The sequence below is a fragment of the Rhodococcus sp. WWJCD1 genome, assembly GCF_002258735.1.
Taxonomy (GTDB): Bacteria; Actinomycetota; Actinomycetes; order Mycobacteriales; family Mycobacteriaceae; genus Rhodococcoides.
Genome location: NZ_NOXY01000033.1, coordinates 112,545 through 227,887 on the forward strand (window position 1 = coordinate 112,545; position 115,343 = coordinate 227,887).

The window sequence follows — 115,343 nt, forward strand, 5'->3', positions numbered from 1 at the left end:
CCCTATCCCGAGATCCTGATGCCGGGATCGGATCCCCACATCGCAAGGGTCATCAAGGTATTGACGAAGATGACGACGATGATGCTGGTGCGAATGGCCTTGCCCGCCGCCACCCCGACACCCTCGGGACCGCCGGTCGCGTAGTACCCGTAGTAGCACTGGATGATCGTCGTGAGAAGAACGAAGACAACAGCTTTGGTCACCGAGTACAGGACGTCCTGGACCGAGAGGAACGAATGGAAATAGTGCAGGTACGTGCCGGCCGATTGGCCGCTCTGCACTCCGACCACGATCTGGGCGGTCAGGTAACTCGCGCTGAGGCCGAGGACGTAGAGCGGCAGAATCGCGATCACCGCAGCCATCATGCGGGTACTGACCAGATAGGCCAGAGGGTCGATCGCGAGTGACTCGAGCGCGTCGATCTCCTCACCGATGCGCATCGAACCGAGCTGTGCGGTGAATCGACAACCGGCCTGAGCGGCGAAGCCGATCGCGGCGATCAGGGGTGCCAGTTCGCGGGTGGTGCCGAACGCGGACACTGCCCCGGTCAACGGGCCCATGCCGAGAAGGTTCAATGCGGTGTAGCCCTCGATACCGACGGTGGCTCCGGCGAAGGCACCGAGGAGAACGATCACGCCGATAGTGCCGCCGCCGACGACAATGGCACCGTTTCCCCAGCTCACATCCGATAGCAGACGCCACAGCTCGGGTCGATATCGCCGCAGCGTGTAGGGCATCGAGCCCACGGATCGGCCGAGGAACGTCGCTTGGTGGCCCAGTGTGGCCAGGGCGTGTGTCGGTCCGGCCGCCATCGTCGTCGCCGTCGTGACGAGGGGTCGCAGTATCGGCGGTGTGTATCGGGTGGCCATGTCAGATCAACCGGGCCGGAAACACGATGGTGTACAGCTGGGTGAACAGAACGTTGACCGCGAAGAGCAAGATCACAGAACTCACCACGGCCGCATTGACCGAATTGGCCACACCGCCCGGTCCGCCCCTGGTGGTCAATCCCTTGTCGCAGGCCACTATTGCCACGATTGCGCCGAACACGACGGACTTGATCAGAGCCAGCACCAGATCACCGATGGTGGCGAAGGCCGCGAAGGTGCCCAGATAGCTACCCGGTGTACCTGATTGGACGAAGACATTGAACATGTAGCCGGTGATGAATCCGACGAAGCAGACGCTGCCGCACAGCAATACGCTGACCAACATTGCTGCGGCCAACCGTGGCACCACCAATCGTTGCAGCGGCGAGATCGCCATGACCTTCATCGCGTCGATCTCGTCTCTGATCGTGCGAGAACCCAAGTCGGCACACACCGCTGACCCGACGGCTCCTGCCATGAGCAATGCGGTCACCAACGGCGCACCCTGACGAATGATGCCGAGACCGTTCGCGGCCCCAGCGAACGACGTGGCACCTACCTGTCCTGCAATGGCACCGACCTGGACCGAGACGATCACGCCGAAAGGAATTGCCACCAGCAAGGTCGGAACGACGGACGTGCTTGCCATGAAGGCGCATTGGCGGATGAACTCGGTGAACGGGAACGTCCGGTGGACGATGTCCGAGGTCAGCGATCTACCCGCTCGGACGCCCATTCCCATCTGGCGGCCGAAAGTGGAGATCGCAACAGCGGGGTGCTGCCGAAGATACTTAGAGGCCGTGCGGCCCATCGCGTTGGGCATCAGCGGTCGAACACCGCACGAACGCTCGTGGAATCGGGCACGGACTGGCATGCCAATCGGACTCCGTGCTGCAGTTCGTGCTCGTCGAGCGTCTCGTTGGCGAGCATGATCACAGTGCCCTCGGTGAGCGTGTAAGCACATCCGCCGCAGGTTCCTTCGCGGCACACGTACGGCGGGTCGAGACCGAGCTCGAGAAGCCGATCGAGCAGCTTGGTATCCGCATTCCACGCGAACTCGGTCTCGATGCCGTCGATCTCGACCTGAGCGGTGACGGAGTTCGCACCCGATTCGTCGGACATCGTCACGTCGCCGGCCTGGAACGGATTGGAGTCGAAGGAGGAGAACACCTCTCGATGTGTTCTGTGCGCCGTCGGGCCGGTGCGGGCGAGCCACTCCTCGGCGACGTTCATGTACTGCGGCGGGCCGCAGAGGAAGGCCTCGCATTCTGCTGGAACGGCCGCGTCCAACGTGGCCAGTCCCGCCGCGGTGGGCAACCCCGAATCCGACGCGTACCAGTGGTGCACGTCGAGTCGATCGGGAAAGCGAGACTGCAATTCGGAGAGTTGGTCCGCGAAAATCACCGAGTCGCGGTTCTGGTTGGCGTAGACGAGAGTGATCCGGTTCTCGTGCCGCAACAGGGCAGTCTTGATGATCGACATCATCGGGGTGATCCCGCTGCCGGCTGCAATGAGGACGAAGTCGACGTCCCAGTTCTCGGGTCCGAACATGCCCGACGGCTTGAGTGCCTTCAGCCGCATTCCGCGAACGGCGTTGTTGTGCAACCAGTGTGACGCCAACCCGTCCGGGATTCGTTTCACGGTCACGGTGGGGTACCGGTCGCGGACCGGGGAGCTGGAGAACGAGTAGCAGCGGGCCACCGTGCCGCCGTCGGTGCACGGAATCTCGAGGGTGAGGAATTGCCCCGGCTCGTACCGAAAGTGTGCTTCTCGGTGCTCGGGGATCTCAAAGCCGAGTGAGATCGCATCCTCGGTTTCATGGGTCACCTCGGCGATCTCCAACTCGAAGATCCTGTCCTCGTGACCGATGGCAGACGCATCGAGGTCTGCCGGTGCTGCGCTCCTGAACATCGTCACGTACTCCCTCCTTACGCCTGGTTGTCTGTGTCGGTCGTCACTCTTGCACACTGGACCACTAATTAATAGACCATTGACAAATGGCGAATAGCGAGTGAAGGTGATGACGTGACTTCGACCACTCGCGACGACCATCTGCCGAACGGTGCATTCAGCGCCGGGTCCCGGCGAACCCGTCTGGCTGCCTTGATGACTCGGCTGACTCTGCGCCCGATGACGAACCTGCTCCCGACGTCCCGCAGCGGCATCGAGTTCTCCCGGCGCCTGGTCGCTACCTCGATGAACCTGTTCGGTCCCGTCCCCAAGGGCACGAGAGTGGACCTCGTGGCCGACGGCCCGGTTCGTGGCGAGTGGGTGCGTGCGCCCGGACTGACTCCGGGGCCACGCGTGATTCTCTACATCCACGGCAGCGCATATGTCATCTGCTCGGCGCGTACACATCGTGGTCTGACCGCACGATTGTCCAGGTCCACGGGCCTGCCGGTGTTCACGGTGGACTACCGACTGGCCCCCGAGCACCCCTTTCCAGCCGCGGCCGACGACCTCGAAGCCGCGTACCGCTGGTTACTGGGCCAGGGGTACGACGCAGCGAACATCGTCATCGCCGGGGACTCCGCCGGCGGACACCTGGCTGCCGACCTGATCATCGAGAACGACCGAACCGGGACCCCGCAACCGGGAGCGATGGTGCTGTTCTCACCGTTGATCGATCTCGACTTCGAGCTCTCGGCGCGGATGGAGCGCACGCGCAAGGACCCGATGATTTCAGCGAAGGCAGCGCGAGGACTCGTGGCGCTGTACACCGACGGCCACGATGCGAATCTCCCGCGTCTGCGGCTCGATCTCGCACTCGTGCGCAACTTTCCACCCACCCTGATCCAGGTGGGTGGAGCCGAGATGTTGCGAGGCGACGCTCGGCACCTGCACGCCATGATCGAGGCGGGAGGCGGACGGAGTGAACTCGAGATCTGGCCCGACCAGATGCACGTGTTCCAAGCTCTCCCGCGGCTGATCCCCGAGGCCGCTCACGCGCTCGAGCGTGCAGCCGAGTTCAGCACCCGCACACTCGACAACCAAGTAGTGCAACATGATTCGAAGGAACAGGTAAGTCGATGAGAAGCAAGACCGGAAAGCCCTCGTACGGGTCGAGAGCGGTAGTGACCGGCGCGGGCAGCGGTATCGGCCGGGCGTTCGCACTCGAACTGGCCCGACGCGGAGGCGTCGTGATGTGCGCTGATATCTCGTTGCCGCGCGCGCAGGAGACGGTAACGATGGTGAACGCCCTCGGCGGCACCGGATACGCCGTCGAGTGCGATGTGTCGGTACGCGAGAACGTCGAGGAACTGGCGCTTCGTGCCGGCATCGAATTCGACGGACCCACCACGGTGCTCATCAACAACGCAGGTGTCGGCATCGGCGGAAAGCCTGTCGGAGACATCGGCTTCGAGGACTGGAACTGGGCCCTGGGGATCAACCTGTGGGGCGTGATCCACGGCTGTGAGGCGTTCACTCCTGCGCTTCGAGCCGCCGGTGAGGGCGGAATCATCAACGTCGCCTCCGCTGCCGGCTTTGCTGCCGCACCGCTGATGGGTCCGTACAACGTCGGCAAGGCCGCAGTGATGAGCCTGTCGGAAACGATGGCGGCGGAACTGTCGGGTACCGGTGTGCGGGTATCGGTGCTGTGCCCCACGTTCGTCAAGACCAACGTTGCCGTCGACGGCCGGATCACCGCGAGCTCGTCCCGGCTGGCCGAGTTCGCGATGCGCTGGACCGGACGCTCTCCGGACAAGATCGCTGCCCGAACGCTCGACGCCTTCGACCGGGGCCGGCTCTACGTCGTGCCCCAGCTCGACGCCAAGGCCGTCTGGCGATTCAAGAGACTGCTGCCCGCGGTGTACGTGCGCTTTCTCGGATTGCTCAATCGTGTGATGCCCGCCGAGCAGGAGCCGGCGAAGAACGAATCCCTTACCTCGACAACCACAGGAGCCTGACATGGCAATGGATTTCGAAGACATGTTGACCAAGATCAAGGACCGTCAGTGGGCATTGGCGGACATCGATTGGGACGGCCCGGGAGCCGAGACCATCAGCCCCGAGCTGCACGCCAAGCTCAAGCCCTTCATGTCCGATCTGATGTGGATCGAGAACGTGGGTGCTCGCGGATTCGCAGCGATGGCGCTCAAGGCTCCGAACGAGACGCTGGCAGAGATCTATCGCTACTTCCACGCCGAGGAGCAGAAGCACGCCAACGCCGAGCTCGCTCTCATGCGGCGCTGGGGAATGCTCGACGGCGATCAGATGCCCGAGCCGAACATCAACGTCAAGCTCGTGATCGACTGGCTGGACAAGCACTCGGACGGGCTGTCCCTGGCCGTACTGGGCACCGTCATTCCGATGCTCGAGGTCGCGTTGGACGGTGCGCTGGTGAAGTTCATCATGGACGAGATCGACGACCCGGTGTGTCAGGCCGTGTTCAAGAAGATCAACTCCGACGAATCACGCCATCTCGCCGTCGATTTCGCAGTGATCGAGCTGCTCGGCCATTCCCGGATGCGCAAGATCCTGGTCGACACCGTCGGTGCCTGGATGAACCCGGCCCTCATCGTCGGCACACTGCGGTACATCCCGCTGCTGAACAAGATGCGTGACAACATCGTGGAGATGGGTGTCGACGAGGAGCGCCTGTACACCGCGATGAAGCGCTTCCGCAGTGTCGGTGAGCGTAGCCCGAAAGCGCTACGGGTACCGATGTATCGAATCGTGCAGTGGCACGGCAGCATTGTGATCAACCGCAAGCACCCATATCACCGCCTTGCGGACGGGCTGGTGAAATTGACTGGCCGGTACCCGGCCAAGACACTCAATTCCGAGCCCACCTGGGCCAAGGAACTGACCTACGAGCCCGTCGCATGAGCGAGTTCGACGTGCGCGAGGGTGTACTCGATGCCGTGATCGTCGGTGCAGGATTCGCTGGAATCGGTGCCGCTATCAGGCTGCGCAACAGCGGAATCGAGAATTTCGCCATTCTCGAACGCGGCAGCGCAGTCGGCGGAACCTGGCGCGACAACACCTATCCTGGCGCAGCCTGCGACATACCGTCCAGGTTGTACTCGTACAGTTTTGCCCCCAATCCGAACTGGTCGCACACGTACTCCGGTAGCGGTGAGATACTCGACTACATCCACACGATGGTGGGTGAGTTCGACATAGAGTCGCGTATTCGATTCGGACACAACGTAGTCGACATCATCTGGAACGAGGATTCCGGGCATTGGCACCTGAGCATCGACGGGCGCGCCGATGTTCGGGCGCGCGCGGTGGTGATGGCGTCGGGTCCACTGGCCAATGCCAGCCTGCCGAACATTCGCGGGATCGACACTTACGAAGGGCGCAAGATCCACAGTGCTCGGTGGGACCATGACTACGACTTCGAGGGCAAGAAGATCGCCGTCGTCGGAACCGGGGCTAGCGCGGTGCAGATCGTTCCCGAACTGGTGAAGATCGCCGACACGGTCAAGGTGTTCCAGCGCACGCCGGGTTGGACGCTGCCCCGAATGAACCGAAAGGTGCAGGCCGGCACCAAGCGTCGGTATGCACGGTTCCCACAGACTCAGACCCTGGCGCGTTCGCTGTGGTTCTGGGGCCACGAGTCCGTTGCCCTCGGTGTCGTGTGGAAGACCCCGTTGACACGCATCGTCGAATTGGTCGGGCGCGCCCATCTGCGTCGTCAGGTTCGCGATCCGTGGCTGCGGCGACAGCTGACACCCCGGTTCCGGGCCGGCTGTAAGCGACTGCTGATGACCAGCGACTACTACCCGGCACTGCAGAAGCCGAACTGCACGTTGGTGACCTGGCCGATTGCGACGCTCTCGCCCAAGGGCATTCGGACCGTGGAAGGCGTCGAGCATCAGTTCGATGCCATCGTCTTCGCGACGGGGTTCGACGTGTCCAACACCGGGACCCCCATTCCGATCACCGGACGCGACAGCCGCGTGCTGGCCGACGAATGGAGCGCAGGGGCCAAGGCGTACAAGAGTATTGCGGTCTCGGGCTACCCGAACATGTACTTCACCTTCGGTCCCAACTCCGGGCCTGGACACAGCTCTGCACTGGTGTACATGGAGGCTCAGATCGATTACATCGTCGAGGCGATCTCCCTGGTGCTCGAGGGAGATCTGCACAGCGCCGATGTGCGCCAGGACGTTCAGGATGCGTACAACGAGGAGATGCAGCGCAAACTGGCCAAGACGACCTGGAATTCCGGTTGCAGCAGTTGGTATCTCACCGAGGACGGCTTCAACGCCACCATGTTCCCCGGATTCGCCACCCAGTACGTCAACCAACTCAGAGGTGTCGAACAGGGCGACTTCACCATGGTTCCGCGCCGGGTCGACCTGCCGCGGGAACCGGCACGGGCCGTCGCCCACTCCTGAATCGCACGAAAGAAGCGACCATGGGATTTCTCCCCAAGAATCCGGCCGACTTGATCGGCCGGGCCGACAAGGCACTCGGTAACGTCGACGTAGTGCTCGGCCGTGTCGATGGAACTCTCGAAGAAGTGGCGGTGACATTGGCGAGGGTGCAAGAGGTGCTCACCCTGCTCGACGCCAAACTGGGTGCACTCGATCTGGTCGAAACCGTCGCACACCAAGTGAACGCATTGCACGAGAGCACGCTTCCGCTGCGATGACGTTCGGATCCGGCTTCCCCTTCCGCCGCGTGGTCGACGTATATCCTGTGGGTCGACGCGCGGCGGAGGTAGGGAGCTCGGTGGAATATCGAATCGACGACTTGGCTCGAGAGGCCAAGACGACCACTCGCAACGTGCGGGCGTACCAGGAACGTGGACTACTGCCGCCGCCCACGCTCCGAGGACGAGTCGGTATCTACGGTGACGATCACCTGACGCGGCTCAAGGTCATCGACTCGCTGCTCCAGCGGGGTTTCACCTCGGCGCACATTGCCGATTTTCTCGCTGGCTGGGAGCAGGGCAAGGACCTGGAAGAAATCCTGGGCCTGCAGGAAATCGTGACTCGCAAGTGGTCGTCGGCCGAGACCACGATCATTCCCGTCGAACTGATTGCGCAGTTTCTCGGTGAGGACAACGACGAGATCGTTGCCCGACTGATCGACGCGAAACTGATCAGGATCGACGGGGATCAGGCCGAGATCCTCGACCCCACTCTCCTCGAGGTGTTCGTCGATCTGAGCCAGTACGGCTTCACTCTCGAACAGCTGCTGGACCAGCACGAGCGGACCGCGTCGAAGATGAACGCCATCGCGGAGTCGATGGTGGGGAGTGTGACCGACCATCTGGCCGCGAGACACGGTCCGGGTTGGCTTCCCAAGTCCGGGGAGGTGGCCGAGACGACCGAGATGTTCGAGAAGATGCGTAGCCTGGCGATGAAATCTGCGCAGGCAGAGCTGGCTCGCGCCCTCGATCGCGTCCAGGAACAGGCATTGAGTGACTATCTGTCGCAGACACTGTCCAGACAGAACGAATGACTGCGGTTTGAGGACTGCGACAATCGGACATACGTAACTCTCGACAGCCGAACGGCGGCTGACCGCCTAAGGGGGCACCATGAGGTTCGTAACGTTGATCGTTCTCGTCTGGCTGATCATCGGCGCATTCGCGTCGTACCAGCGTGGAGATTTCGAGAGCGCACCCGACAACTGCGCGGGCGCGGGCACCATCGCCCTGACCGTTGTCGCGGGACCGCTCAACTACTTCGGGGTCAACCCCGAGGTCACCGATTGCAACGTGACCGTCCCGCAGCCGAGTGAGTGATTCGAGTCTCTGACCGCGCGTACACGGAACACCTTCCTTAACCTGGTGAGGTGTTCCGTGGACGCTTGTTGCTGCTTCTCGCCTTCGCGATCCCGGTTGTATTGGTGTCGCTGGTGGGCGTGGGCGGATACGTCGCGTTCACCAAAGCCCGCGTCGATCCGCTGACCACCGCCGATGCCATCGTGGTACTCGGCGGCGAGCACGACGGCCGCGAGGCCTACGGCATTTCTCTCGCCCAGCAGGGTCTGGCGAAGACGGTGGTGCTCTCCGACCCGTACGGATCCAGCGACCCCACCATGAAGAAGGCCTGCGCGGCGTCCACGGCCGAGTTCGAGGTGCTGTGTATTCCGCCGACTCCGTCGACCACGCGCGGAGAGGCGATGTTCACCGAGGAGCTCGCCCGCGAGCGCGGGTGGAACCACGTCATCGTCGTCACGTGGCGCTACCACCTACCCCGCGCCCGGTACATCTTCGACCAGTGCTTCGACGGCACCGTCACGATGCGTCCGACGCCACGCGCCTACGACTTCTCCCTCGTCGAATGGGAGTTCACGTACCTCTACCAAATTGCGGGGTTCGTCAAGGCCGGCGTGCAGGGGTCGTGCCAGGACTCGGCGGGCGACTGACCCCGATGGGGCTCAGACGATCTTGTAGTAGAGCGTGACGCCCGACTTCCAGGCCAGGAATCCGAACATCGCCGCAGCGATACCTCCCACGACATTCGCGGCGAAGAAGGTTGCCGCGCTCCGGTACCGCCGCCGTCGGGCGAGTCCGATCGTGACCGATGCCAGTGCCGCCATCGGAGCCACCGAGGCCAGGAAGCCGACGCCGACCACAGACCTGAGAGCGTCCGGTGGATCGATCGCGAACACCAGCCCCAGCGCTGCGCATGCCATGAGATTCAGCGCGGACAACCGGCGGCGAGACGTGATCGCGAACGAGAACACGAACTGGAGGAGTGCTGCCAGTCCGCCCCCGACCGCCACGAGGACGATGGTCGTCATCGGATACTCGGTCTGGTTACAGCTGCGCCGATGGCCATGGCGATCAATGCGATCACGGGAGTCAACACGAGGTAGACCACCGAGTTCCAGGCACCGCGGTGCGTCACCGCCTGGAGCGCGTACAGGCTGAAGGTGGTGAACCCGCATGCCAGTCCGAACACTCCGGCGCGGGCAATCGGGGCCGATCGTCCCGACAGATAACCCAGGGCGGCTCCGACGACGAGGCAGCCGAACACATCGACACCGAACGTGCTCATCAACAGCCATCGCGGCGTGAAGCGCCACGTCCACACCTCGTACCGCATCGCCGCACCCACCGCACCGCCGACAGTGGCCGCGAGGTACTCACCGATCGATCGACGGCGGTCCGTTCCCTGCAGTCCCTCGATCACCGAAGCGAGCCTAATGGGAGTCGAGCAACTCGGCCGATCGGAAGAATGTCGGCCAGGGTGGACCAGGGTAAAGTCGCCGTGTGACTGTGGACGACATGGGCCTCGGGCCCCAGCACTTCGATGTGATCGTGGAATGGCGTGATCAGGATGTGGTTCTGGCCGTGTCCGGTGAACTGGATCTGGTGACCGCTCCCGACTTGTCCGAGTCGGTTGCTCTCGTGCTCGAGAAGTCGCCGACGGCGATGGTGATCGATCTCAGCAACGTGGGATTTCTCGCGTCCGCCGGTATGTCGCTGTTGGCGTCCACCCATCAGCAACTCGGCGGCGAGGCCGGGTTTGCGGTGGTCGCAGAGGGTCCGGCCACCGGTCGTCCACTCACTCTGGTCGGTCTGGACGAGGTGTTCGGTATCTATGCAACGGTCGACGAAGCTTTTGTTGCACTTCGTAAGGGTAGATCCTGAACTTTTGGGTAGACGGGACTCATGATGGCGACACTCTCCGGAGGTGACGACTCACGTTCCGACAGTTCGATCTCGACGGCAGGCACGCGAATGAAAGAACTGCTGTTCACCGGCGAGCCTGCCGACGCTGATCGAGCGTCGGCTATTCGTCGTGAGCTCGGTGAGTGGTTGGACAGCGTGGGCGTCGATCCGGATCGTGCTTACGACGTGGTGTTGGCAACGTACGAGGCGATAGCGAACAGCGTCGAGCACGCGTACCGGGATCATGCCGATCGCGGGACTCTCGATATCCGAGTGTTGTGGGTGGCGGACGGTCGGATCGATGTGAAGGTTGTCGACCGCGGGGATTGGGCGTCGCACAACTCCGATCCGAATCGCGGGCGCGGAGTCCCGCTGATGCGAGCATTGGCCGACAGCGCGGCGGTCACCTCGGATCAGAACGGCACGACGGTTCACATGATCTGGGATGCGATCCGTAGCACCTGATTCCTCCGGCACACTGGTGGCATGGTCGACATGCAGATCGCTACAGCGGAGAAGAAGAAGATAACTCTCCCCAACCTTCGTGTGCTGTGGCAGTTCGTTCGACCGCACAGCCGCACCCTTGCGCTCGGAATGACCCTCGGTCTCGTCGGAACGGGGGCCGCCCTTGCTACGCCGATGGTCGCGAAGGGAGTGCTCGACGGCCTCGGCACCGATGCCTCACTGATCTGGCCGATTCTGCTGCTCGTCGGTTTGCTCGTAGTGGGGTCGGTGGTGCTGTACTTCCAGTGGATCGTCCTGGGGGTGTTGGCCGAACGCATCGTTCTCGACGCCCGCAAGTCCATCGTTCGCAAGTACTTCGGAGCCACTGTCGGCAGTCTCGGCACGCGGCCCACCGGCGAGCTCGTCACCAGAGTCACCTCCGACACCGTTTTGCTGCGTGAGGCGGCGTCGAATGCGTTGGTGGGCATCGTGAACAGTGTGGTGGGCTTGGTGGGCGCACTGATTCTGATGGCAGTTCTCGACCTCGTTCTGCTCGGTGCGATCGCGACGGCCATTATCGCGATCGCGGTTCTGTTCTCGCGTCTGATGCCGCCGATTGCCGTGGCGCAGCGGCAGTCTCAGGAAGCAGTGGGTCGGTTGGGTGGAATCCTGGACGGCACCCTGCGGGCAATCCGCACGGTCAAGTCGAGCAGGGCCGAGACCCGCGAATCGGAGCGGGTGATCTCCGAGGCACGCACGTCGGCTCAGCACAGCGTGCGAGCGGTGAAGATCTCGGCACTGGCGTGGACGTTCGCCGGTGGCGGTGTTCAATTGGCCATCATCGGGATCCTCGGTCTCGGCGGCTATCGAGTCAGCACCGGAGCGCTCGCGGTGTCGAGTCTGATTGCGTTCCTGCTGTACGCATTTCAAGTGATGGGCCCGGTCCAGACCCTGGCCACCAACATCACCGCGCTGCAGGCCGGAATGGCGGCGGCTGCGCGTATCCGCCAGATAGACGATCTGGTGACCGAGGTGGGCGTGGAAGGCGCAGCGAACTCGACGAGAACCGACTCGGTTTCACCCGCCCTCGAATTCCGCAGCGTCACAGCACGCTACGCGCCCGGTCGAGAACCCGCCGTGCACGGCATCGATCTCGAGGTGCCGGCACGTGGACACACGGCGATCGTGGGCCCGTCCGGTGCAGGCAAGACGAGCGTGTTCTCGTTGATCCTGCGTTTCCTCACGCCCGAGAGCGGTGAGATTCGGCTCGGTGGCACGCCCTACGACAACCTGACCATCGACGAGGTGCGATCCCGACTGTCCTACGTGGAGCAGGAGACACCGGTGATCCCCGGGTCGATCCGAGACAACCTGCTGTTCAGCCACCCCGAGGCCAGTGAGGCCGACATCTGGGCGGCACTCGAGTCTGTGCACCTGGACTCGACCATTCGTGCGTTGGACGACGGGTTGGACACCGATCTGATCGGCTCGACCGTCTCCGGCGGTCAGCGTCAACGAATCGCGTTGGCACGAGCCATCGTTCGTCGGCCCGAGATTCTTCTGCTGGACGAGGCCACGGCACAGGTCGACGGTCGCACCGAGGCGGCCATCCACGAGGTGATTCGAGCCATTGCGTCGGAAGCCGCCGTCGTCACCATCGCGCACCGGCTGTCCACCGTGCTCGATGCCGACACGATCCTGGTGATGGAGGACGGAGTGGTCCGCGCTCGCGGCACTCACGAGGAACTGATGAACTCCGATTCGCTGTACCGAGAACTGGTGGCTGCGTTGCGAATCGGCGACGCCACCGCGCTGCCGACCCCGAGTTGACCAGCTAGCGTCCGGAACCGGACTCCGTGGTGGTGGTCTCGTCGTCCGACTCGTCCTCGGACGTGGTGGTCGTTCGGTCGGCACCGGTCGTGCGACGCGAGCTCCGCGTCGTCGTCTCGGACCGATCCGGAGTGGTCGTCGTGGGACGAGCCGTGGTGGGCACCGCAACCTGCCACGTGGGGGACGGAGGCACGACGACGATGGTCGAGCTCGGCGACGACACGACCGAGCTCAGGTTGTCCGACTTCAGTGCGGGTGGACGCACCGTCTGACTCGTGTCGTCGAACGCACCGCCCAGAGCACCGATGGTCAATCCGACGGCGATGGCCACTCCCGCGCTTGCCACTGCTGCCAACGCGATGACCTTGTCGCGCATGCACAGACCCTAACGCCGTGGCCGAACCCGGATGGTCGGCAATGATGCGAGAACGTTACCTCAGCGAGCGAAGCGGTGAGGGGTGGACGTTCATTGCGGCGTCAACCGCAGCACGGTGGGCAACGCGTCCGCGATCAGTTCTCCGGCCAGCTCGTACTCCGAGGGCTCACGGCGGTACGGATCTCCGATGTCCAGAGTGTCGACCCGATGCACCGCCCGCGCATCCGCGAGAGCCGCAATCGACTGTGCACCCGACGCAGCGGCCAGGCCGGATGCTTCGAGGAGGGTGAATGTCCGACGCATCTGCCGCGGTGCGAGGGCCAGAACGGCGTCGCGATGGGCGGACGTCATCGTCAGGACCAGGTCTGCGTCGGCGGCGATCGCCGGGGTGAGGCGTCGGGCAACAAAACCGTCCGGATCGCCGCCGAGCTGAGTCAGCACCATCGCCGCCGTCGGGTCCATGGCGTGACCGGTCAAACCCTGGGTTCCGGCGCTGCTCGCAGTCACATCGAAGCCGCCTTCGTGGGCGAATGCGGCAGCGAGTCGCTCGGCCGTCGGAGATCGGCAGATGTTCCCGGTGCAGACGAACAGAACGCGCATGCGGCAACTGTAATGGTGTGGTCGACGCGAGATGTTGCGTCCACTGGGGCGCAGTCGCGGGACGCGCTACAGTGTGCCTTCGGGGGGATCGAGACTGGTTCGTGACATCGGGTCTCGGCGTGTGTTCACGGGGAAATCGACAAGAGGCGGGTAATGACCGAAGTTCTCGGTGTGTCGGTGGGAGCCAGTGCGGTGCGCATGGCTCGCCCTGACGCGCGCCCGCAGAATTCGGGTCGTCTGGGTTTTCACCACGACACCGTCGACGCTTACTGGGATCGCGCCGAGGAGTTGGCGGCCGAGTCGATCGGGGTGGTGCTGTCGCAACCGGGTGACGGCGGCCCCGTGCAGGCAACCGGAGTGGCGTACCGCGACCAGCAGCAGTTCGGTGAGATCCAGCAGGCGATGGCGAGCCAGCGGCTCTACAACTACCGGCTGGTGCCCGAGGCGCGTGCGGCGTTGCAGTATCTGGAGGCATCGGGCGAACTGGGCCACTTCGGCACGATCGGGCTCTACGACCTCGGTAGCTCCGGGTTGACGATAAGCGTCATCGACCGCGGCACCGGCCAGGTGCTGCTGGCCGAGCGCACCATCGACATCAGTGGGGACGACTTCGATCGGCTCATCTCGGACAACCAGCTCGCCAAGCAAGGCGTCGACATTGCCGACAATCAGGAACTGAGCCAGTTCACCGCGCGGTGCCGCGTGGCCAAGGAGCAGCTGTCGACCAGTGGCGCGGTGTGCCTGCCCGGTGACGGCGGCGTCATTCTGATCTCTCGTGAGGCGTTCGAGTCGCTGGTCACCGTTCCGATCGAGTACTCGGCTCGGTTGGTGCGCGACGTCATCGGGCGGTCACCCAAGCACGTCGACGCTCTTGTCCTCATCGGTGGCGGAGCGCGTATTCCGCTGGTGGAGTCGATTCTCAGCGCGTGGATCGGCCTTCCTGTCATCACCCCCGCAGATCCGGAATCCGTCGCTGCCCGCGGAGCGGCACTGCTGGCGACTCCGGTTGCGGACGCGCCGCGTCAGCCCACTCCGGCCCCGGGCGTTCGGCAGTCGTCGTCCGAGCCCGCATCGTTGTCGGGAGCTCCGGATTGGTTGAGCCCCGATCCCGCGACCGACAAGCCGGCCGACTCCAAGCGCAAGGTCCGCGGCGCGGTGCTCGTCGCGGGCGGTCTCGTTGCCGTTGCCGCGCTCGGCTTGTCTCTCGGGTACGGCGGTGGTTCGACACAGCCGACGAGCGCTCCAGCGGAAACGACCGCTCCGATCACGGCGGTGCCCACCACGCCGAGAACAACGGTTCCGCCCACCACGGCGCCACCCACCACTACCACGGTGCCGCCCACGACCGAGGCCGCCCAGGCTCCGGCGCGCACCTATTCCGAGCCGGAATACGATCCGCCGGCTGCACCCGCGCCCGCACCCGCCCCGGCACCGCTGATCCCCGGCCTTCCTCAGATTCAGCTTCCGCAGATCCAGTTGCCGGCACCACCGGTCATCCAACTGCCGCGCTTCTAGCCCGCTTCGGCGTCAGGCCGCGATCAGGGCAGCTGCAACTCGGCGAGAACCGCCAGGTGATCGCTCTCGGGGATCGCGAGCGGCTGGACCGACAGGGCACGAACGGAATCGCTTGTCACCACATGATCCAGGCGGGCCAGTGGGCGCTCCGAAGGGAACGTGCGGAACAGGCCCGAGCCCGCTGCGTCGGCCGCGTCGGAGAACGGAGTCGACGCCAACGTTCGGAACTGCCGGTGATCGTTGGTGGCGTTGAAGTCTCCGGCAACAATTGCGGTGTCCTGGTAGGTCTCCATGATCGACCGCATCCTGGCCAGGTCGGCATCCCATTCGGCGGTGTGCCTGGGTGTTGCCGGCGACATCGCATGGAACGAGACGAGAGTCAGATCCTGCCCGTCGACGGTGGTTTGGGCCTGTACCGGCACGAAGCCGAAGTTGTCGAGACGGGTGCCCTCGGTCAGTGGGGTGCGGCTCCACAGGCCGGTGCCGTCGGCCACCGGCAGAGCTGCGGTGAAGGAGAACGGGAGTAGTTGGTCGATACCCGCAGCCTGCAGATCGGTCACTTCCTCGGGTGTCAGTTCCTGGACGGCGAGGATGTCGACATCGTGGTCACGGACGGCGTCGACGATGGCTGCAGCGTCGGCGTCCCCATGCGCGACGTTGACGGTCAACAGGGACAGCTCGGGGCCGGAGTTGTCCGGCCCGTCGGCCAGGAACATCGGCACCTGCACTCCGACGACAGCGATGGTGAGCAGCACAGCGACTGCCGACCCGACGCGGGCGCGGGCAGCGGCGAAGAGGATCACTGCGGCGAGGGAGGCCACGCCCAGATACGGAGCTCCGACTACCAGCGCCACGAAGGAGATCTCGGTCACTCCGACTTGCCGGATGACGAACATTCCGAGGGTCACGGCGACCAGAGCCCAGCCGACGACCTGCGCTGCGGTGCGAATGAAACGGCGCATCGCCGCGGTACCTCCTGTTGCGTGCCCGAGTTGGGCATGGATGTGTCTGGTGTTGTCTACACTCGGCATGTGCCCAGCTCAGAGCCGATATGCAAGTGCCATCACGAACAAGCTGCGCACCGGCATTACCGGCGTGGAACCAACTGTTCGCTGTGTGACTGCCCTCGTTTTCGGGGTCCGATACCGCTTCTGTCGAGATGGTGGCCCAGAAAATAGTTCGCCGGACAAAAACAATCTTACCGTCCGATCCTGTGCGAATAATAAATCCAGTCGATAGGATTAGAGGCCTGGATACAGGCAATACGGACAAATGCGGCTCGGGGACCGTCCGACATTCGATCCGGTAGGAGAGGCTTCATGTCGAACGATGCAGTGCTGGACAGGCTCGGAACCGGATTACGGGTCCTCGAGCTGGACCCCATCACGTACCGACCGCACCCGATTCACAACCACGACCGCATCTGGACCGAAACCAACTGTTACGTCGATCTCTGGATAGAGGTTCTGCACTCTCTCGGCGCGGATCCCACTCCCGCTCTGGCGTTCGTGCTCAGCGCCGGGTGCGACGGCAGGCAATGGGACTTCGTGAAGATCATGCCCGAGGACCTGCGCACCCTCTACGGCATCGACGTGGCTGAGATGAACGTGTGGCGGCCCGTGCTCGAGCATGTGGTCGAGGGTCTGAACGACGGCATCCACGTTACCGTCGAAGTCGACGGCTTCTGGCTGCCCGACACCGCAGGCACCAGCTACCGAAACCAACACACCAAGACCACCATCGTGCCGAACCTCGTCAACCGCGAGGACAAGGTGATGGGGTACTTCCACAATCGCGGGTACTTCGATCTCACCGGGGCCGACTTCGACGGGATCTTCAACCTCGCTCCCGAACCGCATGCCGAGGTGTTGCTGCCCTACGTCGAGCAGATCCGCGTGGACTCTGCGGTACTCGATGCCGGATTCGGTGATCGAGACCTCGACGTCGCTCGCGCGCACCTGGCACGGCGGGCACCGGGAAACCCGGTCGACGCGCTTGCTCGGCGCATCGTGGCCGACATTCCGCTCGTCCAAACCGCCGGGCCCGACGCATTCCACCTGTGGTCGTTCGGACTGCTCCGCCAATTCGGAGCCACCGCGGAGCTCGCGGCGAATTACGTCGAATACCTCGACGGCCGCGGCGCGCCCGGTGCTGCCGCGGCAGCACCACACTTCCGCGATGCCGCCTCCGGTGCCAAAGCCGTGCAATTCCGAATGGCACGCGCCGCACGTGGCCGAGACGTCGTGCTCGACGAGCCGCTGATCGAGATGAGCAAGAACTGGGCGGCAGCCATGGATCTCGTTGCAGGCGCAGTGGGCACGTGATCGATCTGCTCGACGGCGCTCGGTGGCAGCTGGCCAGAACCGACGCCGGCTCCGTTCTCGACCCCGGTGATCTACCCGCCGATCTGGAGTGGATCGATGCGGAGGTGCCAGGAACGGTGGCGTCGGCCCTCGGCGCGTCGCTTTCCGGAGTGAACCCGGACGATCACGACTGGTGGTTCGTCGCGGAGGTCTCCACCGCCGACCACCGTCGGGTGCGAGTGACGTTCGGCGGCATCGCAACTCGTGCCCAGATCTGGATCGACGGCAGCCACCGCCGAACGGTGACGTCGATGTTCGTTCCCGAGATCGTCGATCTGACCGAATGCGGCCCCACAGTTCGTATTGCCCTGCACGTCGAATCGCTTGCTGCGCAACTGAAGTCCCGACGGCCACGCGGTCGATGGCGATCGTCGTTGATTGCAGCGCAAGGGCTTCGGCACGAGCGCACGACGATGCTCGGCCGGGCACCCGTGTACGGGCCCCTTCCGATCGCCGTCGGACCATGGCGTCCGGTGTCGATGACGCCGATTCCCGACGTCCGTCGCATCGAATTGTCGACGGCTGTGTCCGGCACCGACGGCATCGTGGTTCTGCGCGCCGAGCTGGATTCGCCACGAGACGTGCGAATCGTGATCGACGACACCATGTCCTCGGTTCACACAGTCGAGCTCGGCACGGTCGAGCACATCGATTCGACTCTGACATTGCCGGATGTCGAACTCTGGTGGCCGCACACGCACGGCGGACCGCGAATGTACCGGGTGGCGCTCGAGATCGACGGCACCGTTCATCGCATGGGGGTTGTCGGGTTTCGTACGGTGGAGCTGGACCGCACCGCGGGCGGCGCGCAACTCGTGGTCAACGGAGCGGACGTGTTCTGCCGAGGTGGAACGTGGACACCGCTGAATCCGGTGCGGTTGTGGTCCTCGGAGGCAGAACTGCGTGCCGCGCTCGAACAGCTCCGATCCGCGGGTCTGAACATGGTGCGGGTGGTCGGCACCCTGGTGTACGAGCAGCCCGAATTCTGGTCGCTGTGCGCAGAACTGGGCATCATGGTGTGGCAAGACCTCATGTTCGGCACCGTCGACCCGCCCACCGACGAGACCTTCACGGCGTCGGTCACCCGCGAGCTCGACGCGTTGGCCGATACTGTGTCGGCGAACCCCGCCCTGATGGTCGTCAGTGGGGGAAGCGAGACGCAGCAGCAACCGACGATGCTGGGGCTTGCCGCCGACGATCAGCGAATGGAGATGCTGGACAGCGTTGTTCCCGACTTTCTGGCCGGTCGCCTGCCCGCGGTGGCGTATGTGACATCGAGCCCGTCCGGTGTGCAGGGGGAATTGCACACGCATGTGGGCGACGGTATCGCCCACTACTTCGGGGTCGGCGGCTATCTCCGCCCGTTGTCCGATATCCGCACCGCCGGTGTACGTTTCGCGGCAGAGTGTCTGGCTTTTGCCGTTCCTCCGGAGCGAGCGTCGGTGGAGAGGTTCTTCGGGTCCGCCGCAGTTGCCGGCCACCACCCGGAATGGAAAGCTGCCGTTCCACGCGATCGCGGCTCGTCCTGGGATTTCGAGGACGTGCGAGATCACTACGTACGCAGCATCTTCGGAGTCGATCCTCATCTGATTCGCCGGGACGACGCCGAGCTGTACCTCGATTACGGCAGGGCCGCGACGGTCGAAGCGTTCACGGAAGCATTCGGCCATTGGCGTCGGGCGTCCTCGGGGTGCGCCGGTGCCCTGGTGCTCACGTTGCGGGATACGGTTCCCGGTGCCGGCTGGGGCATAGTCGATAGCGCCGGTGTACCGAAAGCGCCCTTCTACGCATTGGCGCGGGCGAGCACGCCGGTGGCCCTACTGTTGTCCGACAACGGACTCGACGGTTACTCGGTGGAAGTGGCCAACGACGGCCCGGCGCGCACGGGCACGGTTCGAGTGGTGCTGCACGCGTCTCGGGGCAGTCACGAATTCGAGCAGTCGGTGAAGGTGGGCACGAATTCCTCGGTGGCGCTGACGGTGGACTCCATCGTCGGCACGTTCACCGACGTCAATCATGCTTACCGCTTCGGCCGTCGAACATACTCCGCCGTCACCGCCGCATTCCTGGACGCCAGTGGGGTGGAGGTGACGCGAACCACCGTCCTCGTCGGCCGGCAGGCCCGTCAGAACTCTGTCGGCTTGTCCGCCGAGGTCACCGAAAAGCATTTCGGTACATGGGAATTGACGGTCAGATCCGAGTGGGCAGCGCAGCACGTCTGTGTCGACATCGAGAATTTCCAGGTGTCCGACTCGTGGTTCCACCTGGCACCGAACGAACCCCGGACGTTGACTCTCGTCGGTGTGGGGGCGACTGCACCACGTGGGCATGTGCGTGCGCTGAACTCCGTGGAGCGGGCCTCGGTGGCACCGACGGTCGTGAACAGAACTTCGTAGTGGACTACGAATTCAGTCCATGGCCCAAGCCGCGCACGTGCCGCTAGCGGCTCGTGCTGAGTTTGCCTCGGGCATAGCCGATTCCGGCCGCGCCGACGCTTGCCACCACGGCCATCGCACCCCAGGCGCGCACCGGATTACCGCGGGCAGCGGCACTGGTTTCGCGACCGACTGCGCGAGGCAGGATCTTGGCGGTGTAGGCCCGCTCCGAGGACAGGGCGTCCTCGGCCCCGATCAAGCGGGCGATTGCTGCCTTCGAGACGCCCTCGGCGTAGCTGCGTGTGATGAGGTAGCGCGGACGAGTGCGGTCTGCGCTGACCGTGTGATCGACGACGATCGATGGATCGAACACGATCTGTGCATCGGGATGCGTCTGGCGTAGACGGATGCACAGTTCCGTTTCCTCGCAGCCGAGCGGAACGCGACCGATTCGGCCGATGCCGGAGACGAATCCGCCGAGTGCGACAACCGGTTCGCGGCGGAACGACATGTTCGCGCCCATGAGGTTGCGGACCTGAGCGGTTTCCGTTGGCTGCCCGCGGTAGGTGCACCCGACGACCCAATCGAGTTCGCCGGGTTCACCCACTACCTCGGCCGGTAAGAAGGCCGGACGTTTGTCCGGCCATACCGGGTATGCAGAGCCCCCAACGGCGTACACGGCATCGTCCGAGTAATGGGACAGAATGGCTCCGAGCCACTCTGTGGTGCGCGGTGACGCGTCGTCGTCCAGGAAGACGACGATGTCACCGGTAGCGAGATCCAGAGAGGTGTTGCGCGCACCGGACAAGCCGCGGGGGTGGTTGTTCTCCACCACGTTCACGGTGTCGTGCAGCGGCAGGAACTCCTCGCGTGCGCGCTCGGCCAGCTGTGCGTTGTGATCGATGACGACGATCAACTCATCGGCCGGTACGGCCTGATCGAGGACGGCACGCACGGCGGTCCGAAGTTCGGACCACCGAGCCAACGTGTACGCGCAGATGACGACCGAGGAAGTCGGCAGACTCACGCCGTCCTCTCGCGCAGTTCGAGTACCTCGTTGTACGACTCCAGGGCCTCGAACTCGAGGTCCATGTCGGTACGAGCGTCGATCGACTCACGCAACGGACGAACGATGGACTTGCGCTTGATGCGGCGAGCCCGCATGCGCTCGGTCATCAGCGTGCGCAGTACTCGGAAGCCGTCGGAGAAGGTGCGCAGGTTGCTCTGGCCGTAGATCCGGGCCAGTTCGACGCTCGGCACCTCTTCGATGCGAACCGAAGCCTCGGCGAAGCGGCAGTTGATGATGGTCTCGATCTCGAAGCCGTCGCCCCAGAGCATCATGCCCTCGGCTCCGGGCTGATCGACGACGGGCAGATCCAGCACCGGCACCAGGTCGCGCCAGAAGGCGTTGTAGCCGTAGCAGAGATCGGAGAAGCGGGTTCCGAACAGCGTGTTCGCCACCAGGTGCAGGCCGCCGTTGCCGGCGCGACGCAACGGCGTGATGTCGTGGCTGCCGCCGCCTTCGCAGAACCGGCTGCCCTTGGCGAAGTCTGCGCCGGCGATCAAGGCCTCGACGAAGCGCGGGATCTCGGCAGCATCGGCCGAACCGTCGGCGTCGAACATGACGATGATGTCCCCGGTGGCAGCTTCGAAGCCACAGGCGAGCGCATTGCCCTTGCCCTTGCGGGTCTGCTTGATGATGCGGATGTCGCCGCGGATCTCGCGAGCGGCATCGATGGTGCCGTCGACGGATCCACCGTCGACGAGCACGAGCTCGTAGTCGTGGGAGAGCAGGGGGAGGACATGGCGAAGGTTCGCGGCCTCGTTGAGCGTCGGGATGACGACACTGACGCGGGGATTCTGACGATTCAACATATCCATTCCACAGGGGTCGAGTGCGATGGGCAGATGTCTCCGAGCTCCGTGAAACGACCCCCGCCGCATCCACAGACAGTGTCTTGACGCTTGTTGTGAAGCGTTAGAACCTGTTTCCATTGACTGATAGCAAGCTTAAAAGATGCGACGAGATTGTCAAGCCGCAAACAAACCAACTGGAAGATTGTTTGGAGACGCTCGTCATAGTTTGTGATCCGGTTACCGAGATCGGTACTGGTAGACGATCGTGTCGGCATCCTGGTACCGAACCGACCACGCCGAGTTGGTGCGCAACCACTGCCGGAAACGGTTCACGGCGTCGTCGGGAACGAACCCGTAGTAGTGCATCGCTTCCAGCGACTGACGAGTCAGCACCATGTATGTCGGTGTTTCGCTGACCGACGCGTTGTAGTCGATCTGGCCGAGCTTCTCCGGCGTCGGGAACCCCTGCATGTACTCGGGGCCGAGAGCGTACAGAGGAACGTCCCAGTAGTCGTTGGCCTCGGTCAGGCGGCCGTAGTCCGATGTCGACCGAGCCGGGTAGCCCGAGGAGTAGAGCATCGTGACGGCGGTACCGGAGGGCGACTGTGCGGCCACCGCGCGGGCATCGTCGATCTGGTCGCGATGCTCGAGCACGATGGGCCACAGTCCGAAGTACGCCTGCAGGCCGAGGACAGCCGAACCGATCGCGCCGGCCGTGGCGACCGCGACCGAGGTACGGGCGGTGAGCCTGCGGGCCCGCGACGGCCGGTCCTGGGACGGCTGACGGTCGAACAAGGCGAGGAACATCGGCGTGATCAACAGAACGCACCCAGGGATCGCGTAGAGGTACACCCGGAAGATCGCCTCGCCGCCGTAGCTCTGCCCGGCGAGCAGCATGATCGAACCGAATGCCATCACCATCGGGGCCCAGAACGTCTTCTTGGTACGCCAGGCGTAGATCGCCGAGACGAACGCCAGGCCGAACACCCCGCCGGACAGCGCCCGGCAGACCAGGGACGTGATCTGTTTGCCCAGCACGCCCTCTTCCTGGACGTTGCTCGCCGCGTTCTGAACCGGGTCGAACCCCTGGAAGAGCCCGTACGGTGCCACGATCGGCAACCGTGGATACAGGTACCCCAGCAGGATGACGCCCAGCGGAATCATCAGCCACCACGGCTTGGCTCGTCGCGTCACCAGCAGTACCCCGGTGACGGCCATCAACCAGTACGGAGTCAACTGATGCGTCGGCACCAGCGCTGCGAACGGAACGATCGACAGGAACGCCGCGGATCGGGTCAGCGGCGAGGACATCAGCAGCGCCAGGAAGCCGACGGCGAGCAGCAGCGCCCAGGCCTGCGGGGAGTAGTAGTCCTGGCCCACCCAGTTGATGACCTCGGCGAGCATCGCGGCGGTGACGGCGGCCCGCTCGGTGAACTTCATGACTCGGGCCAAACCGTAGATGCACGCGGCGAGCACCACGTGGATCATCGGCGCGAACACGTGCGCCAGCGACAGTGTGTCGTAGCCGGTGACGTGCTGGAACCACGCCGAGACGAGGAAGAAGCTGGGCCACTCGCTGTAGATGTCCACCCCGCTCGGGGCCAGCCGGTTCAGGTCGAGGACGAATTCGGTGACGGCGACGTGCTTGTACGTCCAGTCGTAGATCGGTGCGGACGTGATCAGTGTGACGGTGAATCGTTGCACCACGATGGCGAGGCCGACCGCGACCATCATGGTGCGCAGCTGATTCCGCCGCAGTGCGATCAGGAACGCAGCGATGATCAGGACCATGCACAGCACGAGCCCCGGGCCGGTGCCGGCGGTCAGCAACCCGAACTGCGAGTACGTCGCTCGTTCGAGACCGGGCAGCATCGGCAGCCACAGAAAGAAGGCCAATGCGAGAATCAGGCCGGCAACGTTGCGGCGCAGTGTGTCTCGGTCGGTCAGCACGAACTTGGTCGACGCGAAGGCCGCGGCGCGTGACGACGGTGAGACGACTGCACGTGTGTGCACGATCCACTCGGGCAGGTCGGGACGACCGTGCTTGCGGTACCACAGCACCGACGAGCCGATCAGGGCCAGACACAGCCACAACGTCCACATCCGGGGCGACCAGCGGTATCCCCACATCGCCGCCGACACCATCAGTGTCACCACCGAGATGCTCAGAATCGGCAGCGCAGCCGGAACCGCGGTACGGGGGATGCGAACCCACGACAGAATTGCCGCACCCGGACCGAAGAACAACAGGACGGTGAGCAGCACGACGCGAACGAGCGTGGGCAGCGCGATCATCGAGGCCAGACCGGACCCCGCTGCCAGAACGGCGATGTCGGCGTAGCGCAGTCGACTGCCCGCGTGTCGCGTCGTGCCGGCCGCGGTATCGGTTGTGCCGACGGGCCATTCGAAGGTCCAGTCGGACGGGACGAACAGCTTGTGCCGCAGGTCCCCGAGGGACCGGTGGCCGGAATCAGTCGAGGACCGGCTCACGGCTCACCCCCGCCAACGGAGTGCGCTCGCGACCTTCGCGCCTGCTGCGCCGAATGGCCGCGGGGCCCTTGGCGATGGACAGCAATTCCATTCGGCCGATGCCGTCCGGTAGGTCGGCTGCGAGATCGTCCGGAGGCGACGCGACCTTGCTCATCTTGGCCGACAACCGAATTGCGCTGCCGAGCCGGCGGAACGCCACCGTGGCCGCGAGCGTCGCAGATCTGCGGTTCGTGGCGACGGTGTACAGCCAGGCACCGAGGCCGAGGCCGTAACCGCGGGCCTGCACCGCCAATGCTTCCGAATCGGCGCGGTGCCGGTGCCACACGATGGCCGCGGGCTCGTACACCAGCTTGTCGCCCGCCATCAGTACTCGAAAGAACATGTCGAGGTCCTCACCGCCGTTGGTCGGGGAGCCGACTCCCAACGCCTCGTCGAATCCTCCCAGATCGAACATCCGTCCGCGGTCCACGGCGAAATTGGCCCCGGTTCCGTACATGCCGACTTGGAACGGGAACAGCGGTACGTCGTCCGGGGGGTTCTTCAGGTCGTAGACCCGAGGCGTGACCGAACTCGCCCACCCGACACGGCGGTCGAAGTACGCCTGCGCCTGGGTTCTGATCTCCCCGCTCGGCACGATCCCGGACACGCACGTCACCCGGTCGGCTCGTGCGAAACCGCGCGCGATGCTCTGCAACCACTTCGCATCCACCGCGACGTCGTCGTCGGTGAACGCGACGATGGTGTTTCTCGCCGCACGCAAACCCGTGTTCCTCGCCCTCGACAGCCCTGCCGTCGGTTCGGACACGACGCGAATGCGCTCGTCGCTCAGACCGTGGACGTACTGCTGCGTCGCATCGGTCGGAGAGGCGTTGTCGACGACGACCACCTCGAAATCCGGGTATTCCAGAGCGGACACCGATGCGAGCGCGCCCTTCAGGTGATCGACCCGATCCCGGGTGCAGATCACCACCGTGATCGGGGGCAGTGACCGGCCGGGTTCCGGCAGAGCCTCGGGCATCGGAACCTGCGCGAGCGACATGGCCGCTCGTCGCGCGTCTTCTGCCGCGACCGCGCCGTCGACGACATCGAGTTCGACGAAGCCGAGCGGGTCCAGGCCACGTCGGATCAACAGCCGGGCACGCCGATAGCCGTCGGAATCGTCGAGGGCGAGAGACTCCGGAAGATCCTGCTCCAGGTCGATGTCACCGATCCACACGGCACCGTCCCATTCGGGAGACTGGAGTCTGGGGAGCGCGGGAGGTAACACGGGAGGGGATCCTTTCGGGTGACACACATAGGGCAGGTACTGCGGTCTCAATCGGTGCGATACCGCACCCAGTCGACCGCCATGGTCGCCGGGAACGGCGTCGAATTGTCGGTGGGCCCGGGCCAGTCGCCGGCAACGGCGACGTTGAACAGCAGGAAGAACGGCTTGTCGAACACCCAGTAGTCGTCTCCGCCGACGAGGTCGGCCGGGGTGACGGTAGCCAAGGTGGTGTCGTCGATGCCGGTGGTCACGCGGCCCGGTGAGCGTTCGACCCAGTAGGTGTGGAAGCCCTCCGACAGCGGCTCCGGTGGAATACCGCCTGCGTCCACTTTCTGGCTGGTGAGCGAATTCGGCTGGGGCGCATGGATTCCGGTGTGGTACTGGTCTGCCTGGTTCAGGGTCTCCATGATGTCGATTTCGCCGGAGAGGGGCCAGCCGACGGAGTCCAGATCGGTACCGAGCATCCAGAACGCCGGGTGCAGTCCGGCTCCGGCAGGCATCTCGATCCGAGCCTCGACGCGGCCGTGGGTGAACTCGAACTTGTCCTTGGTGGTCACTCGGGCCGAGGTGTAGCCGTCACCGTTGCGCATGGCGTTGATGACCATGTGGCCCTGGCCGTCGAGGGAGGAGTTCTCGGTCGAGTCGGTGTAGTCCTGCTTCTCGTTGTTTCCCCACCCGGTCCGACCGACGTCGTGGCTCCATCGGTCGTCCGCCAACGCGTCGCCCGCCGTTCCCGAGAAGTCGTCGTAGACGGTGTATCCGGGCTTGGCTGCCGCAGTGTTCGACGCCGACGTCGTGGAGGTGGCGTCGACGCCGCCCTCGGCCGTGGATCGACCATCGGACTCGGATCCGTCCGAGCGATGCGCAATTCCGTACACGGTGCCGGTGACGACCAGTCCCAACACCACGAGAAATGCCAGCACCGACGGCCAACGGCGGCGCGGACGCTCGACGAGCAGACCGGAGCCGGGGAGCCGCGAGACCTCGACGGTCCCTGTGCCGGACTCCCCGCCCGATGCGGAGTGACGGCTCACGCGGACTCGTCGCGGGTTTTCGGCACTCGCGTCGCGTTGAACTGCGAGACCGAGAGGATCAGAACGCCCACCAGAAGGGAGTAAGTGGCGACGCGTTCCATGGAGCCGATGCCGAGTCCGAATTCGTGACCACCCATGTAGGCGAAGTACCCGGCCAGACCGACGGCACCCAGCGCAGTGACCACGATGCGGATCGTTCGTCGCAGACTCCGGTGCCCACCGGCGACGACGAGGCCGAAGTTCCCGAAGATGAAGAACACGGTGGCACCGAACGAGTGGATCGGGTAGTTCACGCCTTGGTTGACGACGCCGGCCGTGATCGCACCCGCACCGGCAACGACAAAGAACGAGGCTGCCCTGCCATCGATCCGGCGAACGATGTACCACGATCCGCCCACGGCCGCGATCGCCACACCGAACAGCACCATCGAGGCGTTCAGCAGGACGTAGAGCTGGCTGCACGGCCAATCGCCGACAGGACCGCAGAAGGGGATTCCGAGTTCGCTGATGTAATTGTTGCGGTAGCTGTAGAGCCCACGCCATGTGGCCGAGACGATGTACTCGACAAGGACGAACTGCACCACCGACAGCCCCGCCCACCGAGCGACATGGGCAACGAAGCGCTCTCGTTTCGGTGCTGCGGTCGGCTCGGCCCGCGCCGTCGCGGCGTTCACTTCGGATTTCGCTTCGGTGGTCATGCGGTCTTCTCCTGAGGGGCGAGCAAGGCGAGGGGGTCGGCTGCCACGAGATCGAGTGCTGCCTGCACGGTGTGACTGTCGAAAACATTGTCGTGGAACGATGCCGAGACGAACACGACCGAATCGATGGTCTCCATCGTGATCATCACCGACTCCGGTCTACCGGGAGCCGCGATCACGAAGAACGCGCGGTCGGCAGGTTCGGCAATCCAGGAAACCGGCTCCAGCTGCCTGACTCTACCGACATCCGAGAACATGAGTTCGACGTTCGGCCGCACCGGAACGCGGTCGTCGAACACACCGGAGACAGCTCGATGCTCACGCTTGTACTTGATCGTGCTGATCGTCGCGGACGCGATCGGACGGCCCTTGTCGATGGCACCGGACAACGCGTCGTTCACCTCACCGGGCGAGGCGGGATCGATATCCGTGAAACCGATCCCAGCGGCGAAATTGCCGAGCACCGTGGTCGACGGCGGGAGGTAGCGGCGGCAGTCGAAGAGAAACCCTGCGGACCGAGCGACCGAAAACGAAGTACGCACGAACGCCGTGGACACGGCCGCGCACATCACGGCACTGACACTCGCGCCGGGCAGATTGGATTCTCGCCACCGACGAATCGCGGTGGTGGTGCCCGCCGGCGTCACGGCAACGGCGACCGTGGCGGACGGTGTCCAGGGCACAGATGCCGTTTGCGATGCGGTGCTGGATACCTCGGTCGATTCCTGCTTCATGCCGGGACGAACGCGGCCGTAGATCGTGTCGAGAACCTTCCGGGGATTGCGAACAGCCCAGTGCAGCAATGCCTTCCGCAAAGGATGGCCCTCCACTGCACTGCCGGCCCAGGCCGGAAGCGAAGCGTCAGGGGTGGCGTCGGCCAAGTAGGCGAACAGGTCGACCGGCAACAGAGCGTCGCCGAGGCCGTGATTGAGATCGAGGAACAGGTACCGACCGGCCAGCCGGATCCGAACGGGAACCTCGGCAGCGGACGCATGCGAGAACTCGGTCAACTCCTCGGCCAACTGCTCGTGGTCGACGTGAGGGCCCTCGGTGATGTGCTCGACAACCCGCTCCGGCTCGAAAGCCCATGCCGCCGACGACTGTTGGGCACGCAGGCCCAGCCGAGTTGCCGGACCGATGGACGCCAACGCGAGTACGCGGCTCTGCACACGTGCGAGATCGCCGAAATCCGCAGGCCCCAGCACGGTGACGATTCGTGAATCGGACCGAAGCATGTCCAACGAACTTGCTCGATAGATCTGGGTCATGGCGCCGTCCTGTGTTGAGCGTGCACCGGAATGCGACGCGGCGACGGCTCGTCGTGTTGCCGCGGCGCGTCCTGTGGCTCGCTGTGACGAGGTCCGCGATCTCCTGTTTCACCGTGTCGGGGTTCCCGTCGACTCTCGCGGGGGGAGCCGCCGTCACGATCGTCGATCGGCCCGCGTGGACCGGGATGGTCGGGCGATCCAGCATCGTTGCCGGACTGACCGTTGCTGCCTGCCGACAGCTCACGGATCCACCGAATCAGCGGCACGATCAGCACGAGTGCGCCGAATGCCTCGGCAGCGAGGTAGGCCCAGCCCACGGCCGCGATGCCCATCGACGACGACAGCCCGATCGATCCGCCGATGATGAGCGAGGTGGCCACGACCTGCACGATCACGGCCAATCGCATGCGTCGACGGACCCGAGCCAAACCGTCGTAGAGGGAACCGACCACCGAGAGCGGAATGGTGAGCGCGGCGAGCTGCACGATGATGGTGCCCTGGTCGCGGTAACCCTGGCCGATCAAGCCGAGGCCGAACGGTGCGATGAAGGCCAGGAAGATCGACCCTCCGACAGCAACGATGCACACGAGAGTCATGAACCGTTTGGTCAGTCGGTGGAACTGTTCGGGATGTGCGGCGACCTCGGCGACATACGGGCCGATCAACACACTGATCAGAATGTAGAGGGCGCTCACGATCGACCAGGTGAGGGAGAAGTATGCGTTCTGCTCGGCTCCGAGGGTGGCGACGACGATCATCGGCACGAGCAGTGGAGCGAGCGAACCGAGTGCGGTGATGCCGTAGGCCGAGCCGAAGTAGGCCCACATTTCGCGTCTGGGCGGCAGATCCGGCTTGCCGGCGTACCGCTGTTCGGTGCGCACGTTCTTGAAGATGGCGCGCAGGACGAAGATCGATGCCACGATCGCGGGGACCGCCCACGCAGAGATGATCGAGGTGCTGCGCTCGGTGGTGAAGAGCGCCAACAGCAGGATGAACTTCAGGACGGCGTGGAAGACGTTCTTGCCGGCAGCCCAGCGTGCGACACCGAGACCGGACGAGGTCTGATCTTGGAGCGCGAACACCGCGAGCACCGCGACGAAGAACGGGAACGTCACGATTTCGGCGGTGTTGGTGAACATCTCGTCCCTGGGAGCCACCAGGAGGAAGCCGCCGCCGAGCACGAATGCGAACGCCGTCACGGTGAGATAACCGCGCACGATGAACGATTTCGCCAACCGGCCCGAGACCGGAAGGAATCGCTCGTACATCGAACCGAGGCTCAGGTTGGAGAGCGTCGAAAGCATCACCGCGGACGTGATGACGGCAGACGCGCTGCCGACCTCTGCCACGGGATAGAGGCGGCCTGCCGCAGCCCAGAACAGCAATCCGAGCGCCCCGGTTATGGCCGTCGAGAGCATCAGTGCCAGCGAATTGAGCGCGAGGTTACGATCGGACGCCTTCGAACCCGGACCCGATTCGGGTACCGACTTCACGTCGGCTGCGGCGAGGTGATCGGGGTTCGTATCCAACACGCGGACCGAATTGTGACGTGGCACGGTCGAAACCGGCATCGTCGGACTGTTCATCAAACCCATGTCGAACCGCGCAGGTTCGACCGGATACCACCGAAGTTGTTCGAGCTGCTCGTGTTTGGGTGGCGCGATCCTGGGAGCGCGGTGCTTCACAGCCGGACCCGCCCCACTGCGACAGGCGGCGACGGCGCGGAGATCTCGATGTCGAACGCAGCGGAGGTGGCCGCGATCAGTTCGGCTCTCACGTTCTCCCGTAGATCGCGGCCGTAGAGCGAATGATCACCGGACTCGAAAGACGTGACGGTGGGGACGGATGCTCGACGCTGCAACCGGCGCATACCTTCCGGCCCCCGGTTGGTCTCGAACCAGGTGGCGTCGGAGGGGGAGAGCAGTACCTGCGTCCGAACGCCCCGATCGCTGAGAAGGCGCAACGAGATCTCGGGCACCTGAATCAGTCCGCGCCGTCCGAGCCAGATCCAGAGGGCATAGGGAATCCGCGGCTGCAATGCATTCTTGGTCGCGACACCCCAGTGGTGCAGTCGATCGAGTACCCGCGCCCGCAGTCCTGTCTCCTCGGTGTGCATCGAGGAGCGTTTGACGAACTCGAGTCGACGAGTGGTCCAGTCCAGCGTGTTGAGAAGTACTGCCGACCGCACTCCCATCTCTCGGGCAGCAAAGCTGGAATACCATGATCCCGAGCACATTCCGGACACCAGCACATTGTCGGGGGAGGTACCCGACTGCTGGACGGCGGTGAGGGCGTCCTCGTTTCCTTCGGAACTGTAGAGCCGAGTCACCTCCCCATCGGTGACGGCACCGGACTCACCGGTACCACGCCGATCGAAGCGCACCGTCGAGACTCCGAACCAGGGGAGCAGCCGGGCCAGTTCCACCCACATGCGCACCGGACCGACGCGGTGCTCGTTCGCGGTGGGGTAGAACACCACCGTCGGCCCACCGGGTAGGCAGCGATCCGAACTGGAACGAATCGCGAAAAGCTCCTGCGCACCTAGGAATTCGATGCTCTCGGCGATTCCGTCGACCAGTGATCGCGTTCGACGCAGCACCTCGACGTCGTAGGCGGGTCGGCTCGGGAACTTCGACGCCGTCCAGGTGGCGAGAGTGGCGATGTCCGCGGCCGGGATGATGACCTCGAAGTCGCTCGGCTCGAGAAACTCGTCGTGATCGGACAACGTGTGCTCGTCGGCCGAGAGTGCGTCGACCAGTCGGCGTACCGGCTTCGAGTCACCGCGCTCGGCGCGAGTGGCGACCAGTACCGGTGCGTCGGTCGTCGTCTTCGCGGCGTCGAGTGCGGCGAAGTCTGCGACCGAATCAGGATGCAGCACAGCGCCGATGATCGACACACGGGGATCGGCGTCGGAATCGGTGGTGACGCTCACCGAATACAGTGCGCGCTGCTCGTGCAGGTACGACCGTCCGCGGACGACCGGATCCCACAGCGTCAACGAGGTCAGTGGCCCACACTCGGCGGCGACCGAACAGGCCAGGAGTGCGCCCATGCGGAGGCCCACCAGCCCGACCTCGCCCACACCGCAACTGCGGACATAGGCAACGGCCTCGACGACGCTGCGCTGCCAGTGGCCGACCGCGCCGGGCCCGTCCTGATCTCCCCACGAATCTCCGGTGCCGCGGTAGTCGAATCGCAACACCAGAAGTCCCTGCGCACAGAGCTTCTGCGCCAGCAGAGTCATGCCCCGGTACGAGTCCACTTGCTCCTTGCCGAGCGGCGGGCACAGGACGACGCCTCCGCGAGCCCGGCCGTCGGACGGCACGTGGACGGTACCGAACAGCGGTGAATCGGACGGACCGAACCACGTCGGGTACTTGCCGCCCGGGGTACGCGAGGAGGACTCGGCGGGAACGGAGCCGATGCGCCGAGGAGCGGTGCGGGAACTGTTCACTTCAAATGGTCCTTCTGCGTACACGGGTGAAGCGGAATCGATCAGGGGCGCAGTGCAGCCGGCCACGCGGAGCGATCGAGCCCGTGGGTGCGGAGCATCGCCAGCGCGATGCGTTCCATACCGAACCCGACGCATGCACTGTGAGCCGGTTCGCCGCCGACGGTGGCGATGTCGAAGGTGTGGCCGAAGTGATCGCGGTGGCAGTTGCACGAGACGACCGCGGTGCCGTCGTCCAGATCTCCGTAGAGCTTGACGACCAGTTCGGTCTTGAGGTTCTCGTTGCGCTGGTTTGCCGCGAGCATGCGTCCGGCGCGACCGAAGAACGGATCGTTGGCGATGACCGCCTCGGCTTCGAGTCCCAGATCTGCCAGCACCTGCAAGCCGCGCGGCACCCAGCGTTCGCGGTGCTCGATCGCCTCGTCGGGGGTGCCGACGCGGACGAACTCGTGCATCCGAAATGCTTGCATCCGAGCCGGATCGACCGCAGGCTCGTGCCGGAAGCAGAAGCCGTAGATGTCCATCAGGGCACCGTCGGCGGGCAGTGTTCCGGTGAGCATCGAGTACGACGGGTGGCAGGCCGCCGAGACCAACATGGTTCCGGCGGAATGCAGAAAGTGATCCCAGTCCTTGCCGTCGGATCTCTCCGCCAACAACGCTGCGTGCTCCTTGTTGTCCCCCTCGAACGTATTGATGGCACCGGTGAGATTGGGGAACGACGCGATGTAATCGGTGCGCTCGAAGGCTTCTCGGGGGAAGACCGGAGCGAAGCGGAATCGCTTGGCCCGATAGCCGTGCTCGGTGGCCCCGGCCGCGACGACGCGAGAATCGATGAATTCGATGATGTCCTCGAATTCGCCGCTGCGCCCGTACAATCCGGGAATCGAGCTGGGCACCAACAGGCCCGCGTCGATGAGTTCGGCGCGGAAAGCTGCTCGGGCTGAGTCGAGTTCGCTGAGTTCGGTCTCCGGTACGGACTGTGTGGTTGTCATCATTTGCCCTTGTAGACGAGGGAGAGCTGCGAGTTGTGGCCGAGGATGCGCTCGTTGCTCACCATGATTGCGGACCCGTGCGCATCTCGGAGATGCCGGCCGATGCTGAGCTCGCCGTCCTGTCGGTAGCCGGAGATGCCGCAGATCTGCAGGGCCTTGCCGACGATGTCGATGACGAGCGTCGACGCGGTGACCTTGACATTGTTGATCTTGAGCGCAAAACCGATTGCTCCGAGCTCGGCCGGACTGTCTGCGACGGCCTCGAACTTCGCCGCTGCGCCGAACACCGTGTCCACCAACTGCTCGTGAACCACCATCAACTCCGCCAGCCGCAGTGCGCTCGGCGGCGGTGTTCCCGGTGTCTTGCGCGCGGCCTTCTGTACGGACTTGCGCGCCTTGGTCACGGCGGCGTCGGCGATGCCGAGCCAGGCCGATCCCCACAGCACGTGTGCCACCGGAAGCATGGTCTGCGCGGAGATGTCGCCGTAGTTGTCGCCCAGAATGTTCGACGTCGTCGTGCGCGCGGCCAGCATGAAGCCGGGACTGCAGGTGCCGCGGAATCCGAGGGTGTCCCAGGTGCCGGTCTTCTCGAGCGTCACATCGGGCTTCTCGCACACCACGAGGACCTGGTCGCTCGGCGGGCTGTCGACGCTGCGTCGCGCCGTTGCCAGCACGATCTGTGCGTACTCGCCGTACGAGATGACAGGCGCGTTCTTGCTCAGGGTGATCCGCTCACCGTCGTACTCAACCGCACAACTGCTCGAGCGGACGTCGCCGCCGATGTTGATCTCGGTAGTGGCAGAGGCCACCAGGATGCGATCGGTCACAATTCGTCGCTGCAGGTCTGCCATGGCGTCGGACTTGCCGTGGCGAACGATGCTGAGCACCTGCGACTGGTGCATGACGAAGATCATCGCCGTCGATGCGCACTCGGAGCCGAGGGCACGCGAGATTCGGGCGATGTCTGTCAGGGTTGCCCCGCCACCGCCGAACTCGCGCGGAATCCCGACACCGAGCAGCCCGGCGTCGCGCAGCGCATCCACCGATTCGGTGGGGAAACGGGCATCGCGATCGACTTCGTCGGCATAGGTCCGCAGAACGGCCAGCACGTCGGTCATCGACTGGTCGATCGAGCTCTCGTAGACGGTGGTCATGGCTTCAGTCCGTCAGCTGGGCGATGGCCGCGGCGATGGCGTTGATGCTGCCGAACGTCGACTTCTGCAGCATGGTGTCGGGGAATTCGACGTCGAACTCGTCCTCGAGGGCGATCATCACGTTGACACTCGCGTGCGAGGTCAGGCCGCTGTCGTACAGATCGGCGGCTTCGTCGATGCCCTCCACGGGGACCGGCAGCTTTCCGAATTTCTCCAGAACAGTTCGCACCCGAACCACGTCCTGAGCATTGAGCGTCTGCATCGAAAACCTCCACCGATCGCGTTAATCACGAGACCGGACGGCCTCGTAGTCGTCTCCAGGTCCGCTGGCTGTGCGCCTTTTCGACCCAAAGTCTCCCCAGACCCTCCCAAACAATATCCTAGATTGTTTAGTAGCGTTAGTTCGATGCCCGCATCGGTCCTTCGGACCGCCGTACACTTCGAGTGGAGCGGGGGCTCGTGAGGGCGCCGGATCGGGCGCCGAATCGCAATGTGCAAAGGACTGTCTGGTCGATGAGTGGAGTCTGCGGGGTGTCCGTCGGTACCGGTGCCGTGCGCATCGCGTACATCGCGGACGGCCGCCGCGTCGAAGACTCCATCGATGCAGCGGGTGCACACGACCTGCTGCCCGGCAAGCTGGTCGACCACGGCCCGTTCGAGGACATCGTGCTCGCCGGGTGGGACACCGCAGCCGTCACGGCCCTTCTCGACACTCTGGGCGACCGAACGGTCCCGAAGGCCCGCATGGTCGAGGAATCTCAGGCCCTGATGGCCTATGCGCGCACGGTTCCGGAACTGGCCGACAAGGACTACGTGCTGGTGGTGGACCTGGGCAAGAAGGGGCTGTCGGCCACCGCGCTCGACGTCGCGGGCGACTACATCGAGTGGACCGCACGCACCGTCGACATCAGCGGCGATCGCTTCGACGAGGTGGTCCGCGGCATCGTGATGGCCAAGGGCATCCTGCCTGCACCGGTCGGCCCGGAGGGCGACGAGGAATATCAAGCGTTCTTCCGTGAACTCAAGGAACTCGTCAGCTCGTCGGCGGGTGTCCGGGCACCGAACCGCGGCCCGATGTTGCTCAGCCGCAAGGAATTCGAGCGCGAGATCACCCCACTCGTGTCCGACGCCCTGGACTGGGCGTCCAAGCAGGCTCCCGACGCGGTACTGCTCATCGGCGGCGGCGCAGCCATTCCCGCGGTGCGCACGATCATCGAAGACAAATGGAATGTGCCGGTCCATGTGCCGGACGCGCCGGCAATGGCCATCGCCAAGGGCGCAGCGCTCGACGAGAGGCCCGTTATCGGAGCCGCCGTCGACACCGATGTTCCGGATGCCGCGGATGTGCTGGTCGCGGATGTGGGAATCATCACCGTGCCGGACGACGCGTCGGAGCTTCTCGATGCGCCCCGGACCACGGATTTCGGCGCGGTCGACGAGTGGATGGTCGACGGCCTGACCGTCGATCAGCTCGCCACCGAAGAACTGGCGATCACCTCGACCGTCTTCGACGCTGCCGCAGCCGACTCTTCGGTGATCGGGCCCGCGGTTGTAGAGCCTGCGGTTGTAGAGCCAGCGGTCGAAGAGCCCGAGGTTCTCGAACCCGATGTCGTCACCCAGCCGGCGCGGCGCACCACGAGATGGTCGGTGCGGGACGCATCCGTGCTGGCGGCGGTGGCCCTGGTGATCGTCGCGGTGGCAGGTCTGGTGTTCACCCGCGGGAACACTCCGGCACCCACCCCGCTCATCGACGAGCAGATTCCGGTCGATGCCGGCTTCGCTGCCGCGCTCGCCGACGCGGCCGGTCCGGCCGAGGATGCAGCTCCCGGGCCGGCCGAGCTGCCCGTCCAGGGGCCGGTTCGCCTGTCGGACGCGGATCTGTACGAGCGGGCCTTCACCTACGACGGCGAGCTCTACCGACCGGAAATCGGTTCGGAACTGCCGGAATAGACCGCACGACGGGAACGAGCGGCTCCAACGGGGAGCGAGACCCGTATTGCCATGGCTGCTCTGGGGCGCGCGCCCCGTAGTTTCGGTCGAGGCGGTAGCCTGGCGCTCTGGACGAGGTGTACCGCGTCCGCCGTAACTGCCGAACGAAGTGAGGCCGACAACCGTGACTGTGCTGCTTGGGGTGTCCATGGGGACCCGGGCTGTGCGCACGGCGCAGCCCCGAGCCGAGCAGTTCCAGGCTCCCGTCGCCGACGCTTCCGGCCTGGTCACCGACATCGAGCGACCACTGTTCTTCCGCAACGAACTCATCGACAGCGTGGGCGGCGACCTCCCGCATCTGGCCGCCGAGTCGATCGGCGCGGCCGTCGAAACCGAGCCCGAACTCGCCACCGGTGTCGCCTACCGCGACCCTCGGCAGGCCGATGCGCTGCATGCCGCGCTCGCCGGTGCCCACCTGCACAACTACCACCTGGTGCACGAGGTGGAAGCCGTCGTCGAGTACCTCGCAGCAACCGGCGAGGCCCGCGACCACAGGTCGGTCGCGCTGTTCGATCTCGGCAGTTCCGGACTGACGGTCAGCGTCGTCGACCTGGTGCAGCGGACCGTCACCGCCTCGCAGCGATCGGGCGAGTACAGCGGCGACCTGCTCGACGCCTACGTACGCAACAACCAGCTCCAGCGCCTCGGCAAGAAGACGACGGACCCCGACATCTCGCTGTTCGAGAAGCGCTGCCGAATCGCCAAGGAACGCCTGTCCACCCAGGATGCGGTGTGCCTGCCCGATGCGAGCGGAATGATTCTGCTCTCGCGCGAGAACTTCGAGCTGTTGATCACCGACCTGCTCGACGAAGCCATCGAATTTGCGCGCGGAGTGTTGATCGGCGCGAACGTGCCCATCGACGCCGTCGTGTTGATCGGTGGAGGCGCACGCATGCCGATCGTGCAGAATCGCGTCGGGCCGCTGCTGGAACTGCCGTCGATCGTGCCGACCGAGCCCGAGACCGTCGCTGCGCGTGGAGCGGCTCTGGCCGCGCGACCTCACTCGCGCACTCGAACCGATCCGCGACGGAGCCCCGACGCGAACCGGCAGGCGGTACCGCAACCCTCGGATCGGATCGACCCCGCGACTCGCGTCGACTCGGCCCTCGCATCTGCGCCGATTCCGCAGCACCGACCGGCACCGCCGCGTCCGCCGCAGTCGCGGGTGGCGCGGCCTCGGCCCCCGCAACCTACTCCGCCGCCGGCAGCGCCGGTCCGACCGATTCCGGCTCGCACCGAATCGATGCACGCCGCACCGGCGGTACCTGCTCCGGTGCCGACCGCAACCCGTCCGGTGCCCGCGCGTCCCTGGGTCGCGTCGGCCCCGGTCGACACCACGATCGCCGACGCGGTCGACCCCACGAGTACGGTCGGCGGGTTCGAATCCTCGAGATTCACCGATTCGCTTGTCGATTCTCCCAATTCTCTTGCTGTCGAGCCGGAGTCGTCTCCGGCCGTAGCGGATGATGTTCCCGACGACCACGTGCAGGGGGCGCGGGTCGACGGGGAGGTCGTTGCGTTGAGCACGAATGCCGGGAAGGGCACCGTCGAGGACGCGGTCGACGACTCGGAGGTGGCCGAAACTGCTGTAGCGCACAGTGTCACGCAGGCACCCGAGAACCGGGTCGACACCGAGGCGACGGTCGACGACGACGGTAAGCCGGTTCCGTTCCAGCTGAAGAACATCTACTGGCTCGATGCCGACTACGACGACGACGACGGTGAGGACGATCGAACCCGCGCTCGGCGCAGGCTTCGCACCGGTGGTGTGCTCGCGCTCGGCCTCGCCGCAGTGGTAGGCGTATCCGGGTTCATGCTCACCCATCAGAACACGCCGCAGGTGGTCGACACCTCGGTGAGCCGCACTCAAACTCAGGCTCCGGCCGTCACGACGGTTGCGCCCACGTCGGAGACACCTGCTCCGGTGTTGCCGCCTCCCGCGCCGGAAACCACCGTCGAACCGACCACCGTGCCGTCGGAGACCGAGGTCTACCAGGAGCCGTGGACGCCGGAACCGACGACGACGACCACCACTGCCGAGCCCGCACCGCCGCCGCCGGTCGAGTCCGTCCCCCCGACGACGCAACAGCCGCCGCCGCTGATTCCGGGCTTCCCGGACTTCACGCTGCCCGGCTTCCCGCCGATCGCTCCGGCTGCTCCCTGACCCGATTCACCTCTCTCCGTGAGTGTTTCGCGGTCTGATGTGTTCGAAGATCAGGATCGTCTCGGTTGCGGCGACGGCAGGGTCGGCGCTGAGATTCTCGACGACGAAATCGCGGAGCGTGGCGGTGTCGACGGTTGCCACGTGTACGAGGAAGTCGTCGGCACCGGCAATGAAGTAGATGTTCAGCGTCTCTTTTCGGGAGGCGATCTTGGATCCGAATTCGCTGATCCGCCGTCGAGCATCTGCTTGGAGCCGGACCGAAATCATGGCCTGGATGCCTTGGCCGAGGGCCTCGGGATCGATGTCTGCGTGAAAGCCGCGGATGACACCGCGTTCGACGAGGGCACGAACCCGGGCCAGTGCGGTGGACGGGGCAACGCCGGCAGCGGCAGCGAGTGCGTTGTTGGGTGTACGGGCGTCGCGGCGGAGCTCGTCGAGCAGGATGTGATCGATCCGGTCCAACGGGATGGGCCGAACATCGTTCGGCTGGGACCCCGTGCCGCCCGTCTCGAACGAACTATTGCTCACCATTCCGCGAGCTTACAGAATTATATTCACTTCCGTTGCGGGTATTCCGTAGATAATTCATAGTTGGCCTACACGGATGGAGCCACGGCTTCACATCACCCACCACCGAGGAGGCCGCCATGAAGATCGGAATTCCACGCGAGATCAAGAACCACGAATACCGGGTGGCCATCACCCCGGCAGGCGTGCACGAACTGGTCTCGCGAGGACACGAAGTGATCATCGAAACCGAGGCAGGAGCCGGATCGTCGTTCACCGACACCGACTACAAGGCCGCCGGTGCACAGATCCTCACCGATGCCGCCGAGGTCTGGGAAACAGCCGAGCTGCTGCTGAAGGTCAAAGAACCTATCGCCGAAGAGTATTCACGCCTGCGCAAGGGGCAGGTGCTGTTCACCTACCTGCATCTCGCGGCGTCGAAGGCCTGCACCGATGCGCTGCTGGATTCGGGTACCACGGCCATTGCCTACGAAACGGTCACTGCCGCAGACGGTTCGCTGCCGCTGCTCGCGCCGATGAGTGAAGTTGCCGGACGCCTCGCGCCGCAGGCCGGTGCCTACCATCTGATGTCCAGCGAAGGAGGACGTGGAGTTCTCATGGGCGGAGTGCCCGGAGTGCGTCCCGCCAATGTCGTCGTCATCGGCGCCGGTGTGTCCGGAAAGAATGCCACTGCAATCGCTTTCGGTATGCACGCCGACGTCACCGTTCTCGATCTCGATGTGAAGGCGCTGCGTGCCATCGACGATCAGTACCGTGGTGCCGTCAAGACTCTGGTGTCGAATGCGTACGAGCTCGAACAAGCCGTTCTCGCCGCGGATCTCGTCATCGGTGCGGTGCTGGTGCCCGGAGCCAAAGCTCCGAAGCTGGTATCCAACAGCCTGGTTCAGCGTATGAAGCCAGGTTCGGTGCTGGTCGACATCGCCATCGATCAGGGCGGCTGCTTCGAGGATTCGCATGCCACCACCCACGCCGATCCCACGTACAAGGTGCACGAGTCGGTGTTCTACTGCGTCGCCAACATGCCAGGAGCCGTTCCGCGCACGTCGACCTACGCGCTCACCAATGCCACCTTGCCGTACGTCGTCGCACTCGCCGACAAGGGTTGGGAAGCTGCCTGCGAGGCAGACGAGGGTCTGAAGGCAGGACTGAGCACGCACAACGGTGCATTGTTGTCGGAGACCGTCGCAGCTGCATTCGCCTGAGGAGCGGCTCCGCCGCACTACGCGCTGTGGCGACCCGAGCCCCGCGATCGAGCGGGCTTGGGCGTCCGCGACGACGACGCGCCTTTTCTGGACGAGCTGATCGGCCGGGCGAGCAGCACGGCGATCGCGGTGGTGAGGGGCACCGACAACGCGAGGGCTACACCGCCCACGGAGGATCTGACTATTTCGATCGACACGGCGTCGCCGGTCAACACGTCCTGAATCGACCGATCGGCGACGCTGAAGAGCAACAGCAGCGGCAGCGCGCCACCGGCGTAGGCGAGTACGAGGGTGTAGACGGTACTGGCGATGTGATCGCGCCCCACCCGCATCGCGGCGGTGAAGATCTCGCGCCGCGACGCGGTCTCGTCGACCGATGCCAACTCGAAGGCCGCCGAGGCCTGAGTGATCGTCACGTCGTTGAGCACACCGAGCGAGCCGATGATGAAGCCGGCCAACAGCAGCCCCGTGACACTGACGGTGCCGATGTACGTCTGCACCGCGGTGTTCTGTTCCTCCGACAACCCGGTCAGGTGCGTCATCCGAATCGCGACGTACGACAGGACTGCGGCCAGGCCCATCGAGGTCAGTGTGCCCAGTAGCGCCGAACTTGTGCGCAGATTCACCCCGTGCGCCAGATACAGCACGGCGTAGAGGATCACCGCACCGGCGACGAGAGCGACGGGAATGGCGGGTGCGCCGTCGAGCAGAGCCGGCAACATGAACACCACCAGCACGGCGAACGCAATGAGTAGGCCGACCAGCGCGCGGAATCCCCGCCAGCGGGCAACGACGCAGATGACCACTGCGAACACGCCGACGATCAACCCGAGCGGAAGTCCGCGGGAATAGTCGTTGAAGGAGTAGCGGATTCCACCGGAAGGATCTGCCTGCAGAACCAGTCGGATGTCCTCACCGGCGCTCAGCGTCGGTTGGCCGGGACCCGGCGCGATCTCGAGCACCGTCCGCTTGCCCGCGTCCTGGCCCGAAGTGATGTCGACGATGCTGCGCTGACATTCGTACGAGTCGTTGACCGCAGGCGTCGGGTTGCCGGTGAACGCTCTGCCTGCGTCGGGACTCCCGCATGGCCCGATGCTCTGCGACGTGATGGTGCCCGCCTCGGTGGACACCGCACCTCCGCCCGAGGTCTGGAACGGCAGTGGGATGTCGATGTTCTGTTTGCTGGGCCACAGCGCGAATGCACCGGCGATGACGGCTATACCGATGACGACGAGCAGTCCGACGACGACCTTGGCGGCGACCGGGCCGAGCGGCACCGGACTGTCGCTGTGTCCGTGACCGTGGCCCACATGGGAGTCGAGGCCCGGCTTGGTGCCGTCGGGATGATTGCCGTGTGGTTCCACGGTGCAAGGCTAGTACGGGGCCATCTCGGTGGCCGATGCGAGGAGCTCGGTGGCGGGGAGCAGGGGGGGCGTCCCCCGCCACCACCTGACCGACCCGGGGGGCGGGGACGACCAGGGCTCGCGGGCACCGAAGTGCCGTCCGCCAATCTACAGATCATTCGGCCGTGGGGCGCGCTCCCACCCAAGTTTCTTGCGTCACTTTCAACTACTCGAGCGTAACTTTCGACCTCACTGCTTGTAGGAAGCGAGAAAGTTGCCGAACCTTTCGATCGCCACAGCCAGATCTCGTGCCCAAGGCAGAGTCACGATGCGCACGTGATCGTGACCGGGCCAGTTGAAGCCGGTCCCCTGAACCACGAGGATTTTCTCCTGTAGTAACAGATCCTGCACCAGTTTTTCGTCGTCGTAGATTTCGTGCACTTCGGGATCGAGTCGCGGAAACGCGTACAGCGCTCCCCGCGGCTTGACGCACGAGACGCCATGAATCGCGTTGAGTTTCTCCCATGCGACGTCACGCTGCTCGAGCAGGCGTCCGCCGGGCAGGATCAGATCCTCGATGCTCTGATAACCACCGAGTGCGACCTGAATGGCATGCTGCGCAGGCACATTGGGGCACAGCCGCGTCGACGCGAGCAGGTCGATTCCCTCGATGAACCCCGCTGCGTGCTTCTTCGGCCCGGTGATCGCGAGCCATCCCGCGCGGTAGCCGGCCACGCGATACGCCTTGGACAGCCCGTTGTAGGTCAGGCACAGCAGATCGGGAGCCAGGCTCGCCAGCGAGGTGTGCTGCGCGTCGTCGTAGAGAATGCGGTCGTAGATCTCGTCCGCGAGCAACAACAGCTGGTGCTTGCGCGCCAGATCGACGATGCCCTGCAGAACTTCCTTCGAGTACACCGCGCCGGTCGGATTGTTGGGGTTGATCACCAGCAGGGCGACGGTCTTGGGAGTGATCTTCGACTCGATGTCGGCCAGATCGGGATTCCACCCGTTCTCCTCGTCGCACATGTAGTGCACGGCTTTGCCACCGGACAGCGTCGTCATCGCCGTCCACAGCGGGTAGTCCGGGGCCGGGATCAGCACCTCGTCACCGTCGTCGAGCAACGCCTGCATCGTCATCGTGATGAGCTCGGACACCCCGTTACCGAGATAGATGTCGTCGACGTCGAGCTCGGGGAAACCCGGTTCGAGCTCGTAGCGGGTGACGATGGCACGTCGCGCCGACAGAATGCCCTTCGACTCCGAGTAACCCTGGGCGACGGGCAGTGCGGCGATCATGTCTCGCACGATCACGTCGGGGGCCTCGAAGCCGAACGGAGCCGGATTACCGATGTTGAGCTTGAGGATGCGGTGCCCCTCGGCTTCGAGTCGGGCGGCATGGGCGTGTACCGGTCCACGGATCTCGTACAGCACGTTCTGCAGCTTGGTCGACTGCTGCAACGTGCGGTAACGCGGCTGGGAGTTGATCTGTGGAGTGGTCACCCGTCATATCGTGCCAGGCGAGCGGTGTCGGTTTCCACAAGGTTGTTTCGGCCGGGTTGTCGGTGGCGAGTGGAACAATCGACTCATGTGCGGACGGTATGCCAGTACCCGGAGTGACACCGACCTCCAGGCGGTGTTCGACATCGCCGAAACAGTGGGCGAGGAGGTGCCGCCGTCGTACAACGTGGCCCCGACGCAGACGGTGCGTACGGTGCTCGAACGCGCACCCAAGGACGAGCCGGAGTCCGACGCCGTGCGGCAATTGCGTTCGGTGCGCTGGGGTCTGATCCCCTCCTGGGCGAAGGACGCGAAAATCGGTTCCCGGCTGATCAACGCCAGGTCGGAGACCATCACCGAGAAGCCGTCGTTCAAGAAGGCCGCGAGCCGTCGACGCTGCATCGTGCCTGCAGACGGGTACTACGAGTGGGAGAAGCGCGACGGCGCGAAGGTGCCGTACTTCCTGCACGAGGACGGCGTATTGGCGATGGCCGGCCTGTACGAACTCTGGCGAGACCCCACCAAAGCAGACGACGACGAAAACCGCTGGGTCTGGTCGGTCACCGTCCTCACCTCGCCGGCAGCCGATGCGCTCGGCCACATCCACGATCGCTCGCCGGTCGTGCTCCCACCGGATCTCCGCGCGAGCTGGCTCGATCCCACCGTGACCGACCTGGGCGCGGTGCAGGACATGTTGGCGGCAATCCCGGAACCCCGGCTCGCGCCCTACGAGGTGAGTACCGCGGTGAACAGCGTCAAGAACAACAGCCCGGAACTGTTGACGCCGGTGTGACGGTGGCTCAGGTGAGTCTCGTTCGGCAGATGTCGAGGATCGCCGCCCGCTCGTCGGGGGACAGATCCTCGGCCACCGGCGAATCGAGAATACGACGCAGCCGCTGGAAATAGGTACGCCCGTCGACACCGAATGCGACGTAGATGTCCTCGTCGCTGCCGCCGCCGTATCCCTGCCAGGTTCGGCCGAATGTCAGAATCTCGTGGTCCACCGATTGGGTAGTGGTCCGGCGCATGGTGTTCCCCCTACTGCTGCTTGTGCTCCATCATCCGGGTCACTGTTGAAGGGCCGGTGAACAACGCGTTACGGCCACGTCAGTTCACTAGGGTGGAGCTCGTGACTGCACTCGCCTTCGGATCCTGGCCTTCGCCCATCACTGCAGCAGACCTGTCGTCCGCGGGCCATCCCGTCGAGGGCGGTCGCTACGTCGGCGACGAGATCTGGTGGTCGGAACTGCGACCTGCCGAACAAGGTCGGACGGCGATCTGTCGCCACGTCGACGGAGAGGTGCAGCCGATTCTCCCCGCACCGTTCAACGCCCGCACCCGAGTCCACGAATACGGCGGCGGGGCATGGACTGCGACCGCAGACGGCGACCTGGTGTTCGCCGAGTTCTCCGATCAACGCGTCTATCGCCTCACCCCCGGCGGGTCACCCGTGCCGCTGACTCCGAAACCGGCTGTGGCGTCGAGCATCCGGTACGCCGAATTGTCGGTGGTCGGTAACGACGTCATCGCCGTCCGCGAGATGCACGACGCCGGTGCGGTATCGCGAGACATCGTGGCGATCGACCTGAGCGGCGGCGGAGTGCGCTCGTTGGTGGCGGGCTCGGACTTTCTGGCGTTCCCGCGCTTGTCGCCCGACGGCACTCGCATCGCTTGGATAGCGTGGAACCATCCGCAGATGCCCTGGGACGGAACCGAACTGCGCGTGGCTTTGCTGGCCGATCCGTCGTCCTGGACGGTGCTGCTGGGTTCGACCGATGAATCGGTGATGCAGCCGGAGTGGATCGACGACCAACGGTTGTACGTCATCAGCGACCGAAGTGGTTGGTGGAACCTGTATTCGGTGACGCTCGACGGAGCTCTAGCATCGCTGCTGACGCTCGACGCCGATTTCGGGGCCCCGCTGTGGCGACTCGGATCGAGTTGGTACGAGGTGCTGGGCGACGGAAAGATGCTGACCGTGCGGACCGTCGGTACCGACACCCTCGCCGTGCTCGACCCTGCATCCGACACTCTGGACGACATCGCGCTCGAGGGTGTGACGTCGGTAGGTCTCGGTGGGCGCCGTGGATCGACCGTGTTGATCAAGGGCGGTGGCGCGCAGGTGGCGAGCGGGCTGTTCGCACTCGATCTCGAAACCCGTGAACTCACGCCTGTGCGTTCGGGTTTCGAGTCCGTCCCCGACGGTGCGTACTTGCCGGAGGGACGTCAGGTGACGTTCCGTGGACCGAACCGCGAGGTGCACGCCATTGCCTATGCGCCGCGCAACCCGTCGTACGAAGGGCTCGACGGGGAACTCCCGCCGTACGTCGCGTTCGTGCACGGCGGCCCCACGGCACACGTGGCACCCGCACTGAACCCGCTGTTCGCGTACTTCACCAGCCGCGGCATCGGCGTCGTGGATGTGAACTACGGCGGGTCGAGCGGGTACGGCCGCGAATACCGCAATCGCCTGCGCGGGCAGTGGGGCGTCGTCGACGTGGAAGACACCATCGCCGCAGTGCAGGGGCTCGCCGACAGCGGCCTCGCCGACCCGCGCCGGTTGGCCATCGAAGGTGGCTCCGCAGGTGGTTGGACGGTGTTGGCAGCACTGACGTCTTCGGATGTATTCGCGTGCGGGGCTTCGTATTTCGGTGTCGCCGAGCTCGAGCTGTTCGTCGCCGAGACCCACGACTTCGAATCCCGCTACATCGACGGCCTCATCGGACCCTTGCCCGAGGCCATCGACCTGTACCGAACCCGCGCACCGGTCAACAACGTCGACGGACTCTCGTGCCCGGTGCTGTTGTTGCAAGGACTGGACGATCCGATCGTGCCGCCGTCACAGGCCGAGCGATTCCGAGACGCCATGGTGCAGAAAGGAATTCCGCACGCATACCTGGCCTACGCAGGCGAGTCGCACGGATTCCGCAAACTCGACACTCAGGTGAACGCACGAGAGTCCGAACTGTCCTTCTACGGCCAGGTCATGGGATTCACGCCGCCCGGAATCCCCGAGCTGGAGCTGTGGCGTCCCCCTAGCTGAGTGGGGGGTGTGCGCGCTTCGCCTCGAGAAACTCGAGCAGCGCGCTGGGGATGGCGCAGTACTTGCTGTTGCCCACGGACAACTTGCTGCCTGCCTCGAACGCGGCCTTCGACGGGCCGTCGTTCTCGAGGATCAGTGCGCAGAGGCGCTCGTCGGTGCGGCCCGATTCGCAACACTTCTCGACGTGTGCTCGGTCGTCGGGGGTCAACGCCGCCCACCACGCGTCGTAGCGTCGCCAGAGCTTGTCCGCGTCGTCGGTCATGCCTGCTCCTACTTGTCGGGTATGCCGTGCGTTTCCGACCATACTCACGGTGCCCGATTCGTCCACGTCGCGGGGGTGCGACAGGAGCTTCACGCCGCATTTGCAGGGTGCGCGCCCCTGCTCCGACGTGAGCGGGGGCGCGCAGTCGGTAGAAGAGGCGCTCACTTACGGTTTCGGGCGCGCTCGGCAGCGTCGAGAATCATCCGATCGACCAGTTGGGGACGGTCGAGGTCTGCCCAGGCGATGCGCACTACCTGACGGCCGGTTGCGCGAATGCGATCCTCGCGACGCTTCTCTTCCCACACCACGTCCGCCGCGGACCTTCCTTCCGGCACATAGCGTCCGTACTTCACCTTGCCGTCGAATTCGAGCACGGTCTCGATCTCGGGCAGGTCGAAGTCCACGCGCCCGACGAAGCCACGGGAATCTGTGATCGGTACCTGCAGCTGTGGGGTGTGACCCAGGTGATGCAGCAACACCCGGGTACGCGATTCACCCACACTCTCGGACCGGCCGTCCATGAATCGCGCAACCTTGCGGGCCATCCGATTCCCGGGATGGTTCGGGCATGAATCCAGCACTGCAACAATCTGTTCCACCGTCACACCTGCGGTTCGCGCGGCGACATCCGCAATGCACACCGCCGTCTCGAACGGAAGAGTGCGAGCGCAATCGGCGACGGTTCGCGCGAGCCCCGTAACCAGCACACCGTCGAAGGTCGTGACTTCCTCGTCCGTGTAGGGAGACGCGTGCAGACTTCTGACGGCGCTGCTGCGCCCACCACCACGGGCGCGATTGCGCGTGATGTGCACTCGGCTCAGATCGGCATTCCACACGTCGAGACCGTGAAAGACGGCCGCGCTCACATGACTGACGACTGCGTCGGGTGAGGTGGTCGCGTCGAACACAGCCTCCGCGATGACGCGGTGCTTCTCTTCCGTTGTGAGCGAGTCGAACTGTGTCCTGCTCACGAACCGCCCGGGTCGCAGTCGACGCCAGGCCCGCGTTCGGCAGTACCGCTGCAATTCGGCGTCGGAGGTGCCGCGGGCGAGAGCGTCGGATCGCGAGACGATGCGGGTCATGCAGGAATGCTCTCCAGCGCAATCGCTTTGGACAAGCCCCTGTGCCCGATTGTGGATAACTCGGTGCCTGTGGATAACGGTGCCCGTGTACAGCGTGGCCGGGGACCTCACACCCCTACTGACGACTGCGCGCCCCTGCTCTGAGGTGAGCGGGGGCGCGCAGTCGGTAAAAAGGGTGTGAGGTTACTTTCGGCGACCCGGAACCTTGGCTCCCGGAGCGAATCCGAGTCCACCGGCCTTCGGCTTGGGCGGAGTCCGATCATCCGAACCGCTGGACGCCGCATCGGCTGCAGTGTCCGACTCTTCTGCCTTCGGTGCCTCTGCCTTCGGTGCCTCTGCCTTCGGTGCCTCTGCTTCCGGTGCCTCGGCCGCTGGTGCCTCGGTAGTCGGTGCGTCGGCTACCGGTGCTTCGGCCACCGGTGCCTCGGCTTCCGGGGTCGGCTCGGCCTTCTCCGGCTCCGCCTTTGCCGGCTCGGCTGGTGTCGCCGCAGGTGCAGCGGCCGCCGCACCCGGTGTCCGCGCGCCTGGCTTCTTGAATCCGGACTTCACGGCCAGGCCCTTGGGCTGGACGGTCGGCTTGGATTCTGCTGCAGCCGTATTCGTTGCAGCGGGCTCTGCGGCGGCGGGTGCTTCCGAGGTCGCGGCCTCGGCAACAGGTGCCTCGGAAGCAGATGCCTCAGCAGCAGGTGCCTCAGCAGCAGGTGCCTCGGCAGCCGGAGCTTTCGCCGCAGGGGCACTCGCGGTCTTGGCTCCCGGCTTCTTGAATCCGGACTTCACGGCCAGGCCCTTCGGCTGGACGGTCGGCTTGGATTCGCTTGCGGCAGCGCCCGATTTCGCGGATTCGCTCGCGGCCTCGGGGGCAGGTGCCGCAGCAGCCGGTGCAGCCTCGGCGGGCTTGCCCGGTGCCTTGGCTCCCGGCTTCTTGAAGCCCGACTTCACGGCCAGACCCTTGGGCTTGACGGTGGGGGTCGACTCGGAAGCTTCGGCTGTGGCGGGTGCGTCGGACGCCGCGGGAGCGTCGGCAGGTGCAGCTGCAGGTGCCGACGCCTTCGCGCCGGGAGCCTTGCCTTTCATCTGCAGACCCTTGCCACCGGGTGCCTTGCCTCCGGCCATTCCGAGACCCTTCGGCTTCGGAGCAGCGTCGGCGGGAGCGGCCCCTTTGGTGTCAGGCTCGACGGTGTCGGCCTTGGCAGCGGAACCGGGTGCCTTCGCCCCTGGTGCCTTGGCCAGACCCTTCATCTTCAGTCCGCCGCCGGCCTTGGGAGCGGGAGCTGCCGGAGCGGTCTTCGCCTCGGCCGGCTCTTCGACGGGTGCGATGCGCTCGGCCTCTTCGACCTCCATCGCCTTTTCGGTTTCGAGCTTCTCCTCCGGAGTGCGCTCACGCGGGATGACCTTGATGTTCTCGGCCAGCACCGAGGACTCGACGCGGGTGATCGACTCGAGCATCAGCTGCGCGACATCGACAACCTCGACGCCCTCGTGCGCGCCGCCTTCCTGCCGGGCAGTGACACCGTCGGTGAGCATGACGCGGCAGAACGGGCAACCTGTGGCGATCTTCTTCGGGTTGGTCGCGAGTGCCTCGTCGACCCGGTCGATGTTGATGCGCTTGCCGATGTTCTCTTCCATCCACATGCGAGCGCCACCGGCACCACAGCACATGGAACGCTCACCGTGACGCGGCATCTCCTTGAGGTTGGAGCCCGACGCGGCCATGAGCTCACGCGGAGCGTCGTACACCTTGTTGTGACGGCCGAGGTAGCACGGATCGTGGTACGTGATGTCCTGGCTGACCGAGGCCACCGGGATCAGCTTCTTCTGGCGCACGAGGCGGTTGAGCAGCTGCGTGTGGTGCACCACGTCGTAGTCGCCGCCGACCTGCGGGTACTCGTTGCCGAGTGCGTTGAAGCAGTGGGCGCAGGTGACGACGATCTTGCGCTTGGTCTGCTCGACACCGTCGAACACGTTGTTCAGCGTTTCGATGTTCTGCATCGCGAGCTGCTGGAACAGGAACTCGTTGCCCGCACGGCGAGCGGAGTCGCCGGTGCAGGTCTCATCGGCACCGAGCACCATGAACTTCACACCTGCGGTGGCGAGCAGCTCGGCGACGGCCTTCGTGGTCTTCTTCGCGCGGTCCTCGTAGGCACCGGCACAGCCGACCCAGAAGAGGTATTCGTAGTCCTGGAACGAGTCGGCGTCCTGGCCGAAGACCGGGATGTCGAAGTCCATCTCGTTGATCCAGTTGAGCCGGTCCTTGGAGTTCTGGCCCCACGGGTTGCCCTTGTTCTCGAGGTTCTTGAACAGACCTGCGAGCTCGGACGGGAACTCCGATTCGATGAGCACCTGGTAGCGGCGCATGTCGATGATGTGGTCGACGTGCTCGATGTCCACCGGGCACTGCTCGACGCAGGCACCACAGGTGGTGCAGCTCCACAGCACCTCGGGGTCGATGATGCCGCCCTCGATGGCGTCGGCGACGAGCTTGCGATCGGCCTCGTCACGGGCGGCCTGCGGGATGGCGTCGAGCTTGGCCTGATCGACGTTGCCCTCGGCGTCGACGAGTCCGACCTCGTCACCGGCCATGTCCTTCTTGCCGCCGGCCAACAGGTACGGAGCCTTGGCGTGGCTGTGGTCGCGCAGCGACATGATCAGCAGCTTGGGGGAGAGGGGCTTGCCGGTGTTCCACGCGGGGCACTGCGACTGGCAGCGGCCGCACTCGGTGCACGTGGTGAAGTCGAGCCAGCCCTTCCAGCTGAAGTCCTCGATCTTGCCTGCGCCGAACGCGTCGACGTCGGGATCGGCCTCTTCCATCTCGAGGACCTTGCCGCCGGACATCATCGGCTTGGCCGGGCCGAGTGCGACGGTTCCGTCGTCCATGCGCTTGAAGTAGATGTTCGGGAACGCGGTGAAGCGGTGCCACGCGACGCCCCAGTTGATGCGGGTGCCCACGATGTAGAGCCAGATCATGCCGGACATCAGCTTGATCAGCGCAAAGATCGAGACCATGTTGGAGTTGGCCGGCAGCAGCTCGGCGAGGCGCATAGTGAAGAAGTCGGTGTACGGGTTCGAGTGTCCGTAGGTGGCGATCTTGCCCGCCTTGACGAACACCATGCCCAGGCCCTCGATGAGCACGACGGCCTCGACGAAGTAGGCGGCCTTGAACCCGGAGCCGGCGAAGCGCGACTGACGCTCGGGCTTACGCGGGTGGTTGAGCTGGCGAATGATGATCAGCGTGGTGATGCCGATGACCGTGCCGAGCCCGAGAATCTCGTCCATCAGGTGGTAGATCGCGGTGTCGCCGACGATTGGCCAGTGGAACTCGGGGTTGAACGTCTGTCCGTATGCCTCGAACCAGAACACGGACCCGACCATGAAGCCGATCATCACCAGCCAGTGCGCCCAGCCGACGGTACGGAACTTGACCATCTTGGTGTGGGCGGCGAACTCGATGATCATCTGCTTGAAGCGGGGGACGATCGGTCGCCAACGGTCGGGTGCCGGCTGACCCAGCCTCACGATGTTGAACATGCGCAGGGCCCCACGAATGAAGGCGTACCAACACACGAGGCTGAGCAGAGCACCGACTGTGCCCAACGTGATCGTCAGGGCGTTCATGTCGTGGCCTTTCGCTGTAGGTGGCAGCTGGGACAGCTACCGCTGGTTCAGCCCGTCGAGCAGGATGACGGCTTAAGTTACTCACGAGTAGCTATGCGACTGTACTGATGGGTAACTTAGCATCGTTCTGGCAAACGATGCTGGTGGGCGTCGAAATGAGGCCATCCGACGGGTGGGCTGAACTCGTCAGTAGGTTGTCTCGTAGGTCACGTTAGGCGTAGGCCCCAGTAGTGCTGTCGAGAAGGCAGTCCTAACCTGCCTGCTGCGCTGCCGAGTCGACGCCGTGGTGGGGCCGCTCGCGTGCGGGAACTGCCGCCCCTTCCTATGTTGTAATCGACCGATCGAACGACATTTTCGCGACATGGTGAGGCTCTGCAGCCCCGTGTGCTGCGGAAATCGAATATGTTTGTGACAGTTGATAACTGATAGGTGTCGGAGTAGTTGCAAAAGGACAACGAACGGTACGATTCGTGCGCTACACTTCGGTCGCACCGAACGTCGCAAAAGGGTCATCGGGGTGGCTTGGAGCCCGGCAGGACCTGTTCCCGTCGAGCGCGCACATCACAGAAACGGAACAGAATTCCACATGAAACTCAGTAAACTGGTCGTCACCTCGGCCTTCGTCGCAGTGGCGATGGGTCTGGCCAGCGGAACCGCCTACGCGCAGCCCGATTCCAGCACGACGACTCCGGACACGAATTACACCGTCGATCTCGAAGACCGCACGATCGTCACCACCATCGATGCAGGTGTCTTCAAGGTTGCCGACGACGGCAAGACGGTCGACGTCCTCGACGCCGCTGACAAGACTCTCGTGACTCTCCCGCTCTCGTTCAACCTGGGCGGACTGAACTTCCCGTACGAGCAGAACGTCGATGACAACGGCAAGACCCTGCGCCTGATCCCGACCCTCGACTTCACGAAGGCGTCGGCGAACTCGCGCAGCATCGGTGCAACGACCGTCGCATCGCCCGAGGAAAACCTCGCGGCACAGCAGAACTTCTCCTCGCAGCTCGGTATCGCGACTGCCATCGGCGGCTTCACCGGAACTGCCATCGGATTCGGTATCGGTGCTCTCGGAGTGCTCGCCGGACCGGTCGTCTTGGCTTCCGTTCCGCTGTTTGCAACCATCGGTGGAATCGTCGGCACGATCGTCGCCGGTGGCCCGACTCTCGTTGTGGCAGGTATCGATCTGCTCAACACGCTGAACGCGGCACCCGGCACCTCGGTGTACGCCAAGTAAGCAACGTCCCACACGAAAACCCGCACTCTCGTCGAGGGTGCGGGTTTTTTGTGCGCTGCGTATGGCTACGACGTGCGAACCGTCAGTCCGGGGTTCTCGGCCAGCACATCGTTGATGGGGGTGGCAAACAACTCGGGTCGCTGGCCCTGCAGCATGGTGAACACCGTCGCGATTTCGCAGGACGGTTGATCGCCCACATTCGATGCGCTGGCGATGCCGACTGCGAGGGTGCCGCTGACGATCGGTCCACCGCTGTCTCCGCGGAGAGCGCAGATGGAGGTGGAGAAGCTTCGGTCCATGACGGCCTCACCCATGGTGACGTTCTGGCCCGTGGACAGGATTGTGCCGCAACTGAATCCGGTTCTGGAGCCTGACTTGCAGACCGGCGCACCCACGATGGGATCCACCGTTCCGGTGACGTGCAGCGGCCCCGAGCCGGGCACTCGCACCGCATTGCTCTCGAATCCTCCGACGTTGGCGTCGTCGATGTCGATCAAAGCGTAATCGTTGTGCGACTGGCTGGTTCGGTAGAACGAGCCGAACTTCGACCCGACGAGAGTCCCGTACATCGGGTAAGCGCCGGTCGAATCCGCAGAACCGGTTGCTGCCGGATTGCAATGGCCCGCAGTGATGTTGACCGACCCACGCGTCGGGTCGACGGCATTGAATCCGAGCGAGCAACGCAAACCGAGGCCGGCCGGGGTGCCCGCGAGGAAGCTGTCTCCCCCGAGATAGGAACTGGGACGTATCGGACCGGCAGTGGGCGCGACGTCGAAGGGGAGCAGCTCCAGTAGTGGGTCGACGGCGTCACGTACTCCCTGCGGAATCTCTATCCCGGAGGCGACGGTAGCGAACCCGTTGGCCGACGCGGCGTCGGCCACCTCGGCGTAGATGGGGCCGTCCACTACCGTGACGACAGGCCGGCCGTCCGCATCGAGCCAGGTACCCGTGACGCCCTCGGATCCGACGGCGACAGCGAACTCCGCCAACCGTCGAGCCGCGTCGGCTCGATCGAGGAACTGTTGCGGATCGAGCCCGAGGTCGCGGGCCACGGCTTCGGCCAGCTCGGGTGGCAGTACCGGATTCGCACCCACTGCCGGTGCGGCAGCGGCGACAGGAGCGAACACCGCCATCGCCATCACGCATGACACGGCAATCGACAACCCCAGCGCACGGCGACGCATGAAACCCCTCCCCCGAGGCATCCACGATGTGATGCCGTTCACTGACTATAGGGGGTGGACAGCTGCCGACCTACCTGCTCATTCGGTTCGCAGAGTCGCTTCGGTTGCGTCGACGACCTGATCGATGGGAATGCCCAGGCTCGCGGTGCCGCCGTACTGCGCCAGCGCCAAATTCGCTTCGTTGCAATCGGGTGCGCCACCGCTGTTCGATCCGCTGGTGATCCCGAGCGCGAGTGTTCCGGTGACGATGGCACCGCCGCTGTCACCCGCCAGAGTGCACGCGGTGCTGGCGAATCCACGAACCGTGCGGGAGGTGCCGTCCTCCATGTAGAGCTGCGTCTCGACTCGGTCGGCTGCGACAACGCCGCACGTGAACGACGACGACTGTCCGGACTTGCAGACCGGCGCTCCGATCACGGGTGCTGCGGTTCCGGTGATCGTGACGGTGCTGCCGTTGGCTCCGCGGACGGTGGGGCGGTCGAGGCCGGATGCGATGCCGCTGTCGTTCAGGGCGATCACCGACCAGTCGAGGCCGTCCTGTGCGCCCAGGCTCGACCGATCGAACGACCCGATCTGGGTGCTGCGCCCGATGTCCGCCGGATCGGGAAGGTAGACCGGTGCGCCGCCGGCTCCGGTGGCCTTGTTCGGATTGCAGTGTCCGGCACTCAAATTGACGGCATCACCGGACTTGTCGACGGCGTTGAACCCGAACGAACAGATGCTGATGTCGGTGGTCGGAGCGTCGGCGATGGGCCCGGTGCTGGTGACGTAGGTGTCGCCGCCCATGGGAGTCGGGTCGACCGGCTTGTTTCCACCGGGGGACAGGATGACCTTGATGTTGGCCAGCAGCGTCGGGAGGTTGAGCGCGCTACCGATCGGGCTGTTCACCAGGTCGATGACCACCTGGTTGTCGATGAAGTCGATGGCCGTTCCGTTGATCTGCTCGGAGATCTCACGGGGGAGGCCGGCGATCCACCCGTTGAGGTCTGCCAGCGACTTCTCCAGCCCGTCCGCCGACACCGGTGACTGAGCGGTGGCATATCCGTCCTTGGCCACTGCCTGAGCTGCGGCAGGGGAGGTGACGGCGACGACGGCGTTACCGTCGGGTCCGATCCATGCGCCGGCGAAATCGGCGGGGCGGCTGGCACGGAAGTCCGATGCGTAGGCGGACAGTTCCTGCGCGCGAGCGGCTCGATCGAGATACTCCTGCGGGGAGATCTTGAGATCGCGCTGCACGGCCTCGACGAGCTCTGCGGGAAGCCGATCGGCAGGAGATTGGACGACGGGCTCGGCGGCCGCTGTTCCGGAGAACGAAGCGAACAGTAGGAAAGCCGTCGAGCACAGCACTGCAGCACGCAGAGCCCCGGTGTTACGCATGAAATCCCTTCATCGGGTGCTTGGTATCAGCGCCCCACCCTAGGGCATCAGTCGCTGAACCAGTGTTTGCGCAGCTCAGGGTGTATCGGTTTCAGCAGACGTGGTTGTCGTCGTGGTGGTGGTAGCTGGGGTCGTGGTCGTCGCGACCGGGGTTGTCGTCACCGGGGTCGTGGTCGGCACCGGGACGGTGGTGGCGATCACGGGCGGAGGCGTGGGGATCGGTGCGGGCGGCGGCGCAGGCAGCGGCGCGGGTTGGGGCGGGACGTACGGCTCGTACGTCGGTTCGTCGACCACCTCCGGCGCGACGACGGTTGGAGCAGGAGTGACGGTTGTGGTGGTCGTCGGCGTGCGCGTCGAGGTGACGACCGGCGAGCCCGCATCGGTGACGGCCGGGGGCGTCGGAGCCGGCGAGCTGCCGAACACGCCACTGACCGCCGCGATTGCCAGAACGATCACCACGCCCGCCGCAGCGCCGGCAATGATGGTCGTGATGGTGCGCGAGCGTTCGCTGCGTTCCTTCTTCGCCTCGGTCGACGCGAGGGCCGGGGCGACCGCAGGCACGGCACCGCTGTTCGACGCGTTCTCCTCTGCCGGTTCGACGGGGTGGGACCGGAACTCCGAGGGCTCGAACATCGGTGCCACCGCCGGCATCGCCTCGGAGAAGGCGAGGGACTTCTCCGGCGCTACAACAGGAATGGCGTCGGTATCGAGCGAATCGGTGCCGTCGTTGCGGGTCACGATCGGTGCGGCACCGGTGACGAGAGAGTTGCCGTCGACATCGTCGACCTCGGCGAGCAGCAGTGCGCCTCGGGGCGCTGCGAGTGGCTCGACGACGAGCCGGCCCGACGTCCGTTCGGCGATCTCCGCCGCCACCGACTCCAGTTCGGCGCTGCCTCCGGTGAGCACCACGGTCCCGGTCTGCGGCACGTCGAGGGTGCGGACCGAAGGCGCGACCAGCTCGGCGAACTCGGCTCGCGTCACGGTCGTGGTCTGCGACAGGCCCGGCAGATCGACCGAGATGGTGGCCTGCTCGTCCGTGCTGAGCGCATGTTTGGCTGCCTCGCAGGAGGCAACGACGCCGGTGAGGGCGGCCAGGACTGCGGCGTCGGACAGATCGATGTGCTCGCGATCGGTGACCACGTGATCGAACAGTGCGTCGGTGAACACGTCTCCGCTGACGGCGGTGGTGCGAACCGTTCCGCCTCCGGGATACGTCGAGATGTCGGTGCCGGTGGCACCGATGTCGATCACCGTGGCGGCCGTGCCGGGGTTGCGTTGCGCGAAGGTGCTGGCGGCTTTCGCGTCGGGCACCAGTGCGATTGCGGTGAGACCGGCGTGATCGAGCGCATCACGCAGCAGCGCTACGCTCTCGCGCGGCCATCGCGTCGGGTACGTCATGGTCGTGACGGGTGCGTCGGCCGACTCGGTTGCCGAAGACATCATGGTGACGAGGCAATTGGCCGCGTTGGCCATCAAGTCCTCGGCGCGGTACGCGGCGGCGTCGGGTTCGAGGTCCTCCTGCTGACCGACCAGGTCCACGAACCGGGTGAAGGGCGCGGTGTCGGCGGGTTCGCCGAGATGGGCGCGACCGTCCTCGTCGAATCTCAGAGTTGTCGGTACTACGACGACCGTCGGCTCGTCGTCGGCGCGGACGCGGTGGACCGCCACCGACCTGGTGTTGCCGACGGTGATTCCGAGATGCCCCGCACCGCTCATCGAGTTCCCTCTGTCGCTGCGTCACGTGCCTGCTCGGTCACGGGTTGTGGTTCGGTCGAATCCGGTTCGGTCGTCTCGCCGGTGTCGTCGGCCGGTTCCTCGACCGGGACCTCCGGTTCGGGTTCGACCGGATCGATGGTCTCACGCGGTTCTTCGCGGTCTCTGGTCTCGGGCGCTTCGAGTGCCGGGCGGGTGTCGATCTCGGTCGGGTCCGGCTTGCTTCGAGGGTTCTCGGAGGTTTCGGCCGGGCTCGTTTCTTCGGTAGTTTCCAGCGGAAGAGGTGCGACCGGGGCGATCTCGGCGGCCGGCTCCACGACGACGGTGGGGAAATCGATCGGGCCACCGGCTCCGGTCCCGGACGACGTTGTCGGCGGTATCAGCTGGGCGTTGCCGATGGTGGGCACCGTCGTGTCGGTGGAGGTCCCCAGCTGCAGCGCGATCAGGGACGCGCCGACGATCAACGCCGAGGCGAACGCCGCCGCCGCGAACAGAGGGCGACGGTCGGATCGTGTGGGGGACAGCACCGCGATCCGTTCGGTGACGGCGTCGACGGGGAATTCCGAGGCCAGAATCGCTGCACCGCGCGCCGCGGCGACGGCTGTGTCCCTGCTCTCCAGGGTCGCTCGCACCGACGCATTCCACGCAGCGAGCGCCTCCGCTTCGGCCACCAGCGACACGTGCGCGAGGCCGTGCGCATTCATCGCCGAACGCAACGCGAAGACCTGATCGGCCGTCCAGCGGGCCGGGTAGGTGGCGGCCGCGGCGAGGTCGCCCGGTTGCAGATCGATCGACGACGCCACCTCGGTGAGCAGGCACAACAGGGCCATCGACGTCAGCTGCTCGGCCGGAAAGACGGTGCCCTTGCTGCCGGTGACGCCGACGCCGTCGGCGAGAGAGTCGAGGAAGTGCGTGTACGCCTCCGACTTCTCGTCGGGTGCGTCACCGAGCGAGACGGTGCCGTCGGGATGAGTGTTGAGCACGGTCGAGTGCAGCGACGCCAGGTGCAGCGACGGGCCGGGCGCAATGGGATGCGACACCGCGGCGACGGCGCGTTCGTCGTCCAGATGGAGGCCGACGTCCGGCGTGCCGATCCTCACACTGCCGGGCTGCTCGGTCATGGGGGTGCTGCCTGTTCTGATCGGTTACCGATGGTCGGTCGTTATGTCGCTTCGGGCCCTCACACAGTTACACTGCCGGTCGCTGCGCTGGTGGAGCCTCCGTATCCCATGGCGCGCAGCATCGAGATGAGCTCCGAACGAGACTCCGCCCCGAGCCTGCGCCGTATACGAGCCACATGATGTTCGACGGTCTTCGGGGAGATGTAGAGGCGGCTGCCCACCTCGCGGTACGTGACTCCGAGCACGAGCAACTCGGCGACCTCGGCCTCGCGTTCGCTCAGCGAACCCGTCGGTGTCGGCGTGGTTCCCGAAGTGTCGCGTCGGTGCGAGTTGGGCGGTTGCGATCCGGTTTGACGCAGCGACCTGGCGATGTGCAGCAGTGCGGTTGCGGTCGCGGTATCGCTGACGGTCAGCGCGGCCTCGCTGGCCAATCGGGCTCCGTCCCAGGGCAGTCCGAACGCCGTCAGCGTTCGTGCCGAATTCTCCACATCGGTCGGATCGGGCCTGCCCTGCAATACCCCGAGCCAGGCGCGACCGGCCGCGGCGAGGGCGGCGCTGTAGGGGTGGGTGGGAGCGGCTGCCGCGAGAGCCTTGGCGTGCGGCACCAGCGCGTCGGGAGTCTGCGCCACGATGGCCGCCTGAACCTGATACCAGTGCAGCGCCGACGCCCACACGGGCGGATCTCCGAGCGCGGCGAGCAGATCGGAGGCCTGCCCCACAAGATGTTCGACGCGGTCGACCTGGCCGAGTCGGGTTGCAGCCAAGAGTAATTCGCCCAGAGGTAGCAGCGCGAACAGATCTGCCGAGTATTCGGCGATGACGTTCTGTGCACCGGTCCATGCCGTCATCAGCGATCCTGCGTCACCCGATCTGCGGGCCAGGCCTACCCGGATCGCGTGCAGGAAGAGCTGACTACGCATGTGGGACAACGGAATCCGGAGGGTATCGAGCGCAGAGCTCGCCTCGGCCGCATCGCCCCGCAGCATCGACGCCCAAGCCCCCAGGAGGATCAGTCGGGTGTGTGCCTCGGACCCTGGACGCCGTTCCGGTAGCGCCCGCGCCAGGATGGAATCCACGCGAGCGAGGTCGCCGCAGTGCACCGCATGAAGGGCCGCGACGGCCGCGGCGGTGTCGGTGGCACACGAACGATCGGAGACGTTGCCGGTCAACGACATTGCCCGCATCAACGAGTGTGCGGCAGCGCTCGACTCGGCTGCACTGCGAGAATCGATGGACCCGAGGACGCCGGACACCAGGAAGGTGCCGGACGCAGTGCTCGACGTCGGCGCAAGCGCGGACACGGCGGTCATCGACCGGTCCGCGCCGCCGCGATCACCGGCTGCGGCAGCGGACAGCGCAGCCCACACCCCATCGGGCCCGAGTCGATCCTCGCCGAGCCAGACGAACAGTTGTGCGCTGCGGGAGAGCATTCCGCGCTGCGCGGCAATCGAGGCCGAGACTCGAACCGCTGTCCGCAGATCCGAGGAGTCGCAGACGGCGGCGCTGTCGAGGATCACATCGGCGTAGCGCCCCGCCTCGTCCAGATCGCCGGCGGCGGCCGCGACCTCGGCCCGCCGGGCGGCGAGCACCGCCGGATCGAAACCGGCATCGACGGCGGCATCGTACAGCGCGCCTGCAGTCTCGACCGACGCCGAATCTGCCTGCTGTACAAGAAAATCGGCCAGACTGGCATGAACGACGCCGCGCTGCGCCAACGCACGCGCGGCGGTGGCGTCGAGCAGGCGGGATCGGGCTGCGACGTCGGTGACGGACTGGAGCAGTACGCGGCAGCGCCGATCGCCGATCAGTTCGGTCAAGGGAACCTCGGCGGCCGTAACCAATGCGCCGGTGGAGTCGAGCAAGCCGGAGCTGCAGGCGAGGTCGACGACAGATTCGACCTCGTTCGAGCGGGCGACGAGCTGCGCGGCCGTCGCGGGCTCAGGAGCGATACCGAATCGAGCCGCGAGCAGCAGTGCCCGAGTGTCGTCGGCGGTGTCGAGCAACATCCGACGATGCTGTGCAGCAACGGCTTCGGAGACCGCTCGCAGGGGAGCTGGGTCGGAGAGTTCTGCGCCGAGCGCGGCAAGAGCGGCGTCGACGGCGGCAAGAATTCCCCCGGTGGACTTCGCGATCGCATTGGCCAGTGCCGCTGAGATGGGCCGTGCAGTGGCGGCTGCTCGTGCGGCGATCGACGTCTTGTCCAGCGGAACCAGAGTCAGTCGACCGGAACCGGCCGACGCGACCAACTTCTCGATGCGAGAGTCGAACCCGCGCGGAGCCGTCGCCACGACCAGCGTGATGTCCGAGCGAGTTGCCGCCGCAGCGATCTCGTCCAACCTCTGCTCCGACAGCAGATGCGCGTCGTCGACGAGAACCGTCGAGCCGGACGGTGCATCGGCGATGCTGCCCGGATGCGGATCCACCGACGCCGCGATCGCGTCGAGAACAGCGGAGCGACCGGAGCCGTTCACTCCGACGACAACATGAAAACCAGTGGTGTCGAGGGCATCACGAACGAAACGATCGGCGCGTTCGACGCCGACGAGGGATGGTCGGATGCTGATCACGGTCGACTCAGCGGCCGGTCAGGCCGCCGACGACTCCGCCGAGCCCGTCGCCGACGCCACCGACCGCACCGCCGAGCCCGTCACCGACTCCGCCGACCACGCCGCCGAGCCCCTGACCCACGCCTTGACCGACATCGCCGAGAGTGGGGCCTTGGTAGCTGGGAACCTGCACGCTCGGGACCTGCATAGCAGGTGGTTGGTAGCTGGGAACCGTCGGGGCCGCGACCGACGGGATGGTCGGCACGGTTGCTGCGCCGTTGTCGGCAGGGGCCGCGGCGGGGGCAGGGGATCCCGCAACCGGTGCGCCGGTGGCCGGATCGATCTGCGTCACCGTGCCGTCGGCGTTGACGACCGTGGTGGGGGTGCCCTCGGATCCGACTGCAGCGGCGTCGTTCTCGCCGGGAGCGGCCGTCGTGGGCTGGGCGTCCGCAACTGCGGAGGTGGTTCCCGGTGTTTGTGTGCTCGAGATCTCGGCGTTGGACTCGGCCGGAGCGGTGTTGTCGGAGGTCAACGCTGTACCCACCGACAAGCCTCCGCCGGCGAGAAGCGCGAGGACGACCACGGATCCGGCGACCAGGCCGGCCTTCTTACGGCCCGACATGCCTGCGTCGGATTCGACGGCAGTAGGCGTCGGTGCCGGTCTGGGGGTTGGGCGCGGCATCGGCGCGGCCGAAACTGTGGGTGCGGCAGAGGCCACGGAGGCCGTGGGGAACGCAGCCAGGGATGCTGCGTCTTCTGCGGCGGTGGCGTCGGTGATGTCGCTTCCGAGTATCGCGGCTCCGATCGCGACGGTCAGTTCCGGACGAGGTCCGGCGACGACGGGGGCGCGCAGTTCGGACGAGATGAGTTCGGCAACGAGGGGGATGGCCGAGCTGCCGCCGACGAGCACCACCTGGTCGATGTCGGTGACCTCGAGTCCTGCGGCGGCCACGGCGTCCCGAACGACCCCCACGGATGCCAGCAGCGATGCGCGTACCAGCTCTTCGATCTCGGAGCGCACCAGGCGAACCTCGGTGTGCAGACCGGGCAGGTCGACAGTGAGCGAGGTGGACGTGTCGTAGGAGAGTTGTTCCTTGGCCTGGCCACACCGGGCTCGCAGTTCCACCAGCGCACCCACGGTGTCGGGGTCGAACGGATCGAACTCGAACGACTGACTTCCCGAGACGGTATCGAGGACGTACTGCATGATCGCGTGATCGAACTGCGCACCGCCGAATTCCTGCGAATGGACACCGCTGCCGACGACTCCCGCGTCGGTGCCGGTCCGAATCAGGGTCACGTCGAGGGCGCTGGCACCCAGGTCGTAGATCACGGCGAGGCCGTCGGACTGTGTTCCGCGAGTCACCTCGAGCCAGCGCATCGTGGCAACGGACTCGGGTACCAGCGTGACATCGGCCAGTCCTGCGCGGTCCAGCGCCTCACCGAGGGCCTCCGCTGTGTACGCCGTCCAGCGGGTGGGGTGGGTGACGACGACCGTGGGGGCGGAATCGGCTCCGGCGGACACCTCGGCCACGAGTGCGCGAGCGGCTGTGGCGTACAGATCCTCGGCGCGGTGACTGCGGCCGTCGTCGTCGATGAGTTCCACCGGGTCGCCCACTCGGTCGGCGAATCCGCTGATCAGGTGGCGGGCCGATCGGTCCCACAGCTCGGCCAGGCTCGGGGCCGCGCCGGGGCGAAGATCGAGTGCCGAACGCTTGACCACCGAGGTCACGGGGTCGGTGTCGAGTGCAGCAGCCGCTGTCACCGAACCGATACGTATGCCGAGCCCTGCGTTCATAGTGGTGTCGCCGCCTTCATCTCGCCCCAGCCGTCAGTGGTACTGCCGTCACTCGCACTGTCGGACTGCGTTCGTTGTTCGTTACGTCTCACAGCAGGTTAGAGCGCGAAACGAGTGAAATCCCCTAAAGCGCCCAGATCCCCTAACGAAAGCCCCCTGGCGACCCCCGGGGTAGTAGGGGGATCGGCCCCGTTGGGCGGGGGCTCTTCGATGCATAGCTTTGTGATCAACCACGAAGTACCACTCGTCAAGGAGACCCAGATGGCTACCAACGCCGTACTCGATTTCATTCTCAGCCTGCTGCGCGACGACCAGGCTGCAGCGGCCTACTGCGCCAACCCCGAGACGACGCTGGCCGCTGCCGGCCTCGGCGACGTGACCCACGCAGACATCGTCGCCGTGGCACCCCTGGTCGCCGAGTCGGGTCTGTTCGCCGGAGCGGGCAGCCAGCTGTCGGCCATCCTGGGCGCAGGCGGATCGGCCGGCCTCGAGGGCGCACTCGCCGGAGGCGCGAGCCTCGGCGGCGGATTGTCGGCCGGACTCGGACTGGCTGCAGGCGCAGTCGCCGGCGGCGGACTGGCTGCAGGCGGCAGCCTGACCGGCGGAATCGACGTGACGGGTGAGATCGCCGCGTCCCTGCAGGCAGCCCTCGCCGCCGCGCTGGCGGTCGGCGGCCAGATCGGCGTGGAGCTCGGCGCTGCATTCGGTGGTGCCCTCGACGCCTTGATCGGCGCAGGCGCAGGCATCGGTGGCGGAATCGGCGGCGGTGTCGGTGGAGGTCTGGATCTGGACCTCGACGGTCTGCTCGGCGGAACCGTCGGTCTCGGCGCTGCGTTGACCGGTCTTCTCGGAGCGGGCGCGGGCATCGGGGGAGCGATCGGCGGAGACATCACCGCACAACTGCAGGCCGCCCTCGACGCCGCCCTCGACGCCGCCCTCGGCGCGACCGGTGCCGTCGACCTCGGCGCACTGGCCGACATCCAGGGTGGACTGAGCGGCGCGCTCGGCGCGATCTTCGGAGTCGGCGGAACCGTCGGAGCCGAGCTCGGCACGGCGCTCGGTGGAGTCTTCGACGCCGTCCTCGGTGCCGGAGCCGGCCTCGACATCGCAGGTGACCTCGGTGCCGCTCTGACCGCGGGCATCGGCGGCGCACTGGCAGGTCTCGGCACCGTCGGTGCAGATCTGACGACCGATGTCGGTGCAGCCCTGGACGGAGCACTCGGTGCCGGTGGCGCACTGGTCGGCGACATCGCGGGTGGCGTCGGCGCCAGCCTCGGTGGGCTGTTCGCAGCCGACGGTGCCATCGCGGGATCCATCGGAACCGCACTCGGAGCCGTCCTCGACGCCGGTGCGCTCGCAGACCTCGACGTCGACGCCCTGCTGGCTGCGGGCGGCAGCGTCGGCGCGGTCGTCGGCGGCGCACTCGGAACGGCACTGGACCTCGACACCAGCGCGATCGGCGGCCTGACCGCTGCCCTCGACACCGCAGTGGAGGGAGTCCTCGGCGCAGGTGCCGGCATCGGCGGCGACATCGCCGGCGGGCTCGCAGGTGGCCTGGCCGGTGGAGTTGCCGGTGCCGGTGGAGTTGCCGGGAACCTCGAGGGCCTCCTCGGAGCCGCATTCGGCGTCGGCGGCACCGCCGGAGCCCAGCTCGGCACCGCACTCGACACAGTGCTCGACACCGGCGCAGCCCTCGACCTCGGAGCCGTACTCGGTGCCGGAGCCGACCTGAGCGCAGGACTGTCCGGAGCGATCGACACAGCAGTAGCCGCCGGAGCCGATCTCACGGGAACCGTCGACGCAGCACTCGCCGGAGTGGGCGGAGTCGGCGCAGATCTGTCGGGCGGTCTGGCCGGAGTGGGCGGCGTGGGTGCCGGCCTGACCGGCGGGCTCGCCGGACTCGGCGGAGTGGGCGCGGGCCTGACCGGCGGACTGGCCGGACTCGGCCAGGTCGGCGCAGACGTGACCGGCGGCCTCGGAGCCGTCGGAAACGTGGGTGCGGATGTCACCGGTGGCCTCGCAGCCGTCGGGAATGCCGGTGCGGGCCTCACCGGCGGACTTGCCGGCCTGGGCGACGCGGGAGCCGGCTTGTCGGGTGGCCTCGCCGGCCTCGGCAGCCTCGGTGGCGGTCTGGCAGGCGGGGTTGCCGGCGGAGTTTCCGGCAGCGTCGACGCTGCGGCTCAGGCCGGAGCCGGACTCGAAGGAGCTGTGACCGGCGGCATCAGCACCGGAATCGACGCGGCAGCATCCGCAGGCGCAGGCCTCGAAGGAGCTGCGAATACGGCAGGATCCGTTGCCGGCGGCCTCGAAGGTGCGGCAGGCGGAGTGGTCGACGCGGGAACCTCGGTGGGCGGCGAGATCGCGTCGAACGTCGGTGGCGGACTCGACGCCGGTGCTTCGCTCGGAGGAGGCATCGCCTCCACCGTGGGTGCAGGAGTGGGTACGGGTTTGGATGCTGGTGCCGACGCTGCGGCGTCCGTGGGCGGCGGGTTTGATTCCGCTGCCGACATCGGTGGCCAGGCGGCGGGCAGCGTCACCGGTGGTCTGGAATCCGGCGCGGAGGGACTGGCGAATGCAGGCGGCAGCCTTTCCTCGGCCGCGAACGGTGCAGCGTCGGGATCGTTCGAGCACTCCAGCTCCTTCGACGGCGGCGCAACCGCGTCCGGCACGGGCTGGTCGAGTGTCGACTCCAACGTCTTCGGACAGGCCGAGAGCGATTCGAGCTTGTTCAGCGACGGCAGCCTGCACGGCTCGGTGGACTCGGCAGCCGATTCTCTCGGCCACGCAGTGACGGTCGATCACGACATCGATCCGCTGCACCCCTGATTCGGTCAGCGACACCAGTGCTCGGCCTCGAGTGTGTTCGTCACACTCGGGGCCGTGTCGTCGCTAGAGTTCTGTTGGGGACGTCGACGAGAACGGGTTGTGAAGCGAGAGTATGGACGGGCACACAACGGAGCTGGCCGAGCTGTTGAATCGCACCGCGGCGGTGGCGACATCGGCGGGAAGATCCGACCTGGTGGATCGAGTCGAGGCGGCACGGTCGAGAGTCCTGGATCCACGCCGACGCATCATCGTGGTCGGACCGCTCAAGCAGGGCAAGAGTCAGTTCGTGAATTCGCTGCTCAATCTGACGGTGTGCTCGGTCGGCGACGACGAGACCACGGCCATCCCGACGGTGGTGTCCAACGCCGAGAGTTTCTCTGCGCAGCTCGTTCTCGCAGATCCGGGTAGTGAGCCCATCCGCGTCGACGTGCCGGCCGAAGAAGTCACGACCGTCACCCCGGCGAGTCCCCGAGCTCAGGGTCGTGAAGTGTTGCGGCTGGACATCGGAGTTCCGAGTCCGCTGCTCGCCGACGGTCTGGTGCTGGTCGATACACCGGGTGTCGGTGGGCACGGAAATCCGCACGCTGCAGGAACATTGGGACTCATTCCGTCCGCCGATGCGGTACTCGTCGTGTCCGACGCCTCCCGCGAATTCACCGAGCCCGAACTGTCCTTCCTCCGGCAGGTGCAAGGTTTGTGCCCGGCCGTAGCCGTGCTGATCACCAAGATCGATCTGTACCCGCACTGGCGGCAGATCGTAGAGGCCAATCGCGGGCACCTGGATCGCGGCGGCCTCGAGGTGCAGATGCTCCCGGTGTCGTCTCTGTTGCGCTCTCACGCACTGCGTTTGAACGACGAGGAGCTCAACGCCGAGTCCGGTTTCCAGCAGCTCTACGCGTTTCTGCGCGACGACGTGGTGGCCCGCGCGGATGTATTGGCTCGCGCGTCGGTCTCACTCGACGTTCGTTCGGTCACCGAGCACCTGTCGCTCTCGTTCGGTAGTGAGCTTGCGGCGCTGAAGGATCCGGAGCGGGCGGCCGCTGCCGTCGCCGGTCTGCAGCGCGCCAAATCCGCTGCCGAAGAACTACACAAGCGCTCGTCGCAATGGCAGCAGACGCTCGGTGACGGCATTGCCGATCTGGCGTCCGATATCGATCACGATCTACGCGACCGGTTGCGCCGCGTCACCCGGGAGGCGGAGGAAACCGTCGACGAGGGGGATCCGGGCAAGGATTGGCCGCAACTGGGTGAATGGCTCGAGGAGCAGATTGCCGCGTCGGTGGGCGACAACTTCGTGTGGGCGCACGAGCGGGCATTGTGGCTCTCGGAGTTGGTGGCCGAGCACTTCGCGTCCTCCGGGGCGGCGGCGCTGCCGGATCTCGATCTCGGCGATCTGGACAACGTTCTCGAACCAGTCTCGTCGTTGGCCGAGCTGGAATCCGGTCGTGTCGGTATCACGCAGAAGGTTCTCGTTGGGATGCGCGGCTCCTACGGCGGTGTCCTCATGTTCGGCCTGATCACCACATTCGTCGGGTTGAGTCTGCTCAACCCGATCTCGATCGGCGCGGGTGTTCTGCTGGGCACCAAGGCCTACAAGGAGGACAAGGAAAACCGCGTCAAGGCACGTCGTTCCGAGGCCAAGATGGCGATCCGCCGCTTCACCGACGACGTCAGCTTTCAGGTCGGCAAGGAGTCGAAGGACCGGCTGCGGCAGATCCAGCGGGTGCTACGCGATCACTTCACCTCGATCGCCGAACAGACTCTGCGGTCGCTGAACGAGTCCCTGCGCTCGGCGCAGGAAGCTGCCGCGGCCGACAACACGGACCGCGCCGCCCGCATTGCTCAGCTGGAGCAGGACCTGCGAGTGGCAGCCGATTTGAACTCTCGGGCAATCGCTCTCGTCAAGGACACCGCGGTATGAGCGTGACGGCTCTGAACCGGGCACGTGATCTGATCTCGGCTGCTCGATCGACGTACGCGGGGGACGCCGAAGCCTCGTGGATGCTCGACGAATGTCTGTACCGCCTGGACGAGCCGCTGCGGGTGGCCCTGGCGGGATCGCTCAAGGCCGGCAAATCCACACTGCTGAATTCGCTTGTGGGGCAGGATATTGCTCCGACCGACGCCACCGAATGCACCAAGGTCGTCACGTGGTATCGCAACGGCGTCACCCCCGCCGTCACCGCCTGGTACGACGGCGACCGGGCCGCGAACGTTCCGGTGCAGCGACGGGATGGCCGATTGACCTTCGACCTGGGGTCGTTGACGGCCGCGCAGGTAGATCGCCTCGACGTCGAGTGGCCGGCCAGCACGTTGGCGCAGACGACGATCATCGACACCCCCGGTACGTCGTCGCTCTCGCGCGATGTCTCGGCGCGCACGCTCGCGATGCTCACTCCCGAGAACTCGTCGTCCGGTGCCGACGCCGTCGTGTACCTGCTGCGCACGCTCAACGCGTCGGACGTGTCGTTTCTCGGGCAGATCGGCGCGCACGTGGGCGGTGATTCGGGGCCACTCGGCGTGATCGGGGTGGTCTCGCGGGCCGACGAGGTCGGCTCGGGCCGGATGGACGCGATGATGTCGGCCAAGGAGGTCGCCGCGAGGTTCGCGTCCGAGCTCGAGGCCACCGGTTTGTGTCAGGCGGTGGTCCCGGTTGCGGGTCTGCTCGCGCTCGGTGCGGAAACGTTGCGGCAGAACGAATTTGCTGCGTTCGAGATGCTGGCGACGGTACCGACAGAGGATCTGCAGTTGGCGATGCTCTCGGCCGATCGCTTCGTGCGACCCGAGAGCACGCTGCCCGTCGACGCGGCGCTGCGGGCCAGCATCGTGGACCGCTTCGGTTTGTTCGGAATTCGGATGGCGGTCACTCTGATTCGGCTGGGGGTGCGCGATTCGCCGACGCTTGCAGCCGATCTGGTCGAACGCAGCGGCTTGAGCGAACTGCGCTCGGTGATCGACGTGCAGTTCGGTCAGCGGGCCGACCAACTGAAATTGCATTCGGCTCTGGTTGCGTTGCAGCGAATTCTGGAGTTCCGGCCGGAATCACATGCCCTGCGTACCGAAGCCGGGCGGATGCTGGCGGACGTGCACGGCTTTGCCGAACTGCGTCTGCTCGGCCGATTGCGTTCCACCACACCGAAACTCCCGGAGGGTGCCCTGCTGGACCTGCAGCGCGTCATCGGCGGGTTCGGCATCGCCGCCACCGAGCGCCTGAATCTGCCGCCCGATGCCGGACGCACGCAACAGCGAGACACTGCGTTGGCGGCGGTGCACAGGTGGCGAGGGCTGTCCGAGCATCCGCTGCTGGATCAGTTCACGTCGACCTCGTGCGCCCTGGCCGCGCGCAGTGCGGAAGGAATCATGGCTGCGGTGAACTGACACCGTCAGCTCGACTCGGTTGATTTGAGCCATTCGATCATCTCACTGAGCGGCATCGGTCGAGCGAAATGATATCCCTGCGCCATGTGCACCCCGAGTGTCTTGACGTAGTCCCACATCTGTTGGTTCTCGATGCCTTCGACGACGATCTCCGCCTCGAGTGCACGTGCGAGATGCACTGCAGCCGAGAGGATATCGGTACCACGGGTGTGTACGAGCGCGCGTTGCAGCAACGACCGGTCGATTTTGATGATGTCGGGTTCGAGGCGGTCCAGCAGTTCCAGATTCGAGTAACCGGTGCCGAAGTCGTCGATGCCGATCCGAGCGCCGAAACGGCTGAGGATGCTCAGTGTGTCGCGGGCGCGGCCGTACTCGTCGAGCAGAGCCGATTCGGTGACCTCGACGACCAGCTTCTCGAAACCGCCAGGTGGTGACCAGGCGATCAATCGATCGATGATCTCGCGCTCGTCGAGCTCGGTTCCGGAGAAGTTGACCGACACCCGCGGGCGATCCCCACCCAACTCTCGCTCGAGAGTTGCCAAGTCGCCATCCAGTAACGAGAGAACGATCTTCCCGAGTGCCCTGAGATGACCGGTTTGTGTTGCATGTCCGATGAAGTCCTGGGCGGACACGATCGTGTCACCGCGCCTCCATCGAACGAGTGCTTCGAGCATCGTCGGCAGACCGGTGGACACGTCGACGATCGGTTGGTAGTGAAGCTCGAAATCCCTGTTACGGAAGGCTTCTCCCAATTCATGGCGCATAGACGCTCGCTCGTCGGCGACGAGGTTCATACTCGCGGCAAAGTACACGTGCCTGTCCCGGCCGCCTCTCTTCGCTTCGTACATCGCAGTGTCCGCATTGTGCAGCAACTCGTCAGCGGTCGCGCCGTCCCCCGGACTGACCGCGATGCCGATCGATGCTGCGATATAGGCGGTGGAGTCCGCAAGGGCGATCGGGTCCCGAACATCCTGAAGGACTCTGTGGGCCAGGATGTCCAGTCCATCGAGATCCTCGGCGCGGGTGACGAGGATGGCAAACTCGTCGCCACCCAGACGGCCGACTATGTCGTGTCGGCGCGCAGCCAGTTGCAGGCGGGAGGCGATGGTGGCCAACACCGTATCGCCCGCGCGGTGGCCGAACTGATCGTTGATCTCTTTGAACCCGTCGAGGTCTATCCACAGTGCCGCGATAGCGCCTGCCGACGAATCGAGTAGGTCGACGAGTCTGGATCGGAAGAATTGTCTGGTCAGCAGCCCTGTGTGCCGGTCGAATTGTTCCCTTGCGGCGAGGTCGGCACTGATCTCGCGTATCCGGGAGGTGTCGTGGACGACGGCCACTGTGTGCGGTGCGGTGGGCGCATCGGAGGTCAAGGGCACGGCGTGAAATTCGATACTGATCGGATGTGAGGAGCCATGGGCATCGACGATCAGCCAGCTGTCGACGGATCCGGCTTTCGCGAAGGCGATATCGGTTCGGTGTCCGGGGCCGGAACCGGTTCTTCGGTCCACGAGCATGGACAGGTTGGTCCCCGTCAATTCGTGCGGCTGGAACAATGTGATTGCCGTGAAACCGTCGCTGACAGCGAGGATTCGGTTCTCGCGGTCGAGGACGACGATTCCCGCCGCCATCGTGCGGAACAGTGCGTCCAGGACAGCAGTTCGCTCGGTTGCCCGTTCCTGAAAAAGGTGCCGATCGGTGACGTCGACGGCGCTGCCGATGACCGAACGGTCTGCCGAGTCTTCGGCGCGGACGGTGTGCGCAACCTCTTCGATCCAGCGAATCGATCCGTCGGGCCGGACGATTCGGTATTCACAGCGCCAATCTTGTTCCGCTGCAGCGAAAACGGTCGCGACACGGTCGCGATCCTGGGAGTGCACGGCGGACATCAACAGAGCCGGCTCCGCCATCACCCGCTCGCGATCCAGACCGTAGACGTCCTCGACTCGGGAATTGATGAACGTCAACATGCCGGTAGCGTCGCGTTGCCAGACGATCTCGCGGATGGAGTCCGCAACGAGGTGGAAGTTGTTCAGTGCGGCGTCACGGTCCCGCCTCGTCGAGCTGATCTCGCCGACGTCGGTCACCACGACGATGACGCCCTGTACGTCGTCACCTGCACTCACATAGGGCTGAGTCTGCAGCAAGTAGTCAGCGTTGTCACCGTTGATCTCGCGGATCCGCGACTGTCGTCTGTCGAGTGTGGCGCGCAGATCGTCCTCGAAGCCGACGATCGGGACCGTGGTGGGAATGGCGAGGAGTGGCCGCCCGTGGTCGGCGTCGATGAGGGAGAACAGGCGTACGGCCAAGGGGGTGAAACGGGTGACCCGCAGGTCACGATCGACGATGATCAGGCCACTGGTCAGCGAGGTCTGAATATTGTTCAGGTCGTTGTTGGCCCGCAACGCTTCGTTGGTTCTGGCCTGCAACTCCTGGTTGAGGGTGGTGAGTTCCTCATTGGTCGCTTCGAGTTCTTCGTTGGAGGCTTGAGCTTCCTCCGTCGTCGCCTGAAGCTCTTCCGACGAGGCCTGAAGTTCTTCGTTCGTCGCCTGCAGCTCGTCGTTCGAGGAGCCCAGATCTGCGACGATGGCCTCGAGGGCGCGTTGCGTCGAATAGAGCTCGGCGCTGACGTCGAACTCCGGACCAGAACCTGCCGCGGGTGCCTCCCCTTCGACAGCTGCCGTCGGTGATTCCACGTGGAACGTCACGGCCGTCCGGGTGACGAGCTTCATCGGTACCAGGGTGACCGTGATACGGACTCGCGGCCGCTCGTTGATCACCAATTCTGCAGTGGTGGAATCGGTTCGACGCACTTGGCTGAGCAGCGTGCGCACTCCCATCCGGTACGGTTCCCGAAGGATTTCGATCACCGCTCCGGTTTGTCGTCCCTCGCCGACGCTGCACCACGGGGACACGTCACCGATGATCTCGACCACGACACCGCGGTCGTCGAGGATCAGCAGTGGGTCGGAGGTGGCCTGGAGGATGCGGCGATAGGTCGCGTCGGTATCGGTGCGCCCGGTGCCACTCGCACCGACCACGTGAGTGCCCGCGGGCGGCGGCGTGGCCTGCAGGCGACGAGCTACTGCGATCGAAGGTAGACGGCTCGCGTCCCCTCGCCGATAGATGCGGTGGGGATAGTCGACAGCGACGAACGCCGCATCGACAGTGGGAACGCGCTCCGACAGGCCCAGTACGAGAAGCCCATCGGGTACCAGGGCGTAGTGGCAGAGATCCATCACGCGGGCCTGCAGGCGCGGCTCGAAGTAGATGAGAGTGTTACGGAGCGAGATGAGGTGCATGTGGGGGAACGGTGGGTCGTACGCCACGTTGTGGCGGGCGACGACCAAGCACTCCCGCAGTTCGGGACTGACGGTCCATCCCGAAGAGAGCTGGATCATCCATGTGTCCCGGAGCCGAGGCGGGACGTCGGCGATCGACGCGGTCGGGTAGTGGCCGCGTCGGGCGACCGTCAATGCAGCTTCGTCGAGATCGGTTGCGAAGATCTTCAATCGTGCATTCAGCTCGCCCTTGGCATCGATGCCAGCGATAGCGTCGGCCGCCACCATCGCGAGCGTGTATGCCTCTTCACCCGTGGCGCATCCGGGTATCCACAGTCGGAGTGGTTCGCCTTCTGGCAGCGAACGGGCGAGGGTGCGCAGTAGCGACGCCAGGCTCTCCCAGACGGGAGCGTCGCGGAAGAACGACGTGACGCTCACCAGGATCGCGCGGGCCAGCGCATCGGCTTCGACGGTATCGCTCGACAGCTCGGCAGCGTACTCGCTGATCGAGACACCTCTCAGGTGTCGACGGCGCTCGATCTGCCGGCTCAACGTCGTACGCTTGTAGCCCGAATAGTCCACTCCCGTGACCTGGTGGAGCGATTCGGTGATCGTGTCCAGGTCTGCGATGTCTATTGCGGGCGCGCTGTCCGTCGCCGATCCTTGCTCGCGCGGGCCTATGGCATCGGGTCCGGCCGAGTGGACCTCGGGGTCGAGCTCGGTGTCGACAGAGGTATCGGCCGCTGTGGTCGCGTCGCCGAACAGCAGGTCCTGCAGTTCCGAGGCCAGGTCCTCCGCAGCAGCGGAGATGTTGACCGTTCCGGTGTCGAGCGTGGAGGTCGGCATCTGCTCGAACTCGGCGGTCGATGGATTCTGTACGGCAACGACGCCACCGCCGGTACGGATGGCCGTCGAACCAGCAGCACCGTCGCGGCCGGTACCGGACAGAACGACTCCGACCGCGTCGGGCCCGAACTCCTCGGCCAGCGACACCAGCAGGCGGTCGATGCTCGGCCACGGTCGCCTCTGCGCATTGGGTGTCGGCAGTCGAATCGATCCTCGGGAGACCACGATGTCGGAACCGGGAGGTGCAATGAAGACGACACCGCGGGCGACTGTTTCCCCCGCGACAGCAGTCTTCACCCTCAGGCTCGTGTGTGGGGAGAGTAGTTCCATCAATGCGCCGTCCGGGCTCGGTGCTCGGTGCTGAGCCACGACAAAACACCACGGTACGTCGTCGGATGCACCGTGGAGCAGCTTCGTCATGGCATCGAGGCCGCCTGCCGAACTACCTACACCGACAACCCTCAATCTGGGGCTGTGCTCGGCCTCGTCGTGCACTTCGCGGCCTCCTCTGGCGTCGGTACCACTCAACCGCAAGGCACGGATTCCAACGCTGACGGTGGAATTTTTCCGGGTGCCGGTAAACGGAAATGTACAGCGCGAGCCGTCTCAGCGTCTCGGCAACAGGGCTATGACCGCAGCCGCAGCCGCCGTGGCTGCGACGACGAACGGTCCCCACTGCAGCACACCGCCGAGTAGCGCGGGGGCGTCGGAGACGAAGGTCGAGAACGTGACGGCCGCGCCGATGGTCAAGATCCCGACCGCACCCATCAGGACCTTGGACGACGTCGCTGCGCCGCGCAGCAGATTGAGCGCGACGAAGCCAAGGAGAATCAGCACCGCCGACGCGGCACCGCTCGAGAGCAGGGTGGCCGAGGCCGTGTTGCGTAGGTCGGCGGCGCTCGCCGTCGAATCCTGCTGTGAGACTGCAGTTTCGACGCTGGAGAGAACGGATTCCCAGTTGAGCGCGACGACGGCGGCCAACGCGAGAACCAGCACCGCCGTCGAGGCCCACAGCGCGGTCGCAAGCTTCGGAAGAACTGAGGGAGCTGACGCCTGCCGTGGCCGAAGAGGCTCGACGACGACATCCGGCCGCGGCGGTTGCGGACGCGCAGGAAGAGGTCTGCGTGAGGTCGGGTCGTTCTCGTCTTCGGCCACGATCGAGCAGTCTATCGGGCCGAGGTGATGGGACGCCGCCTCAGCGCAGTACCACCGCCACGCCCTCGTAGGGTCGCAGTGTCATCGGGAAGCTGTTCAGCTCGTCCACGGTTGCGATTTCGTTGTCGTCGTACACGTCGATGGCGCACGTGCCGGGCACCAGGTGCTTGGACTGAATGGTTGCGCTGATCTCCTCGGACGAGAAGTTGAGCACTGTGGCCTGGATGGTCCCCTGGCTGAGTTCGTGCACCATCACCAGCAGGCCCTTGTGCGAGACCGTAGGAATGTCGATCTGCTGGGCGGTGGCGATACCGAACCGCTTGCGCAGCTCGATGATTCGCGCCAGTTGGCGGGCGAACGACTGCGGGTCGGCCAGCTGCTCGGGGAGCGAGCCGTAGAGGCTGCGTCCGCGCGGAATGCCGGACTCCGAGCGGACAGCCTCGGGGAAATATCCCATCAGATCGTGAGCGCCACGGTTGATCCACCGGGTGTCACCTTCCCGAATGAGATCGTCTACCTCTGCGGCATCGATGGGCAGAATGCCCAGCAGGTCCCAGCCCGACAGGGCGAACACGCCCGGCTGCAACGCGTTGTACATCGCCAACAGAAGGTGGGCTCGCTTGACCGTCTCGATGTCTGCCTCGTCCATTCGGTCGAGATCACGGATACCGAGCGATGCGGTGATGACACTTGCTGTGGTGCAGGCGATTCCGTTGGTGGTGAACGTCCGGTTGTACGGTGCCCAACGTCCGGTGAGCCGATCGGTCAGTTCGCCACGAATACGATCGCCCAGGTCGCAGCCCTTGACCGTCTCGCCGCCGTAGGAGAACTCGTCCTCCGCATGCAGGGTGGCGAAGTGGATGAGCTCGAACGTCATCTCGTCGTGATTCTGCAGGGCATGCACAAGAGATGCCGTGTCGACGCCATGATCACGCGCCAAAGTCATGGTGAGCCTGAGGAATTCGGTGTTCCCCATGACCAGCGCATGCTGATAAGCCGGGCGGTTGATGAAGTCGTACGACAGGTCGGCTCCGTTGGTGCCCATGGCCTTGATGTCGTCGATCGTGAGGTTCAACTCCTGGAAGGTGAACCCGCCCATCTTGCGCACCACGCTGGCGATCAGGTGGTTGGCGGCCTCGGACAGGGGATGGCCCTCGGACCAGCCCGGGCCTTCTGCTCGACGCTCGACGCCGAGAAAACCGTTGGCATCCAATCGCAGTGCTCCTGCGCCGAGGTCGGCGATGGAGTGACACGCGTCGCCGATCACCAGTCGCATGCCGGCGAAAGAGGGGTCGAGCCAGTTGATCGACGGCTGACCTGCCTTGAAGTAGTGCAGGTACACCCAGCGGCGTTCGACGCCATCGATACCGACAACGGGAGGTGTTGCGCTCCAGTTGGTTTCCTTCACTCCGAGCTCGTAGAAGATCACTCGCTGCAGCTGGCCGATGATGTAGCCGGCACGAGCGAGATTTGCCTCGGCCTCGGCGTCTATGTTCTGCGAGTCGGCTCCGGCGCGCACTCGGGGCAGCAGGTGCCAGTCCTGCGGTTCGATCTCCACCATGTGGTAGATGCCGGGGTAATCGGCCACGGCCATCTCGGCGAGTCGGAAGTCCGCACCCTTGCCGGTGTGACCGGGCACGATGTCGTCGATGACGATGCCGTCGTATGCCGAGGCCACCACGCACAGGCGTCGGAACTCTTCTTCCGATCCGAACGCGGGGTCGATCTGCATGCCGATGCGGTCGAAGTGGCCGTCGACCGAGGGGGTCGGCCGCCAGCCGTGGATTCCGCCTGCCACCTTGACGGGGCCGGTATGCACTGCGGTGACACCGATTTCGGAGAACGCCTGCCAGAGCTTCTCGTCGCCGAGGGTGCTCAGAAAGCTCGTCTGCGGAGCGTTGATCACCGAGATGGGGTAAGCGGTGAACCACACCGGTGCGCGCTCGACGGCGGCGCGAGGATCGGGATCGGCATACGGGTTCTGCCACATGCTGCCCTTGCCCGAGAGTTGCTCGGCGATCAGCTTGGCGTCGCGCAGCATCGACTGTTCGGTGAGCCAGTCCACGTACTCCGGGTTCGATGCGACCGGTTCGCTGTCGGGAGTGGGGCCGTTGCTCCGGTTGGCGCGGCGCACCGAGGGGCGAAGTGGTTTCGGCCGAGCCGGGTAGAACTTCTCGTCGTAGGTGATCTCGCTCGGTTCGTGCTGCACTTCGGGATCCATGTGCCTCCGTAGCCTCGCTTTTCTTCAACCCTACGTAGGGCGCGGCCGATCCGCAGGGTTGTGGTTCCCCTGATCGTCGACGGGCGAAACCTTGCCGGTCGACCGGTGAAACCTACGCCGAACTACACCGATGTCATTGGTTGGGGCGTTTTCCTTCGATATGCGAACGTCATCGAATCGAGACCGCCTGGTGTGGAATGTCTGATTCCGATAGGCCATAGTGAGTCAAGTACCAACTGTCCCTCCAGTCACATCAGACTCACGGGTCACATCCCCTCAGCTACAGGAGTTGTCCATGCGACGTCTTGCCCGCACATCGATCCTGGCCTCGACGGCCGCCCTGGCCGCCGGCATCGGTGCGGTCGTCCTCGTGCCCATGGCCTCGGCCGAACCGGAAGAGCCGGTGGGCCCGCTCGGCTCGGTCGTGCTCGAAAGCCCCGACCTGGTGGTCGCGATGTCCGCGGTCTGCGACACCACGGTCAAGGACGCCCCCGAGGGTGGCGTCGTGGCATTGCAGGTGAAGGTCGACAACGTCGGCGCGGACGACGCCTCGAACGTCAACGTCAACTACGGCGCACTGCCGGGCGTCCAGGGTCAGAACACCGAGACGACCATCAAGGCAGGCGAGTCGGCGACGTACACCGTGCCCTCCGTCGATCGTGAATGGGTCGCTCGTCCCGCCGGTGCCGCGGCCTTTGCGAGCGCTCTCGACGCCGACTTCATGAACAACATCACGGCCGGGCTGCTCAGCCACAGCTGCATCCCCGCGCCTGCTGAAGAGCCTGCCGAGTAATTCTCGACCCGACTTTCCTCCCGCTGCGCCGCGACGATCCCCGCTGATCGTCGCGGCGTACTGCTGTGGAGGGGCTTCGCCCCATGTGCGCGGAACCTCGTAGCAGGGGTCGAGTTTCCGCTCACCTGGGTCGTTCCGCAGGCTCCACTCCCGTGCACATGCGGCGCAGCCGCTCCCTTGGGGAACAAATCCGCCACACCCTCCGTTGTGCAGGTCAGCAGCCTTGAGTGGATGAGGCTCAAGTTGGAAGTTGACGCGACAGATCGCGTTGTGCAAACTTGAGCGGAGTTCGCTCACCCAGGGACTGAATCCACGCAATAACAGGAGGAAACATTATGGCTCGTGCGGTCGGTATCGACCTCGGGACCACCAACTCGGTCGTGTCCGTCCTCGAGGGCGGCGAACCGGTTGTCGTCGCCAACTCCGAGGGATCACGCACCACCCCGTCGATCGTCGCTTTTGCCAAGAACGGTGAAGTGCTGGTCGGCCAGCCCGCGAAGAACCAGGCGGTCACCAACGTCGATCGCACGATTCGTTCCGTGAAGCGCCACGTCGGCACGGACTGGACCGTGGAGATCGACGGCAAGAAGTACACCCCTCAGGAGATCTCCGCGCGCACGCTGCAGAAGCTCAAGCGCGACGCCGAGGCCTACCTGGGTGAAGAAATCACCGACGCGGTCATCACCGTTCCCGCGTACTTCGAGGACGCACAGCGTCAGGCCACGAAGGAAGCCGGCCAGATCGCCGGCCTCAACGTCCTGCGCATCGTCAACGAGCCCACCGCGGCCGCTCTCGCATACGGCCTGGACAAGGGCGACAGTGAGCAGACCATTCTCGTGTTCGACCTCGGTGGCGGCACGTTCGACGTCTCGCTGCTGGAAATCGGCGACGGCGTCGTCGAGGTTCGTGCGACGTCCGGCGACAACCACCTCGGTGGCGACGACTGGGACGAGCGCATCGTGACCTGGCTCGTCGACAAGTTCAAGGCTCAGAACGGCATCGATCTGACCAAGGACAAGATGGCGCTGCAGCGTCTGCGTGAGGCCGCCGAGAAGGCGAAGATCGAACTGTCCTCCGGGCAGAGCACCTCGATCAACCTCCCGTACATCACGGTCGACGGCGACAAGAACCCGCTCTTCCTCGACGAGCAGCTCAGCCGCTCGGAGTTCCAGAAGATCACCTCCGACCTGCTCGACCGCACTCGTGCGCCGTTCCAGGCAGTGGTCAAGGACTCCGGCATTGCCGTCAAGGACATCGACCACGTTGTGCTCGTCGGTGGTTCGACGCGTATGCCCGCCGTCTCCGAGCTGGTCAAGGAACTCTCCGGTGGACGCGAGCCCAACAAGGGCGTCAACCCGGACGAGGTCGTGGCCGTTGGTGCTGCACTGCAGGCCGGTGTGCTCAAGGGTGAGGTCAAGGACGTTCTGCTCCTCGACGTCACGCCGCTGTCCCTCGGTATCGAAACCAAGGGTGGCGTCATGACCAAGCTCATCGAGCGCAACACCACCATCCCTACGAAGCGTTCCGAGACCTTCACCACCGCTGACGACAATCAGCCCTCGGTGCAGATCCAGGTCTTCCAGGGTGAGCGCGAGATCGCCTCGCACAACAAGCTCCTCGGCTCGTTCGAGCTGACCGAGCTGCCCCCGGCTCCTCGCGGCGTCCCGCAGATCGAGGTCACCTTCGACATCGACGCCAACGGCATCGTGCACGTCACGGCCAAGGACAAGGGCACCGGCAAGGAAAACACGATCAAGATCCAGGACGGCTCCGGCTTGTCCAAGGAAGAGATCGACCGCATGGTCGCCGACGCGGAAGCTCACGCAGACGAGGACAAGGCTCGTCGCGAAGAGGCCGAGGTTCGCAACCAGGCCGAGTCCCTCGTCCACCAGACGGAGAAGTTCGTCAAGGACAACGAGGACAAGGTCGACGCCGAGCTCAAGGGACGCGTCGAAACCGCAATCGCCGACGCCAAGACGGCTCTCGCGGGCAGCGACATCTCGGCAGTCAAGACCGCCGTGGAGAAGCTCTCGACCGAGTCGCAGGCTCTCGGCACCGCCATCTACGAGGCTCAGGCCAAGGAGCAGGGCGGGGCAGAGGGTGGCGCCCAGGCCGCTGACGACGGTGTCGTCGACGCAGAGGTTGTCGACGAGCCCGCCGACGACACGGACAAGAAGTGACGTCGGAGAACACCGAGCAAGAACCGGTCACTTTCGTGGACAAGCGAAAGATCGATCCCGAGACCGGTGAAGTACGGGAAGGTGACGCAGTTCCGGAGCCCCTCGTGGGCACCGGGGCCGCGCCCCAGCCCGACTCGGTGGACGAAGGGACCGTCGACGGTGACGTCGTGGAAGACCCGCGTGACACGCAGGTCGTCGAACTCACCGCAGATCTGCAGCGCGTGTCGGCGGAGTACGCCAACTACCGGCGTCGTACCGATCGTGAGAAGCAGACCGGAGCGGAGAACGCGAAGGCGTCCGTCGTCTCGCAGCTTCTCCCGGTTCTCGACGACCTCGAGCGAGCTCGCCAGCACGGCGATCTCGAAACCGGACCGCTCAAGGCAGTGGCAGACAAGTTGGCAGGGGTGTTCTCGAACATCGGCCTGACCACCTTCGGAGCCGAGGGCGACGCCTTCGACCCGGCCATCCACGAGGCCGTCTCCCACGAGGGCGACGGCAGCAGTCCCGTCGTCGGGACGCTGATGCGTCCGGGCTACAAGCTCGGCGAACGCGTTCTGCGGACCGCGATGGTCGGCGTCGTGGACAGTGCAGCACAAGAATCGGATGCACCTGCGTCCGACGAGCAGTAAACAGAAGTAGCGCGAGAGGAGGAAACGCCCGGTGAGCCAGCGGGAGTGGATCGAGAAGGACTTCTACAAGGAGCTGGGCGTTTCCTCCAGCGCGACTGCAGAAGAAATCAAGAAGGCGTACCGAAAGTTGGCCCGGGACAACCATCCCGATGCCAATCCGGGCAACGCCTCGGCCGAGAACAAGTTCAAGGCGGTCAGCGAGGCGCACGCCGTGCTCGCCGACCCGGCCAAGCGCAAGGAATACGACGAAGCACGACGGCTGTTCGCCTCGGGTGGTTTCGGTAGCCGCGGCGGTGGCGGTGGGTTCTCGCCCGGCGCAGGCGGATTCGGCGGTGGCGGCCAGACCTTCGACGTCGGCGACATCTTCGGTCAAGGCGGCGGCGACGGCGGAATCGGCGACCTCTTCGGTGGCCTGTTCAATCGCGGTGGCGCTCAACAGCGCCCGCAGAGCAATCGGCCCCGACGCGGCAGCGACGTCGAGACCGAGACCTCGCTGCAGTTCCGTGAAGCGGCACAGGGCGTTACGGTCCCCTTGAAGTTGACCAGCCCGTCATCGTGCACCACCTGCCACGGCAGCGGCGCAAAGCCAGGAACCAGCCCGCGCGTGTGCCCCAAATGCAACGGCCAAGGCGTCGTCAACAGAAATCAAGGCGCGTTCGGCTTCAGTGAGCCGTGTGACGACTGCCGTGGCAGCGGGTCCATCATCGACGACCCGTGCGTCGACTGCCGTGGAACCGGAGTGCAGAACCGGACCCGCACCATCACCGTGCGTGTACCGGCCGGCATCAGCGACGGGCAGAAGGTCAGGCTCGCCGGTCAAGGCGAAGCGGGTCTGCGCGGAGCGCCATCGGGCGACCTGTTCGTGACAGTACGGGTCAAGCCCGACAAGGTGTTCGGCCGCAACAACGACGATCTGACGGTGACCGTTCCGGTGAGCTACGGCGAACTGGTGCTCGGTACAACGCTGTCGGTGCCCACCCTCGAGGGTCGCGTCGGAGTGAAGGTGCCACCGGGAACCGTCGACGGCCGAGTGCTGCGGGTGCGTGGACGCGGTATCCCGAAGAAGTCCGGTACCGGCGACCTGATGGTGACCGTCAAAGTTGCCGTCCCGCAGAAACTGGACGATGCTGCTACCGACGCTCTGAAGAACTATCTGGAAGCCGAGAAGGCCAGCGGATTCGACCCGCGGGCCGGGTGGGCAGGTGTGTGATGTCGGTCCCTCCCGAGGGCGGTTCCCCGAAAAACGGTGGAGCACAAGCTGATCCCGACGCGCAGATCTTCGTGATCTCCGTCGCGGCACAGCTGGCCGGTATGCACGCGCAGACACTGCGCACCTACGACAGGCTCGGACTGGTCACCCCGCACCGCACCACCGGCGGCGGTCGACGCTACTCCCCGCGTGACGTCGCACTGCTCCGTGAAGTGCAGCGACTCTCGCAGGACGAGGGCGTCAACCTCGCCGGTATCAAGCGCATCATCGAGCTCACCAATCAGGTCGAGGCTCTGCAGTCGCGAATCAGCGAACTGGCTCAGGAGTTGGCAGCCGTGCACGCCAGCTATCGCCGCGACCTGGTGCCGATTCAACGCAACGCCCTGGTGGTCTGGAAGCCGAAGCACCAGCGCTAGGTTCGCCGCCTCTTTGCGGGCTCAGATCCTCGCAAACGCGCGCGCATTTGTCAGATGCGCGCATTGTCGTCGCTGATTCGCTCACTATTTCGCGCGCGTTCAGCAAACGCGCGCGCGTTTGCGCCGGCGAGCCTCGCGCGCGTTTGCGAGACACCCGGCACCGACCCCTATCCTGGTCGGCATGCAGGCGTGGAGTTCGACGGTCGTTCAGTATCACCGCCTTCGGAACGACCTCGCGGTCATCAGACTCGAGGGCGATGTGGTTCCGTTCACGGCAGGCCAGTCGGTATCGGTGACAGTTCCCCAGAACTCAGCTCTGACGCGGCGATACTCACCAGCGCTGCCGCCCTCGCTCGACGGCAAACTGGAATTTCACGTCCGAGCCGTTCCCGCTGGATGGGTGAGCGGGTCGATCGTCAACGAGACACGGCCAGGTGATGTCTGGCAGATCAGCGATCCCAAAGGCGGTCTGCATGTCGACGACTCGGGTCGCGACGTCGTCATGATCGCGGGCGGCACCGGCCTCGCTCCGTTGCGGGCAATTCTGCTCGATCTCACGCGCTGGGAGCAGCCACCCAACGTCACGCTGTTCGTCGGCGGAAAATCGCCTCGCGACCTGTATGCCGGGGACATGCTGTGGTTGATGGCGTCGCAATTGCGGTGGTTGACCGTCGTTCCCGTCGTCGATCAACTGAACGAGCCGTGGGCTCCGGATCGATGGAACGACCGCATCCGTGACGAAATCGGTTCCACCACCGCGTTCTTCGAGCCCGAGCACTGCTGGGAAGGCAGTATGGCCGACGTCGTCGCCACCCAGGGGCCATTCCTGGACAGCCAAATTTTGGTGTGCGGATCCCCGGGAATGGAAGCGGCGACCGTACGGGCCCTGGTCGAGACCGGCACCCCACTCGAGTCCATCCGCCGCTGAAGCGCTGTCCCAAGAGTTCAGGGCAGCTGCAGAATCCGTCGTAGATGTGCCAGATCCGCCGCGGATACCGTCGTGAATTCCGGCGGCGGGGCGTCGGCGATTGTTCTGGCTTTCTCCGCAAGGCGACGGCCGGCATCGGTGAGCCCGATGATGCGGCGTCGGCGATCCTCGGGATCTTCGGTGCGCACCACCAATTCGCGCTTCTCGAGCTCGCGAACGTTGAGGGAGACGTACGGCGCATCGGACGCAAGAATCTCGGCCAGCTCGGTCACCGTCCGATCTCCCGCGAGCAATTTGGTGAGCAGCTTCGCCCGCAGAAAGCTCATGCCGGTGGCGTCGGCGACGGCCCGTCGGGTGTCGTGTTTCTCGAGCATCAGTGAGCGCATCTCGCGCCAGACATGCGCTGCGTCGGCGGTCATACGAGCACCGGACGGCCGATGTTCTCGGCGGTCGAGCGGGCCCACCGGCCGGTGGTGACCAAGGCGAGCACGGTGACGACCACGCCTGCGCCTGCGATGACGAACCACGCGGGCACGGCCGCGGCGGTGAAACCGTCGGAGATCTCACCGACGATGCTCGCGGTGACGATGGAGCCGACGACGGCCACGCCGAGCGACTGACCCACCTGCCTACTGGTCGACGCGATGGCGGACGCGACTCCGGCCTGGCTGCGCGGCATTCCGGACACCGCGGTATTGGTGATCGGAGCATTGACCATGCCGAAGGATATTCCGAAGATCACGTAGGCAACCGCCAGCCACGCGAACGACGTCGTCGGAGTCAGTCGGGTGAGCATCAGCGCCGAGGCCACGAATCCGATTCCGGCAACGAGCAGCGGAATGCGCGCACCCAGGGTGCCGACGATGCGGCCGGAGATCGGCGCGAAGATCAGCGTCATCAAGGCCATCGGCAGAGTGTAGAGACCGGCATGCAGCGGGGAGTAGCCGCGCACGTCCTGCAGGTACAGGGTGTTGAGGAACAGAAATCCGCCCAGGGAAGCGAACGCGCACACGGCGATCACCGTCGCTCCGCTGAACGGTGCGCTACGGAAGAACCTCAGTTGGATCAGGGGTTCCTCGATCCGCGACTCGACCACCAGCAGGCCGACGAGGGAACCCACCGCGATGGCACCGGTCAGCACGATCAGCGGTGATCCCCAGCCCTTCGCAGGCCCTTCGATGATGGTGAACACCAGCGAGGCGAGAAACGCGAAGATGAGGAATTGACCGGCCGGGTCGAACTTTCTCGCGTGCTCGGCTTTGGATTCGGGGACGAACTTCACCGTCATCGCCAGTGCGAAGATGCCGACCGGGACGTTGATCCAGAATATCGATTGCCAGCCGGCTCCGGTGACGAGGATGCCGCCGAGCGCGGGGCCCGCCGACATCGAGATCCCGACGACAGCACCCCACATTCCGATGGCCCCGGCACGCTCTTTCGGGTCGGTGAAGGTATTGGTGATGATCGACATCGCGACGGGATTCATCATCGAACCGCCGACGGCCTGCAGCATGCGGAAGGCGACGAGCCAGCCCAGTGACGGTGCAATGCTGCACAGCAGGGACCCGACCACGAACGTTCCGGTCCCGATCAGGAAGAAACGTTTGCGTCCGAACTTGTCGGCCATCGAGCCGCCGAGCATCAGCAGCGAGGCGACGACCAGCGTGTATGCGTCGATGATCCACTGCAGGCCCGATACCGATGCGTTCAGGTCGGCGCGCATCGACGGCAGTGCAACGTTGACGATCGTGTTGTCGGTGCTGACGAGAAACAGGCTCAGGCAGCAGATGCCGAGCACGAGATACCGGTGTCGTCGAGTCAACTCGGCCACGTTCACCTCCGCGATAATGCTTGTATATCTATAACTATTACATGAGTACTCCTAATTTGTTCACCGAGCAAGTGAGTGCGCCCAGATGCGTGCCCGATAGGGTGTGTGTCACAGACTTGCTCGAACCCGATCGCTCGCCGAATGGAGAACAACAGTGGCTTCCGAGATCGCACCAGGCGACCTGGTTCAGGCGTCCGGGCACGCCGGCCCGTGGAAGGTGCTCGAGATTCGTCAGGGTTTGGCGTTGCTCGAACACCACGACGGGCATCGGTTGTCGGTGCGCACCACCACGGTCGAGGTGGTGCGCAAGGCGTCGAGCAGTGAGGGTTCGGCTCGGCAGGCCGAGGCGGAGACCGACAGTCCCTCACTGTTCGACGAGAGCTGACCTACCTCCCTCTACCGTCGGCGGCGTATTTCCGACGTAGTGACTTCGAGATCTGCTTGTACTCGCGCAGCTTCTCGCTGCGAGCTCGGGCGTCGTGCCTCGAGGTGGCCCAGGCGTTCTCCCGCAGCAGCTTTCGGTAGTTGCCCAGTCTGCGTTCGGTGAGCTCGCCCTCGTCGACGGCGGCGAGCACTGCGCATCCGGGCTCGTGTTCGTGCGCACAGTCACCGAACCGGCACAGTGCGGCAAGTTCTTCGATGTCGGAAAAGGCGCTCGCCACAGCATCTTCCGATCCCTGGATACCCACCGACCGCAGACCCGGGGTATCCAGCAGAACGAGGCCGGACGCCGGAATCGGCACCAACTCCCGATGCACCGTCGTGTGCCTGCCTTTGCCGTCGGCGTCGCGGGTGGCACCGGTTGCGAACGCCGAGCCGCCCAGAAGGGCGTTGCCGAGCGTCGACTTGCCGGATCCCGACGGCCCGATCAGTGCGACCGTGCCTCGCAGATGTCCTGTCAGTGAGTCGATTCCGCCGGTCGAGACAGCGCTCGTGCTGCATACGGTGACACCCGGTGCGGCTGCCAGTATTCGTTCTTCGTCGACGCTGCCGCTGTCGTTCTTGGTGATCGCGAGAACGGGGACGCCGCCGCTGCCCCAGGCGAGGGTGATGTAGCGCTCGACGCGACCGAGGTCGAGGGCCGTGTCCGACGCGACGGTGACCACGACGGTATCGACGTTGGCTCCGAGAACTTGTGCCTCGGAAGTGGATCCGGCGGAGGCGCGTTCGATGGCCGTCCGGCGGGGGAGGATGGCCATCAGGCGGAACGAGTTCTCGTCCAGGGTCACCCAATCCCCGGTGCAGGTGTTGCTGCCGGTGCATCGGACGATGCCGCTGTCGGTGACGGCGTCGAACTCGCCGCGGTCGACGCGTACGACACGGGCGAGAATTCTGTTCCGAGAATGGTTTTCGAATTCGGTCAGCCAGTGCTGATCGAGACCGTAATGGTCGAGTGAAGACATGCGAGATCCTTCGGGGAGGAGGAACGAGGGCTCGGGGGTGTTGTCGTCCAGGTGGCCACGATGCCCACCTCCTCACTTCTGGCATGCATGAAAAAACCGTCGACGGCAAAGTTACAGCCGTCGACGGTCGGAAGGAAAGCGATTTAACGCTGCGTGGGGTTCGAGCCCTCCGCAGGTTGTGCGAGCGCGGTCAGGAAGGAACGGGCCCAGCGGTCGACGTCGTGCGCGAGCACCTGCCGACGCATGGCACGCATGTGGCGCTTTCCTGCCTCGGGTTCCTGTTCGAGCGCGCCGATGATGGCGTCCTTCACGCTGTCCAGGTCGTGTGGATTGCACAGGTATGCCTGGCGCAGTTCTGCTGCGGCACCGGTGAATTCGCTGAGTACGAGCGCGCCACCGAGATCGCTGCGGCAGGCCACATACTCCTTGGCGACGAGATTCATGCCGTCGCGCAGTGGCGTGACCAGCATGACGTCGGCGGCGACGAAATAGGCCAGCAGGTCGTCGCGGGGGATCGGCCGGTGCAGGTAGTGCACCACGGGATGACCCACCTGGCCGTATTCGCCGTTGATCCGGCCCACCTGCTGCTCGATCTCGCCGCGCATCGCTACGTAACTTTCGACGCGTTCCCGGCTGGGCGTGGCCAACTGCACGATGACGTTCTCGGCGGGGTCGACGCGGCCCTCTTCGAGCAACTCGCGGAAAGCGTTGAGCCGGACGTCGATTCCCTTGGTGTAATCGAGTCGATCGACGCCGAGCATGATGCGCTTCGGGTTTCCCAGGTCCTTGCGGAGTTGCTTCGCGCGATCACGGACGGCCTTGGAGCGAGACTTGGTGTCGAGGTCGCCCGAGTCGATGGAGATGGGGAAGGCCCCGACACGCACGGTCCGGAAGCCGACCTGCACGACGCCGAGCTTGGACCGCACTCCGACGGTTCCGCGGGACGTGGTTCCCCCAGCGAGGCGTCGGGCAAGGTAGAGGAAGTTCTGCGCGCCGCCGGACAGATGGAACCCGATGAGATCGGCACCGAGGAGTCCCTCGACGATCTCGGTGCGCCACGGCATCTGCATGAACAGCTCGATCGGCGGGAACGGAATGTGCAGGAAGAACCCGATGGTCAGATCGGGGCGCAGCATCCGCAGCATCTTCGGAACGAGCTGGAGCTGGTAGTCCTGGATCCAGACCGTCGCGCCCTGCGCCGCGGCCTCTGATGTCTTCTCGGCGAAGCGACGGTTCACCTCGACGTAAGCGTTCCACCAGTCGCGGTCGTACTCCGGCTTGACGATGACGTCGTGGTAGAGCGGCCACAGGGTGGCATTGGAGAAGCCCTCGTAGTACTGGGTGTATTCCTTCTCGCTGATCGGCACCGGCCGCAGCTGCAGGTCGTCCTCGACGAACGGCTCGACGTCGACGTCGGACACGCCGACCCATCCCACCCAGGCACCCTTGTTGGCGCGCAGGATCGGTTCGAGGGCGGTGACCAACCCGCCGGGGCTTCGCTTCCATCGCGTGCTTCCGTCCGGAAGCTTTTCCAGATCGACGGGCAACCTGTTGGCTACGACGACAAAATCCGAACCCTGCGAGGCGTCAGCCACAACTGTCCAATCCGCTTGTAGATCTCTGGGGAAACAGCCCTGCGAAAACCTGTCAGTCGGTCTTCGCTACGGGGTCTATACCCAGCATCGACAACAACATGCGGCATTCGTCGGCATCGGTCGCGTAGGCGGCGACGACGCGCTGAGCCTGGCTGGCCGTCTCGTACTCGAGTGGGACGATGTCTTCGTCGGCGATGTCGTTGTCGGTGGAGGTCTTGGCAGGCATGGTGTTCTCCGTACTCTCTGCTGGACTTACGTGGTGTTCCTGGCCACGACTCTATGTAAATGTGGCACCCCATCGCCAGTTCCCGATCCCTTAGGCTGCGACAAATGACCGATTCTGTGCCGCTCCGCCATGCTCGAACGGTGGTGGAGGGCCCTCCTCCAGCCACCGGCTCCGCGATTCTGCGCCGCACCGTACGACGCCATCGCGCCCGCTTGATCGGGTCGTCGATGCTGTTCGGGGTACATCAACTATGCGAAACGATGGTCCCGGTGGCCATCGGTCTCATCGTCTCGCGGGCCATCGACACCGGCGACGTCACGGCGATGATCGTCTCGCTGATCGGGCTGGCAGCCCTGTTCGTCACGCTGTCGTACGCGTGGCGCATCGGTGCTCGCATCATCGTCGTCGCGATCGAGCGGGAGGCGTACCTGGTGCGCATCGAGGTTGCCGGACGCGTCCTCGATCCCCGCGGACTGCGGACCGAGCTGTCGTCGGGGGAGCTGCTGACGGTGTCGACGTCCGATGCCGAGAAGGAGTCGTGGATCCTCGATCTGATCGCCCGGGTCTTCGCGTCGGCGGTCGCTGTCATCGCGTCGGCGGTGGCCCTGCTGGTCGTCGACATTCCCCTCGGCTTGGCCGTCGTGATCGGAACTCCGGTGATTCTGATTGCGCTCCAGCGTCTCGCCCCGTTGCTCACTCGTGCGGCCACCGCACAGCAGGCCGAGATCGCCGGGGTATCGGGGATGGCCACCGATCTGGTCAGCGGAGTGCGGCCCCTGCGCGGTATCGGTGCCGAGAACGCTGCAACGCAGCGGTTCGTGACGTCGAGCAGAACGGCACTGGCAGCGACGCTGAAACTGGCCCGCGCCAACAACGTCTATCAGGGCCTCGCCGCGGCGGTCAACGCGCTGCTCGCCGTCGGAATTGCCGGGACCGCAGGCTGGTTCGCGTTGCAGGGCAGGATTTCGGTCGGTGAGTTGATCACCGTCATCGGACTCTCGCAATTCGTCATCGAACCTCTCACCGGGTTGTCGAGGATCCCCGGTGTGGTGGCCATGGTGCGTGGATCGGCCGATCGGCTCGCCCTGGTACTGGGTGCGGAACACGTTCTACCGCAGTCGGAGTCCGCGGTTCCGGTAGGTACCGAACTGACCGTCGACGACGTTCGGTTCCGGTCGCTCGACGGCCTCGCATTCCGAGCCGCACCGGGTGAGTTACTCGGAGTGGTGGCCTATCGGCCGCAGGACGGCGAAGCGATCGCCGCACTGCTGTCCGGCCAGATCTCCGAGTCCGATTACACCGGAACGGTACGTATCGGCGGGATCCCGGCGGGTCGGATCGATCTCCGACGCGCCCGTGAGACCGTTCTCGTCGAGCCGCACCTGACCGACCTCTTCGCCGGCACCGTGCGTAGCAACGTCACCGCCGGGCGTGAGCGGCCCGAGGCCGAACTCGACCGAGTGCTGCAGGCATCCGCGGCCACCGACGTCGTCGAACTGCACGAAGCCGGCCTCGACCACGCCGTCACCGACCGCGGAGCGAGCCTGTCCGGCGGGCAACGTCAACGAGTCGCCTTGGCCCGGGCGCTGTCGGTCGATGCCCCGGTGCTGGTGCTGCACGACCCCACGACGGCCGTCGACGCCGTCACCGAACACGCCATAGCCCGCGGTGTCGCCGAGCTGCGGCACACCGAAAGCGCCTCGCAAACAACGATCCTCATCACCACCAGCCCTGCGCTGTTGTCGGTGACCCATCGCGTTCTCGTCGTCGACGGCGGACGCGTCGTCGCCGAGGGAACGCACCACGATCTCGCGTCCTCGGACGCGCAGTACAAGGACACGGTGCTGCGATGACGACCCCCGAACTACTTCCGATCGCAACCGGGGCACGGTCCGGGAAGTGGCTGCTGGAACAGCTGCGCCTGCGGAAGGCACGAACGGCGGTGACGCTGCTCCTCGGCGCAATCGCCGCGGGGATGTCGCTGGTGCCGGTGTACGTGCTCGGTGTGCTGGTCGACCGCGTCCGCGACGGAGCCGACACGTCGACGATCATCGGCGTCGTTGTGGTGATCTCGGTGGCAGCGGTGATCGGCGGAATCGTCACCGGATTCAGTGGCTATCTGATCAGCACACTCGGCGAGGGCATCCTGGCCTCGCTGCGCGAAGCCGTCGTTCGGCGCGCCCTGCATCTGCCGGTGGCGACGTTGGAACGAGTAGGCAAGGGCGACTTGCTCTCTCGGGTGGGCGACGACGTCGCAGTGATGGCGAAGTCGATCGGTGAAGTGATCCCGCAGCTCGTCGGAGCAGTCCTGCTCGTGTGCCTGAGCATGATCACGATGCTGGGAATCGACTGGCGTCTCGGCCTCGCGGGGCTGGTGGCATTGCCGATGTACGTGCTGGCGCTGCGGTGGTATCTGCCGCGGTCGGCTCCGCTGTATGCGGCCGAACGCGTCGCGATGGGCGAGCGTGCGCAGTCGTTCGTCAGCAGCATGCAGGGCGCAAAGACGGTGCGCGCGTACGGACTCGAGTCTGCCCATCTGAGCGACATCGACCGGTCGTCGGCCAAGGCCCGAGACATCGGCCTGGAGGTCTTTCGACTCTTCACCCGGTTCGGCTCGCGCAGCAACCGTGCCGAGTGCGTAGGGCTGTCGGTGATCCTGCTGGCCGGGTTCCTGCTCGTACGAGGCGATTACGTCACCGTCGGTGAGACGACGGCCGCGGCCTTGCTGTTCCACCGCCTGTTCAATCCGATCGGCACGTTGTTGTTCACCTTCGACGACATCCAGTCTGCCGGTGCGTCGTTGGCCCGCCTGGTCGGCGTCGTGGACATTCCCGACGAACGGCCGGTGGGCGACGGTTCCGTACCCGTCGACGCCACCCTGGACGTCACCGATCTGCGACACGCGTACGAGGAGGGTCACGACGTGTTGCACGGAGTGAACCTGCGCGTCGCTGCAGGCGAGACGGTGGCGCTGGTCGGGTCCACCGGTGCCGGCAAATCGACGATCGCGGCCATCGCGGCCGGCTCGATCGCGTCGACGTCCGGGTCGGTTCGCGTCGGCGGCGCAACGCTGGACGCGCTGGGCAGTGAGGGCTTACGTCGTCACGTCGCAATCGTCAGTCAGGAAGTGCACGTTTTCGCCGGCCGGTTGATCGACGACGTGCGGTTGGCTGCGCCGGACGCCGAACGCGCCGACGTCGAAGCCGCGTTGCGGACCGTCGGCGCGTGGGGGTGGGTCGAGGCGCTCGAAGACGGACTCGATACCGCCGTCGGCGAGGGCGGGCACCAGTTGACCGCGGCACAATCGCAGCAATTGGCCTTGGCGCGTTTGGTTCTCGCCGACCCGGCCGTCGCGGTGTTGGACGAGGCCACCGCGGAAGCGGGCAGTTCCGGTGCGCGAGAACTCGAAGCTGCCGCCGAAGCCGCGACGAAGGGTCGCAGTACGTTGATCGTCGCGCATCGCCTGACTCAGGCAGCTGCGGCCGACCGCGTAGTGGTGCTCGAACACGGAAAAATCCTGGAGCAGGGTCCGCACGAGGAGCTGGTCGCGGCCGGTGGACGGTACGCACAGTTGTGGGAGGCGTGGCAGGGCCGCTGATTGGTTTAGCTATTTGCCTATAGGTATTAGTTTCGGTTACGGTCTTCTTCAGCAGAGGAGGAGGCCGGCATGGCACGCGCAGGATTGACCGCGCAGCGCATCGTGGCAGCAGGAGCGGACCTGGCCGACGAGGTCGGCTTCGATCGCGTGACTGCGAGCGAGTTGGCACGACGCTTCGACGTCAAGGTGGCGAGCCTGTATTCGCATCTGAAGAACTCGCACGAGTTGAACGTCGGCATCGCGCTGCTGGCGTTGGAGGAACTGGCCGACAGGGTGTCGGAAGCTCTCGCGGGCCGGGCGGGCAAAGACGCGTTGGTGGCCGTCGCGAACGCATATCTCGACTATTCGCGTGAGCATCCCGGTCGCTATGCGGCGACGCAGTTTCCGCTCGATCACGAGACCGCTCTTGCGAGTGCGGGAGTGCGTCACTCGGCAATGATGAAGGCGATCCTCCGGGGGTACGACCTGGGCGAAGAGGATCAGGTCCATGCAGTCCGATTGCTCGGCAGTGTCTTTCACGGCTATGCCAGCCTCGACGCGGCCGGCTCGTTCGCTCACAGTGCACCCGACTCGCAGCAGTCGTGGACACGCATCCTCGACGGCATCGACACACTCTTACAGCACTGGAGGCAGTGACATGGAACCGATCTCCGAACGCGACATCAGGTCGTCGTTCGTCAATTCGTCCAAGGGCGACGCCAAACGGGTCACCCTTCCCGAGGCATTCGACGCAGTACCGTGGGACGATCTCGACTTCTTCGGTTGGGTGGATCCGAAGCTCGCCGGAAGAAGCTACATCATCGTGCCTTCCGGGGACGCTCCGCGCGGAATCGCGTTGCGCTACAAGCCAGGAGGGCCGCGCACGGCGCAGATGTGCAGCATCTGCCTCACCACACACGCCAACGGCGGGGTCTCGCTGATGGCTGCTGCGAAGGCCGGAGAATCCGGCAGGCGTGGCAATACGGTGGGTACCTACATCTGCTCGGACCTCGCGTGCTCGCTCTATGCGCGAAAGAAGAAGACCCCGGCGTTGGGTCGGCAGTTCAAGGAAGACTTCGATGTCGAGACCCGCACCGCTGCAGTCGAAGACAACATCGGTGCGTTTCTCGCTCGCATTCTCGGTTGATCACGGGGCGGTGTGTACTCGCATGCCGGTGTCCCCGGCCTCGACGTCGGTGCGCAGCACGAATCGCCGGTCGTAGTCGCCGCCGCTTTGGGTGCGGTAGGGGATGGGCTCCTCGGTGTGCAGACTCTTCACTCGCTGGAGGAGTTCCGATTCCGCTGCGGCGTAATCGGACTCGGCCATCCGGTCGGCGCTCGCCACGAGCACCGGTGGCAATACGGACATGCCGGTATAGAACAGGATGCCGTGCTGAATCGGGTACAGCATCTCGTCCAGGTCGCCGTTGATACCGCGTGGGGAGACGGTGTGTTCGCTGCCGCCCATGGTGACGACGACCATCGCGCGCTGTCCGGCGAGCATGCCGTCGCCGTAGCGCCGGGTGCTGCCGTCGGATGCCCTGATGCCGTAGCCGAAACCCTCGACGAACACGCGATCTACCCAGCCCTTCATGATCGCGGGCATCGAGAACCACCACAGCGGAAACTGCAGTACGACGGCGTCGGCACGCAGTAACTTCTGTTGCTCGGCCACGATGTCCGGGGCGAGGGTGCCGGCCGCGAGGGCGGTGCTGGATGCGGTCGCCACCTGGAATCGCTCGGTCGGATCGTGGGCATAATCCTCGGCGGTGACCACCGGATTCCACTGCATCGCATACAGATCCGACTGCTCGACGGTATGGCCGTCGGCGCGGAGTCGCTTCAGTGCTGCGTCTCGCAGAGAGCCGTTCAGTGAGCGGGCTTCTGGATGGGCGTAGACCCATAGGATGTTCATGCACTCGATCCTGGGTCAGTAGGCCTGCGGACAACAGTGGCATAAATGACAACTTGTGCAAGATTTCGGCCACAATCTGTGTGGCGCGGCTACCCGTGTCGGCTCGCGCGCCGCGGCCGCAGTGTTGTGATGAGCCAGGCCGCTGCCGCGACGAATGCCAGTCCCCAACCCGCAATTCCCGCCCAGGGCAGATCCAGCCGTGGGACGGCAAGAACCCCGACGATCACCAGAGCCGCGAATATCGGCGAAAGCGTGCGCTGTTCCCTCATCTTTCGAGCCAGCTCCTGTTCGTCGTGCTTGCGTCGGACGACGCGGTCGTCCACGTCGCCGAGTCAACAGTAAACCGGGAGGTTGGTCGGAGCGCCAGAGGAAATGCCACGTGGCAGGATTCGACCATGACGCATCGCATTGCCGTCTACGTGCGCGACGGCCTCCTCGCCATGGAGTTGGGCATCGTGCACCGCCTGTTCGGGCAGGCGCAATCAGATTCCGGCGAGCCGTTGTACGAGGTGGTCACCTGCACTGACGTGCCAGGTCTGATCAGGACCGACTCCGATGTCCGGATACTCGTCGAACGCGGACTCGACGCCGTGGCCGAGGCCGATACCGTGATCGTTCCGGCCTCCGACGCCGACTATGAGACCGACGTCGTAGCAGTCTCGCCCCTGTTCCGTGTGGTGACGAATCAGAGATTGGCGTCCATCTGCACAGGCGCGTTCGTTCTCGCCGCAGCCGGGCTGCTCGACGGCAAACGGGCTACCACGCACTGGAAGTCGGCCTCCCGATTCGCCGAGCTGTATCCGACGGTCCTGCTCGATCCGAACGTGCTCTATACCGAGGACGGCGACATACTGACGGCGGCAGGGGAGGCGTCGGGAATCGATCTGTGTCTGCACATGATTCGTCAGGATTTCGGTGCGGCAGTGGCCAATCGGGTGGCCCGAGGAACCGTCGTGCCACCCCATCGCAGCGGTGGTCAGGCGCAGTACATCGACACCCCGGCTCCACAGACGTACGGCACATCGACGGCGGGCACGCAGGAGTGGGCACTGATCAACCTGGGCGCATCCCTGTCGGTGGAGGACCTGGCGCGACGGCAGTCTATGAGTGTTCGGACGTTCTCCCGCCGTTTCATGGCCGAAGTCGGAATCTCCCCGGCCCGCTGGATCGTGGCGCAGCGGGTGCAGCGTGCACGGGAGTTGCTCGAGAACACGGATCTGACCGTCGAACGCATCGCGCACGACACCGGATTCGGCACCGCGACATCGTTGAGAAACCAGCTTGCTGCGGAGCTGGGTGTTTCGCCCAGTGCATACCGAGCGACGTTCAGGGTTGGTGGTCGACTCGCCTAGCATGGCTCACCGACAAGGTTAGGTTTCCGAATCATTATGCAGGCCAATAGTTTTCGATTCGTCTAACATTGTGTATCGAACATGCATTCGATACACGTACCTCATGACCACAGATATCTGGCAACTGAGCGAGGCAGAACTCCTCGCCGACGCTGCCGATGTCTCCCACCAGATCCAATTGCTCGAAGCCCGACGTATCGCCCTCGTCGCCGAAATCGACACCCGCGTGGCCCGCGAGAAACTCGGATTCCCCGGACCCGCCGGGTGGTTGACCTCCACCACCCTGCTCACCCCCGGCAAAGCCACCAAGATCGTCGCCCTCGCCCGCGGACTGAAGAACTTCCCCGATATCGCCGACGCCGTGAACACCGGCGTCATGTCCATCGACCATGCCGCGTTGATCCTCACCTTCGCCGAAACCCCACCCAAGAACCTCCCGCAGGAGGGTCGCGACATCGCCCGCGCTGCCATGATCAAAGCTGCGACCGGACCCGGCGTACGCACCGACCGCATCCGCGAAGCCATCACCAAACTGAAAGACACCTACGGTGGCAACAAGCCACCACCCGAAGACACCGACCGCAACGAACTCTTCGCCTCCAAAACCCTCAACGGGCGGCTGGCGCTCAAAGGTGACTTCGACGCCATCACCGGAGAAAAACTCCTCGCCGCCCTCTCGCCGTTGACCGAACCCCGACCCGCAGCCGACGGCACCCAAGACGAACGCAGCCCCGCTCTACGCCGCGCCGAGGCGTTCGGACACATCCTCGACCGCTACCTCGCCTCCAGTAATCGGCCCACCGAAGGCGGGGAGAAGCCGCACGTCAACCTGCACATCAGCCTGCGTGACCTCACGGACCTCCGCGGCGCTGCAGCGGGTGACGGTGGCAGTGGCAGTGGCGAGAACAACGGCACCGCAACCGAATCCGACTACGTCGATGTCGGTGGTGGCGACGGCAGCGGCAGCGGCGATGAGTGCGATAGTGGCAGTGGCAGTGGCAGTGGCAGTGGCAGCGCCACCGGCCCCACCGCGGATCGTCGCGCGTAAAGGGACTTGTTCGGTGACGGCACCACTGTCGGGTGGCTGCCGTGGATGGGACCGCTCTCTCGCGAGACGTCTCGGCAGCTGGCCTGCGATTGTCTTCTGACCGCGATCGTCATGGACGAGAACGGTTCCCCGATCAATCTGGCCCGCACCGCCCGCACCGTCACCGCGAAACAGAAACGCGCCCTCACCGCCCGCGATCACGGTTGCGCGTTCCCTGGCTGTGGGAAACCCGCAGCCTGGACCGAAGGTCACCACATCTGGCACTGGACCGATGGTGGACCCACCGACATGAACAACCTCGTCCTGCTGTGCGGATTCCATCACCGACTCATCCACCATTCGGATTGGGAAGTGTTCATCGGCGCCGACAACCACCCGTGGTTCGTACCGCCGGCCACCGTCGACCCGTACCGAGAACCCCGGCAATCCCACGCCAGAGCCGGTCCCCACATCGCGTGAACCCATGGAAAGATTCCAGCCCCGCACCGAGAACACGGTGCGGGGCTGGAAGAGGTTGACCAAGAGGTCAATTCGAGTGAATTGAGAGCTCAGTCCTTGTTCTTCTCGGCGATGAACAGCTTTTCGATGCGCTCCGCTTCGTCTTTCTTGGCGTCAGCTTCCTTGGAACGCTCTGCAGCCTCGGCCAATTCGGCTTCGGACGGCGCGGCGGCCAACTTCTCCTGCTTGTCGACCTGAGCCTGCTGAGCCTTCTTTCGATCCTCGGCGGATTTTGTCGCTGCCGCAGCCTGCTCGTCGGCCTTCTTCTTCTTGGCGGCGGCTTCACGCTCGGCTTCCTGAGCAGCCTCGCGCTTGCGCTGCTCTGCTTCCTGGCGCGCGTCACGTGCTGCTTCCTGGGCAGCGGCGTCGGCGGCTCGGCGATCCTTCTCTGCAGTCTCGCGAGCCACCTTCAGCTCGTCGTCCGCAGCGGCCTTCTTGGCGCGGGCCTCGGCGTCCAACCGAGCTGCCTCTGCTCGGTTCTCGGTGCTGTCGACCAAGGTCTCGCCGCGATCCGCAAGGCTCTTGTCGCCCAACAGGTTTCCGACGGCGCGGTCCAGTGATCCGAGGGTGTGCTCGTACACCAGGCGGGCGGGTGATTCCGCATTCATCTTCTCGACCACGTTGGTCTCGATGAGCTGCAACGGAATTCGAGCGATCTTGTACTGAATGCGAAGAATGGTCATCGGTATGGCTAGGACACTCATGAAACGAAACTCCTGGTTTGCGGTAGTGGTTCAGGCTTGGTTACGGAGCTCTTCGGCCTTCTTGCGATCGGCCTCGGCCTGACGAAGTGCCTCCTGGTGCTTCTGCGCGGCCACCATTTCGTCGGAGTCCGCAGCGGCCTGCTCGATGCGCCTGTCCTCGTCGGCTTCGATCTGCTCGGCGGTGGCGTCCACCTCCGCGGCTGCGCGCTCCTGCGCCACGGTCTCGCGCTTGTTCTGCTCGGCTGCCGCCACCTGTGTCTCCCGTACGCGATCCGCGTTGGCTTCGGTCACCGCGGCGTTCTTCTCCGCAGCTTCACGCCGGCTTTCGGCAGCTGTGCGCACGTCGGCCAGTTCCTCGCCGGCATCGGTGGCCTGCGCCTCCGCTACCCGCTCGGTGGCGTGGGCCTCCTTGCGCTCGCGCGCTTGGGCGGCCTGCAACTGACCCTCTGCTGTCAACGAGTCGTTGCCGGTCACCGCGCCCACGACCTCTTTGGCTTTGCCCTTGATTCCGTCGAGCAATCCCTTGCGTGCTTCGCCCGCTACGTTCTCGTCAGTCATGTAACTGCAGGTACCCACTGGCTGTACGAGTAACCCCGTGTCGGTCCCGAACGATACGATCGCCGACGAACGCATCAGCAGTGAGGAGACCTATGCCTATCGCCAAGATCAACGGCATCGACATCAATTACCAGGTCAAAGGCAGTGGAGACCTGGTGGTTCTCGTTATGGGTACCGGCAGCCCCGGACGCGTGTGGGAGCTGCACCAGGTGCCCGCTCTCACAGCGGCGGGGTACCGGGTGTGCACGTTCGACAATCGCGGCATCGCGCCGTCGTCGGAGAGCACTCACGGCATCACTATCGAGTCCATGGTCGCCGATACCGCAGGCCTGATCGAACTCGTCCGCAACGGCGAGGAGAAGGCCTTCGTGGTCGGCACGTCGATGGGTTCACGCGTCGCGCAGGAGCTGGCTTTGGCCAGGCCTGATCTGGTGCGTAAGGCCGTGTTCCTCGCCGGTCACGCCAGAGTGGACGAGTTTCAGAAGACCCTCGCCCACGGTGAGCGGGCTCTCTACGACAAGCGGGTCGAGCTCCCCGGCACGTACTCGGCGGCGGTGACGGCAGTGATGAACCTGTCTCCTGCGACGTTGCGTGACGGGCGCAGTGCCCGCGATTGGCTGGATTTGTTCGAGTTCTCGGCCTCCTCGCCCTCGGCCGGAGTGCGTGCCCAGCTGGGGATGGAGGACGACTTCGATCGAACTTCGGCTTACCGGGGGGTGTCGGTGCCGTGCCTGTCGGTGGGGTTCGCCGACGATCGGATGATCCCCGCCTACCTGGGCAAGGAGCTGGCGGACGCCATTCCAGGCGCCCGGTACGTCGAAATCGCAGATGCCGGCCACTACGGATATCTCGAGCGTCCCGAGGCAGTCAATGCGGAATTGCTCGGCTTTCTGAAGGCCTGACGGCACCACAGCCCGACCTGCGTTGCTAGGGTCGTGTGGCACCTCACGGTGCAGACTTACCAAACAAACGTTCGCGACGAGTGAGGCGAGATGAGTACCAACCCGTTCGATGACGAAGACGGACGCTTCTTCGTGCTGGTCAACGACGAAGACCAGCATTCGCTGTGGCCGACGTTCTCCGAGGTCCCTCAGGGATGGCGTGTCGTCTTCGGTGAAGACACCCGCGCTGCGTGCTTGGAGTACGTCGAGAAGAACTGGACCGATATGCGTCCGCGCAGCCTGCGTGAGGCCATGGAAGCCGACGCTGCTGCACGCGCCTCTGCCGAGGGAACCCCCAGCGCCGAGGCCTGATCTTCGCGTTACGAAGAACCCGTGCCGCGCCGCCGACGAACCGTCGGTCGGCGCGGTTCTTCTTTGCGGCGAAGCGTCGGGCGCAGCAATTCCTCGGTGCGCGCCAGGATGCGCGGGCGGCGCAGGGTACGGGCACCCCACTCACCCAGGGTCACGCCGGCGGCCAGGCCGCAACCGACGCCGAACGCCGCGAACAGTGAGCTGATTCCCAGCAATAATTGGTCGTTCAGGATCGCGTACAGACCGCGGTACAGAGAGAGGCCCGGCAGCAATGGCGTGATGCCGGCAACGGCAACGATCAACGGCGGAATGAGCGCTCGACGGGCCAGCAGACCGCCGGCGAATCCGACGACGACAGCGGCGATGGCCGAGGCGATGATCGGACCCACGTTGAGCGTCTGCGACAGCAGGTAGACGAGGGAGCCTGCGAAACCGCCCATAAAGGCAGCCGTCAACGCACGCCGTTCTGCGTAGCAGGCAAGGGCATAGAACAACGACGCTGCCGCGCCTGCGAGCACCTTCGTGGGGACCTGCAGGATGTCCGGCGGTGCCAGATTGCTGATCTGAGGCAGATCGCTACCGATCAACGCCGCAATCCGCAGTGACGTCGCGACACCGGCGATGATTCCGCCGGTCATCATCAACACCTCGAAGAACCTCGCCGACGCCGTGATCGGGGCACCGGTGATCGCGTCTTGCACCGAGCCGACCAGCGAGAGGCCCGACAGCAACACGACCACACCGGCCGCGATGATCTGCGACGGCGAAATGCTGATGTTCAGCTGGTCCTGAAAGTTGTACAGCGTGATCGCCGGTGTCGCGGCCACGAAGCCGCCGACCACCTGCTGAAAGAAGAACGGCAGGCCCGCGCGGTTGAGCACTCGTCCGATGCGGTCGATCACCATCGTGGTCAGGAAGCTGACCACAGCCACCAGGGGGCCACCGCCGAGCAGCACACTGATGGCCGCGGCCATACCGGACCAGGCGAGGGTCGCGATCCAGCGGTTGTAGGGGTGCGGGGCCTTGGTGATGTCGTCGAGTCGGTCGAGCGCCACACTGGGCGGGACCATCTTGACGCGGACCGCGCGAATGAGACGGTCGACCTCGGCCAGACGCGTGAAGTCCATCGAGCGGTAATGCACGATGCGCATCGTCGACGCCGGAGGACGCGTCGGGCCGCGATGGGCGCTCAGAGTGATCGAGTTGTACGTGACGTCGACATCGCACCGCGCAAGGCCGTACGTCGCCGCGATGAACTGCACCTGCGTCGCAGTGTCCACCGCCGAAGTGCCCGAGGCCAACAACACCTCGCCGACGCGAACCGCGAGGTCCAGTACCTCGGCGACCGACGCATCGTCGGTCAGATCGATCGGGCGTAGAGGTGACGGCGCTGCGGTCGGCGTATCGATGGTGGCCCGACGCTCACCGGTGAGACGGCTCAGCGAAGCCGTCAGGTCTTGCAGGAAAGTCATGACCGTCTTTACACGTTGCTGGGGTGATCCACCGACAAGGTACCTGTTGACACTGAGCGTCCGATGAACGGATATGCTTGCCTCGCTTCACTGCCTCCTTAGCTCAGCGGTAGAGCACTCGCCTTGTAAGCGAGCGGTCAACGGTTCAATCCCGTTAGGAGGCTCTTGCGGACGGCTCTGACCAGTGAAAACGGTTGGGGCCGTCTCTTTTTGGCCTGTTGTGGCCGCTCGTTTCTTGTGTGAGCCCGGTCCGTCCACCTGGGTTTATCTGTCGCTTGTGACCTGGGGATTTGCCGGTTCGGCGGCTCGATTCGGCGTTCGGTGTCACAGAATGTCACAACTCGTTGCTAACTCATCGGTGAGCATTCGTGTGGATGTAGATGGATCTTTGCGGACCGGGCGGGAGTGACCAAGCCTGGATTGCGATGTTGGAATCAGTGTCGGTTCTGTAGTCTTGGAGCCTACATATTCGACACTCTATGGAGGTGACTGTGACGACTAGCGATGTGCGACGCCGTCAGACCGGGTTACCTCCCGAGTTCGCGCGGCTTCCGATGCGGATGGTGCGGGCCGCGACAGCGGCTGACGTCTACGCACACCCGCGAGCCGAGCTCGCGCGCCTGACGGACTTGGGTCTGCTGCATCGGGTGGCGACGGGCTTCTATGTGGCGGTGCCAGACGATCAGGTGGGTGGCGGTTGGATGCCTGGCCTGGAGGCAGCGGCGGCCGGTATCGCGGTTGCGGCCTACGGCGTCGATGACGCTGTCGTGATGGGGGTCAGCGCGGCTCGGTTGCACGGGGCGATTCCGCGGGCGTTGGCGACGGCTGTGGTGGCTGTGCCGACGCGACATGATCCGATTCGGTTGGTCGACCGGCAGGCAGTAGTCCGGTTCGTTGTGCGCGATACAGCGCGTCTGGATGCGGAGCGGATCGATACCGAGTTGGGTCCGGTATTGGCGACTACTGCGGAGCAGGCAGTGTTGGATCTGGTGAAGCGCCCGGGGCTCGGCGACGCCGAGGGGGAGGTGTGGCCGGCGGTGGAGCAGTTGTATCGGAAGTGCGATCCGAAGGTTTTAGCCGAGATCGCCGAGGCTCAGAAAATGCGAACGACGTTGGTGCGGATGCAGGATCGGTTGGGGGAGGAGTAGTGAATCCCTGACGTGTCAGATGTGCCTGCTGCCGCGCAGCTGGCACTGCAGATGCAACTGCCCAACAACCGGTAGGGGCAGTCCCCGTGCAATCACCCCGGCGATGAGTCCGTCAGTAGCGGGTGTGCTGATCGGTGTCATGGTTGCGGTGATGCGGGCGGCAGTGGTGAGTCACCTGTCGGTGAGGTTAATGCTTACTGCGCCAGGGGCCACGTCGACGACGGGACCACCGAATTCTTCGGCCCTCGCGGCGGAATGAATCGCTGACTGCTTCCGTGGGGGTTGCTGCATTGCTCGGACGTGTGGGAATCGCTACCGACTACTGCTCTCTGTCAGCTGTCGATTGCTCGCTCACTCCGAACTTCCTGTTCGACAGTCCAGCGAGATGATGCTGGGGGCGAAACTCCGATGTAACGGGCACCCCTGGGCACCCCTGCTGGCGGTCGAACGTCACCATTCGGTCGCGAGGCAATTCTGTGCTATCGCCATCAGGCTCGCCGCTTGTTCGTCCGGTGGTAGGCCGCTGTCCAATGTGACGCTCGACTGAATTGCGCCGATGGCAGCGTGGACAAGGACGCGCGCGCGTGAATCGTCGAGTTCCGGCCGCATTTCGAGCAATGTGGCTATCCATTCCTCGTTGTAACGACGCTGCATCCGGCGAAGTCGTCGTCGATCGGAATCTTGAAGCGAGTTGATTTCTTGGCGGTACAGCTGGACGTATCGACGGTTATGCAGGCAGAAGTCGATCTGAGTCTCGACGAGATGCTTCATGGTCGAAGCGGTGTCGGCATGCATGGCCACGATACGGTCCGCACTGCTGGAGAGCCTCGTCATGACGTCTTCGAGGAGAGCGACCAGTACTGCGTACTTACTCTCGAAATGTCGATAGATTCCGGATCCGACGATCCCGGCTGTCTGCCCGATATCGGACATCGCAACCGAATGAAAGCCCCGCGATGCGAACAACTCCACTGCCGCATCCAGAATCTTCGCGCTGCGCTCCGGGTCCCGCACACGTGCAGCCTGTGCTGTTGTCAACGTTCACCGCCTTCGAATCGCGCTAGTTACTCGCAATTTACTATCTCGTACGGTCTGGCGGCAACTGTAGGCCGGTCGACCTTGTGTTGACGGCGACGAACCACACAATTGCTGTGTGTCTGACCTGTGCTCGGGATCTCGTAGGACCAGCTGCAGTCCATAGCATGAGAACGACGAATCACTAGAGCGGAGCGGTCGGGACACCCAGCGTGGTGAATGTGTGGTTGACACGGCCACTGCGTCGAAGTTAGTTTATGGTCATTCACTATAGTGTAACCCACGACACACCGACTCGATCGGTGATCGTGCTCCGAGGAGAAGTAAGGCGGGAAAATGGCCGTATTGCAGGCTGCTGTCGACACGACCTCGTCGCAGTTCAAGACCAATCTCGATGTTCAACGTGCTGCAGTCGCCGCGCTCGACGCCCAGCTGGAAACCGTCGTGGCCGGCGGAGGCGAGCGCTACGCCCAGCGTCACCGCGACCGCGGCAAGTTGCTCGCCCGTGAGCGCATCGAACTGCTACTGGACCGTGACGCTTCGTTCCTGGAATTGTCGGCGCTTGCCGCGTGGGGGACAGAGTTCACGGTCGGTGCTGCCATTGTCACCGGCGTCGGTGTGGTCGAGGGCGTCGAGTGCATGATCATTGCGCACGACCCGACGGTGCGCGGCGGCGCGATGAACCCCTTCACTCTCAAGAAGAATCTGCGCGCACTCGAGATCGCCCGCACGAACCGACTTCCGGTGCTCTGTCTGGTCGAAAGCGGTGGTGCCGATCTGCCGACTCAGTCGGAGCTGTTCGTGTTCGCAGGCAAAATCTTTCACGATCTCACCGAGTTGTCGTCGATGGGAATTCCGACGATCGCGCTCGTGTTCGGAAACGCCACGGCAGGTGGCGCATACGTGCCGGGAATGTGCGATTACTCCGTGTTGGTCGACAAGGCAGCGAAGGTGTTCCTCGGTGGACCGCCACTGGTGAAGATGGCAACCGGCGAAGACGCCGACGGTGAGCAGCTCGGTGGTGCCGACATGCACTCACGCGTCTCCGGTGTCGCCGACTACTTCGCAATCGACGAGGTCGACTGCATTCGGATCGGTCGCGACATCGTCACGCACCTCAACTGGCGCAAACACGGGCCCGGCCCGAGTGTGCCCGCCGACGAACCGATCTACGACTCCGAAGAACTCCTGGGCATCGCGTCGGGCGATCAGCGAGTTCCGTTCGACCCGCGTGAGGTCATCGCGCGTGTGGTCGACGGGTCTCGTTTCTCGGAATACAAGCCTCGTTACGGAACGTCCCTCGTGACGGGCTGGGCAAGTGTGCACGGGTTTCCGGTCGGAATCCTGTCGAACGCACGGGGCGTCCTGTTCAGCGAGGAGGCTAAGAAGGCAAGCGAATTCATCCAACTTGCCAATCAAACGGACACACCGCTGATCTTCCTGCAGAACACCACAGGATTCATGGTGGGAACCCAGTACGAGCAGGGTGGCATCATCAAGGACGGATCCAAGATGATCAACTCGGTGACCAACAGCAAGGTTCCGCACATCACGATCAACATGGGCGGATCCTTCGGTGCCGGCAATTATGGAATGTCCGGTCGTGCGTACGACCCTCGGTTCATGTTCACCTGGGCTAATGCCCGGCTCGCTGTGATGGGCGCTCAGCAGCTCGCGGGCGTGATGTCCATCGTCGGAAAGTCCGCAGCCGAGTCCGCAGGCCGCGCTTTCGACGCCGAGGGTGATGCCGAGCGCACGGCAGCGATCGAAAAGCAGATCGAGGACGAGTCGCATCCGTTCTTCGTCTCCGCCCGCATCTACGACGACGGCGTCATCGACCCTCGTGATACCCGCTCGGTTCTGGGCATCGCACTGTCCGCCGCCCATTCCGATCATGTCGCCGGCCAGCGCGGCTACGGCGTATTCAGGATGTGAGAGAAGCAATGTCGAAAATCAAGAAGATCCTTGTCGCCAACCGCGGGGAGATCGCTGCCCGGGTCATGCGCACCGCCCGCGAAATGGATATCGCCACCGTTGCGCTGTATTCGGATGCGGATCGGGATGCCCCATACGTGCGGCTTGCCGACGAAGCTGTTCACCTCCCGGGGACCGCCCCCGCTGACACCTACCTCCGCGCTGATCTCGTACTGTCCGCAGCAGCGAAGACCGGAGCCGACGCTGTTCATCCCGGATACGGATTCCTCTCGGAGAACGAAGAGTTCGCACGAGCATGCGCCGCTGCCGGAGTCATCTTCATCGGACCGTCGCCGGAAGCGATAGCCGCTATGGGTTCGAAGATCGAAGCCAAGAACATCATGTCCGCGGCGGGCGTTCCGGTGCTGCCGGGAATGGTCGTCGAGAACGAGGCCGACGAAGATCCGGCACGGCTCGCCGACGCTGCCACCCAGATTGGTCTGCCCGTCCTCGTCAAGGCAGCGTACGGCGGGGGAGGCCGCGGCATGCGGATCGTCACCACCGCCGACGAGCTCGTGGAGGCCGTGCGAAGTGCCAGAAGAGAGGCGCTCTCGGCCTTCGGCAACGGCACCGTATTTCTCGAGAAGTTCGTCGAATCACCACGACACATCGAAGTCCAAATCTTCGGCGACCGTCACGGAAACGTCGTTCACCTCGGTGAACGCGAATGCTCGATCCAGCGGCGCTATCAGAAGATCATCGAAGAATCGCCGTCCACGGCGGTCGACGACGAACTTCGCGCTGCGCTCGGACAGGCCGCAACCTCCGCTGGCAAAGCGCTGAACTACGAAGGCGCAGGAACCGTCGAGTTCGTCATGGCACCGGACGGTGCGTTCTACTTCCTCGAAGTCAACACGCGCCTTCAGGTCGAGCATCCCGTCACCGAAATGGTCACCGGCACCGATTTGGTGCGGGGCCAGATACTGGTGGCGGCCGGCCAACCCTTGCCCGACGAGATCCTGAACCCGACCTTCACCGGCCATGCCGTCGAAGTGCGGCTGTATGCCGAGGATGCCGCAGCCGGATTCATGCCGGTATCGGGGACCTTGGCAACCTTCGAAATTCCTGACTTCCCCGGGATCAGGGTCGACGCCGGATTCGAATCCGGCTCGCACATCAGCACTTTCTACGACCCCATGTTGGCAAAGATCATCGGCTACGGACGCGATCGCGACGACGCGTGCGACCGCGTTGCGCGCGCTCTCACCGAGTCGTCGGTGCACGGAGTCACGACAAATCGAGATTTGTTGATCGGGATCCTCAGGGAGGACGAGTTCCGCTCCGGTGCAACGGACACCGGATACCTCGAACGACATTCCGTCGCGGAGCTGACATCGGCGCAAACAGACGGAAGTATCGCGACTACTCATGCGATTGTCGCGGCTCTTGCAGCACTGACCGAACGACGCGAATCGACCAAGGTCCTGCCAGGACTGCCGTCCGGATTCAGGACGGTGCGCAGTGCTCCGCAGTCGTTGATACTCGATCACGACGGAACCGAGCTGGACGTTCGATACAGAGTGCAGCGCAACACTGTTCGAGCTTCGGTCGGTGACACTACGTTCGACAGTATCGAGGTCGTCTCTCGATCAGCGAATTCGGTCGATGCTGTCATCGACGGAGTTCGGCGCCGTTACCGGATCACTCGGGTGGGGCGTGCGCATTACGTGCACAGCTCGCTCGGCAACTCCGAATTCATCGAGGCCGAGCGATTCCCGGACCCGGCGGGCAGGCAAGAAGCAGGGTCCCTGCTCGCACCGATGCCGGGAACGGTCGTCAGGGTGGCTGTAGCCGAGGGCGAGCGCGTCACCACCGGTCAGGCTGTCATCGTGCTGGAAGCGATGAAGATGGAGCACACCATCAAGGCACCCGCGGACGGCACGGTCGGGGCACTGCCGGTCGTCGAAGGTCAGCAGGTGGATGCGGGCACCGTGCTGGCCGTCATCACGAGCGAAGGGGAGGACGGACGATGACCGACGAAGTGACCTACGAGGTCGTACGCGGTGTTGCCTGGCTCACGATCAACCGCCCGGAGGCGCGAAACAGCCTGAACAAGGCCGTCCGTGACGGACTGTTCGACGGCATACGCCGATTCAATGACGACAAGGCTGCACAGGTTCTGGTCCTGACCGGAACCGGAGAGAAAGCATTCTGCGCAGGCGGGGACCTGAAGGAGATGGCCGACAATCAATTGACTGTCCCGCCGGTGGATTTCGTTCCCCAGTTCGGTCGAAACATCACGGTCGACAAGCCAACCATCGCCGCCGTCAACGGCGCAGCCCTCGGCGGAGGGTTCCTCCTTGCACAGACGTGTGATCTCGCTGTCGCGTCGAGTACGGCGACCTTCGCAGTGTCCGAGGTGAAGATCGGTCGGGGCTCGCCGTGGGCAGCGCCGTTGTCCTGGATGATTCCACCCCGCATCGCGGCCGAGATCGTGTTGACCGGGATTCCCTTGTCTGCGCAGCGGGCATACGAGGTGGGGCTGGTGAACAAGATCGCCGAGCCGGCCGAGCTGCGTTCTGTCACACAATCGTTCGCCGAGCAGATCGCCTCGAACGCGCCACTGTCGGTCGCTGCAGGCAAGAAAACGATGCGATTGACCGCCGAGCACTCTCTCACCGAAGCATTCGACCGCGCCGAGAAGATCTGGGAGCCGGTCTATCACAGTGCCGACGCACAAGAGGGTATGAGAGCGTTCCGCGAGAAGCGGAAACCAGTCTGGACGGCACTCTGATGGCACTGGACTACCCAGCTCTGTTGGACGACCTACGTACCGAATCGACGAACTTGATCGCGGTCCTGACCGGACTCGACGCCTCGGAGTGGGATATCCCGACACCGTCACCGGGATGGGCGGTGCGCGATCAGGTTTCGCATCTCGCCTACTTCGACGACACGGCGAACGATGCGTTACGCGATCCGAACCGCTTCCGGATCGATGCTGCCGAACTGATGAAGAACGGGATGGGATTCCCCGACGTGATTGCCGAGCGGTACCGTCCGATCACACCAACGGATCTTCTGTCGTGGTTCGAGCGCTCCCGCGCCGATCTGCTCGCTATGTTCCAACAGTCCGGTCCGCGCGACCGCGCCCCGTGGTACGGCCCGGACATGAGTGCTGCGTCTTCGGCGACAGCCCGGTTGATGGAAACCTGGGCGCACGGCCAGGACATCTACGACGCCCTCGGGCGCGCTCACCCGACGAGTCCTGGTCTACGGAGCATTGCTCATCTCGGGGTGAGCACGTTCGGTTTCGTGCACATGCTCAACGGACTCGATGTACCGGAAATCGCTGTGCGGGTGGAGCTCTCAGCACCGGACTCCGACGAAATCTGGACGTGGGGATCGGAGGACGCAGTCGACCGCGTTACCGGGCCTGCCGAGGACTTCGCTCTCGCGGTCACCCAACGTCGCCATCTCGACGACACCCGACTGACGGTCACCGGCCCGACAGCTCAGTCGTGGATGTCGATTGCTCAGGCGTTCGCGGGTGCACCGGGCCCGGGTCGAGCACCGTCGACATCCGCGACTCTGCAGTCAGGAGTAACGCGATGAACCCTGGAACCATCCCGAGGCGTCCTGTCCGTATCGGAAACGCATCCGGTTTCTACGGTGACCGCATCGCAGCCTTCCGAGAGATGGTCGACGGCGGCCCGATAGACGTCGTCACCGGTGACTACCTGGCCGAGTTGACGATGCTCATTCTCTGGAAGGCACGCAAGAAAGACCCGGACTCGGGCTATGCAAAAACCTTTCTCACCCAGATGAAGCAGGTCTTGGTCGACTGCATCGACAAGAACATCAAGATCGTCGTCAATGCCGGTGGTCTCAACCCGGCCGGGCTCGCCGAGAAAGTGCGCGAACTTGCTGCCGAGCTCGACGTCGATGTCAAGGTCGCGCACGTCGAAGGCGATGACCTCCATCCTCGCCTGAGCGATCTGCAGAAAGCAGGCCATCCACTTCGACACTTGGACAACGGAGTCGCCCTTGCCGATGCGGACGTGGAACCGGTCTCGGCGAACGTGTATCTCGGGGGCTGGGGAATCACGGCTGCCCTTCAGGCCGGGGCGGACATCGTAATCTGCCCGCGCGTCACCGACGCATCACTCGTCGTCGGTGCCAGTGCCTGGTGGCACGAGTGGACGCGCGAAAATTTCGACGCGTTGGCGGGTTCCGTTCTCGCAGGCCACATCATCGAGTGCGGTCCGCAAGCAACGGGCGGAAACTACTCGCAGATCAACGAGGTAGTGGATCGCCGTTACCCGGGGTTCCCGGTCGCAGAGGTCGCTCACGACGGCAGTTTTGTCATCACCAAGCACCCCGACACCGGCGGATTGGTCTCGGTCGGGACGGTGACAGCGCAGCTGCTGTACGAGGTCGACCACCCTCGATATCTGAACCCCGACGTCACAGCTCACTTCGATACCGCACGTGTCGAGCAGGAGGACGAGAACCGGGTACGGGTATCGAACGTCGTGGGAACTCCGCCGCCGACCTCCCTCAAGGTCGCGATGAACTACGTCGGTGGATTCCGCAACACCATGACCATGGTGCTCACCGGACTCGACATCGAGGAGAAGGCCGCGTGGGCGACGGAAGAACTGTTCGAGATACTGGGCGGCAGAAAAGCGTTCGACGACTCCGACGTGCAGCTGCTTCGTTTCGACCGCAGCGACCCGGTGACGGCTGCACAGGCGTCGGCGCATCTTCGGGTAACAGTGAAAGATCGTGACCGAAGCAAGGTCGACCGCGCATTCTCCGGTGCCGTGATGGAGCTCGCGCTCGGCGGTTATGCAGGCTTCCACACCACGACCCCGCCATCCTCGGCTACCGAATTCGGGGTGTACTGGCCGACGCTGATTCCGTCGTCCGAAGTGGAACACGTGGTTGTGCATCACGACGGATCACGCGAAACGATTCCTCATACAGCCGGCGTCGCGGCGGCCAGAACGGAGTCGGAACCGGCGTCGGATGAGCCGACGCACGACGACGGAGACCGACCTGTCACGCGGCGGCCGATCGGGCACGTCGTTGCGGCTCGTTCCGGCGACAAGGGTGGCAAAGCGAACGTCGGTGTCTGGACCGATTCCGACGAGCGATGGAACTGGCTTCGTGTGCACCTGACGGTCGATCGATTCGTCGAACTGGTCCCCGAGGCAACGGGTCTGAATATTTCACGCTACGAGTTCGCCAATCTCAGGGCGCTCAATTTCGTGGTCGATCGTTTCCTCGGCGACGGGGTGGCATCGTCGACGAGACCGGATGCACAAGCCAAAGGGCTCGGGGAATACCTACGGGCGCGGCATACCGACGTACCGGATGAACTGGTGGACGGATAGATGACCGGACTGACGACCTGGGACGTAGGCCGCGTGCGGGTGGTGGCTTTCGACAATCCGGAAAAGATGAATGCGGTGTCGACTGCGACAGCAGCAGCCTTGGCAGGTGAGCTCCGCCAAGCGGCATCCGACCGCAGCGTAGGTTCGGTGGTGTTGACCGGCGTCGGTACCAATTTCTCTGCGGGTGGGGACATTCAGTCCATTCTCGACACGATCGCCAGCACCGACAGTTTCGCCGAGGCGGACTTGATGTCCGCATTTCACGATGCGCTCACCGAGATATGGGACAGCCGATTGCCAGTGGTAGCGGCGGTGTCCGGAGTTGCTTACGGTGCGGCATTCAATGTGGCAATGGCATGCGACTTGGTGGTCTGCGCAGCCGATGTTCGGTTCTGCCAAGTATTCGTGCGTCGAGGAGTCATCCCCGATGCCGGCGCGGCGTATCTGTTACCGCGTCTGGTCGGTGCACGACGAGCCAAGGATCTGCTCCTGCGTGCGCCAGTGGTCGATGCCGAGCGTGCGGTGGAGATCGGCTTGGTCAACGAAGTCGCCGAAGACGCATCGCGCGCACTCACCCGAGCCGTCGAGTTGGCCGCCGAACTTGCGGAATTCGACGATTTTGTGATCGCGATGACCAAGAAGTCCATCAACACTGCATCCGATCAGAGCTTGCGCGGTGCACTCGCACACGAGTCGGCTCTGCAATCCACGACTCTGCTCCGAAGCGGCGCCGCAGCGGGCTTCGAGCAATTCCGAGTGCCACAGGGCGCCCGCACACTCTCACACGAGGAGACGACATGAACTTCACCGAATCCGAAGAACACCGCGCAATCCGCGACGCTGTCGGTGCCATCACCGACAAGTTCGGGCCGGATTATTTTGCCGAGCGTGCTGCGGCCCACGAGCCGACCGACGAGTTGTGGAAAGCGTTGGCCGACAGTGGCTTCATCGGTATCAACCTGCCCGAGGAGTACGGCGGTGGTGGAGCGGGGATGACCGAGCTGGCACTGGTGTGCGAGGAAACCGCGGCCCACGGATGCCCCCTTCTATTGCTTCTCGTATCGAGCGCGATCTCGGGTGAGTTGATCGCGAAGTACGGCACCGACGACCAGCGTCGGGAATGGCTGCCGCGCATGGCTTCGGGGGAGACGAAAGTCGTCTTCGCGATCACCGAACCAGACGCCGGGTCGAACACTCAAAAGATGTCGACCACCGCACGTCGTGATGGTGACGACTACATACTCAACGGATCGAAGTACTACATCTCCGGCGTCGACGAGGCAGGCGCGATCGTCGTCGTAGCCCGCACAGGCAAGGACGAAGCGACGGGCCGCGGAAAGCTGTCCCTTTTTCTCGTTCCCACCGACACACCGGGTTTGGTCAAACACATCCTGCCGGTCGCAGCAAGCCTTCCCGAGAAGCAATTCACTCTCCATTTCGACAACGTCCGACTCCCGGTCAGCAGTCTCCTCGGCGACGCAGACGAGGGTTTCCGGCAAGTATTCGACGGTCTCAACCCGGAACGGATCACCGGCGCTGCGGTATGCGTCGGAATCGGGCGATTCGCAGTCGAGCGGGGAGCGGCCTACGCGCGAACCCGGTCCGTGTGGGGAGTGCCGATCGGTGCGCACCAAGGCGTCGCCCACCCACTGGCCAAAGCCAAGATCGAAGTCGACCTCGCGGCGATGGCGACCTCGCGTGCAGCATGGCTCTACGCCGAGGGCCAGCCGGCAGGGGAAGCGTCGAATGTCGCCAAGTACGCCGCCGCGGAGGCTGCCGTCGGTGCCGTGGAGACCGCCATCCAGACGCACGGCGGTAACGGACTGAGCGTCGAGTACGGATTGCTCCCGCAGTGGAGTGTGGCGCGGTTGTTGCGGATTGCCCCGGTCAGCCGCGAAATGATTCTCAATTATGTCGCGCAGCACAGTCTTTCGCTGCCCCGGTCCTACTAGAACCAACTACGGAGGAATCCGATGGTCATCAATGTGAATGATCTCGTCAATCGTCGGGCCGACAACCGGTGGGACCGCACCGCGGTCGGGGACCTGCTGGAGCGCGTGACGTGGAGTACCCCGGACAAGACTGTCATCGTCGGGTGGGACGGTGCCTTTGCGCACCCGGAGAACGAGCGGTTGACGTACAGGCAAGCCAACGACTCGGCCAATCGTTTCGCCAACGCGCTCCTGAGCAAAGGGCTCGTACGGGGTGACGTGGTGATGTTGTTGTGCGACAACTCGGTCGAAGCGTGGCTCACCAAGCTGGCGGTGGCCAAAGCAGGTCTGGTCTGCGCACCGGTCAACACGATGATGGCTCCTGATGTCCTCGGTCAGTTGGTCGAACTCGTCGAACCGAAATTTCTGGTCATCGACTCCGAACGGTGGGCAACCAATGCCGACATACTGGGGCACCACGGGGTAGAGGCGGGCGTAACCATCACGATCGGGGGCGATGCAGTTCCTGGAAGTTCATCTTTCTTGGAATTCTGTGCCGACAGTCCGGACACCGAGCCCCAGGTCGATATTCATGGTGACGACATCTGGCAGATCCTGTTCACCTCGGGCACGACCGCTGCGCCCAAGGGGGTCATGCTCTCTCATCACGCAACCCACTACGCTGGGATGAACTTCACCGCCGCGCTGACTCGTGGACTCCGCCACGAGTCGGACATCGTGCAGTGCAGCTTCCTTCCCCTGATCTACCACGTCGGAGATCATCTGTTCAACATTTCTGTGCTGCTCAACGGTGGCACGTTGGTCATCGGGCGCAAGCCCGATCCGGTTGCGACAGCCCGAGCCATCGACCGTGAGTCGGTGACCTGTCTATGGGGAGGCTCGCCCGCCATGCTGGGAGCCGTCGCCGAGGCTCTCGACGCAGAGCCGAATTTGAATGCATCGAATCTGTCGGTCGCCGTCTACGGATGGGCCGCTTTACCGCCGCGGACCTTTGCATCGTTGCGGGTGCGTTGCGGAGATTCGTTACAGGCGCTCGCGATCTTCGGGCAAACCGAAAGCATTGCTTGTCATCGCTTCTGGCCGGACAGCTGGAGCGAACTGTACGAACGAACGGCACCGCGCGACAATTACGTCGGAGTCCCGAGTCCTATCCTCTCGTCGAAGATCGTCGATCCATTCGGTATGGAGATCCGGAGTCACGACGACGGTCCAGGTGAGGCCGTATATCGTTCTCCCGCTTTGTTTTCTGGCTATTACCGCAACGAACAGGCCACCAGAGAAGCCTTCGTCGACGGCTGGTTTCACTCCGGTGACAGCTGCGTAATCGGTGAAAACGGCCAACGCATCATGGTCGATCGGTACAAGGACATCGTCAAGACGGGCGGAGAGAACGTGTCGACGCTTCGGGTCGAAGCCGTTCTGCTCGAGCACCCCTCGGTGGCGAGGGCAGCGGTCGTCGGACTGCCCCATCAGCAATGGGGCGAGGCGGTGACGGCGGTCGTGGTGACACACGAGGGTGTCGTAGCCGATGCGTCGGACATCATCGACTTCGCTCGCTCCCGCCTTGCCGGCTTCGAGACCCCGAAGCGAATCGAGTTCGTCGACTCCCTTCCCGACACCGTCGGCGGGAAGATCCTGAAGTACAAATTGCGGCAGTCGCTCGCGGCTCTGTACACCACGTAGCGGAAGGCTCAGTGTCGATGGCACATGAGGACTCGCCCTCGGCCCGCCAATTGCGACGCACACTTCGATTACCGACGCGGCTTGTGGCGGTACATCGCATTGTCGGCGCGCCTGATCATGTCGTCGAGATCCGGTGCAACGGGACCAGGAGTCCACGCAGCAACGCCCACGCTCACCGAGATCTCCGCAGTGGTCAGCATCGACAGCGCGTCGCCGGCGAGCGCCATTGCCAGCGTGTGGTCGGCCTTCGGCAACACGATGACGAACTCGTCACCGCCGACTCTGGCGACAATGTCCTCGGGTCGGAACGCGTACGAGAGGGCACCGGCGAGGCGAACCAGCGCAGCATCTCCTGCCTCGTGGCCGAATGCGTCGTTCATCTTCTTGAGACCGTCGACGTCCAGGTATAGGACAGTGACGGGCAGGGACGCGTCGACACAGGACGCGACCTCGAGCGTGGCGCGCCTGTAGAGACCTCGGCGATTGAACAACCCCGTCAGATCATCGCGGTGAGACTGGGAGTCCGCGTGCGCCCGAGCCTCGTCGGCCAGGCGGTACCTCTCCGACAACAGATCGATCGTCTTGATCCGAACGTAGTGAATAATCGCGACGACCACGACGGTCCGTATTACCGACACCGCGAAGGTCTGGGCGCTGACGTCCGTTCCGTACGCGACGGCCATCGCAATCCAAGTGGCCATCGTCGCTGCGGTCAGGGCAACCACGTGGGAGCGACGTTGTAGAACTGCCGCGTACGCAACCACGGCCAGTACGAGTCCGTACGCCGGATACGCTTCCCGGGCACTGACGTAGGCGAGCGTTGGACTGGTGACGAACAGTAGAGCGGAGATCAGAGTCACGACGTCGGTGTGACGGTAGAACCAGGTCGCGTGTCGAGTGTGGAGCGCAAAGAACGTCGCGGTCGCGATCGCCGTCACCACCAAGGTGAAGGCTCTGGACCACCAGGGAAAGCCCGGATCGGTATCCGTCGCCATCCACACGGATATGCAGACGAAGAGCACCGCGCACAGCGCGCTCACCGTCGCGAGCCCTTCGACGATAACCGCATCGGACCGCACCGGATCGCTCCGATAAGCGGTCGAACGCCAGACACGGCGGGCGTGAGCTGCTCTGTCGAACCAGGAGCGTGGCTCGGTGTTGCTCATGATCTCCACCGCCCTCGCGAAGGGCCCCGCAACCCGTTACCTGTTACTACGGAACATACCGCGTCGAGGAGTCCTTGCCTTACGGCAACGGCGTCGGGATTGTGCTTTCGTGCTTACGCCCGGTGTGCACCGCGCACATTGCGTCACCCCCAACCGTGTTCTGCAGGACCTGTCGTAGACGGTGCGTCGCACTGGAAGATGGATGCAATCGAGGCGACGAGGATGGAGAGAATGCATGTTGATGACCGTGCGGTGGTTGGTGGCGATGATTCCACCGCGTCAATCGCAGAGCGCAGTGGAGGTCGGTGAACCGGTCGATACGCCGTTTCGGGTGCTGCCTTCCGATCTGGATCTGTTGATGCACATGACGAACGGCCGATACCTGTCGATTCTGGACGCCGCACGTATTGCCTATTGGACGCGCACAGGACTCTGGCGTCAGCTCCGAGCGAAACACTGGCATCCCGTCGTGGTGGCGCAGACGATCAATTACCGGCGGTCGCTGACTCTGGGTGTTCGCTACCAGGTGCGCACCACAATGCTCGGATTCGATAAGCGCAACGCATTTTTCGAGCACGTGTTCCGAGTGGACGAGGCCGTGTACGCGAATGCTGTCGTGGCTGTGCGACTACTCGACCGACACGGTGCGTCCGTGACGCCGAAACAAGTCCTCGAACTCGATGCGCAATTCGCCCCGGCACGAGAACTGCCCGACTGGATCGAACCCTGGCTGCAGTCGGCCAGAACTTCGACCAGTGTGCAGATGCCGATCGTCTGAAAGGAATGTGGCTGTGAGTCAGAATAATTCGGCCGAACACGACCATCACGTGCTGGCGATTGTCGGTTCGGGATTTGCGGGGATCGGCGCAGCCATACGCCTGGCCGAGCATCATCGGGGAAGCGTCGTCATCTTCGAGCGCGCCGACACCCTCGGGGGCGTGTGGCGAGACAACACCTACCCGGGCGCGGCGTGCGATGTGCAGAGTCTGCTCTATTCGTTCTCTTTCGCACCCGGTACCGATTGGCGACACACGTTCGCGCGGCAACCCGAAATACGCGCCTACCTCGAACGGGTCGCACGCGAGCACGGTTTGCTGCCTCGCTTGCGTACCGGATGCGCAGTGCAATCAGCGACGTGGGACTCCATCCACCATCGGTGGGTTCTCGAGACCGAGGGCGGGACGTCGACTGCCGACCATGTCGTGCTGGCAACCGGCGCCCTGGCGGACCCGGCCATTCCGCACATCGACGGTCTCGAAGAGTTCGGTGGGTCCGTTTTTCACTCGGCTCGTTGGGATCACTCTGTGGATCTCTCGGGCAAGCGGGTTGCCGTTGTCGGAACCGGTGCGTCTGCCATTCAGTTCGTACCGCAGATTCAGCCCCTGGTAGGCGCGCTGACGTTGTTCCAACGCACCGCGCCCTGGGTGATGCCGCGAGGTGACACGGCTATCACGCGTCGCTCTCGCGCCGCGATGCGCGTCGTACCGGGACTGCAGCGTATGCGTCGCACAGCCATTTACGCCGAGAGGGAAGCGAAGCTGGCGGCATTCCGGCATCCCACGCTCATGGCTGTCGGTGAGAGGGAAGGGCGCGCCCACCTGGAGCATGCCGTCTCCGATCCTGTTCTGCGCAAGAAACTCTCGCCGAGCTATCGCATGGGTTGCAAGCGAATATTGTTGTCCGACAACTATTATCCCGCGCTTGCTCAACCCAATGTCGACGTGCACACGGTGGGAATCGATCGCGCGACGCCCGAGGGCCTCATCGACTCGGACGGCACCACTCATCCCGTGGATGTCGTGATCTTCGGTACCGGATTCGACACGAGTCGTCTGCCACTGACCGAGGCAATCGTCGGACCCGACGGTGTGTCGATGT

Annotated in this window: 96 protein-coding genes, 1 tRNA gene and 1 pseudogene (1 of these 98 only partly in view); 50 read left to right on the top strand and 48 right to left on the bottom strand. The window is 64.7% G+C overall.

Going from position 1 to position 115,343, the window contains the following annotated elements; translation table 11 throughout:
* Positions 1 to 2: 2 nt before the first annotated feature.
* From CH286_RS26705 to CH286_RS26715, 3 genes are read right to left on the bottom strand one after another with little or no spacing between them, the layout of a single operon-like run.
* The gene (locus tag CH286_RS26705) at positions 3 to 869 is read right to left on the bottom strand and encodes an MlaE family ABC transporter permease (protein WP_094610905.1); all 867 of its coding nucleotides are present in this window, start codon (positions 867 to 869) and stop codon (positions 3 to 5) included.
* A 1-nt stretch (position 870) separates the two neighbouring features.
* Positions 871 to 1,680 carry an MlaE family ABC transporter permease gene (locus CH286_RS26710; RefSeq protein ID WP_255182786.1) on the bottom strand — a complete coding sequence of 270 codons (810 nt, stop codon included), beginning with the start codon at positions 1,678 to 1,680 and terminating at the stop codon, positions 871 to 873.
* An 11-nt stretch (positions 1,681 to 1,691) separates the two neighbouring features.
* Positions 1,692 to 2,780, bottom strand: coding sequence for a ferredoxin--NADP reductase (locus tag CH286_RS26715; protein WP_094610978.1), 1,089 nt, complete (start codon positions 2,778 to 2,780; stop codon positions 1,692 to 1,694).
* A 114-nt stretch (positions 2,781 to 2,894) separates the two neighbouring features.
* On the opposite strand from CH286_RS26715, the gene CH286_RS26720 reads away from it, so the two are divergent.
* From CH286_RS26720 to CH286_RS26755, 8 genes are all read left to right on the top strand, one after another.
* The gene (locus tag CH286_RS26720; RefSeq protein WP_369597550.1) at positions 2,895 to 3,902 is read left to right on the top strand and encodes an alpha/beta hydrolase; all 1,008 of its coding nucleotides are present in this window, start codon (positions 2,895 to 2,897) and stop codon (positions 3,900 to 3,902) included.
* Positions 3,899 to 4,777, top strand: a complete 879-nt coding sequence (locus CH286_RS26725; RefSeq protein ID WP_094610907.1) for an SDR family NAD(P)-dependent oxidoreductase — start codon at positions 3,899 to 3,901, stop codon at positions 4,775 to 4,777. The genes CH286_RS26720 and CH286_RS26725 overlap by 4 nt, the downstream gene beginning before the upstream one ends.
* A gap of 1 nt (position 4,778) precedes the next feature.
* Positions 4,779 to 5,699: a reductase gene (locus CH286_RS26730; RefSeq protein WP_094610908.1), complete on the top strand. Its 921-nt coding sequence runs from the start codon at positions 4,779 to 4,781 to the stop codon at positions 5,697 to 5,699.
* Positions 5,696 to 7,219, top strand: a complete 1,524-nt coding sequence (locus CH286_RS26735) for a flavin-containing monooxygenase (protein WP_094610909.1) — start codon at positions 5,696 to 5,698, stop codon at positions 7,217 to 7,219. Before CH286_RS26730 ends, CH286_RS26735 begins: the two co-directional genes overlap by 4 nt.
* Before the next feature lie 20 nt (positions 7,220 to 7,239).
* A complete protein-coding gene (locus CH286_RS26740) occupies positions 7,240 to 7,476 on the top strand; it encodes a hypothetical protein (RefSeq protein WP_094610910.1) in 237 nt (78 codons plus the stop codon).
* Positions 7,477 to 7,556: 80 nt separating this feature from the next.
* The gene (locus tag CH286_RS26745) at positions 7,557 to 8,291 is read left to right on the top strand and encodes a MerR family transcriptional regulator (RefSeq protein WP_032405905.1); all 735 of its coding nucleotides are present in this window, start codon (positions 7,557 to 7,559) and stop codon (positions 8,289 to 8,291) included.
* 79 nt (positions 8,292 to 8,370) lie between these two features.
* Complete coding sequence (locus CH286_RS26750) at positions 8,371 to 8,577, top strand: hypothetical protein (protein WP_032376182.1); 207 nt, start codon at positions 8,371 to 8,373, stop codon at positions 8,575 to 8,577.
* A 50-nt stretch (positions 8,578 to 8,627) separates the two neighbouring features.
* Positions 8,628 to 9,203 (top strand): YdcF family protein, encoded by a 576-nt coding sequence (locus CH286_RS26755; protein ID WP_094610912.1) that lies wholly within the window; start codon positions 8,628 to 8,630, stop codon positions 9,201 to 9,203.
* Between the two features lie 12 nt (positions 9,204 to 9,215).
* Here the strand turns inward: CH286_RS26755 and CH286_RS26760 are convergent, their stop codons facing one another.
* Positions 9,216 to 9,581: a CrcB family protein gene (locus tag CH286_RS26760; RefSeq protein WP_032405513.1), complete on the bottom strand. Its 366-nt coding sequence runs from the start codon at positions 9,579 to 9,581 to the stop codon at positions 9,216 to 9,218.
* Positions 9,578 to 9,973: a fluoride efflux transporter FluC gene (locus tag CH286_RS26765; RefSeq protein ID WP_037146929.1), complete on the bottom strand. Its 396-nt coding sequence runs from the start codon at positions 9,971 to 9,973 to the stop codon at positions 9,578 to 9,580. The genes CH286_RS26760 and CH286_RS26765 overlap by 4 nt, the downstream gene beginning before the upstream one ends.
* A 125-nt stretch (positions 9,974 to 10,098) precedes the next feature.
* Here CH286_RS26765 and CH286_RS26770 point away from each other — a divergent pair, with 125 nt between their 5' ends.
* From CH286_RS26770 to CH286_RS26780, 3 genes are read left to right on the top strand one after another with little or no spacing between them, the layout of a single operon-like run.
* Positions 10,099 to 10,434: an STAS domain-containing protein gene (locus CH286_RS26770; protein WP_371828296.1), complete on the top strand. Its 336-nt coding sequence runs from the start codon at positions 10,099 to 10,101 to the stop codon at positions 10,432 to 10,434.
* A gap of 21 nt (positions 10,435 to 10,455) precedes the next feature.
* Positions 10,456 to 10,920 (top strand): ATP-binding protein, encoded by a 465-nt coding sequence (locus CH286_RS26775; protein ID WP_052057768.1) that lies wholly within the window; start codon positions 10,456 to 10,458, stop codon positions 10,918 to 10,920.
* A 21-nt stretch (positions 10,921 to 10,941) separates the two neighbouring features.
* Positions 10,942 to 12,729, top strand: a complete 1,788-nt coding sequence (locus CH286_RS26780; RefSeq protein ID WP_037146926.1) for an ABC transporter ATP-binding protein — start codon at positions 10,942 to 10,944, stop codon at positions 12,727 to 12,729.
* Positions 12,730 to 12,733: 4 nt separating this feature from the next.
* On the opposite strand, the gene CH286_RS26785 is transcribed toward CH286_RS26780, so the two are convergent.
* Together CH286_RS26785 and CH286_RS26790 are read right to left on the bottom strand one after the other, a co-directional pair.
* Positions 12,734 to 13,105, bottom strand: a complete 372-nt coding sequence (locus tag CH286_RS26785; RefSeq protein WP_032376185.1) for a hypothetical protein — start codon at positions 13,103 to 13,105, stop codon at positions 12,734 to 12,736.
* 90 nt (positions 13,106 to 13,195) lie between these two features.
* Positions 13,196 to 13,705 carry an arsenate reductase/protein-tyrosine-phosphatase family protein gene (locus CH286_RS26790; RefSeq protein WP_080734186.1) on the bottom strand — a complete coding sequence of 170 codons (510 nt, stop codon included), beginning with the start codon at positions 13,703 to 13,705 and terminating at the stop codon, positions 13,196 to 13,198.
* A 153-nt stretch (positions 13,706 to 13,858) separates the two neighbouring features.
* Between CH286_RS26790 and CH286_RS26795 the strand changes: the two genes are divergently transcribed.
* Positions 13,859 to 15,220: an Hsp70 family protein gene (locus CH286_RS26795; protein WP_052057766.1), complete on the top strand. Its 1,362-nt coding sequence runs from the start codon at positions 13,859 to 13,861 to the stop codon at positions 15,218 to 15,220.
* Positions 15,221 to 15,243: 23 nt separating this feature from the next.
* Here the strand turns inward: CH286_RS26795 and CH286_RS26800 are convergent, their stop codons facing one another.
* The gene (locus tag CH286_RS26800; protein ID WP_094610980.1) at positions 15,244 to 16,182 is read right to left on the bottom strand and encodes an endonuclease/exonuclease/phosphatase family protein; all 939 of its coding nucleotides are present in this window, start codon (positions 16,180 to 16,182) and stop codon (positions 15,244 to 15,246) included.
* Positions 16,183 to 16,539: 357 nt separating this feature from the next.
* Here CH286_RS26800 and CH286_RS26805 point away from each other — a divergent pair, with 357 nt between their 5' ends.
* Positions 16,540 to 17,544, top strand: a complete 1,005-nt coding sequence (locus tag CH286_RS26805; protein ID WP_094610913.1) for a DUF1839 family protein — start codon at positions 16,540 to 16,542, stop codon at positions 17,542 to 17,544.
* A complete protein-coding gene (locus CH286_RS26810) occupies positions 17,541 to 19,979 on the top strand; it encodes a beta-mannosidase (RefSeq protein ID WP_094610914.1) in 2,439 nt (812 codons plus the stop codon). Before CH286_RS26805 ends, CH286_RS26810 begins: the two co-directional genes overlap by 4 nt.
* Before the next feature lie 43 nt (positions 19,980 to 20,022).
* On the opposite strand, the gene CH286_RS26815 is transcribed toward CH286_RS26810, so the two are convergent.
* The 12 genes from CH286_RS26815 to CH286_RS26870 form a co-directional block, all read right to left on the bottom strand.
* Positions 20,023 to 20,985: a glycosyltransferase family 2 protein gene (locus CH286_RS26815; RefSeq protein WP_032405515.1), complete on the bottom strand. Its 963-nt coding sequence runs from the start codon at positions 20,983 to 20,985 to the stop codon at positions 20,023 to 20,025.
* On the bottom strand, positions 20,982 to 21,839 hold the full coding sequence (locus CH286_RS26820) for a glycosyltransferase family 2 protein (protein ID WP_080734185.1): 858 nt from the start codon (positions 21,837 to 21,839) through the stop codon (positions 20,982 to 20,984). Before CH286_RS26820 ends, CH286_RS26815 begins: the two co-directional genes overlap by 4 nt.
* A gap of 213 nt (positions 21,840 to 22,052) precedes the next feature.
* Complete coding sequence (locus tag CH286_RS26825) at positions 22,053 to 24,305, bottom strand: hypothetical protein (RefSeq protein ID WP_052057760.1); 2,253 nt, start codon at positions 24,303 to 24,305, stop codon at positions 22,053 to 22,055.
* Positions 24,286 to 25,572: a glycosyltransferase family 2 protein gene (locus CH286_RS26830; RefSeq protein WP_255182778.1), complete on the bottom strand. Its 1,287-nt coding sequence runs from the start codon at positions 25,570 to 25,572 to the stop codon at positions 24,286 to 24,288. The genes CH286_RS26825 and CH286_RS26830 overlap by 20 nt, the downstream gene beginning before the upstream one ends.
* Positions 25,573 to 25,619: 47 nt before the next feature.
* On the bottom strand, positions 25,620 to 26,606 hold the full coding sequence (locus CH286_RS26835; RefSeq protein WP_255182779.1) for a glycoside hydrolase family 16 protein: 987 nt from the start codon (positions 26,604 to 26,606) through the stop codon (positions 25,620 to 25,622).
* Positions 26,603 to 27,304: a DUF998 domain-containing protein gene (locus CH286_RS26840; RefSeq protein ID WP_052057755.1), complete on the bottom strand. Its 702-nt coding sequence runs from the start codon at positions 27,302 to 27,304 to the stop codon at positions 26,603 to 26,605. The genes CH286_RS26835 and CH286_RS26840 overlap by 4 nt, the downstream gene beginning before the upstream one ends.
* Positions 27,301 to 28,572, bottom strand: coding sequence for a hypothetical protein (locus CH286_RS26845; RefSeq protein WP_037146920.1), 1,272 nt, complete (start codon positions 28,570 to 28,572; stop codon positions 27,301 to 27,303). Before CH286_RS26845 ends, CH286_RS26840 begins: the two co-directional genes overlap by 4 nt.
* A complete protein-coding gene (locus CH286_RS26850) occupies positions 28,569 to 30,143 on the bottom strand; it encodes a lipopolysaccharide biosynthesis protein (protein ID WP_176458364.1) in 1,575 nt (524 codons plus the stop codon). Before CH286_RS26850 ends, CH286_RS26845 begins: the two co-directional genes overlap by 4 nt.
* Before the next feature lie 110 nt (positions 30,144 to 30,253).
* Complete coding sequence (locus tag CH286_RS26855; RefSeq protein ID WP_242640277.1) at positions 30,254 to 32,026, bottom strand: hypothetical protein; 1,773 nt, start codon at positions 32,024 to 32,026, stop codon at positions 30,254 to 30,256.
* A 41-nt stretch (positions 32,027 to 32,067) separates the two neighbouring features.
* The gene (locus tag CH286_RS26860) at positions 32,068 to 33,015 is read right to left on the bottom strand and encodes an amino acid--[acyl-carrier-protein] ligase (RefSeq protein ID WP_037146918.1); all 948 of its coding nucleotides are present in this window, start codon (positions 33,013 to 33,015) and stop codon (positions 32,068 to 32,070) included.
* A complete protein-coding gene (locus tag CH286_RS26865) occupies positions 33,015 to 34,169 on the bottom strand; it encodes an acyl-CoA dehydrogenase family protein (RefSeq protein ID WP_032405520.1) in 1,155 nt (384 codons plus the stop codon). The genes CH286_RS26860 and CH286_RS26865 overlap by 1 nt, the downstream gene beginning before the upstream one ends.
* Before the next feature lie 4 nt (positions 34,170 to 34,173).
* Entirely contained in the window at positions 34,174 to 34,431 is a 258-nt protein-coding gene (locus tag CH286_RS26870) for an acyl carrier protein (protein WP_032376192.1), read from the bottom strand.
* A gap of 251 nt (positions 34,432 to 34,682) precedes the next feature.
* Here CH286_RS26870 and CH286_RS26875 point away from each other — a divergent pair, with 251 nt between their 5' ends.
* Entirely contained in the window at positions 34,683 to 36,119 is a 1,437-nt protein-coding gene (locus tag CH286_RS26875; protein WP_141215906.1) for a hypothetical protein, read from the top strand.
* Between the two features lie 163 nt (positions 36,120 to 36,282).
* Positions 36,283 to 38,322: an Hsp70 family protein gene (locus tag CH286_RS28335; protein WP_255182780.1), complete on the top strand. Its 2,040-nt coding sequence runs from the start codon at positions 36,283 to 36,285 to the stop codon at positions 38,320 to 38,322.
* 6 nt (positions 38,323 to 38,328) lie between these two features.
* On the opposite strand, the gene CH286_RS26885 is transcribed toward CH286_RS28335, so the two are convergent.
* Positions 38,329 to 38,853 carry an Lrp/AsnC family transcriptional regulator gene (locus tag CH286_RS26885; protein ID WP_037172859.1) on the bottom strand — a complete coding sequence of 175 codons (525 nt, stop codon included), beginning with the start codon at positions 38,851 to 38,853 and terminating at the stop codon, positions 38,329 to 38,331.
* 116 nt (positions 38,854 to 38,969) lie between these two features.
* Between CH286_RS26885 and ald the strand changes: the two genes are divergently transcribed.
* A complete protein-coding gene (ald, locus tag CH286_RS26890; RefSeq protein ID WP_037146904.1) occupies positions 38,970 to 40,052 on the top strand; it encodes an alanine dehydrogenase in 1,083 nt (360 codons plus the stop codon).
* A 17-nt stretch (positions 40,053 to 40,069) separates the two neighbouring features.
* On the opposite strand, the gene CH286_RS26895 is transcribed toward ald, so the two are convergent.
* Both CH286_RS26895 and CH286_RS26900 read right to left on the bottom strand, forming a co-directional pair.
* Positions 40,070 to 41,416 carry a YibE/F family protein gene (locus tag CH286_RS26895; RefSeq protein ID WP_052057749.1) on the bottom strand — a complete coding sequence of 449 codons (1,347 nt, stop codon included), beginning with the start codon at positions 41,414 to 41,416 and terminating at the stop codon, positions 40,070 to 40,072.
* 228 nt (positions 41,417 to 41,644) lie between these two features.
* The gene (locus CH286_RS26900) at positions 41,645 to 42,895 is read right to left on the bottom strand and encodes a pyridoxal phosphate-dependent aminotransferase (protein WP_032376196.1); all 1,251 of its coding nucleotides are present in this window, start codon (positions 42,893 to 42,895) and stop codon (positions 41,645 to 41,647) included.
* An 85-nt stretch (positions 42,896 to 42,980) separates the two neighbouring features.
* Between CH286_RS26900 and CH286_RS26905 the strand changes: the two genes are divergently transcribed.
* The gene (locus CH286_RS26905) at positions 42,981 to 43,685 is read left to right on the top strand and encodes an SOS response-associated peptidase (protein WP_032405524.1); all 705 of its coding nucleotides are present in this window, start codon (positions 42,981 to 42,983) and stop codon (positions 43,683 to 43,685) included.
* A gap of 7 nt (positions 43,686 to 43,692) precedes the next feature.
* Here the strand turns inward: CH286_RS26905 and CH286_RS26910 are convergent, their stop codons facing one another.
* On the bottom strand, positions 43,693 to 43,920 hold the full coding sequence (locus CH286_RS26910; protein ID WP_032405525.1) for a DUF3263 domain-containing protein: 228 nt from the start codon (positions 43,918 to 43,920) through the stop codon (positions 43,693 to 43,695).
* A gap of 101 nt (positions 43,921 to 44,021) precedes the next feature.
* Between CH286_RS26910 and CH286_RS26915 the strand changes: the two genes are divergently transcribed.
* Positions 44,022 to 45,935, top strand: coding sequence for a dipeptidyl-peptidase 5 (locus CH286_RS26915; RefSeq protein ID WP_094610982.1), 1,914 nt, complete (start codon positions 44,022 to 44,024; stop codon positions 45,933 to 45,935).
* On the opposite strand, the gene CH286_RS26920 is transcribed toward CH286_RS26915, so the two are convergent.
* From CH286_RS26920 to CH286_RS26930, 3 genes are all read right to left on the bottom strand, one after another.
* Positions 45,928 to 46,197 (bottom strand): hypothetical protein, encoded by a 270-nt coding sequence (locus CH286_RS26920; protein ID WP_141215907.1) that lies wholly within the window; start codon positions 46,195 to 46,197, stop codon positions 45,928 to 45,930. The genes CH286_RS26915 and CH286_RS26920 overlap by 8 nt on opposite strands.
* A gap of 161 nt (positions 46,198 to 46,358) precedes the next feature.
* On the bottom strand, positions 46,359 to 47,279 hold the full coding sequence (locus tag CH286_RS26925; protein ID WP_094610918.1) for a hypothetical protein: 921 nt from the start codon (positions 47,277 to 47,279) through the stop codon (positions 46,359 to 46,361).
* A 183-nt stretch (positions 47,280 to 47,462) separates the two neighbouring features.
* A complete protein-coding gene (locus CH286_RS26930) occupies positions 47,463 to 50,891 on the bottom strand; it encodes a (Fe-S)-binding protein (protein ID WP_094610919.1) in 3,429 nt (1,142 codons plus the stop codon).
* A 586-nt stretch (positions 50,892 to 51,477) separates the two neighbouring features.
* Between CH286_RS26930 and CH286_RS26935 the strand changes: the two genes are divergently transcribed.
* Entirely contained in the window at positions 51,478 to 52,134 is a 657-nt protein-coding gene (locus CH286_RS26935) for a hypothetical protein (RefSeq protein WP_094610920.1), read from the top strand.
* Between the two features lie 65 nt (positions 52,135 to 52,199).
* On the opposite strand, the gene CH286_RS26940 is transcribed toward CH286_RS26935, so the two are convergent.
* From CH286_RS26940 to CH286_RS26965, 6 genes are all read right to left on the bottom strand, one after another.
* Entirely contained in the window at positions 52,200 to 53,318 is a 1,119-nt protein-coding gene (locus CH286_RS26940) for a S1 family peptidase (protein WP_176458365.1), read from the bottom strand.
* Between the two features lie 78 nt (positions 53,319 to 53,396).
* Positions 53,397 to 54,695: a S1 family peptidase gene (locus CH286_RS26945; protein ID WP_176458366.1), complete on the bottom strand. Its 1,299-nt coding sequence runs from the start codon at positions 54,693 to 54,695 to the stop codon at positions 53,397 to 53,399.
* A gap of 75 nt (positions 54,696 to 54,770) precedes the next feature.
* Positions 54,771 to 56,411 carry an Hsp70 family protein gene (locus CH286_RS26950; RefSeq protein WP_094610922.1) on the bottom strand — a complete coding sequence of 547 codons (1,641 nt, stop codon included), beginning with the start codon at positions 56,409 to 56,411 and terminating at the stop codon, positions 54,771 to 54,773.
* Complete coding sequence (locus CH286_RS27990; protein WP_094610923.1) at positions 56,408 to 57,529, bottom strand: hypothetical protein; 1,122 nt, start codon at positions 57,527 to 57,529, stop codon at positions 56,408 to 56,410. Before CH286_RS27990 ends, CH286_RS26950 begins: the two co-directional genes overlap by 4 nt.
* A gap of 59 nt (positions 57,530 to 57,588) precedes the next feature.
* Positions 57,589 to 60,096: a helix-turn-helix transcriptional regulator gene (locus tag CH286_RS26960; RefSeq protein ID WP_094610924.1), complete on the bottom strand. Its 2,508-nt coding sequence runs from the start codon at positions 60,094 to 60,096 to the stop codon at positions 57,589 to 57,591.
* A gap of 7 nt (positions 60,097 to 60,103) precedes the next feature.
* Positions 60,104 to 61,873: an Hsp70 family protein gene (locus tag CH286_RS26965; protein WP_094610925.1), complete on the bottom strand. Its 1,770-nt coding sequence runs from the start codon at positions 61,871 to 61,873 to the stop codon at positions 60,104 to 60,106.
* 261 nt (positions 61,874 to 62,134) lie between these two features.
* On the opposite strand from CH286_RS26965, the gene CH286_RS26970 reads away from it, so the two are divergent.
* The 3 genes from CH286_RS26970 (at position 62,135) to CH286_RS26980 (ending at position 68,077) form a co-directional block, all read left to right on the top strand.
* Positions 62,135 to 64,699 carry an IniB N-terminal domain-containing protein gene (locus CH286_RS26970; RefSeq protein WP_094610984.1) on the top strand — a complete coding sequence of 855 codons (2,565 nt, stop codon included), beginning with the start codon at positions 62,135 to 62,137 and terminating at the stop codon, positions 64,697 to 64,699.
* Positions 64,700 to 64,811: 112 nt separating this feature from the next.
* Positions 64,812 to 66,620, top strand: coding sequence for a dynamin family protein (locus tag CH286_RS26975; RefSeq protein ID WP_094610926.1), 1,809 nt, complete (start codon positions 64,812 to 64,814; stop codon positions 66,618 to 66,620).
* Positions 66,617 to 68,077: a dynamin family protein gene (locus CH286_RS26980; protein ID WP_176458367.1), complete on the top strand. Its 1,461-nt coding sequence runs from the start codon at positions 66,617 to 66,619 to the stop codon at positions 68,075 to 68,077. Before CH286_RS26975 ends, CH286_RS26980 begins: the two co-directional genes overlap by 4 nt.
* A gap of 5 nt (positions 68,078 to 68,082) precedes the next feature.
* On the opposite strand, the gene CH286_RS26985 is transcribed toward CH286_RS26980, so the two are convergent.
* The 3 genes from CH286_RS26985 to treS all read right to left on the bottom strand — a co-directional run bounded on the left by CH286_RS26985 (position 68,083) and on the right by treS (position 75,580).
* A complete protein-coding gene (locus tag CH286_RS26985) occupies positions 68,083 to 72,699 on the bottom strand; it encodes an EAL domain-containing protein (RefSeq protein WP_255182781.1) in 4,617 nt (1,538 codons plus the stop codon).
* Between the two features lie 111 nt (positions 72,700 to 72,810).
* Entirely contained in the window at positions 72,811 to 73,359 is a 549-nt protein-coding gene (locus CH286_RS26990) for a hypothetical protein (RefSeq protein WP_032405536.1), read from the bottom strand.
* Positions 73,360 to 73,399: 40 nt separating this feature from the next.
* Positions 73,400 to 75,580 carry a maltose alpha-D-glucosyltransferase gene (gene treS, locus CH286_RS26995; protein WP_032405537.1) on the bottom strand — a complete coding sequence of 727 codons (2,181 nt, stop codon included), beginning with the start codon at positions 75,578 to 75,580 and terminating at the stop codon, positions 73,400 to 73,402.
* Between the two features lie 295 nt (positions 75,581 to 75,875).
* Between treS and CH286_RS27000 the strand changes: the two genes are divergently transcribed.
* The 6 genes from CH286_RS27000 to CH286_RS27025 all read left to right on the top strand — a co-directional run bounded on the left by CH286_RS27000 (position 75,876) and on the right by CH286_RS27025 (position 81,736).
* Positions 75,876 to 76,373: a Pro-kumamolisin, activation domain family protein gene (locus tag CH286_RS27000; protein WP_032376211.1), complete on the top strand. Its 498-nt coding sequence runs from the start codon at positions 75,876 to 75,878 to the stop codon at positions 76,371 to 76,373.
* Positions 76,374 to 76,708: 335 nt separating this feature from the next.
* On the top strand, positions 76,709 to 78,553 hold the full coding sequence (gene dnaK, locus CH286_RS27005) for a molecular chaperone DnaK (protein WP_032376212.1): 1,845 nt from the start codon (positions 76,709 to 76,711) through the stop codon (positions 78,551 to 78,553).
* Entirely contained in the window at positions 78,550 to 79,182 is a 633-nt protein-coding gene (grpE, locus tag CH286_RS27010; protein WP_032405538.1) for a nucleotide exchange factor GrpE, read from the top strand. Before dnaK ends, grpE begins: the two co-directional genes overlap by 4 nt.
* A gap of 31 nt (positions 79,183 to 79,213) precedes the next feature.
* Complete coding sequence (gene dnaJ, locus CH286_RS27015) at positions 79,214 to 80,392, top strand: molecular chaperone DnaJ (protein WP_094610928.1); 1,179 nt, start codon at positions 79,214 to 79,216, stop codon at positions 80,390 to 80,392.
* Positions 80,392 to 80,808, top strand: a complete 417-nt coding sequence (locus tag CH286_RS27020; RefSeq protein WP_052057737.1) for a heat shock protein transcriptional repressor HspR — start codon at positions 80,392 to 80,394, stop codon at positions 80,806 to 80,808. The genes dnaJ and CH286_RS27020 overlap by 1 nt, the downstream gene beginning before the upstream one ends.
* A 181-nt stretch (positions 80,809 to 80,989) precedes the next feature.
* On the top strand, positions 80,990 to 81,736 hold the full coding sequence (locus CH286_RS27025; RefSeq protein ID WP_032405540.1) for an FAD-binding oxidoreductase: 747 nt from the start codon (positions 80,990 to 80,992) through the stop codon (positions 81,734 to 81,736).
* Between the two features lie 17 nt (positions 81,737 to 81,753).
* Here the strand turns inward: CH286_RS27025 and CH286_RS27030 are convergent, their stop codons facing one another.
* Both CH286_RS27030 and CH286_RS27035 read right to left on the bottom strand, forming a co-directional pair.
* The gene (locus tag CH286_RS27030; RefSeq protein ID WP_032405541.1) at positions 81,754 to 82,155 is read right to left on the bottom strand and encodes a MarR family winged helix-turn-helix transcriptional regulator; all 402 of its coding nucleotides are present in this window, start codon (positions 82,153 to 82,155) and stop codon (positions 81,754 to 81,756) included.
* Positions 82,152 to 83,567: an MFS transporter gene (locus CH286_RS27035; protein WP_094610986.1), complete on the bottom strand. Its 1,416-nt coding sequence runs from the start codon at positions 83,565 to 83,567 to the stop codon at positions 82,152 to 82,154. The genes CH286_RS27030 and CH286_RS27035 overlap by 4 nt, the downstream gene beginning before the upstream one ends.
* Positions 83,568 to 83,721: 154 nt before the next feature.
* On the opposite strand from CH286_RS27035, the gene CH286_RS27040 reads away from it, so the two are divergent.
* Positions 83,722 to 83,952, top strand: a complete 231-nt coding sequence (locus tag CH286_RS27040) for a hypothetical protein (protein ID WP_032376217.1) — start codon at positions 83,722 to 83,724, stop codon at positions 83,950 to 83,952.
* 1 nt (position 83,953) lies between these two features.
* Here CH286_RS27040 and rsgA read toward each other — a convergent pair whose 3' ends face one another.
* The 3 genes from rsgA to CH286_RS27995 form a co-directional block, all read right to left on the bottom strand.
* Positions 83,954 to 84,970 carry a ribosome small subunit-dependent GTPase A gene (gene rsgA / locus CH286_RS27045; RefSeq protein ID WP_094610929.1) on the bottom strand — a complete coding sequence of 339 codons (1,017 nt, stop codon included), beginning with the start codon at positions 84,968 to 84,970 and terminating at the stop codon, positions 83,954 to 83,956.
* Between the two features lie 143 nt (positions 84,971 to 85,113).
* Positions 85,114 to 86,565, bottom strand: coding sequence for an alpha,alpha-trehalose-phosphate synthase (UDP-forming) (locus CH286_RS27050; protein ID WP_032376219.1), 1,452 nt, complete (start codon positions 86,563 to 86,565; stop codon positions 85,114 to 85,116).
* A 52-nt stretch (positions 86,566 to 86,617) separates the two neighbouring features.
* Positions 86,618 to 86,791 (bottom strand): hypothetical protein, encoded by a 174-nt coding sequence (locus CH286_RS27995; RefSeq protein WP_008710019.1) that lies wholly within the window; start codon positions 86,789 to 86,791, stop codon positions 86,618 to 86,620.
* 104 nt (positions 86,792 to 86,895) lie between these two features.
* On the opposite strand from CH286_RS27995, the gene CH286_RS27055 reads away from it, so the two are divergent.
* From CH286_RS27055 to CH286_RS27070, 4 genes are all read left to right on the top strand, one after another.
* Positions 86,896 to 88,644 (top strand): ABC transporter ATP-binding protein, encoded by a 1,749-nt coding sequence (locus CH286_RS27055; protein ID WP_255182782.1) that lies wholly within the window; start codon positions 86,896 to 86,898, stop codon positions 88,642 to 88,644.
* Complete coding sequence (locus CH286_RS27060) at positions 88,641 to 90,389, top strand: ABC transporter ATP-binding protein (protein ID WP_094610930.1); 1,749 nt, start codon at positions 88,641 to 88,643, stop codon at positions 90,387 to 90,389. The genes CH286_RS27055 and CH286_RS27060 overlap by 4 nt, the downstream gene beginning before the upstream one ends.
* A gap of 69 nt (positions 90,390 to 90,458) precedes the next feature.
* Positions 90,459 to 91,025, top strand: a complete 567-nt coding sequence (locus CH286_RS27065; protein WP_032376221.1) for a TetR/AcrR family transcriptional regulator — start codon at positions 90,459 to 90,461, stop codon at positions 91,023 to 91,025.
* 1 nt (position 91,026) lies between these two features.
* A complete protein-coding gene (locus CH286_RS27070; protein ID WP_037146865.1) occupies positions 91,027 to 91,515 on the top strand; it encodes an FBP domain-containing protein in 489 nt (162 codons plus the stop codon).
* Here CH286_RS27070 and CH286_RS27075 read toward each other — a convergent pair whose 3' ends face one another.
* A complete protein-coding gene (locus CH286_RS27075; protein WP_094610931.1) occupies positions 91,516 to 92,283 on the bottom strand; it encodes an NAD(P)H-dependent oxidoreductase in 768 nt (255 codons plus the stop codon).
* Between the two features lie 89 nt (positions 92,284 to 92,372).
* The gene (locus tag CH286_RS27080) at positions 92,373 to 92,606 is read right to left on the bottom strand and encodes a hypothetical protein (RefSeq protein ID WP_094610932.1); all 234 of its coding nucleotides are present in this window, start codon (positions 92,604 to 92,606) and stop codon (positions 92,373 to 92,375) included.
* A 72-nt stretch (positions 92,607 to 92,678) separates the two neighbouring features.
* Between CH286_RS27080 and CH286_RS27085 the strand changes: the two genes are divergently transcribed.
* Both CH286_RS27085 and CH286_RS27090 read left to right on the top strand, forming a co-directional pair.
* A complete protein-coding gene (locus tag CH286_RS27085) occupies positions 92,679 to 93,635 on the top strand; it encodes a GlxA family transcriptional regulator (protein WP_176458368.1) in 957 nt (318 codons plus the stop codon).
* A 103-nt stretch (positions 93,636 to 93,738) separates the two neighbouring features.
* Positions 93,739 to 95,142: pseudogene (locus CH286_RS27090) on the top strand (DUF222 domain-containing protein).
* An 89-nt stretch (positions 95,143 to 95,231) separates the two neighbouring features.
* Here the strand turns inward: CH286_RS27090 and CH286_RS27095 are convergent.
* Together CH286_RS27095 and CH286_RS27100 are read right to left on the bottom strand one after the other, a co-directional pair.
* Positions 95,232 to 95,885, bottom strand: a complete 654-nt coding sequence (locus tag CH286_RS27095) for a hypothetical protein (RefSeq protein ID WP_032405548.1) — start codon at positions 95,883 to 95,885, stop codon at positions 95,232 to 95,234.
* Positions 95,886 to 95,915: 30 nt separating this feature from the next.
* Complete coding sequence (locus CH286_RS27100) at positions 95,916 to 96,443, bottom strand: hypothetical protein (protein ID WP_032405928.1); 528 nt, start codon at positions 96,441 to 96,443, stop codon at positions 95,916 to 95,918.
* Positions 96,444 to 96,535: 92 nt separating this feature from the next.
* Here CH286_RS27100 and CH286_RS27105 point away from each other — a divergent pair, with 92 nt between their 5' ends.
* Positions 96,536 to 97,345 (top strand): alpha/beta fold hydrolase, encoded by an 810-nt coding sequence (locus CH286_RS27105; RefSeq protein ID WP_032376225.1) that lies wholly within the window; start codon positions 96,536 to 96,538, stop codon positions 97,343 to 97,345.
* A 90-nt stretch (positions 97,346 to 97,435) separates the two neighbouring features.
* The gene (locus tag CH286_RS27110; protein WP_032376226.1) at positions 97,436 to 97,696 is read left to right on the top strand and encodes an MbtH family protein; all 261 of its coding nucleotides are present in this window, start codon (positions 97,436 to 97,438) and stop codon (positions 97,694 to 97,696) included.
* An 8-nt stretch (positions 97,697 to 97,704) separates the two neighbouring features.
* Here CH286_RS27110 and CH286_RS27115 read toward each other — a convergent pair whose 3' ends face one another.
* Complete coding sequence (locus CH286_RS27115; RefSeq protein ID WP_037146856.1) at positions 97,705 to 99,168, bottom strand: threonine/serine ThrE exporter family protein; 1,464 nt, start codon at positions 99,166 to 99,168, stop codon at positions 97,705 to 97,707.
* Between the two features lie 92 nt (positions 99,169 to 99,260).
* Here CH286_RS27115 and CH286_RS27120 point away from each other — a divergent pair.
* Together CH286_RS27120 and CH286_RS27125 are read left to right on the top strand one after the other, a co-directional pair.
* Positions 99,261 to 99,332: transfer RNA gene (locus CH286_RS27120), tRNA-Thr, on the top strand.
* Positions 99,333 to 99,722: 390 nt separating this feature from the next.
* Positions 99,723 to 100,316 carry a type IV toxin-antitoxin system AbiEi family antitoxin domain-containing protein gene (locus CH286_RS27125; protein ID WP_094610989.1) on the top strand — a complete coding sequence of 198 codons (594 nt, stop codon included), beginning with the start codon at positions 99,723 to 99,725 and terminating at the stop codon, positions 100,314 to 100,316.
* Positions 100,317 to 100,766: 450 nt separating this feature from the next.
* Here CH286_RS27125 and CH286_RS27130 read toward each other — a convergent pair whose 3' ends face one another.
* Positions 100,767 to 101,354: a TetR/AcrR family transcriptional regulator gene (locus CH286_RS27130; protein WP_094610933.1), complete on the bottom strand. Its 588-nt coding sequence runs from the start codon at positions 101,352 to 101,354 to the stop codon at positions 100,767 to 100,769.
* A gap of 333 nt (positions 101,355 to 101,687) precedes the next feature.
* Between CH286_RS27130 and CH286_RS27135 the strand changes: the two genes are divergently transcribed.
* The 8 genes from CH286_RS27135 to CH286_RS27170 are packed head-to-tail and all read left to right on the top strand — an operon-like array spanning position 101,688 to position 112,299.
* Positions 101,688 to 103,286, top strand: a complete 1,599-nt coding sequence (locus CH286_RS27135; protein WP_094610934.1) for an acyl-CoA carboxylase subunit beta — start codon at positions 101,688 to 101,690, stop codon at positions 103,284 to 103,286.
* A gap of 8 nt (positions 103,287 to 103,294) precedes the next feature.
* Positions 103,295 to 105,298, top strand: coding sequence for an acetyl/propionyl/methylcrotonyl-CoA carboxylase subunit alpha (locus tag CH286_RS27140; RefSeq protein WP_094610935.1), 2,004 nt, complete (start codon positions 103,295 to 103,297; stop codon positions 105,296 to 105,298).
* The gene (locus tag CH286_RS27145; protein WP_094610936.1) at positions 105,295 to 106,059 is read left to right on the top strand and encodes an enoyl-CoA hydratase/isomerase family protein; all 765 of its coding nucleotides are present in this window, start codon (positions 105,295 to 105,297) and stop codon (positions 106,057 to 106,059) included. Before CH286_RS27140 ends, CH286_RS27145 begins: the two co-directional genes overlap by 4 nt.
* Positions 106,059 to 106,880 carry a TIGR03084 family metal-binding protein gene (locus CH286_RS27150; RefSeq protein WP_094610937.1) on the top strand — a complete coding sequence of 274 codons (822 nt, stop codon included), beginning with the start codon at positions 106,059 to 106,061 and terminating at the stop codon, positions 106,878 to 106,880. Before CH286_RS27145 ends, CH286_RS27150 begins: the two co-directional genes overlap by 1 nt.
* Positions 106,877 to 108,664 carry an acyclic terpene utilization AtuA family protein gene (locus CH286_RS27155; protein ID WP_094610938.1) on the top strand — a complete coding sequence of 596 codons (1,788 nt, stop codon included), beginning with the start codon at positions 106,877 to 106,879 and terminating at the stop codon, positions 108,662 to 108,664. The genes CH286_RS27150 and CH286_RS27155 overlap by 4 nt, the downstream gene beginning before the upstream one ends.
* Positions 108,665 to 109,465: an enoyl-CoA hydratase/isomerase family protein gene (locus tag CH286_RS27160; protein WP_094610939.1), complete on the top strand. Its 801-nt coding sequence runs from the start codon at positions 108,665 to 108,667 to the stop codon at positions 109,463 to 109,465.
* Complete coding sequence (locus tag CH286_RS27165; RefSeq protein ID WP_094610940.1) at positions 109,462 to 110,616, top strand: acyl-CoA dehydrogenase family protein; 1,155 nt, start codon at positions 109,462 to 109,464, stop codon at positions 110,614 to 110,616. Before CH286_RS27160 ends, CH286_RS27165 begins: the two co-directional genes overlap by 4 nt.
* A 21-nt stretch (positions 110,617 to 110,637) precedes the next feature.
* Positions 110,638 to 112,299 (top strand): class I adenylate-forming enzyme family protein, encoded by a 1,662-nt coding sequence (locus tag CH286_RS27170; RefSeq protein ID WP_094610941.1) that lies wholly within the window; start codon positions 110,638 to 110,640, stop codon positions 112,297 to 112,299.
* A gap of 68 nt (positions 112,300 to 112,367) precedes the next feature.
* On the opposite strand, the gene CH286_RS27175 is transcribed toward CH286_RS27170, so the two are convergent.
* Positions 112,368 to 113,465 carry a GGDEF domain-containing protein gene (locus CH286_RS27175; protein WP_141215909.1) on the bottom strand — a complete coding sequence of 366 codons (1,098 nt, stop codon included), beginning with the start codon at positions 113,463 to 113,465 and terminating at the stop codon, positions 112,368 to 112,370.
* A 235-nt stretch (positions 113,466 to 113,700) separates the two neighbouring features.
* Between CH286_RS27175 and CH286_RS27180 the strand changes: the two genes are divergently transcribed.
* Positions 113,701 to 114,243: an acyl-CoA thioesterase gene (locus CH286_RS27180; RefSeq protein WP_176458369.1), complete on the top strand. Its 543-nt coding sequence runs from the start codon at positions 113,701 to 113,703 to the stop codon at positions 114,241 to 114,243.
* A 13-nt stretch (positions 114,244 to 114,256) separates the two neighbouring features.
* Positions 114,257 to 115,343 carry the 5' portion of a flavin-containing monooxygenase gene (locus tag CH286_RS27185; RefSeq protein WP_255182783.1) on the top strand. 404 nt of this gene lie beyond the right edge of the window, so 1,087 of the gene's 1,491 nt are visible here — the first part of the coding sequence; it begins with the start codon at positions 114,257 to 114,259; its stop codon lies off the right edge, out of view.

What these genes read in the sequence shown, in the direction of transcription:
- CH286_RS26705 (WP_094610905.1), bottom strand. Translation starts at nt 869, where the DNA reads ATGGCCACCCGATACACACCGCCGATACTGCGACCCCTCGTCACGACG.
- CH286_RS26710 (WP_255182786.1), bottom strand. Translation starts at nt 1,680, where the DNA reads ATGGGCCGCACGGCCTCTAAGTATCTTCGGCAGCACCCCGCTGTTGCG.
- CH286_RS26715 (WP_094610978.1), bottom strand. Translation starts at nt 2,780, where the DNA reads ATGTTCAGGAGCGCAGCACCGGCAGACCTCGATGCGTCTGCCATCGGT.
- CH286_RS26725 (WP_094610907.1), top strand. Translation starts at nt 3,899, where the DNA reads ATGAGAAGCAAGACCGGAAAGCCCTCGTACGGGTCGAGAGCGGTAGTG.
- CH286_RS26730 (WP_094610908.1), top strand. Translation starts at nt 4,779, where the DNA reads ATGGCAATGGATTTCGAAGACATGTTGACCAAGATCAAGGACCGTCAG.
- CH286_RS26735 (WP_094610909.1), top strand. Translation starts at nt 5,696, where the DNA reads ATGAGCGAGTTCGACGTGCGCGAGGGTGTACTCGATGCCGTGATCGTC.
- CH286_RS26740 (WP_094610910.1), top strand. Translation starts at nt 7,240, where the DNA reads ATGGGATTTCTCCCCAAGAATCCGGCCGACTTGATCGGCCGGGCCGAC.
- CH286_RS26750 (WP_032376182.1), top strand. Translation starts at nt 8,371, where the DNA reads ATGAGGTTCGTAACGTTGATCGTTCTCGTCTGGCTGATCATCGGCGCA.
- CH286_RS26760 (WP_032405513.1), bottom strand. Translation starts at nt 9,581, where the DNA reads ATGACGACCATCGTCCTCGTGGCGGTCGGGGGCGGACTGGCAGCACTC.
- CH286_RS26775 (WP_052057768.1), top strand. Translation starts at nt 10,456, where the DNA reads ATGATGGCGACACTCTCCGGAGGTGACGACTCACGTTCCGACAGTTCG.
- CH286_RS26780 (WP_037146926.1), top strand. Translation starts at nt 10,942, where the DNA reads ATGGTCGACATGCAGATCGCTACAGCGGAGAAGAAGAAGATAACTCTC.
- CH286_RS26785 (WP_032376185.1), bottom strand. Translation starts at nt 13,105, where the DNA reads ATGCGCGACAAGGTCATCGCGTTGGCAGCAGTGGCAAGCGCGGGAGTG.
- CH286_RS26790 (WP_080734186.1), bottom strand. Translation starts at nt 13,705, where the DNA reads ATGCGCGTTCTGTTCGTCTGCACCGGGAACATCTGCCGATCTCCGACG.
- CH286_RS26795 (WP_052057766.1), top strand. Translation starts at nt 13,859, where the DNA reads ATGACCGAAGTTCTCGGTGTGTCGGTGGGAGCCAGTGCGGTGCGCATG.
- CH286_RS26800 (WP_094610980.1), bottom strand. Translation starts at nt 16,182, where the DNA reads ATGCGCCGTTTCATTCGCACCGCAGCGCAGGTCGTCGGCTGGGCTCTG.
- CH286_RS26805 (WP_094610913.1), top strand. Translation starts at nt 16,540, where the DNA reads ATGTCGAACGATGCAGTGCTGGACAGGCTCGGAACCGGATTACGGGTC.
- CH286_RS26820 (WP_080734185.1), bottom strand. Translation starts at nt 21,839, where the DNA reads ATGGATATGTTGAATCGTCAGAATCCCCGCGTCAGTGTCGTCATCCCG.
- CH286_RS26840 (WP_052057755.1), bottom strand. Translation starts at nt 27,304, where the DNA reads ATGACCACCGAAGCGAAATCCGAAGTGAACGCCGCGACGGCGCGGGCC.
- CH286_RS26845 (WP_037146920.1), bottom strand. Translation starts at nt 28,572, where the DNA reads ATGACCCAGATCTATCGAGCAAGTTCGTTGGACATGCTTCGGTCCGAT.
- CH286_RS26850 (WP_176458364.1), bottom strand. Translation starts at nt 30,143, where the DNA reads ATGCCGGTTTCGACCGTGCCACGTCACAATTCGGTCCGCGTGTTGGAT.
- CH286_RS26860 (WP_037146918.1), bottom strand. Translation starts at nt 33,015, where the DNA reads ATGACAACCACACAGTCCGTACCGGAGACCGAACTCAGCGAACTCGAC.
- CH286_RS26865 (WP_032405520.1), bottom strand. Translation starts at nt 34,169, where the DNA reads ATGACCACCGTCTACGAGAGCTCGATCGACCAGTCGATGACCGACGTG.
- CH286_RS26870 (WP_032376192.1), bottom strand. Translation starts at nt 34,431, where the DNA reads ATGCAGACGCTCAATGCTCAGGACGTGGTTCGGGTGCGAACTGTTCTG.
- CH286_RS26875 (WP_141215906.1), top strand. Translation starts at nt 34,683, where the DNA reads ATGAGTGGAGTCTGCGGGGTGTCCGTCGGTACCGGTGCCGTGCGCATC.
- CH286_RS26885 (WP_037172859.1), bottom strand. Translation starts at nt 38,853, where the DNA reads ATGGTGAGCAATAGTTCGTTCGAGACGGGCGGCACGGGGTCCCAGCCG.
- ald (WP_037146904.1), top strand. Translation starts at nt 38,970, where the DNA reads ATGAAGATCGGAATTCCACGCGAGATCAAGAACCACGAATACCGGGTG.
- CH286_RS26905 (WP_032405524.1), top strand. Translation starts at nt 42,981, where the DNA reads ATGTGCGGACGGTATGCCAGTACCCGGAGTGACACCGACCTCCAGGCG.
- CH286_RS26910 (WP_032405525.1), bottom strand. Translation starts at nt 43,920, where the DNA reads ATGCGCCGGACCACTACCCAATCGGTGGACCACGAGATTCTGACATTC.
- CH286_RS26920 (WP_141215907.1), bottom strand. Translation starts at nt 46,197, where the DNA reads ATGACCGACGACGCGGACAAGCTCTGGCGACGCTACGACGCGTGGTGG.
- CH286_RS26925 (WP_094610918.1), bottom strand. Translation starts at nt 47,279, where the DNA reads ATGACCCGCATCGTCTCGCGATCCGACGCTCTCGCCCGCGGCACCTCC.
- CH286_RS26930 (WP_094610919.1), bottom strand. Translation starts at nt 50,891, where the DNA reads ATGAACGCCCTGACGATCACGTTGGGCACAGTCGGTGCTCTGCTCAGC.
- CH286_RS26935 (WP_094610920.1), top strand. Translation starts at nt 51,478, where the DNA reads ATGAAACTCAGTAAACTGGTCGTCACCTCGGCCTTCGTCGCAGTGGCG.
- CH286_RS26940 (WP_176458365.1), bottom strand. Translation starts at nt 53,318, where the DNA reads ATGCGTCGCCGTGCGCTGGGGTTGTCGATTGCCGTGTCATGCGTGATG.
- CH286_RS26945 (WP_176458366.1), bottom strand. Translation starts at nt 54,695, where the DNA reads ATGCGTAACACCGGGGCTCTGCGTGCTGCAGTGCTGTGCTCGACGGCT.
- CH286_RS26950 (WP_094610922.1), bottom strand. Translation starts at nt 56,411, where the DNA reads ATGAGCGGTGCGGGGCATCTCGGAATCACCGTCGGCAACACCAGGTCG.
- CH286_RS27990 (WP_094610923.1), bottom strand. Translation starts at nt 57,529, where the DNA reads ATGACCGAGCAGCCCGGCAGTGTGAGGATCGGCACGCCGGACGTCGGC.
- CH286_RS26965 (WP_094610925.1), bottom strand. Translation starts at nt 61,873, where the DNA reads ATGAACGCAGGGCTCGGCATACGTATCGGTTCGGTGACAGCGGCTGCT.
- CH286_RS26970 (WP_094610984.1), top strand. Translation starts at nt 62,135, where the DNA reads ATGGCTACCAACGCCGTACTCGATTTCATTCTCAGCCTGCTGCGCGAC.
- CH286_RS26975 (WP_094610926.1), top strand. Translation starts at nt 64,812, where the DNA reads ATGGACGGGCACACAACGGAGCTGGCCGAGCTGTTGAATCGCACCGCG.
- CH286_RS26980 (WP_176458367.1), top strand. Translation starts at nt 66,617, where the DNA reads ATGAGCGTGACGGCTCTGAACCGGGCACGTGATCTGATCTCGGCTGCT.
- treS (WP_032405537.1), bottom strand. Translation starts at nt 75,580, where the DNA reads ATGGATCCCGAAGTGCAGCACGAACCGAGCGAGATCACCTACGACGAG.
- CH286_RS27000 (WP_032376211.1), top strand. Translation starts at nt 75,876, where the DNA reads ATGCGACGTCTTGCCCGCACATCGATCCTGGCCTCGACGGCCGCCCTG.
- dnaK (WP_032376212.1), top strand. Translation starts at nt 76,709, where the DNA reads ATGGCTCGTGCGGTCGGTATCGACCTCGGGACCACCAACTCGGTCGTG.
- CH286_RS27020 (WP_052057737.1), top strand. Translation starts at nt 80,392, where the DNA reads ATGTCGGTCCCTCCCGAGGGCGGTTCCCCGAAAAACGGTGGAGCACAA.
- CH286_RS27025 (WP_032405540.1), top strand. Translation starts at nt 80,990, where the DNA reads ATGCAGGCGTGGAGTTCGACGGTCGTTCAGTATCACCGCCTTCGGAAC.
- CH286_RS27030 (WP_032405541.1), bottom strand. Translation starts at nt 82,155, where the DNA reads ATGACCGCCGACGCAGCGCATGTCTGGCGCGAGATGCGCTCACTGATG.
- rsgA (WP_094610929.1), bottom strand. Translation starts at nt 84,970, where the DNA reads ATGTCTTCACTCGACCATTACGGTCTCGATCAGCACTGGCTGACCGAA.
- CH286_RS27995 (WP_008710019.1), bottom strand. Translation starts at nt 86,791, where the DNA reads ATGCCTGCCAAGACCTCCACCGACAACGACATCGCCGACGAAGACATC.
- CH286_RS27055 (WP_255182782.1), top strand. Translation starts at nt 86,896, where the DNA reads ATGACCGATTCTGTGCCGCTCCGCCATGCTCGAACGGTGGTGGAGGGC.
- CH286_RS27060 (WP_094610930.1), top strand. Translation starts at nt 88,641, where the DNA reads ATGACGACCCCCGAACTACTTCCGATCGCAACCGGGGCACGGTCCGGG.
- CH286_RS27065 (WP_032376221.1), top strand. Translation starts at nt 90,459, where the DNA reads ATGGCACGCGCAGGATTGACCGCGCAGCGCATCGTGGCAGCAGGAGCG.
- CH286_RS27070 (WP_037146865.1), top strand. Translation starts at nt 91,027, where the DNA reads ATGGAACCGATCTCCGAACGCGACATCAGGTCGTCGTTCGTCAATTCG.
- CH286_RS27075 (WP_094610931.1), bottom strand. Translation starts at nt 92,283, where the DNA reads ATGAACATCCTATGGGTCTACGCCCATCCAGAAGCCCGCTCACTGAAC.
- CH286_RS27085 (WP_176458368.1), top strand. Translation starts at nt 92,679, where the DNA reads ATGACGCATCGCATTGCCGTCTACGTGCGCGACGGCCTCCTCGCCATG.
- CH286_RS27095 (WP_032405548.1), bottom strand. Translation starts at nt 95,885, where the DNA reads ATGAGTGTCCTAGCCATACCGATGACCATTCTTCGCATTCAGTACAAG.
- CH286_RS27100 (WP_032405928.1), bottom strand. Translation starts at nt 96,443, where the DNA reads ATGACTGACGAGAACGTAGCGGGCGAAGCACGCAAGGGATTGCTCGAC.
- CH286_RS27105 (WP_032376225.1), top strand. Translation starts at nt 96,536, where the DNA reads ATGCCTATCGCCAAGATCAACGGCATCGACATCAATTACCAGGTCAAA.
- CH286_RS27110 (WP_032376226.1), top strand. Translation starts at nt 97,436, where the DNA reads ATGAGTACCAACCCGTTCGATGACGAAGACGGACGCTTCTTCGTGCTG.
- CH286_RS27115 (WP_037146856.1), bottom strand. Translation starts at nt 99,168, where the DNA reads ATGACTTTCCTGCAAGACCTGACGGCTTCGCTGAGCCGTCTCACCGGT.
- CH286_RS27125 (WP_094610989.1), top strand. Translation starts at nt 99,723, where the DNA reads ATGCGGATGGTGCGGGCCGCGACAGCGGCTGACGTCTACGCACACCCG.
- CH286_RS27135 (WP_094610934.1), top strand. Translation starts at nt 101,688, where the DNA reads ATGGCCGTATTGCAGGCTGCTGTCGACACGACCTCGTCGCAGTTCAAG.
- CH286_RS27140 (WP_094610935.1), top strand. Translation starts at nt 103,295, where the DNA reads ATGTCGAAAATCAAGAAGATCCTTGTCGCCAACCGCGGGGAGATCGCT.
- CH286_RS27145 (WP_094610936.1), top strand. Translation starts at nt 105,295, where the DNA reads ATGACCGACGAAGTGACCTACGAGGTCGTACGCGGTGTTGCCTGGCTC.
- CH286_RS27150 (WP_094610937.1), top strand. Translation starts at nt 106,059, where the DNA reads ATGGCACTGGACTACCCAGCTCTGTTGGACGACCTACGTACCGAATCG.
- CH286_RS27155 (WP_094610938.1), top strand. Translation starts at nt 106,877, where the DNA reads ATGAACCCTGGAACCATCCCGAGGCGTCCTGTCCGTATCGGAAACGCA.
- CH286_RS27160 (WP_094610939.1), top strand. Translation starts at nt 108,665, where the DNA reads ATGACCGGACTGACGACCTGGGACGTAGGCCGCGTGCGGGTGGTGGCT.
- CH286_RS27165 (WP_094610940.1), top strand. Translation starts at nt 109,462, where the DNA reads ATGAACTTCACCGAATCCGAAGAACACCGCGCAATCCGCGACGCTGTC.
- CH286_RS27170 (WP_094610941.1), top strand. Translation starts at nt 110,638, where the DNA reads ATGGTCATCAATGTGAATGATCTCGTCAATCGTCGGGCCGACAACCGG.
- CH286_RS27175 (WP_141215909.1), bottom strand. Translation starts at nt 113,465, where the DNA reads ATGAGCAACACCGAGCCACGCTCCTGGTTCGACAGAGCAGCTCACGCC.
- CH286_RS27180 (WP_176458369.1), top strand. Translation starts at nt 113,701, where the DNA reads ATGTTGATGACCGTGCGGTGGTTGGTGGCGATGATTCCACCGCGTCAA.